The sequence below is a fragment of the Acidobacteriota bacterium genome (genome assembly GCA_034211275.1).
In the GTDB taxonomy this organism is placed as follows: domain Bacteria; phylum Acidobacteriota; class Thermoanaerobaculia; order Multivoradales; family JAHZIX01; genus JAGQSE01.
In genome coordinates, this window is the sequence record JAXHTF010000005.1 from 1 (window position 1) to 81,538 (window position 81,538).

64 protein-coding genes are annotated in these 81,538 nt (G+C 67.7%); 29 read left to right on the top strand and 35 right to left on the bottom strand.

What is annotated here, in order from left to right; all coding sequences use genetic code 11:
• From SX243_01890 to SX243_01995, 22 genes are all read right to left on the bottom strand, one after another.
• Positions 1-1,571, bottom strand: a 1,571-nt coding sequence (locus tag SX243_01890; GenBank protein MDY7091703.1) for a thiamine pyrophosphate-dependent enzyme, incomplete at its 3' end; no start/stop codon positions are given.
• A gap of 109 nt (positions 1,572-1,680) precedes the next feature.
• Positions 1,681-4,074, bottom strand: coding sequence for a serine/threonine-protein kinase (locus tag SX243_01895; GenBank protein MDY7091704.1), 2,394 nt, complete (start codon positions 4,072-4,074; stop codon positions 1,681-1,683).
• 447 nt (positions 4,075-4,521) lie between these two features.
• Positions 4,522-5,901, bottom strand: a complete 1,380-nt coding sequence (locus tag SX243_01900) for a sigma-54 dependent transcriptional regulator (GenBank protein ID MDY7091705.1) — start codon at positions 5,899-5,901, stop codon at positions 4,522-4,524.
• A 150-nt stretch (positions 5,902-6,051) separates the two neighbouring features.
• Complete coding sequence (gene ftsZ, locus SX243_01905) at positions 6,052-7,302, bottom strand: cell division protein FtsZ (protein MDY7091706.1); 1,251 nt, start codon at positions 7,300-7,302, stop codon at positions 6,052-6,054.
• A 75-nt stretch (positions 7,303-7,377) separates the two neighbouring features.
• Positions 7,378-8,616: a cell division protein FtsA gene (gene ftsA, locus SX243_01910; protein ID MDY7091707.1), complete on the bottom strand. Its 1,239-nt coding sequence runs from the start codon at positions 8,614-8,616 to the stop codon at positions 7,378-7,380.
• A gap of 5 nt (positions 8,617-8,621) precedes the next feature.
• Positions 8,622-9,692 carry an FtsQ-type POTRA domain-containing protein gene (locus tag SX243_01915; protein ID MDY7091708.1) on the bottom strand — a complete coding sequence of 357 codons (1,071 nt, stop codon included), beginning with the start codon at positions 9,690-9,692 and terminating at the stop codon, positions 8,622-8,624.
• Positions 9,689-11,098, bottom strand: a complete 1,410-nt coding sequence (gene murC, locus SX243_01920; protein MDY7091709.1) for a UDP-N-acetylmuramate--L-alanine ligase — start codon at positions 11,096-11,098, stop codon at positions 9,689-9,691. Before murC ends, SX243_01915 begins: the two co-directional genes overlap by 4 nt.
• On the bottom strand, positions 11,095-12,285 hold the full coding sequence (gene murG, locus SX243_01925; protein ID MDY7091710.1) for an undecaprenyldiphospho-muramoylpentapeptide beta-N-acetylglucosaminyltransferase: 1,191 nt from the start codon (positions 12,283-12,285) through the stop codon (positions 11,095-11,097). Before murG ends, murC begins: the two co-directional genes overlap by 4 nt.
• Before the next feature lie 4 nt (positions 12,286-12,289).
• Positions 12,290-13,375 carry a putative lipid II flippase FtsW gene (gene ftsW, locus SX243_01930; GenBank protein ID MDY7091711.1) on the bottom strand — a complete coding sequence of 362 codons (1,086 nt, stop codon included), beginning with the start codon at positions 13,373-13,375 and terminating at the stop codon, positions 12,290-12,292.
• Entirely contained in the window at positions 13,368-14,807 is a 1,440-nt protein-coding gene (gene murD / locus SX243_01935; GenBank protein MDY7091712.1) for a UDP-N-acetylmuramoyl-L-alanine--D-glutamate ligase, read from the bottom strand. Before murD ends, ftsW begins: the two co-directional genes overlap by 8 nt.
• Positions 14,808-14,833: 26 nt before the next feature.
• Positions 14,834-15,919, bottom strand: a complete 1,086-nt coding sequence (gene mraY, locus SX243_01940) for a phospho-N-acetylmuramoyl-pentapeptide-transferase (protein MDY7091713.1) — start codon at positions 15,917-15,919, stop codon at positions 14,834-14,836.
• The gene (gene murF / locus SX243_01945; GenBank protein ID MDY7091714.1) at positions 15,919-17,322 is read right to left on the bottom strand and encodes a UDP-N-acetylmuramoyl-tripeptide--D-alanyl-D-alanine ligase; all 1,404 of its coding nucleotides are present in this window, start codon (positions 17,320-17,322) and stop codon (positions 15,919-15,921) included. The genes mraY and murF overlap by 1 nt, the downstream gene beginning before the upstream one ends.
• A gap of 10 nt (positions 17,323-17,332) precedes the next feature.
• Positions 17,333-18,868, bottom strand: coding sequence for a UDP-N-acetylmuramoyl-L-alanyl-D-glutamate--2,6-diaminopimelate ligase (locus SX243_01950; GenBank protein ID MDY7091715.1), 1,536 nt, complete (start codon positions 18,866-18,868; stop codon positions 17,333-17,335).
• Positions 18,869-18,885: 17 nt separating this feature from the next.
• On the bottom strand, positions 18,886-20,631 hold the full coding sequence (locus SX243_01955; GenBank protein MDY7091716.1) for a penicillin-binding protein 2: 1,746 nt from the start codon (positions 20,629-20,631) through the stop codon (positions 18,886-18,888).
• The gene (locus tag SX243_01960; GenBank protein ID MDY7091717.1) at positions 20,628-20,972 is read right to left on the bottom strand and encodes a cell division protein FtsL; all 345 of its coding nucleotides are present in this window, start codon (positions 20,970-20,972) and stop codon (positions 20,628-20,630) included. Before SX243_01960 ends, SX243_01955 begins: the two co-directional genes overlap by 4 nt.
• An 85-nt stretch (positions 20,973-21,057) precedes the next feature.
• On the bottom strand, positions 21,058-22,014 hold the full coding sequence (gene rsmH, locus SX243_01965; GenBank protein MDY7091718.1) for a 16S rRNA (cytosine(1402)-N(4))-methyltransferase RsmH: 957 nt from the start codon (positions 22,012-22,014) through the stop codon (positions 21,058-21,060).
• 15 nt (positions 22,015-22,029) lie between these two features.
• Positions 22,030-22,470 carry a division/cell wall cluster transcriptional repressor MraZ gene (locus SX243_01970; GenBank protein MDY7091719.1) on the bottom strand — a complete coding sequence of 147 codons (441 nt, stop codon included), beginning with the start codon at positions 22,468-22,470 and terminating at the stop codon, positions 22,030-22,032.
• 332 nt (positions 22,471-22,802) lie between these two features.
• Positions 22,803-24,143 (bottom strand): peptidyl-prolyl cis-trans isomerase, encoded by a 1,341-nt coding sequence (locus SX243_01975; GenBank protein MDY7091720.1) that lies wholly within the window; start codon positions 24,141-24,143, stop codon positions 22,803-22,805.
• Positions 24,115-25,026 (bottom strand): peptidylprolyl isomerase, encoded by a 912-nt coding sequence (locus SX243_01980; GenBank protein MDY7091721.1) that lies wholly within the window; start codon positions 25,024-25,026, stop codon positions 24,115-24,117. Before SX243_01980 ends, SX243_01975 begins: the two co-directional genes overlap by 29 nt.
• On the bottom strand, positions 25,023-28,541 hold the full coding sequence (mfd, locus tag SX243_01985) for a transcription-repair coupling factor (GenBank protein ID MDY7091722.1): 3,519 nt from the start codon (positions 28,539-28,541) through the stop codon (positions 25,023-25,025). The genes SX243_01980 and mfd overlap by 4 nt, the downstream gene beginning before the upstream one ends.
• Before the next feature lie 7 nt (positions 28,542-28,548).
• Complete coding sequence (locus SX243_01990) at positions 28,549-30,276, bottom strand: glycosyltransferase family 39 protein (protein ID MDY7091723.1); 1,728 nt, start codon at positions 30,274-30,276, stop codon at positions 28,549-28,551.
• The gene (locus SX243_01995) at positions 30,273-31,964 is read right to left on the bottom strand and encodes a glycosyltransferase family 39 protein (protein MDY7091724.1); all 1,692 of its coding nucleotides are present in this window, start codon (positions 31,962-31,964) and stop codon (positions 30,273-30,275) included. Before SX243_01995 ends, SX243_01990 begins: the two co-directional genes overlap by 4 nt.
• 337 nt (positions 31,965-32,301) lie before the next feature.
• Between SX243_01995 and SX243_02000 the strand changes: the two genes are divergently transcribed.
• Positions 32,302-33,894, top strand: coding sequence for a cation:proton antiporter (locus SX243_02000; GenBank protein ID MDY7091725.1), 1,593 nt, complete (start codon positions 32,302-32,304; stop codon positions 33,892-33,894).
• A gap of 19 nt (positions 33,895-33,913) precedes the next feature.
• Here the strand turns inward: SX243_02000 and SX243_02005 are convergent, their stop codons facing one another.
• Positions 33,914-34,303, bottom strand: coding sequence for a septum formation initiator family protein (locus tag SX243_02005; GenBank protein MDY7091726.1), 390 nt, complete (start codon positions 34,301-34,303; stop codon positions 33,914-33,916).
• Positions 34,300-35,601 (bottom strand): phosphopyruvate hydratase, encoded by a 1,302-nt coding sequence (gene eno, locus SX243_02010; GenBank protein MDY7091727.1) that lies wholly within the window; start codon positions 35,599-35,601, stop codon positions 34,300-34,302. Before eno ends, SX243_02005 begins: the two co-directional genes overlap by 4 nt.
• Before the next feature lie 258 nt (positions 35,602-35,859).
• On the opposite strand from eno, the gene SX243_02015 reads away from it, so the two are divergent.
• Positions 35,860-36,480: a methyltransferase domain-containing protein gene (locus tag SX243_02015; protein MDY7091728.1), complete on the top strand. Its 621-nt coding sequence runs from the start codon at positions 35,860-35,862 to the stop codon at positions 36,478-36,480.
• Positions 36,481-36,600: 120 nt separating this feature from the next.
• Positions 36,601-37,650: a Fic family protein gene (locus SX243_02020; protein ID MDY7091729.1), complete on the top strand. Its 1,050-nt coding sequence runs from the start codon at positions 36,601-36,603 to the stop codon at positions 37,648-37,650.
• 172 nt (positions 37,651-37,822) lie between these two features.
• On the opposite strand, the gene SX243_02025 is transcribed toward SX243_02020, so the two are convergent.
• Positions 37,823-38,533, bottom strand: coding sequence for a hypothetical protein (locus SX243_02025; protein ID MDY7091730.1), 711 nt, complete (start codon positions 38,531-38,533; stop codon positions 37,823-37,825).
• 155 nt (positions 38,534-38,688) lie between these two features.
• On the bottom strand, positions 38,689-39,561 hold the full coding sequence (locus SX243_02030) for a decaprenyl-phosphate phosphoribosyltransferase (GenBank protein MDY7091731.1): 873 nt from the start codon (positions 39,559-39,561) through the stop codon (positions 38,689-38,691).
• Here SX243_02030 and SX243_02035 point away from each other — a divergent pair.
• From SX243_02035 to SX243_02065, 7 genes are all read left to right on the top strand, one after another.
• Positions 39,560-42,058: a hypothetical protein gene (locus SX243_02035; protein ID MDY7091732.1), complete on the top strand. Its 2,499-nt coding sequence runs from the start codon at positions 39,560-39,562 to the stop codon at positions 42,056-42,058. The two genes, SX243_02030 and SX243_02035, sit on opposite strands and share 2 nt — an antisense overlap.
• Complete coding sequence (locus SX243_02040; GenBank protein ID MDY7091733.1) at positions 42,055-44,688, top strand: hypothetical protein; 2,634 nt, start codon at positions 42,055-42,057, stop codon at positions 44,686-44,688. The genes SX243_02035 and SX243_02040 overlap by 4 nt, the downstream gene beginning before the upstream one ends.
• Positions 44,685-46,232 carry an acetyl-CoA carboxylase biotin carboxylase subunit gene (locus SX243_02045; protein MDY7091734.1) on the top strand — a complete coding sequence of 516 codons (1,548 nt, stop codon included), beginning with the start codon at positions 44,685-44,687 and terminating at the stop codon, positions 46,230-46,232. Before SX243_02040 ends, SX243_02045 begins: the two co-directional genes overlap by 4 nt.
• A complete protein-coding gene (locus tag SX243_02050; GenBank protein ID MDY7091735.1) occupies positions 46,223-46,783 on the top strand; it encodes a biotin/lipoyl-containing protein in 561 nt (186 codons plus the stop codon). Before SX243_02045 ends, SX243_02050 begins: the two co-directional genes overlap by 10 nt.
• Before the next feature lie 18 nt (positions 46,784-46,801).
• Positions 46,802-49,270, top strand: coding sequence for a PilT/PilU family type 4a pilus ATPase (locus SX243_02055; protein ID MDY7091736.1), 2,469 nt, complete (start codon positions 46,802-46,804; stop codon positions 49,268-49,270).
• Positions 49,267-50,481, top strand: coding sequence for a type IV pilus twitching motility protein PilT (locus tag SX243_02060; GenBank protein ID MDY7091737.1), 1,215 nt, complete (start codon positions 49,267-49,269; stop codon positions 50,479-50,481). Before SX243_02055 ends, SX243_02060 begins: the two co-directional genes overlap by 4 nt.
• A gap of 140 nt (positions 50,482-50,621) precedes the next feature.
• Positions 50,622-51,923, top strand: coding sequence for a tetratricopeptide repeat protein (locus tag SX243_02065; GenBank protein MDY7091738.1), 1,302 nt, complete (start codon positions 50,622-50,624; stop codon positions 51,921-51,923).
• Between the two features lie 27 nt (positions 51,924-51,950).
• Here SX243_02065 and SX243_02070 read toward each other — a convergent pair whose 3' ends face one another.
• Positions 51,951-53,081 carry a Fic family protein gene (locus SX243_02070; protein ID MDY7091739.1) on the bottom strand — a complete coding sequence of 377 codons (1,131 nt, stop codon included), beginning with the start codon at positions 53,079-53,081 and terminating at the stop codon, positions 51,951-51,953.
• A gap of 420 nt (positions 53,082-53,501) precedes the next feature.
• On the opposite strand from SX243_02070, the gene SX243_02075 reads away from it, so the two are divergent.
• Complete coding sequence (locus SX243_02075; protein MDY7091740.1) at positions 53,502-53,705, top strand: dodecin family protein; 204 nt, start codon at positions 53,502-53,504, stop codon at positions 53,703-53,705.
• Positions 53,706-53,853: 148 nt separating this feature from the next.
• Positions 53,854-54,726 carry a M48 family metallopeptidase gene (locus tag SX243_02080; GenBank protein MDY7091741.1) on the top strand — a complete coding sequence of 291 codons (873 nt, stop codon included), beginning with the start codon at positions 53,854-53,856 and terminating at the stop codon, positions 54,724-54,726.
• 9 nt (positions 54,727-54,735) lie between these two features.
• Here the strand turns inward: SX243_02080 and SX243_02085 are convergent, their stop codons facing one another.
• The 5 genes from SX243_02085 to SX243_02105 are packed head-to-tail and all read right to left on the bottom strand — an operon-like array spanning position 54,736 to position 60,605.
• Complete coding sequence (locus SX243_02085; GenBank protein ID MDY7091742.1) at positions 54,736-56,103, bottom strand: NAD-dependent succinate-semialdehyde dehydrogenase; 1,368 nt, start codon at positions 56,101-56,103, stop codon at positions 54,736-54,738.
• Positions 56,104-56,135: 32 nt separating this feature from the next.
• Positions 56,136-57,242 (bottom strand): glycosyltransferase family 9 protein, encoded by a 1,107-nt coding sequence (locus SX243_02090; protein ID MDY7091743.1) that lies wholly within the window; start codon positions 57,240-57,242, stop codon positions 56,136-56,138.
• Complete coding sequence (locus SX243_02095; GenBank protein MDY7091744.1) at positions 57,230-58,147, bottom strand: lysophospholipid acyltransferase family protein; 918 nt, start codon at positions 58,145-58,147, stop codon at positions 57,230-57,232. The genes SX243_02090 and SX243_02095 overlap by 13 nt, the downstream gene beginning before the upstream one ends.
• Positions 58,144-59,250: a tetraacyldisaccharide 4'-kinase gene (gene lpxK / locus SX243_02100; protein MDY7091745.1), complete on the bottom strand. Its 1,107-nt coding sequence runs from the start codon at positions 59,248-59,250 to the stop codon at positions 58,144-58,146. Before lpxK ends, SX243_02095 begins: the two co-directional genes overlap by 4 nt.
• Positions 59,247-60,605 carry a 3-deoxy-D-manno-octulosonic acid transferase gene (locus SX243_02105; protein MDY7091746.1) on the bottom strand — a complete coding sequence of 453 codons (1,359 nt, stop codon included), beginning with the start codon at positions 60,603-60,605 and terminating at the stop codon, positions 59,247-59,249. Before SX243_02105 ends, lpxK begins: the two co-directional genes overlap by 4 nt.
• 142 nt (positions 60,606-60,747) lie before the next feature.
• On the opposite strand from SX243_02105, the gene SX243_02110 reads away from it, so the two are divergent.
• The 15 genes from SX243_02110 (at position 60,748) to SX243_02180 (ending at position 75,861) form a co-directional block, all read left to right on the top strand.
• Positions 60,748-61,380, top strand: a complete 633-nt coding sequence (locus tag SX243_02110) for an RNA polymerase sigma factor (GenBank protein ID MDY7091747.1) — start codon at positions 60,748-60,750, stop codon at positions 61,378-61,380.
• A complete protein-coding gene (locus SX243_02115) occupies positions 61,380-62,204 on the top strand; it encodes a hypothetical protein (protein ID MDY7091748.1) in 825 nt (274 codons plus the stop codon). The genes SX243_02110 and SX243_02115 overlap by 1 nt, the downstream gene beginning before the upstream one ends.
• A 129-nt stretch (positions 62,205-62,333) precedes the next feature.
• The gene (locus tag SX243_02120; protein ID MDY7091749.1) at positions 62,334-63,194 is read left to right on the top strand and encodes a hypothetical protein; all 861 of its coding nucleotides are present in this window, start codon (positions 62,334-62,336) and stop codon (positions 63,192-63,194) included.
• 2 nt (positions 63,195-63,196) lie between these two features.
• Positions 63,197-64,414, top strand: coding sequence for a type II secretion system F family protein (locus SX243_02125; protein ID MDY7091750.1), 1,218 nt, complete (start codon positions 63,197-63,199; stop codon positions 64,412-64,414).
• A gap of 67 nt (positions 64,415-64,481) precedes the next feature.
• Entirely contained in the window at positions 64,482-66,119 is a 1,638-nt protein-coding gene (locus SX243_02130) for a GspE/PulE family protein (protein MDY7091751.1), read from the top strand.
• Positions 66,088-67,083, top strand: coding sequence for a hypothetical protein (locus SX243_02135; GenBank protein MDY7091752.1), 996 nt, complete (start codon positions 66,088-66,090; stop codon positions 67,081-67,083). The genes SX243_02130 and SX243_02135 overlap by 32 nt, the downstream gene beginning before the upstream one ends.
• The gene (locus SX243_02140) at positions 67,080-68,309 is read left to right on the top strand and encodes a hypothetical protein (GenBank protein ID MDY7091753.1); all 1,230 of its coding nucleotides are present in this window, start codon (positions 67,080-67,082) and stop codon (positions 68,307-68,309) included. The genes SX243_02135 and SX243_02140 overlap by 4 nt, the downstream gene beginning before the upstream one ends.
• On the top strand, positions 68,306-68,974 hold the full coding sequence (gene pilO, locus SX243_02145) for a type 4a pilus biogenesis protein PilO (protein ID MDY7091754.1): 669 nt from the start codon (positions 68,306-68,308) through the stop codon (positions 68,972-68,974). The genes SX243_02140 and pilO overlap by 4 nt, the downstream gene beginning before the upstream one ends.
• A complete protein-coding gene (locus SX243_02150; GenBank protein ID MDY7091755.1) occupies positions 68,971-69,594 on the top strand; it encodes a hypothetical protein in 624 nt (207 codons plus the stop codon). Before pilO ends, SX243_02150 begins: the two co-directional genes overlap by 4 nt.
• 15 nt (positions 69,595-69,609) lie before the next feature.
• Entirely contained in the window at positions 69,610-72,150 is a 2,541-nt protein-coding gene (locus SX243_02155) for a hypothetical protein (protein ID MDY7091756.1), read from the top strand.
• Positions 72,151-72,218: 68 nt separating this feature from the next.
• Positions 72,219-72,701 (top strand): prepilin-type N-terminal cleavage/methylation domain-containing protein, encoded by a 483-nt coding sequence (locus tag SX243_02160; protein ID MDY7091757.1) that lies wholly within the window; start codon positions 72,219-72,221, stop codon positions 72,699-72,701.
• Positions 72,702-72,716: 15 nt separating this feature from the next.
• On the top strand, positions 72,717-73,175 hold the full coding sequence (locus tag SX243_02165) for a prepilin-type N-terminal cleavage/methylation domain-containing protein (GenBank protein ID MDY7091758.1): 459 nt from the start codon (positions 72,717-72,719) through the stop codon (positions 73,173-73,175).
• A 34-nt stretch (positions 73,176-73,209) separates the two neighbouring features.
• Positions 73,210-74,169, top strand: coding sequence for a hypothetical protein (locus SX243_02170; protein ID MDY7091759.1), 960 nt, complete (start codon positions 73,210-73,212; stop codon positions 74,167-74,169).
• A complete protein-coding gene (gene dut / locus SX243_02175) occupies positions 74,166-74,624 on the top strand; it encodes a dUTP diphosphatase (protein MDY7091760.1) in 459 nt (152 codons plus the stop codon). Before SX243_02170 ends, dut begins: the two co-directional genes overlap by 4 nt.
• Positions 74,620-75,861, top strand: a complete 1,242-nt coding sequence (locus tag SX243_02180; protein ID MDY7091761.1) for a threonine ammonia-lyase — start codon at positions 74,620-74,622, stop codon at positions 75,859-75,861. The genes dut and SX243_02180 overlap by 5 nt, the downstream gene beginning before the upstream one ends.
• Positions 75,862-75,865: 4 nt before the next feature.
• Here SX243_02180 and rlmN read toward each other — a convergent pair whose 3' ends face one another.
• Both rlmN and SX243_02190 read right to left on the bottom strand, forming a co-directional pair.
• Entirely contained in the window at positions 75,866-77,134 is a 1,269-nt protein-coding gene (gene rlmN / locus SX243_02185) for a 23S rRNA (adenine(2503)-C(2))-methyltransferase RlmN (protein ID MDY7091762.1), read from the bottom strand.
• Positions 77,031-77,492, bottom strand: coding sequence for a hypothetical protein (locus SX243_02190; GenBank protein MDY7091763.1), 462 nt, complete (start codon positions 77,490-77,492; stop codon positions 77,031-77,033). The genes rlmN and SX243_02190 overlap by 104 nt, the downstream gene beginning before the upstream one ends.
• Positions 77,493-77,746: 254 nt before the next feature.
• Between SX243_02190 and SX243_02195 the strand changes: the two genes are divergently transcribed.
• A complete protein-coding gene (locus SX243_02195) occupies positions 77,747-78,748 on the top strand; it encodes a phosphotransferase (protein ID MDY7091764.1) in 1,002 nt (333 codons plus the stop codon).
• Positions 78,749-78,789: 41 nt separating this feature from the next.
• Here the strand turns inward: SX243_02195 and SX243_02200 are convergent, their stop codons facing one another.
• Complete coding sequence (locus tag SX243_02200; GenBank protein MDY7091765.1) at positions 78,790-80,046, bottom strand: hypothetical protein; 1,257 nt, start codon at positions 80,044-80,046, stop codon at positions 78,790-78,792.
• A 175-nt stretch (positions 80,047-80,221) separates the two neighbouring features.
• Here SX243_02200 and SX243_02205 point away from each other — a divergent pair, with 175 nt between their 5' ends.
• Entirely contained in the window at positions 80,222-81,499 is a 1,278-nt protein-coding gene (locus tag SX243_02205) for a hypothetical protein (GenBank protein ID MDY7091766.1), read from the top strand.
• The last annotated feature ends 39 nt before the right edge of the window (positions 81,500-81,538 follow it).

Genomic DNA, 81,538 nt, shown 5'->3' on the forward strand with positions numbered 1-81,538 from the left:
AGGGCGTCCTCCGCGGTGGCGGGGCAGACGACCTTGAGGCCGGCCACGTGAGCGAACCAGCCCTCCGGGTTCTGGGAGTGGAAGGGGCCGGCGCCGACGCCGCCGCCGGAGGGTAGCCGCACCACCAAAGGGCAGGGTAGCTGCCAGCGATAGTGGAGCTTGGCGGCGACGTTGACCAGCTGGTTGAAGCCGCAGGAGATGAAGTCGGCGAATTGCATTTCCACCACCGGCCGATAGCCCAGCAGCGCCGCACCGGCGGCGATACCGAGGGTGCCGCTCTCGGCGATGGGGGTGTCCAGAACGCGGTCCGGCCAGCGCTGCCAGAGTCCGCGGGTGACCCGGAAGGCGCCCTCGAAGACGCCGATGTCCTGGCCCATGAGCACCACCCGGTCGTCCCGCTCCATCTCCTCCTGGAGGGCTCGATGGACGGCTTCCACGTAGGTGCTCTGGGGCCTTTCGGTGCTTGGGGATTCCTCGCTGGCCGGAGGGCCCTCCGGGGCCGCGGTGGGTGCGTCGGGGGTTGACTCCGGCACCGGGGCGAAGATCGGGCGCCGCGCGGTGGCGGATTCCGGTGGCGGGGAGTCGAGAGCCGCCGACAGAGCTTCCTCCACCAGCTCGCCGATGCGAGTGTCGAGCCGTTCGCGCACGGTGGCATCGAGGAGGCCCGCGGCTTCCAGGCGGCGAGCGAAGCCGGGGACCGGATCCGCCGCCACATAGGCCTCGAGCTCGTTCTCCGGCACTACCTTGAGGGAGTCGTCCCCTTCGCTATGACCGCGCATGCGGCCGAGCATCGCCTCGATGAGGGTGGGACCCTCACCGGCGCGGGCGCGGGCCACCGCTTCCGCTGCGACCTGGGCCACCGCCAGCGGATCGTTGCCGTCCACCTGCACGCCGGGGATGCCGTAGCCAGCACCGCGGGAGGCGAGGGATTCGCAGGCGTATTGGCTGCTCACCGGGGTGGAGAAGGCGTAGCGGTTGTTCTCTACCACCAGCACCAGCGGCAGCTTCCACACCGCCGCCATGTTGAGGCCCTCGTGGAAGTCGCCGGTGGAGGTTCCGCCGTCGCCGATGAAGTTCATCGCCACCCGCTGCTCGCCCTGGCGCTGGAGACCGAAGGCACAGCCGGCGGCCACCGGGATCATGGAGCCCAGGTGGCTGATCATCCCGACGTGGCGGATGCCCTGCTCCGGCGCCATGAAGGCGTAGTGGAAGGAGCGCTCGATGCCTTGGGAGAACCCGTCGGCGCGACCCAGCAGCTGACAGGCGAGGCGGTAGAGTAGGCGTACCGGATCGTCTCGACGCTGGTCCGGCTCGCCGAAGTCAAAGCCGGGGAAGGTGCGGGCCGGGTCCAGGTACACCGACAGGATGGCTCCCAGGTCTCGGTGCAACGAGCACAGCACATCCCCCGGTCCCAGAGCGAGGCCGCAGGCGACGGTGGTGGCTTCGTTGCCCACCTCGCTGTACCACTTGGAGATGCGGCCGGTGAGCAACAGCGACTCGAAGCGCGAGTCGAGGTCGCGGGCGAGCTTCATGAAGGCGTAATGACGGAGGGCTTCCAGGGAGCGATTCACGGTTGGGATACCTCGGGGGCAAAAGGAATGGGTGTGACGGCGGGGGTGGCGGGGATTTTAGAGGATCCGGCGCCGAGAGGCCAATCCCCCCGGGCCGCTGAGGCCCGATTCAAGAGCTGCGGAGGCTGGCGACCCGTTCTTCGAGGCTGATCCAATCCGGGTTCTCCGGATCCATCTGGCGCAGGATGCGCAGCGCCAGGCCGGCCTTCTCGGCCTCGCCGGCGGCGATGAACTCCTGGACCTGCTGGGCGCCGTAGATCACCGAGCGCTGGCGTTGGGCCAGTTGCTCCCGACGGTCGACGCGGTCCAGCAGCTGAGCCGGCAGCGGGCTTTCCGGCAGGGCTTCGCTAAGCTCCCGCACCACTTCCCGGGCCCCCTTCCAATCCTCCGCTTCCAGCCGCGCATCGATGCGTTGTTCGAATGGTTCGACGACCTCCAGGTCCCGCTGCCGGCTGCGCTCGGTGGCCAGTCGCTTTTCGTACAGGGTGAGGGTGACCTTGGCGACGCCGAGGTCCGTCAGCTGGCGGTAGATTTCGTCCGCTTTGTCGACATCGCCGTCGGCCAGGGCCGCTTCGAATTGCACGCTGTGGGTGGCGAATTCCTCGGTCTGGCTTTGGCGGGTGCTCAGCTCGTCGATCTCCGCCTGCAGCTGATCCGCCAGCTCGCCGGTGGGATCGTGGCGGGCGACGAGCTCCAGCTGTTTGCGGGCCCCCTTGACATTGCCCTGGGCCAGGGCTTCGCGGCCGGCTTCGAGGGCCTTTTGGGCGCGCTCCCCTTGCTGCTCTTCCTCTTTGATCAGCCGCACCCAATCCTGGAAGTCCTTGCGCCGCGGATGCTCCGGTTGGAGCTCCAGGAGGGCGTCGAGGGCGAGGGTGGCGAGCTTGGTCTTGCGCTCCTTGAGATAGCGCTCGACCATCGCTTCCGCCTCGCGGACGGCTTCCTCGGGGCTCATGCCAGCGGGCTCTTCTTCCTCAGGGCTCTCTGGGGCTGCTTCCGCTTCGTCCTCCTCCTCGGGCTCGTCCTGCACCGTCTGAAGGACCCGGGAGTCTTCAAGCGGAGCGGTCTCGGAAGGGTCCAAGGGCGTCAGCTCGGGTTCCGAAAGAGGAATCTCGGGCAGCTCTTCGCTGGGGGCGGCGGCCTCGGTGACGGCGGGCGGTGGCGGCTCCTCGGCTGGTGCTTCCCCGGTTGGCGCTTTCCCGGTTGGCGCTTCCCCGGGGGCGAAGTCCGGCAGCGACTCGGCTTCCGGGAGCTTCTCCGATTCCGGCGGTTGCGGCGCCGCCTCGGATGTCGGGGTGGGCGGCGTCGGGATGGGCGGCCCAGACGGTGGCCGGGGAGGAGGAATCCGGCTCGGGTCGACCTCCGCCAGCAGCTCCTTGAGCTCTACCAGACCGCTGGCCCGAGGATGGCTGGCCTCGAGCTCCTGGGCGATGCGCCGAGCTTCCTCCACCTTGCCGTCGCGGGCGGCCTCTTCCGCTTCCCCCAGCATGCGGGTGGTCTGCTTCATGCGCCGCGCCGCCCGATCGATCTGGGCGAGGAGGTCTTCGCGCTCCTGCTTCGAGATCAGGCTGCCGGAGCGCCGGGTCGCGCTCTCGGCGCTCTTGGGGGCCGGGGCGGCGGTGTTGGGGCGGCCGCCGAAACCTTCCAGCAGCGGCTCCAGGGCTTCGATGAAGGCGATGGCATCGCCGTAGCGGTCGTCCCGATCCCGGGCCAAGGAGCGGCGCACCACCAAGTCGAGCTCCGAGGGGACCTCCACCTCGGGGTTGCGGCCGACCATGGGCAGTGGCTCCTCGGTGAGGCGCTTGAAGACGGAGCCCGGGGCGTTCTCGGCATCGAAGGGGCTTTGGCCGGTGATCATCTCGTAGAGCACCAGGCCGAAGGAGTATAGGTCCGAACGCCGGTCCAGGCCTTCGCCCTTGAGGGCTCCGGCTTGCTCGGGGGAGCAGTAGCGCAGCTTGCCCATGAAGGTGCCCGCCTGGGTGACCTCGAGCTTGGGGTCCGGGGTCAGAGCCTTGGCCAGGCCCAGGTCGATGATCTTGAGCAGGTGCCGGCCACGGCGGTCGCGGGTGATCATCAAGTTGTCGGGGCTGACGTCGCGGTGGACGACCCCGGCGGTGTGGATCGCTTCCAGCCCGCGCAGGGCCTGGATCCCCAGCTGGAGCGCCAGGGGGATGGGAAAGCAGCCTTTGTCCGCCAGCCAGCGGCCGACGTCCTCGCCGTCGATGTACTCCCAGGCGGTGTAAAAGTGGCCGTCCTCCAGCCGTGCGTAGTCGTAGAGGATGGCGACGTTGGGGTGTTTGAGATCGGTGGCTAGCCGCGCTTCCCGCAGAAAGCGCTTCTGGGCGTCAGTATCCTCCGCCAGCTCTCGACGCAGGATCTTGAGGATCCGTTTCTGCTCCAGATGCAGATGGCGCACGAGGTAAATATCCCCCATACCGCCACTACCAAGGCGGTCCAAGACCTCGTACTTGCCGTCGAGAATGCTTCCTGTATTGCGTTCGTCCACGCGGGCTAATCTCCCTGGCCGCCTTCGCCGACCGTCGTACCGAGCCCCAGCCTGAGGGGGTATTGTACGGTACCCGGCTCCACCTTTCAGCCCTCGGGGCGTCTCGGCGTCCTTTTCCGTCAGCGGGAGATAAAAAAAGCGGGAGCCTTGAGGAGGGCTCCCGCGTGAGGAGAGAATGTCGTTCCATTCCCTGGGTCGATCAAGGACCCTTGCTGTGCGTGCGCCCTATAAGAAAGCAAGGGCGGTGCCAGCTTTCGGGAAATCCAGGAAAAAAATCAAAAAAAGTGACGGAGGCCCTGAGTCTGGGGGCTTGCGGGACTGGAATCGGGTTGGAGAAGGGCTCGGAATTCCTTGATGCCGGAAATCGCTCCCCTGGGAGATTCTCCACCCCCCGGGAGATTCTCCAGGGCGGTCGTCGGCCAGGGCCCGGGCCGGAGGACAGGGCGGCTAGGAAGGAAGCTCGATCTCGTAGTCGCGGATCTTCTTGCTCAGGGTCTTGACGTCGATGCCCAGGAGCCGCGCCGCCGGCGCCTTCTTGCCCTCGGTGTAGCGCAGCGTGCGCTCGATGTGCAGCCGCTCCACCTCCGCCAGGGGCACGGGGGCGGTGACCAGCTCGCCGGTCTGATTCTCGCGCAGGGAGGGGCGGATGTTTTGTGGCAGGTCGTCGGGCTGGATGATCTCTTCGGGCACCAGCAGGAGAAGGCCCTCGATGGTGTTGGCCAGCTCTCGCACGTTGCCCGGCCAAGAGTAGCTCTGCATCAGGCTCAGGGCGCTCTCGGAAAAGGTCTTGGGGGGCAGGCCGCGGCCCTGGAAGCGCTTGAGGAAGCCGTCTACCAGCTGCGGGATCTCCTCGCTGCGTTTGCGCAGGGGCGGCACCGTCAGGGTCACCACGTTGAGCCGGAAGAGCAGGTCCTCGCGAAAGTTGCCAGCGTCGACCTCTTTGCGCAGGTCCTTGTTGGTGGCGGCGATGATGCGCGCGTCGACCTTGCGCGGGGAGGTGCCGCCGACCCGCCGCAGCTCGCCGGCGTCCAGGACCTGGAGCAACTTGGCCTGCATGGCGTGAGTCATCTCCGCCACCTCATCGAGGAAGAGAGTGCCCTGGTCGGCGACCTCGAAGAGGCCCTTCTTGGTGGCGACGGCGCCGGTGAAAGCCCCCTTCTCGTGACCGAAGAGCTCGCTCTCCAGCAGGTGGTCCTGGAAGGCGCTGCAATTGATCGCGACGAAGCGCGCTTCCCGCCGCGAGCTGAGCTCGTGGATGAGCCGCGCCACCATGCCCTTGCCGGAGCCCGTCTCCCCTTGCATCAAGACCGTGGCGGTGGAGCTGGCGATGCGCTCCACCAGCTGCAACAGCCGCACCATGGCGGCGCTCTCGCCGAGCACCGGGGCGTTGAGCTGGCTAAACCCGGGAACCCGTTCGAGAATGGAGGAGACGGTGTCCTCGCTACGTACCGAGTCCGCCTCCTCGATGAGCTTGCGCAGGTCGTCGGTGCGCAGGGGCTTGGTGAGGAAGTCGTAGGCCTCGGGCTCGATGTCGACCGCGTCGAAGGCCTGGTCGTCGGCTCCTTCGGCGGAGAGCACCAGCAGGTCCGCGTCGCCGCTGTCGCCGTCGGCGCGGCGGTGGAAGCTCTCCAGGCGGCCGAAGGAGGGGATCTTGAGGTCCAGCAGCGCCTGGTCGTAGTCGCTCTCCCGGGGGGATTCGAGGGCGTCCTGACCGCTCTTCACCGCCACGATCATGCGGCCGGCATCGGGTAGGTCGCGCTCCAGAAGGATGCGCACCGGGCGCTCGTCGTCGGCGAGCACGACCTGGATGGATTTCCCGTGGCTCATAGGCGGCTCATCTTAGCAGCCCGCCCGGCGGCTGATAACGCTCGGCGGATCTCGGCCGGCGGATTCGCGTCGTCCGATCCCCGCTCGTCGTTGCAGTCTTGCCGGCGGGCGCCGCCTCTTCCACCCTGACCCCGAGGCGGGCGCTGCCGGTCAGTCCATCTGCTTGCGCAGCACCGTCGGAATGTCGTAATCGTCGACGTTGGACCAGTTGGGTCCGTAGCCGCCGGGATCATCGGCTTGGTTGTGGGCGATGACCTTGCGGTAGAAAGGCATCTCGTCCTCCACCGGCTCTTCCACCGGTTCCGCTTCGGGCTCCTCCACCGCCGGCGGCGGGGCGGTTTCCTGGCGCCGGGTGATCACCGGCTCGGAGCGCGGCGCCGAGCGGTGGGGCCGGTCGCTGATCTCGAAGCCGGTGGCGATGACGGTGACCTTCATGGCCTCCTCGAGGCCGTCGTCCAGCACCATGCCGGAGATGATGTTGGCGTCCGGATCCACCGCCTCGGAGATGATGTCCGCCGCCTCCGCCACCTCGTGGAGGGTCAGGTCGCGGCCACCGGAGATGTTGATCAGCACTCCCTGGGCGCCCTGGATGGAGGTTTCCTCCAGCAGCGGCGAGGAGATGGCCCGCTGGGCCGCCTCGACGGCGCGGTTCTCGCCCTTGGCGATGCCGGTGCCCATGAGGGCCATGCCCATGCCGGTCATGATGGTGCGCACGTCGGCGAAGTCGACGTTGATTTCACCGGGCACGGTGATCAGGTCGCTGATGCCCTGCACCGCCTGGCGCAGCACGTCGTCGGCGATGCGGAACGCCTCGGACAGCGGCGTGCCGCGGTCGACGAAGCTCAGCAGCCGCTCGTTGGGAATGGTGATCAGCGTGTCCACCGCCGAGCGCAGCTCCTCGATGCCCTTCTCCGCCAGCTGCTGGCGCCGCCGGCCTTCGAAGGTGAAGGGCTTGGTCACCACCGCCACCGTCAAGGCGCCGATCTCCGACGCCAGGGAAGCGATGATGGGGGCGGCGCCGGTGCCGGTGCCGCCGCCCAGGCCGGCGGTGATGAAGATCATGTCGGAGCCGTCCAGCAGAGAGAGGATCTGCTCCGTATCCTCCAGCGCCGCCTTGCGGCCCATTTCCGGATCCGAGCCGGCCCCCAGCCCCTTGGTCAGGAGCTGGCCGATCTGCAGCTTGGTCGGCGCCTGGCACTTATTCAGCGCCTGGAGATCGGTGTTGGCGGCGATGAACTCGATACCACCGAGATCCGCGGCGATCATCCGGTTGACGGCGTTACCGCCGCCACCGCCGACGCCGATGACCTGGATGCGAGCCGGCACCACGTCGCTCCGGGTAGCCTCCTGAGGAGGTGCGGGAGCGACTTCCGGCTCTTCCTGTTCGTCGAAAAGAATCATGGCGTTCCCCCTTTGGGTTATTCCTGCAAAACGTTGGAGCTTGGCGATCCACGCTCGCTAGTTCCGTAAAACTGGTTAGAGAAGGTCCTCGAACATGCCGCGCAGGCTGCCCATGACGCTGCGTACGCTGAAGTGACTGCGGCGGCGTTTGCGATTCTGATTCTGCTCCGCGGTATGGCCCCAGCGCAGCAGGCCGGAGGCGGTGCACCAGCGCGGGCTGTTGATCACGTCCACCAGCCCGCCCAGGCCCCGCGGCAGGCCGTAGCGCACTCCGGTGTTGAAGATCTGCTCCGCCATCTCCAGCAGGCCGTCGAGCTTGGCGCCGCCGCCGGTGAGCACCACCCCGGCCCGCGGCGGCTCCTCGAAGCCGTGGCGCAGCATTTCGTCCTGGAGCAAGGTGAAGAGCTCTTCCGCCCGCGGCTGCAGAATGTCGCAGAGCTCCCGGCGGGGCACCACCCGGGTGGTGCCGCCGGCCACCGTCGGCACCGAGATGCCCTCGTCGTCGCTCACCATGTGGGCCAGGCAGCAGCCCTCCCGCACCTTCAGCCGTTCGGCTTCGGCGAAGGGCGTGCGCAGCACCATCGCCAGGTCGTTGGTGAAGTGGCCCGCCGCCACCGGCAGCACGCCGCTGTGCTGGACCTCGCCGTCGACGAAGAGGGAGTACTCGGTGGTGCCGCCGCCGATGTCCAGCAACAGCACCCCCAGCTCCCGCTCGTCCTCGGTGAGCACCGTCTCGGCGGTGGCCAGAGGCTCGAAGACCATCTCCGCTACCTCGATGCCGGCGCGGTTGACGCAGGTCAGCAGGGTCTTGGAGCGGGTGACGTTGCCGGTGACCAGGTGCAGCATCACTTCCAGCCGGCTGCCGAGCATGCCCAAGGGCTCGGAGATGCCGCCCTGCTCGTCCACCAGGAACTCCTGGGGAATGGCGTGGAGGATCTCCCGATCCGAGGGCAGCGCCGCGTTCTGCGCCGCGTCCAGCACCCGCTGGATGTCCTCGCGGGTGATCTCCCGGTCTTTGCGTTTGACGGAGACCATGCCGCGGCAGTTGATGCTGCGAATATCCGCCCCGGCGACCCCGACGTAGGCGCGGGAAATCTCCACCCCCGCCATCACCTCGGCTTCCTCACTCGCCTGCTTGAGGGCGTCGACGGTCGCTTCGACGTTGACGATGTTGCCCTTGCGAGTGCCGCGGTTGGGGGCATCGCCCTTGCCCACGACCTCGATCTGGCCCTGCTCGTCGCACAGGCCGATGAGCACGCCGATCTTCGACGAGCCGATGTCGATTCCTACCAGGTAGTTCTGCGGTTTGGCCATTCGCCTCACCCTCTGCTCGGAGTCGGGGCAGCCGCCGCGGCGGCCTGGCCCTTCTCGGGTTGCAAGACAATTCTCCGCGCGAAGCGCAGATCGACGGCCCGCACCTTGCCGTACCGCTGCCGAATCTCCGGCAGCAGTCGGGCCAGGTAGCCGACCTTCTCCTCCAAGCTGCCCGCCCGCACCACCAGCGGGAAGGGCAGCTTCGTTGCGTACAGACGGAAGTCGTCGTCTCCGAGGACTTCCACCGCTTCCAGGCGGCCTTTCCAGGCACCGGGAACGCGGTCGAATTCAGCCGCCACCGCCAGGGCCCGGCGCCAATCCGCCGGGGTGCCCCAATCTTCCGGGGCGCTCGGACCTGCCGGCGTCTCGCCGGTGTCCGCGCCATGCCAGGTGCTCCGCAGCCGCAGCAGCTCGCCGGCGTCCTCCTCGGGGCCCAGCGGGGCAATGATCTCCCCCCGGGGGTTGACCAGGAGCGCCTGCTCCCCCAGCTCCAGCAGCGCCGCCGGCTGATGCTCCACCAGCTCGATCTCGAGGCCGTCCGGCAGACGCTTTTGTACCGCCGCTCCGGCCACCCAGGGGTGCTCGAGGAGTCGGCTGCGGACCTCTTCCAGAGGCAGCATCAGCAGGTTGCGGCCGCGCAGGGTGGCCAGCTGCTGCGCGACCCAGGCTTCTTGCACCCGCGGGGAGGGATGGACCTCGAGCTGGCGGAAGGAGAGCTGGGGGGCGGTGAACAGCCAGGCCACCAGGGCCATGGGTAGGCCGACGGACCACGCCAGGAGCAGCAGGCTGCGGAGCACCCGCCACGTGCGGCGCCAGCGGTGGCGATTGTGGGCCGGGGCGCGGCGACGGCGGAATCGGGGCACGATGTTGTCGTCGAAGGACGACGGCCCCGGAACCCGATGGGGATGGCCGGCGGTGGCCGGGCGCCACGGTCTTTGCGGTACGGGGCGCTGTTGAGGTACCGGCCGGGGCCGCGCGGTGGTCCGAGGGCCCTCGGGGTTGTCCAGCTCCCGAGCCTCCAGATCCGGCCCGGTGGCGGGATCCAGCATGGCCTCTGCTTTCAGTGCGCGGCTCATGCCGGGACCTCCGGGGTGGGGGCCTCGGCCAGCTGCGCCGCCAGGCGATAGACGTCGCCGGCGCCCAGGGTGATCACCAGGTCTCCCTCCTGCACCGTCTGGGCCAGCCGCTCCGGCGCTTCCTGCCAGGTCGGGCAATGCTCTACCTGGCGATGGCCGCTACGGCGGGCGGCGGAAACCACCAGCTCGCCGGTGACGCCCTCCACCGGCTCTTCCCGGGAGCCGTAGACGTCGGTGACCAGCACCCGGTCCGCCGCCAGCAGAGCGCGGCCGAAGTCCTCCGCCAGGGCTGCGGTGCGGCTGTAGAGATGGGGCTGGAAGATCGCGATGACCCGGCCGCTGCCGCTCACCTGCCGCGCTGCCTTGAGGGCCGCCGCCACTTCCGTGGGATGGTGGGCATAATCGTCCACCACCCGCGCGCCGTGCCAGCTGCCCACCTGCTCGAAGCGACGGTGGACGCCGCCGAAGGAGGCCAGGGCGCGGGCCAGTTCCGGCTGCTCCAGACCGACGCTGCGCGCCACCGCCACCGCCGCCAGGGCGTTGGCGACGTTGTGCTGACCGGGGATGGGGACTTCTAAAGTTCCCAGCTCGCCGGCCTCGGAATCCACCACCTTGAAGCGGGTGCCCCAGGGCAGGCTTTCGAGCTCAGCAGCCGACAGGTCCGCCTGGGGCGTCAGGCCGTAGGTCAGCACGCGCCGGTCCGCCAGCCGCGGGAGGATGCGCTGGATGTTGGGGTCGTCCAGGCACAGCACCACGCGGCCGAAGAAGGGCACCCGGCGGGCGAAGGTGATGAAGGCTTCCTCGATCTCCGCCAGGTCGCGGTAGGTGTCCAGGTGGTCACTGTCGATGGAGGTGATCACCGCCACGATGGGGGAGAGGCGCAGGAAGCTGCGGTCGTATTCGTCCGCCTCCGCCACCATCAGGTCGCTGCGCCCCAGCCGGGCGCCGGTGCCGGTGACCCGCAGTCGTCCGCCGACGATCACCGTCGGGTCGAGGCCGGTTTCCGTCAGCAGAGTGCCGATGAGGGAGGTGGTGGTGGTCTTGCCGTGGGTGCCAGCGACAGCGATGCCGTACTTGAGCCGCATCAGCTCCCCGAGCATCTCCGCCCGGCCGACCACGGTGATGCCCTGGCGGCGGGCTTCCATAAGCTCCGGATTGTCCGCCGGAATCGCCGAGGACACGACCACCAGGTCGGCGCCCTCCACGTGCTCGGGGTCGTGGCCGTGACGCACGTCGATGCCCAGCCGGCTCAGGCGCTGGGTGGTCTCGTTGTCCGCCTGGTCCGAGCCGGTGACCGTGAAGTCGTACTCCAGCAGCACCTCGGCGATGCTCGACATGCCGGCGCCGCCGATGCCGACGAAATGCACTCGGGAGAGGCCGGAGAAGCGTTGGAACATCATGGTCATGATGCTTCCCCCGGACCTTCGTGGCTCGCCGAGCCTTGGAGGCCTGCCAGCGCTTCCAGCCGGTCGGCGATGTCGGAGGAAGCTTCCGGCCGCGCCAGGGAACGGGCGGCGCTGGCCATGGTCATCAGCTGGTCGGGATCCGCCAGCAGCCCCAGCAGAGTTTCGGCCAGCACTTCGTCGTCGAGGGTGGCGCCGTCCAGCACCCGGGCGGCGCCGGCACTCTCCAGGGTTCGGGCGTTGTCCATCTGGTGCGCCAGGGCCGCCGCCAGGGGAATCAACACCGATGGCCGGCCGGCGGCGCAGATCTCCGCCAGGGTCATGGCGCCGGCTCGGGAGATCAGCAGGTGGGCGCGCTCCATGGCGCCGGCGACGTCTTCCAGGAAGGGAGTGACCTCGATGGTCGGCGGCTGTTCGGTGTCGACCTCGCTTCCCGTCTCGGTCAGAGCGCGGCGATAGGCTTCTTCGGTGGCGGCGGCGTGGGCGGCGCCGCATTGGTGCAGCACTCTCACCTTCCCGACGGAGAGCTTCCCGAGGGCGGGTGCGATGCGCGCCAGCGCCCGGGGTACCGCCCGATTCAGCTGCGCCGACCCCTGGCTGCCGCCGAGAATCAGCACCTCGAGGCCGGCGGGTGCTTCTCGGGGATCGGCCATGGGAGCCAGCTTGAAGAAGCGGCTGCGCACCGGGGCGCCGGTGACTCGGGCCGGGCAGCGCAGCTCCGGCACCGTTCGGGCGTAGGCTACCGCCGCTTCCGACGACCAGCGGGAGAGCATGCGGTTGGCGACGCCGGCGTGGGCGTTGGGCTCCAGAAGCATCACCGGCCGACCCGCCAGCCGCGCTCCCAGCACCGCCGGCGCCGAGGCGTAGCCGCCGGTGCCCAGGACCACGTCGGCGCCCAGCCGCCGGCACAGAGCCCGGCCGCGCAGCGCCGAGGTCGCCAGCGTTGCCGCTGCCCGCGCCTTGCCCCACAGGCCCTGCCCCACCACAGGCCGCGCCGGCAGCGGATGGAAATCCACTCCGTGGGCCGGCACCAGCCGGGCTTCCAGACCGTGGGGTGCTCCGGCGAAGCTCACCTGATGCCCCCGGGAGCGCAGCTCTTCCGCCACCGTGAGGGCGGGAAAGACGTGACCGCCGGTGCCACCGCCGGCGAGCAGCACGTGGAGGGTCGGGGAAACATGGGCGCGGGCCATCGCATCATCCATGTTGGGAAACGTTGAGCAGAACCCCGCAGGCAGCCATGGTGCTGACCAGGGAGGATCCGCCGTAGGAGATGAACGGCAACGGGATGCCCTTGGTGGGCAGGAGCGCCAACGAAACGCTGATGTGGAAGAAGGCCTGGAGGCCGATGAGGGCGGTGACGCCCCAGGCCAGGAAGGTGCCAAAGCGATCCGGCGCCTCGAGGCCGGCGACGCCGCCGCGCCACAGCAGGACGCCGAAGGCCACCAGCACCAGCACGGCGCCGATCATCCCCAGCTCCTCGCAGATGATGGCGAAGACGAAGTCGGAGTGGGGGTGGGGCAGGAAGTAGAGCTTTTGCAGACTCTGCCCCAGACCCAGGCCGGTGATCCCGCCGGAGCCCACGGCGATGAGACTTTGCAGCACCTGGAAGCCGCTGCCCAGAGGATCCTTGTCGGGATCCAGGAAGGTGGTCAGGCGTTGGGCGCGGTAGGGGGCGATGATCACCAGCAGATAGACCAGGGGGATCCCCGCCAGCACCATGCCCACCACGTAGCGCCAGGCGAGGCCGGCGAGGAAGACCGTCACCGCGGCGGTGCCCACGAGCAGCACTGCCGTGCCCAGGTCCGGCTGCAGCAGGATCAGCCCCGCCACCATGCCCAGCACCGCGGCGCAGGGGATCAGGAAGTGGGGGTGGTTGATGCGCTCCCACTTGCGGTCGATCTGGTAGGCGAGGAAGGGGATCACCGCCAGCTTGGCGAGCTCCGAGGGCTGGAGCGAGACGCCGCCGAGGTGGAACCAGCGGCGGGCGTTGTTTACCGGCGCCGAGAAGAGCACCAGGCATAGAAGCACCATCAGCCCGATCAACAAGCCGTAGATCACCACCGGCCGCCGCAGCTGCTGGTAGTCCATGTGCATGGTGATGCCCATGGCTACCAGGCCGACGGCGGCGGCCAAGGTCTGCTTGACCAGGAAGGGATTGATCACCCCGGCGGAGTCCCGGGCGACGGCGGCGCTAGCGGAGTAGACCATCAGCAGGCCGAAGCCCACCAGGCTGACAATGGCGGTGAAGAGGATCTTGTCGAAGGCGAGCTTCTTAGCCATGCTGCCCTCCTTCGAGATCCTGCTCTAGCTTCTGCACCAATTCCTGGAAGCGTTGTCCGCGGTGGGCGAAGCTGGTGAATTGGTCGAAGCTGGCGCAGGCCGGGGAGAGCAGCACTACGTCGCCGGAGCGGGCTCGCCGGGCGGCGGAGGAGACCGCCGCTTCGAGAGTGCCGGAGTGCTCCTGGGCAACAGCGCTGCCGAGGGCGGTGGACATTTCCTCCGCCGCTTCGCCGATGAGGTAGACCCGCTGTGCTTTGACCGCTGCCAGGCGAGCCAGAGGTGCCAGGTCGTCGCCTTTGTGGCGGCCGCCGAGGATCAGGTGCACCCGGCCGTCGGGGAGGCCTTCGAGGGATTTCACCGCGGCGGCGACGTTGGTGCCCTTGGAGTCGTCGAAGTAGGTGACGCCGGCGATCTCCGCCACCCGCTGCATGCGGTGAGGCAGGCCCCGGAACTCTCCCAGGGCCGCCTGGAGATGTTCCGGCTGGGCGTCCAGGGCACGGGCCAGCAGCGCCGCGGCCATGGCGTTCTCCAGATTGTGGGCGCCGGCCAGGGGCAGCTGATCGCGGGAGAAGAGCAGCCGGGGCTCGGCACCGGGGCTGTGCTCCACCACGTCCTCCCCTTCCAGGCGGCAGCCGTCCTGCACCGCCTCGCGGCGGGAGAAGGAGCGCCGCCGGGCTTTGAGATCGTGCACCAGGGCGAGCACCTGGGGATCGTCGCCGTTGACCACCGCCCAGTCGCCGGGCTCCTGGTGGGCGAAAATCTGCGCTTTGGCGGCGCCGTAAGCGGCCAGGTCGGGATAGCGGTCCAGATGGTCCGGGGCTAGATTGAGGAGCGCCGCCGCCCGCGGCCGCAGGGTGGGCATGGACTCCAGCTGGAAGCTCGACAGCTCCACCACGAAGGCGCGGTGAGCACCGGCCAGCACCCGCTCCGTCACCGGCGCGCCGATATTGCCGCACACCTCGACCTCCAGCCCCGCGGCGCGCAGCATGGCGCCGGCGAGCTCGGTGGTGGTGCTCTTGCCGTTGGTGCCGGTGATGGCCAAAACCGGCCCGCGGATCCACGCCAGGGCCAGCTCCGCCTCGGAGATCACCGGCAGCTTCCCCTGGCGGGCGGCGGCGAGCAACGGCCGGTCCGCCGGCACGCCGGGGCTCAGCACTACGGCGTCGAGGTCTTTTGGCAGGGCCCCCTCTTCGCCGCCTGGTAGGAGCTGGAAGCCATCCGCCTCCGCCAGCTCGCCGAGCTCCAGCTCTGGCGCCTGCCGACGGTCCACCGCCACCACCGCCAGCCCGCTGGCCAGCAGCAGCCGCGCCGCCGAACGCCCGGACAGGCCGAGGCCGTAGACCAGCACCCGGCGCCACGGGCGCGGGCCGCCCCAGCGGCGATGGAGGTCTTCGCCGCGGACGGGTTGGAGAGCGGGGGTGGGGGAGCTCATGAAGGAATGGTTCTCCGATTCGTGGGTCAGCGCAGTTTGAGCGTGGCCAGGCCCATGAGGCCGAAGATCAGCGCCAGAATCCAGAAGCGCACGATGATCTTCGGTTCCGCCCAGCCGGCGAGCTCGAAATGGTGATGGAGCGGCGCCATGCGGAAGATGCGCCGTCCGGTGAGTTTGAACGAGGTCACCTGCAGAATTACCGACAGGGCCTCCATGACGAAGAGGCCGCCCACCACCACCAGCAGGAGCTCCTGCTTGGCGAGGACGGCGACGCTGCCGATGGCGGCGCCGATGGACAGCGAGCCCACGTCCCCCATGAAGACTTCCGCCGGGTGGGCGTTGAACCACAGGAAGCCCAGGCTCGCCCCGCTCAAGGCGGCGCAGAAGATGGCCACTTCGCCGAGGCCCGCCACATAGGCCACCTGGAGGTACTCCGCCACCAGGCGATGGCCTGCCACATAGGTCAGGATGGCGTAGGTGCTGGCGGCGATGAGGGTGGCGCCGGTGGCCAACCCGTCGAGGCCGTCGGTGAGGTTGACGGCGTTGGAGCAGCCCACCAGCACCAACATCATGAACGGCACGTAGAACGCGCCCAGATAGAGCATGATGTTCTTGAAGAACGGGAAGGTGAGGGTGGCCCGCAGGGGATCGTCCGGCGCCCACATCAGCAAGCAGACTCCGGCAGCTCCCGCCGCCAGCGCTTGGAGGAGGAATTTGGTCCGCGCCGTCAGGCCCAGATTGCGCCGGTTGCGCACCTTGAGCCAGTCGTCGGCAAAGCCGATGGCGCCGAAGGCGGCGGTGGTGAGGAGCACCAGCCAGACGTAGAAATTCTCCAGGTTGGCCCACAGCAGGGTGGAGGTCATCAGGGCGAAGAGGATGAGCAGCCCGCCCATGGTGGGGGTACCGGCCTTCACCTGGTGACTGTCGGGGCCGACGTCGCGGATGTTCTGACCGATGGACAGCCGCCGCAGGGTGCGCACGAACCACGGTCCGAAGATCACCGACAGCAGCAGTGCGGTGATGATCGCCCCTGCCGCCCGGAAGGTGATGTACCGGAAGACGTTGAGCAGGGCGAATTCTTCGCTCAGGGGGAAGAGGAGGTGGTAGAGCATCAGTTCACCTCTCCTTCCGTAGCCCCGTTTTCTTCCGGAGTCTCGTCGTCGGCGCTGGGACGAGCTTCGAGCAGAGCGTCGACCACCGCGTCCAGCCCCACGCCACGGGAGCCCTTGACCAGCACCACGTCGCCGTCCCGCAGCTCGGCGACGGCGGGGCCGGCGGCGGCCTCGGCGGTGGCGAAGGCCCGACTCTCTCCGGCGTTGCCGAAACCCTGCACCACGTCGCGGGCCAGCTTGCCAACGGCGAAGACGGTTGCGAAGGCACGCTTGGCGGCAGCTTCGCCGATCTGACAGTGAAACTCTGGGGCGTCGGGACCCAGCTCCAACATGTCCCCCAGCACGGCCCAATGGCGCCGGCCCGGCAGGTTGCGGGCGCCGTCCAGGGCGCGGGTGACGGCGTCGGGGTTGGCGTTGTAGGCGTCGTCGATGATGGTGACGTCCCCCACCCGGTGATGCACCGTGCCTCGGCCCGCCACCGGCGCCACCGCCTCGACGGCGGCGGCGATTTCCGGCGCCGGCACGCCCAGGCTCCAGGCGCAAGCGGCGGCGGCTAGGCAGTTCTCGACGTTGTAGGGGCCATGAAGGCGCAGGCGCACCGGCGTGCGGTCTTCGCCGAGGGTCAGCTCGAATCGGCTGCCTCCTCGTGGGTCCGGACGCACGTTCTCTGCGCGCACTTGGGCGTCGTCGGAGGAGCCGTAGATCACTTTCGGCCCGCGGTGCTCGGCGGTGATGCGGCGCACCTGGGGGTCGTCGCCGTTGATCACCACCAGGCCGTCCGCCGGCAAGCCTTCGAGAAGCTCACCCTTGGCGTTGCCGATGGCGTCCAGGGAGCCGAAGAACTCCAGGTGGGCCGGCCGCACGTTGGTGTAGACCGCCACGTCCGGCCGCGCCAGCCGCGACAGGCGGCCCAGCTCTCCCGGCTGGGACATGCCCATCTCCGCCACCATCCACTGCGTGTCCTCGGGGATCGCCGCCAGGGCGATGGGGAAGCCCAGGAGATTGTTGAAATTTCCCGGGCTACGGGCGACCCGGAAGCGGCGCCCGAGCATCGACGCCAGGAGCTCTTTGGTGGTGGTCTTGCCGGCGGAGCCGGTGATTCCCACGACTTGGCCACCCATCTGGCGGCGAATCCCGGCGGTCAGGGCGTGGAGGGCGGACAGGCCGTCTTCCACCTGCACCAAGACCTGGCCGGCGGAGAAAGAGCGGGCGCGGGCCCAGCGGGCTTCCACCACCGCGCCGGCGGCACCGGCGTCGAGGGCGGCGTCGACGAAGCGGTGGCCGTCCACCCGTTCGCCGGGGAGGGCGAAGAAGAGCTCGCCGCCGCGCAAACGGCGGGAGTCGATCTCCACGCCGCGACAGCGGGTCTGGGGATCGCCGGATATCACCTGGCCTTGCATCATCTTCGCTGCCTCAGCGACCGCCATCTCGACCAAAACGGTCCTCCAGAGCGCGGACGATCTCCTCGCGGTCGGAGAACGGCGTCCGCCGCTCCCCTACGATCTGGTACTCCTCGCAGCCCTTGCCGGCCACCAGCACCACCGCTCCCGGCTGCGCCACCGCTACCGCCCGGCGGATGGCTTCGTGGCGGTCCGGCATCACTCGGTAGTGGGTGTTGCCGCTGGCCTTGAGGCCCTGCTCCACGTCGGCGATGATCGCCAACGGATCCTCGGTGCGCGGATTGTCGGAGGTAACGATGGGCAGGTCCGCCAGCTTGCCGGCGATCTCTCCCATCTGCGGTCGCTTGCCCGGATCCCGGTCGCCGCCACAGCCGAAGACCAGCACCAATTGCTCGTGGGTGAGCTGACGGGCCGCTACCAACAGGGCCTCCAGCGCCGCCGGGGTGTGGGCGAAGTCGATGTACACCTGCACGGGAAGATCCCGCGCCGGCCGGTCGCTCCCTTGCGCGGGATGGCTGGGTAGCTTCACCGGCTCGAGGCGGCCGGGGAGGGGCTCGCGCTGTTCGAAGCCCCGCATCACCGCCTCGTGAGGCAGCTCCAGAGCCTCCGCCACGGCCACCACGGCGGTGAGGTTGGCGAGGTTGAAGCTGCCTACCAGCGGCGACTTGAAGCGCAGATCCCCCCGCGGGGTATGGGCCACGGCACGGCTGCCATCGGCCCCCAGCTGGACGTCGGAGAGGCGCACCTCGCCGTTCTCGCCGTAGGTCAGGGCGCCGGGGATCTCCTCCGCCAGCCGTCGGCCGTAAGGGTCGTCGATGCACACCACCGCCCGACCGCCGTCCTTGAGCTGGTCGAAGATGCGGCGCTTGGCGGCGAAATAATCTTCGAAACCATCGTGGAAGTCGAAGTGGTCTCGGGTCAGGTTGGTAAACACCGCGACGTCGAAGGCGGCGCCGGCGACCCGGCCCATGGCCAGGGCGTGGGACGAAACTTCAATGGCCGCAGCGCGGGCTCCGGCGTCGACCATGCGGCGCAGCATGCGGAAGAGGTCGGAGGCCTCCGGGGTGGTGCGCTCTCCCGGGAAGCTCAGGTCGCGAAAGCGATAACCCAGGGTGCCGATCATCCCCGCCGGGCGGCCGGCGGCGTCGAGCACCGCGGCGGCGAGGGCGGTGACGGTGGATTTGCCGTTGGTACCGGTGACACCGACGGTGGTCATCTCGCGGTCCGGGTGGCCGTAGATGCGTGCTGCCAGCGGCCCCAGCATCGTGCGCGGATCGGCCTTGGCGGCGATCCAGGGGACATCGATCTTGGGCGGGGCGTTCCCTTCCCCGAGCACCGCCACGGCGCCCTGCTGCACCGCCTGCTGAGCATAGCGGCGGCCGTCGTGCTGCTCTCCCACCAGGGCGACGAAGAGGTCGCCGGGCTCGACGCTGCGGGAGTCGTGGGTGACTCCGCGAACGTTCACCGGTGCCTCGGGCGACTCCAAGGGCAAGCCGCGCACCAGCTCCTCGAGGCCGACGCCGGGCCCGCTCTTTGCGCCCCGTTCCATTTCTCGTCCTACCGGCATTACGACTCCCGCGGGTCCCCGGCGGTGAGCTGCGCCACGTGCTGCTCACCCCAAGGGCCCTCCTCTGGGCCGTCCGGTGTCACCCCGAGATAGAGCAGGGCGCGGCCGGCGATGTCGGAGAACACCGGCGCGGCCACCAGGCCGCCGCCGATGCTGCCGGAGCGCGGCGAGTCGATGACCACCAGCCCCACCAGCCGCGGTCGCTCCACCGGGGCGAAGCCGACGAAGCTGGGTACGAAGCGGGAGCTGGAGTAGCCGCCCCCGTCGGCGGCGGTTTCGGCGGTGCCGGTCTTGCCCGCCACCCGGTAGCCGGCGATGGCTCCGCGGTGGCCGGTGGCACCGGTCTGCACCACCCCTTCCAGCAGCTCGGTGAGCAGCCGGGCGGTGGCGGGGGTCAGCGGTTTGCCCACTACCGGCGGTGTCGCGTGGAGTCGCCACCAATCCCCCTCTTCGCCCACGGCGTCCACCACATGGGGCTGCAGCAGGAAGCCGCCGTTGGCCACCGCGGCAAAGGAGCGGGCGAGCTGCAGCGGGGTCACGGCGATGCCCTGGCCGAAGGAGATGTAGGCCGGGTCAAGGGCCTGCCATTGCTCCAGGGGGCGGAGGATGCCCGGGCTCTCGCCGGGTAGGTCGATGCCGGTGAGGCGTCCGAAGCCGAAGGCCTGGATGGCGGCGTAGAAGTCTTCCCGGGGCAGCCGCAGAGCGGTCTTGATCACTCCGACGTTGCTCGACTTGGCGAGTACCTGGCGGAAGGTGAGGTCGCCGAAGGGCTTGTGGTCCCCGATGCGGATACCGTGGAGGGTGATGCTCCCCATCTGGCAATCGAAGACCTCGTCCGGGCGCACCACCCGCGCCTCCAGGGCGGCGGCGGCGGTGACCATCTTGAAGGTCGACCCGGGTTCGTAGACGTCCTGGATCACCCGGTTGCGGTGGGCGCCGGAGCTGCGGTCGACGCTGTCGGCGTGGTTGGCGTTGAAGCCCGGGTAGTTGGCCATGGCGAGGACGGCGCCGGTGGTGGGATCGAGGAGGATGGCGCTGCCGCTACGGGCCTGGTGATGCTTCACCGCCTTCGCCAGCTCCTGCTCGGCGATGAATTGGATGGAGGCGTCGAGGGTGAGGCGCAGATCCTGCCCCGGCTCGGCGTTGCTGGGGGGCAGGGACGGGGTGCTGAGAGCTCCCAGCCGGGCATCCCGCAGCACCGTGCGCTCCCCTCGCTTGCCGGAGATCTCGCTGTTGTATTGATACTCCAGTCCCGCCAGCCCTTGGTCGTCGACGCCGACGAAGCCGAGCACCGAGGCTGCCGTCTCCCCCAGGGGGTAGTAGCGCTTGTACTCGCGGACGAAGTGCACCCCGGGGAGGTCGAGAGCGCGCACCGCGGCTTCCATGGGCGGATCGAGCTTGCGCCGCAGCCAGGCGAACTCGCCGGTGCCTTCGAGGCTCGGCAGCAGCTCGCTGGGTTCCATCTCCAGCACCGGCGCCAGGGCGGCGGCGGTGGCCTGGGGATCCTCGATGGCGCGGGGTACGGCGAAGGCGGAGGCTACCTCCAGGCTGACCGCCAGCTCGCGGCCTCGGGCATCGTAGATGGTGCCCCGGGGCGGGTGGATCTCCACCACCCGCTGTTGTTGCCGTTCCGCCCGCTGAGCGTAGTCCTCATGCTCCAACACCTGCAGGTGGTGGAGTCGCGCGGCGATTCCGCCGGCCCAGAGCACGGCAAGCAGCGCGAGGATGATGAGGCGGGACTTCACGGCAATTCCTCCAAAAAGACCATTTGCCGCCGTTCCGGCGGCTCCATGCCCAGATCCCGCACTGCGCGCTCCTCAATGCGCCGCGGGCTGGACAGATGAGCCGCTTCCAGGCGGAGCCGGCGTTCCCGCTGATTCAACTCATGAAGCGCGTGCTCCAGCTCGTCGATGCGGTACCCGGCGTCCAGGACCTGGAGGTGACTCCAGACGTAGACCAGCAGACACAGCCCCAAGGGCAATGCCGCCACCAAAATCAACACCAGCTCGCGCCGGCGCCGACGGTCGCGCTCGCGCACCAGGTAGGAGTTTTCTACCCGCTGCCCGCGCGCATAGGCGTTCCTCAACGTCCACCGCTCCTCGTCCACCACCGGCGCCGGGCCTGAAGCCCAGGCGCCGCTCTTGCTCCGGACTCGAACAGAGGCCGGAGGCTCAAAGTCGTTTCGCCGCCCGCAGCCGCGCCGAGCGGGACCGCGGGTTGGCCGCCAGCTCGGCCCCGCCGGGGCGCACGGGCTTGCGGGTCAGAATCTCGATCAGCCGCCGCTCCGACAGCGGCCGGCCAGTGATCGGATCCACCTCCCCTCTGGCCAGGTGGCGCAGCGTGTGCTTGACGATGCGGTCCTCCAGGCTGTGGTAGGAGATGATCACCAGCCGCCCCTCTTCCTCCAGCGACTCCATCGCCTCTTCGAGGAAGCGATCGAGGCCCGCCAGCTCCTGGTTGACCTCGATGCGCAGCGCCTGGAAGGTGCGGGTGGCGACATCCACTCGCCCTTCCCTTCCGCTGTAGCCACCTTTGGCCTTGGCCACCACCGACCGCAGATCGGTGGTGGTGAGGATGGGGCTGGAGGCGCGCTCGGCGACGATCTCTCGAGCGACGCGCCGGGCCTGCCGTTCTTCGCCGTACTCTCTGAAGATTCGTTCCAAGTCAGCCTCCGAATAACTGTTGACGATGTCCGCCGCGGTTTCGCCGTCGGCGCCCATGCGCATGTCCAAGGGGCCGTCGAAGCGAAAGCTGAAACCGCGCTCCGGCAGGTCCAGCTGCATCGACGAGACCCCCAGGTCCGCCAACACGCCTTGGGGCTGCTGGAGGCCGTGACCCGCCAGCAGCTCCCGAAAGCGGTGGAAATTGCCTTCCACCCAAGTCACCCGGTCGGCCCATGGCGCGAGGCGCTCGGCGCTCCGCGCCAGGGCCTCCGGGTCCCGATCCACGGCCGCAATCCGCAGGCCGGGAAAGCGCTCCAAAAACGCTTCTGCGTGACCTCCGAGGCCCACCGTGCAATCCACCAACAGACTCCCTTCCCGGGCAAGGGCGGGCCCGAGAAGGGAGAGGGTTTCCTCCAGCAGCACCGGAGTGTGGCTTGCGGCGCCCCCTGGCGAATTCGACGTCAACGCTCGTTCCCGGCGCTAGATGCCGTGCTCGGTCAGGACGCGGAGGTCGTCTTCCGTAAACGGCTCCTCTGCCAACGTTTGCTCGATGTGCTCCCGGTTCCAGACCACCAGGTGGTCCAGCTGAGCGCTCACCACGACGTCACCGCTCATCTCTGCTTTTTCGCGCAGGATCTGAGGAATCAGGATGCGCCCCTGGGCATCCATACCGACTTGTTGTCCGAAGAAGCTGACCCGCTGTAGGAAGCGACGCTTGGTCGGCTCGGTGGATGGCATGGACGCGAGCCGATTCTCGATCTCCTCCCAGACCGGGAGGGGGTAGATCAGCGCGCTATCACCGAGGATGGAGGTGACGAAGAGGTCCGGGCCATAGCGATCCTCCAGCAACCGGCGGAAGTCCGTCGGGATCTTGAGACGGCCCTTGCCGTCGACTTTTGCTGGAGCACTTCCACGGAACATAAACCTCGCCCATCCCGGGTGATTTAAAGCTCATGCTACCACCGGCTCTCCACTTTTGTCTATTTAACTCCACTCACGACCACAAAAGTCCACTTGGCCGGAAGAGGGCGGGTTTTGGGCCTCAGGGAGGCCGCGAGAGCGAGATAGGAGGGGGTCGAACCGCCGGGGAGCGGCGGCGATGGGGAGAGAAAAATCTGTCGGATGGGGTGGGGACGGGGGTTCGCCGCCGCCACATCAGCGGCAGCGGAGTTTGGCGCGCGGGCAAGCGCGCGGGGAAAGAAACCCGGCCGTCCACGGTGCCAGCATACAGCGCCGTGGGGCGGATGGGTACGTCAAACCGGAGGTGGCGGATTGTCCAGCGGATCGTCGGGGGTCGGGTCCTCACCGGTGAGCCGCTCCAGGGGCGGCTCGTCCTCGCCGGGGACGTTCTCCGGCGCATCCACGCTCTCGACGGTTTCCTCGGCTTCCGCCGCCTCCGTCGGTGCCGGCGCGTCCGTCTCGACGAGGGGGTCTTCGGCGGGCTCCGCCGACGCTTCGACGGCGCCGGTGGTGCGTCGCGGGCGGGGTTCTTCGCCGACGATCTTGAACGGCTCGTTGAGGGGGGACGGGCCGTCCGGGGCCTGGCGGTAGCCGACGGCGTCGGCGGGGATGCGCTCGACTACATAGGCGCTCTGGGCAAGATCGTCGAGATAGCGTTCGAAGACCTCCCCGTAGCGCCGGTTGCGTTCCCGGGAGGAGATTTCGTCGCGCACCTCGCCAAAGGGTCTGAGCTCCTGCTCTTCGCGTTCCATCACCTCGAGGATGTGAACGCCTCCGCGAGCCTCCACCGGCTCGGAGACGCTCCCCGCGTCGAGGCCCCAGACCGCCTGCTCGAGGCGCGGAGCCAGCTCACCGGGGGTCACCCAACCGAGCTCGATGACGTTGCTGGTGACTCCCTCCGGCGCGTAATCCGCCGCCAGGTCGTCCAAGCTCTCCCCCGCCGCCAGCCGCTCTTTCAGCTGCTGTGCCAGGAGCTGGCGGGCCTCCGAATCCAGGGCACTGGTGTCGAGGACGACGATTTCCCGCACCCGTACCCGGGCCGGGTCGCTGAACTCGTCCGGATGGGCCCGGTAATAACGTCGCAGCTCGTCCTCGGAGACGTCGATCTGGGAGCTGACCTCTTCCCCGAGCACTCGCTGGACCCGCAGGGTGGTTTCCACCTGTCGCCGGAGCTTTTCTTCGGACAGTCCGCTCTGCTCCAGGGCGGCCAGGAATTGCTCTTGGGTGCCGAGCTCCATGTCCTCGCGCATGCGGCGGATCTCGGCGTCGATCTCTTCCTCCGGCACGAAGACTTCCAGCTGGTCCGCCCGGCTCTCCAACAGCATCTCTTGGAAGATGGTGCGCATCACCCGGCGGGGGACTTCTGCCAGCAGCCGCTCCTGCTCTTCCGGGGTTAGCTGGGTCGCGCGCAGCACCTCGGCGCGGGCCTCCGCCCGGGCCTGGAGGTAGTCGTAGAGGGTCAGCACCCGCTCGTTGATGCGTAGCACGACCTCGTTGACTACGTCGGCGCGTGCCGGCGGGGCTGCCAGCAGAGCCCCTACCGCCACTGCCAGTGCCGCTAGGGCCGGCAGCAGCTTCTTGTGCAGCGGTTGGGAAACGATCGGTTCAGGAGCTGGGAGTTTCTTGCGCGCCATAGGAGCCTCGGTAATTGAACGGCAGATTCCGCTCGTAGATCTCGACATTGTAGCGTCGCCGGGCCTCGTCCAACAAACGAGCCAGTTGCTGGTCGGCGTTCTGCCGCCGCAGGCGCCCGCGAATGCTCTCCGCTGCCTCGGCCAGTGGCACCACCTCTTCCGGCAGCCGCTCCGTGACCTGGAAGATGTGGAAGCCGTACTCGGCGGTGACGATGGGGCTGATCTCTCCCGGGTCGAGGTCGAAGACCACCTCGGCGAAGGCCGGTGACAGGTCCTCCCGGGCCAGCTCACCCTGCTCGCCGCCCACCGCCGCTGCCGGGTCTTCCGACAGCCGTTCGGAGACCGAGGCGAAGCTCTCGCCGTTCTCCAGGGCTTGGCGTGCTTGCTCCGCCAGCCATTCCTCCTCCACCAGGATCTGGCGGAGGCGCACCCGCTCCGGGCGCCGGAACTCTTCTTGGTGCTCGCTGTAGTAGCGCTCCAGCTCCGCCGGCGCGATCTGTCGCGCTTCGTCACTGGCCAGGAGGGCTTCGACGGTCTGCCGGCGGTCCGCCTCGAGATTCAGGCCGCTGTCCACCGCCAGGCGGCTGAGCAGCTCTTCGTCGAGGAATTGATCGAATAGCCGGCTCAGGGCTTTGTGGCCGAGCTGGGGCTCCGCATCGCCGACGTTGGCCGCCAGATAGGCTTCGAAGCTCTGGTAGGGGATCTCCCGGTCGCCGACCTCCGCGGCGGCGTCCTGGGCGGGCATGTCCGCCGGGCCACAGCCGGCCAATCCCGATCCTGCCAATCCAAGGGCGCCCCAGCCCAGGGCGGCCCACAGCAACCAAGCGCGGCCGGAGGCGGCCCGCGGTAGCCGGACGCGGTAGTGTCTTCTCGCCGCCCTCACGAGGCACCTCCCACCGCCGGCTGTGGCGCTGCCGCTGCTTGCTGCGGCGCCTCCTCCCCGGTGGGTGCCGCCAGCTCTTGGATCAGTCCGGCGATCTGGTCGAGGAGCGGGTCCTCGCCGCTCTCGGCGCGCAGGGTGAGGGCGCCGGTGGGGCTGAAGGTCGCTCCTTCCTGCTCGGAGACCATCTCGATGAGCCGATCCAGGTCGATGCGGGCGTCCTGGCGCAGGCGCAACACCAGCTTGCCCCGGTGGGCGGAGATGGACTGCACTCGCAGCGCTTCCGCCTGGCGTTTGATGGCGCCGACGCGAATCAACGAGCGCACCGACGCCGGCGGGGCGCCGAAGCGGTCGGCGAGCTCCTGTTGTAGCTCGTCGTCGCTCTCCTCGGCGGCAGCGATCTTGCGGTAGATCTCCATGCGCAGATTGGCGTCGCTGACGTAAGTTTCCGGAATCGACATGGCCACCGGCAGATCGAGGGTGACCGAGGGGCCTTCCTCGATCTTCTCTCCCCGTAGCTCCCGGACCGTCTCGTCGAGCATCTTGAGATAGGTCTCGATGCCCACGGCGGCGATGTGGCCACTCTGTTCTGCTCCCAACAAATTGCCGGCGCCGCGAATTTCCAGATCCCGGGCGGCGATGCGGAAGCCGGCTCCCAGGTCCGAGAATTCCCGGATCGCAGCGAGCCGCTTGCGCGCCGTCTCCGACAGGATCTTGTCGCCGGGCACCAGCAGATAGCAATAGGCCAGCTGATTGCTGCGCCCGACCCGGCCCCGCAGTTGGTAGAGCTGCGCCAAGCCGAAGCGGTCTGCGCGGTGGACGATCATGGTGTTGACGTTGGGGATGTCGATGCCGTTCTCGATGATGGTGGTGGCCAGCAGCACGTCGTATTTTCCGTCGGTGAAGGCGTGCATGCGCCGTGCCAGCTCCTGCTCGTCGAGCTGACCGTGACCCACGGTGATGCGCGCCCGAGGCACGATCTCCCGCAGGTAGCCTTGCATATTCTCGATGGTCTCCACCCGGTTGTGGACGAAGTAGATCTGGCCGCCCCGTTCGAGCTCGAACTCCAGCGCTTCGCGGATCAACTCGGCGCTGAACGGCAGGATCGCCGTTTCCACCGCCATGCGGTCTTTGGGCGGTGTTTCGATGACCGAGAGCTCGCGCACCCCGGCGAGGGAGAGCTGGAGGGTGCGGGGTACCGGCGTGGCGCTCATGGCGAGAACGTGGACGTCCTTCTTCAGCTGCTTGAGGCGCTCCTTTTGGGCGACCCCGAAGCGCTGCTCTTCGTCGACGATGAGCAAACCCAGGCGGGAAAACTTGAGTCCGCGGCTGAGCAGCCGATGAGTGCCGATGAGGACGTCGAGCTTGCCTGCCGCCAGCTTCTCACCGATCTCCTTGACCTGGGCCGGGGAGCGGAAGCGGGAGATCATCTCGATGCTCACCGGGAAGCCAGCGAAGCGCTTCTTGAAGGTCTCCAGATGCTGGTCCGCCAGAATCGTCGTGGGGGCCAGCACCGCCACCTGGTAGCCGCCGTCCACGGCCTTGAAGGCGGCGCGCATGGCGACTTCGGTCTTGCCGTAGCCGACGTCGCCGCAGAGCAGCCGGTCCATGGGGCGCCGGCTCTCCAGGTCCTGCTTGATGGTGGAGATGGCCTCCAGCTGGTCCGGGGTCTCGTCGAATTCGAAGGCGGCTTCGAATTGGTGCACCAGATCGCTGTCCGCGGGCATCGCCGGCGCCTCCGCCAGCTCGCGCTGGGCGTAGAGCTTGAGCAGCTCGCCGGCCATGTCCCGCAGGCTCTTCTTGACCCGCTTCTTGGTGCGCGCCCAGGAGGTGCCTCCCAGGGTGTCGAGGCGCGGCGCCACGCCCTCGATGCCGCCGTATTTCTGCACCTGGTCGAGGCGCGACAGGGGCAGCAGCAGGGTCTTGCCGCTGGCGTAGTTGATCTGCATCACCTCGACGCTGGCGGCGGCGCTGCGGCCCTCCGCCAGCACCGGGGGCAGGTTCGGCTCGATGCCCCCCTCCCCTTCCACCGCCCGCAGGCTGACGAACTGGCCGATGCCGTGGTCCGCGTGCACCACGTAATCCCCGACCTTGAGGTCCCGCAGGCTGTTGACGAAGGGGCCGAAGCGCGCCTTGGAGCTGCGCGCCGCCGGGGCCAGCCGACCGAAGAGCTGATGCTCGCTGTACAAGGAGAGCTTCGCCGCCGGCAGCCGGAAGCCACGCTGCAGCTCGCCCTCCGCCAGTTGCAGGCCCCGGGTGCTGCCGGTTGCCCCGATCTCCAGCTCCCGGCCCTCCAGCAGCTCCACCAGCTGACGGCGGCGTTGGGCGCCCACCACCACCAACGGCGTTTCTCCCCGCAGGTGGGTAGTCTCCACCTCGTTGGGGAAGCGCGGCAGCTGACTGTGGAAGACATCGGTGATGGAACCCTCGAAGTCCACCCCCGTCTGCTCTCCCAGCACCAGGCCGTGGACCCGCAGGCCAGCCCCGGCGAGGGTCTCCAGTACGGCGTCGGCGGGGAGCTCCAGCGCCTCCGGGGCGATGGCCAGGCGCTCGCCGGCGGCGCGCACCCGATGCTCCTCCTGGAGGGTTTCGGCGTGATGCTCCGCCTCCTCGGCGAGGGCCACCGGATCCACCGTCACCACCAGGGTGTTCCCCAGCAGCTGAGCCAGCCCTTGGGTCTTCTCCACCAACAGTGGAAGGTAGTTCTCCCAGCCGGCGAAGCCGCCACGGCCGGAGAGGTGCTGGAGCCGTTCGGCGACGTCTCGGGAGGGCCGCGGTCCCGCCTGCTCCGCCAGCTGGCGGCCCAGCTCCCGGGCCTGCTCCTCGCCAGCGGGGAAGAGGGAGAGGGGCAGGATCCGCAGGTTCGGCAGCACCTCTTCCGAGCGCTGGGTGGTGGCGTCGAAGCTGCGGATGGATTCCAAGGTGTCGCCGAAGAGGTCGAGGCGCACCGGCTGTTCCGCCCCCGGCGGGAAGAGGTCCACCACGCCGCCGCGGACGGCGATCTCTCCCATCTCCATGACCAGGTCGCTGCGCCGGTAACCGAAGCTCACCAGGTGCTCCAGCAAGACGTCGATGGGATATTCCTCGCCGGGCTCCAGCTCGACGGCGGTGGCTAGAAAGTCCTGGGCGGAAGGCAAGCGGCGGAAGAGAGCGCGGGGGGTGCAGACTACGGTGACGCCCTCTCCGGCAAGAGCCCGATCCAACGCCACCGATTCCTGAGCGCGCACCGGCAGCGAGGTCTCCGCCTCTTGATAGGGGCTCAGGGACGGAGCTGGAAAGTAGACTGCGGTGCCGGGCCCGTGGAAGAGATCCGCCGCCTCGACCCAGGCGAGGCCGTCCGCCTCCCGCGGCACCACCACCAGCAAGGGCCGGCCCAGGTCCTCCGACAACAATCCTCCGACCCAGGCGGCGGCGGGCAGCGGCAGGCGCACCACGTCCCCGAGCTCCTTCCGCAGGGCTCGATAAGGCGCACTAGCGCGCAGCGTCCGGGCGTATTCGCCCCACACGCGATCATCCATAAGCGGTTCAGTCTATCGTGGATCTCCCTCGCCGCGCCCGTACATCGTCCAGGTTCCAGATCAGGATCCCCTCTTCGGCGACCGTCGGGCGCCCCCAGCGCTGCTCCAGGTTCTCCGCCAGGCGGCGGGCGGCGGCGGCGTAGACCTGCCAGCGCCCGGGGCGGCGCACGTCCCGTCTCGCTCTCCGGCCTGCCACCGCGTCCTCTTCCGCCCGGAGATCCAGGTGCACGATGAGGTAGCGGGAGGGGCTGGCGAGGATCTCCTCCGGCCGCGGGCACACGGCGTTGGTGAAGCTCAGCCGTTCGTCGCACAACCCGGGGTCCAGCATCGCCACCCGCACCCAGCGCCCGTGCTCCCGTTGGTAGAGGTAGGGCGCGCGGGCGAAACGCCAGGCGGGGCGGAACGGATACTCCAGCAGCGATCCCTGGTCCACCAGCCGGCGATAGGCCTCGGGGAGGATGGAGCGGGTTGGCCCGACCTCGGCCTGTCGTGCTTCTGGTCGGTGCCCGGGGGGTTGATGAAAGCGCAGCAGGTCGTCGTGCATCAGGAAGTTGCTCTTCCGCCACTCGGGCCAGCCCATAGGGCCTTGAAGCAACCAGCCCGCCATCACCACCGCCACCGCCGTCCACGCCGCTCGCTGCGCCAGAGGCCACGGCAATCCCTTGCCGGCCCCGATGGCCAGCAGCTGCGCCAGCTCCGCCAGGGCCACGGCGAGCCAGATCAGCAGCAGCGGGAGGATGACCAGGAGGTAGCGGGCGACGATGAGCGGGCTGAAGGCGCCGAAGGGCGCGGACCACCAGAGGACCAGGAGGTGAATGGCCACCAGGGTGGCGGTGTAGGCGGCGAAGCGGGGGTTGCGCAGACAGGACCAGACCAGGCCCGTGGCGACGCCGATCCAGAAGAGGGCGGTCACCAGGGTGGAATCGGTGGCCGCCAGCAGCTGGGCCACCGGTCCCAGAATCTCCGCCGACCACTGGCTGGCGCCCTGCTTGGCCGCCACTACCGCCGCCAGCGACTCCCGGGCCGGCAGCGCGAAGGCGGCGATGCCGGCGAGGGCGCCGGCGCCTACTGCCACTAGTCCGCGCCAGCGCTGCCGTAGCTCGCCGCTGTGCAGTCCGTCGCCCAGCGCAAAGACGAAGGGGGCCGCCACGAAGGGGGCCGCGGGGAGGTGGAAATACACTGCCAGCGGCGCCGTCACGGCGTAGACCGCGCCGAAGATCCAGCGGCGATCTCCTCCCGGGCGCCACCAGCGATAAAAGCTCAGCACCGCCACCCCGGCCAGCAGCACCACGATGCCGTAGGGCCGGGCCATGCGCCCATAGACCACCAGCGGCGGCGCCACCGCCAGCAGCCAGCCAAAGGCCAGCGCTGATCCCCGGCCGACTTCCCGGCGCACGAGCATCGGCAGCAGCACCACGGCCAGCAGCGACGCCACCACCACCGGCAGCCTCAGGTCGAGCTCCGAGAGGCTCCAGCCCCGGTCCATGAGCCAGCGGTAGAAGGCGGAGAGGGGAAGGCAGGGATCCGCCGTGCGATAGGTGGTGAGGAGCACCGGGATCGGGTCTGCCAGCGCTGCCCGCACGCCGTGGAGCTCATCCCCGGCGAGGATTTGGCCGGGGAGCTTCCACAGCCTCAGGACCGCCCCCAGCAGCAGCGGCTGGATCAACGCCAACGGCAGCCAGCGGTCGAGGGTCCTCCTCTGCTGGGCGCCAGACGCGTCCGAGGAGGCGTTCAAAGCTCCACCCTCCAAACCCGTACTCCCCGGCGCTCCATCTGCTCTGCCAGCTCCGGGTCCTCGTCGGGAGCCCAGGGCACGAGCCAGGGCGGCAGCTTCTCCGCTCCTACCAAGGCATCGGGCCGATCTCGCAGATCCAGAGGGCTGGCGACCACGAAGGCCACGTCTTCGTCCCCGAGGATCGAGCGCAGGCGCCGGAAGTACAGGGCCGGGTCCTCCACTTCTTCTCCAAAGGCGTCGGGGAGGGCGACGTAGGGGCGCTCCAGATAGCGATCCAGGAACGGGGTCAGCCCCGCCAGGCTCCGGCCTTCCGGCAGCTCATCCTCCAGCGCTCTTAGCGTTGCGATCTCGGTCACTGGATGACGGTCGACGAAGGCCGGCAGCCGGAAGCCAAAGGTCTTGGCCGCCAGTAGCACCACCAGCAAGGCCAACAAGAGGTCTCGCCACCGCAGGCGCCACCGGGGGTGGGGAGGAATCGCTCCGTCCATGCCGCGACTCGTAAGGGCCAGCCCGGCGGCGCCGAGGGCGTTGAGGGCCGGCAGCAGGTAGAGCAGCAGGCGACCCCAGGTGAAGAAGGCGAGGGCAGTGGCGGCGAGGGCGGCGGTGAGACCCACCACCAGCCATCCCGCCGTGCGCCGTCGCCAGCCCACCGCCAAGGCCGCGCCGGCCAGCAGCACCAGAGCGTGCAGCCCGGTGCCCAGGAGCTGGGGCAGGCCTCCGGTGGCGAAGCGCTGAAGCCCCTCCAGCATTCCCGTCGCCACCCCCAGCGGATCCGCCAGGATGATCTGGCCGAGACTTTCGAAGGGCACCCGGTCGAGGTAGGACCAATCGGGGTAGCCGTAGAGCTTCCAGGCCAGGTTTTTGTAGTTCTCGCTGTAGAAGGGGTCGCCGAAGACTCGCCAGCGGATCCATCCCAGGGGCGACAGGAAGGCGCCGTAGGCCAGGGCCGCCAGGCCCAGGTCCCGCCAGCGGAGGTTCCGTAGCCGGTCCCCGAGACTGGGGCGATCCATCCCTTCGGCCCCCCCGGTTTGTTCTTCGCTGCCGCGGCTACCGTTGCCGTCATAGTCTTTGTCGCCGCTTTTTGGTGCCAACCACCAGGCCAGCAGCAACGCCGGCAGCAGGAAGATGGCATTGCCGCGGGTAAAGGCCGCCAGCCCCAGCAGGGCCCCGGCGAGGGCGGCGGTGCCGAGGCGGGGCCGCTGTAGGTAGGCGAGGCCGACCAGGAACACCCCTGCGGCGAGGGCGGCGAAGAACATGTCCGTGGCCACGTGCTGGCCGAGGATCCATAGGTTGGGATTGACCGCGGTCAGCGCCAGGGCCCCGAAGCCGGCCCGTCGGCGCGTCCCCTCGTCGGCCTCGGGCCCCACCAGCCGCCTCGCGAGGCAAAAGGCCAGCAGGACCAGGGCGGCGGCGGCGAGATTGGAAAGCAGGCGGGCGGCGTCGAAGGGGGTGAGCGCGGTGGCGAGGCTGAGGGCCGCCGTGGCCAGCGAATAGAGCGGCGGCCGGTAGGGATCCCGAGGCAGCTCTCCCTGCAGGATTCGCTCCGCCTGGACCACATAGCCGTCCCGCTCCGCCGTGCCCACTTCCTCGACCCAATGCGTCCAGGCACCGAAGGCGCTCAGCGCGACGAAGAGTGCAGCCGTGAAGATCCAGGCGAGGGCGGGTGGAAGGTGGAGGGGTTGGCGCACGATGACGGGATGGCTGGAAATTGGGGAATGGGCGCTTTGGGCTCTTGGTTGCCCAGGATAGACCGCTCTGCATGGGCTGCCGCGAACGTTCGACACGGGAGCTTGCCAAGGTCGGTCTCGCTGGCTGTTAGGATAGCTTGTCTTGAATGGGATGCGCTGCCCGGTCGGGCGCGCCGAAAGCGGCGCCGCGTCCCAGATCTTCGAGCGGAGGCCGCGTCCAGGATTGGTACCGGTGTGCTGACTGGGCGTGGCGTTCTCCGTTTTTGGAGCCGGCGGACCGCTGGCGGTATTGGATGACTGAGCTCAGAAACGCAAAGAAAGTAGGGAGGTCCAGGCAATGCGTCGAGCATGGCTAGGTGTGGCCATTCTGGCGGCACTGCTTGCATTCCATCAGGGCGCAGCCCCGGATTCCGTTGGTTCTGCGGTTTCCGGTCTGGCGATCTTCGGTGGGTCGGAGGACGGGCCGCAGCCGGTGGCGGTGGTGGCGGCCCAGGATGGCTCGGCGCAGGCGTCGGGGGAGAATTCTCAGGACTCTTCTGACGGGGGCTCCTCGGATGAGGGCACTTCTGAAGAGCCCCACGGCTCGGCCCAAGCCTCGGGGCAGGAGGGCTCCCACGGTGCTGGCTCCCACGGTGGCAGCTCCGAGTCTGCTGGCGCCGGTCACAGCGGTCACAGCAGCCCGGTGACGCCGGTGCTCTTGGCCTTGGTGATCATCCTCACCGGCGCCAAGCTCTTTGGCGAAGTCTTCGAGCGCATTTCCCAGCCGGCGGTGCTGGGGGAGCTGATCTTCGGCGTCATTCTAGGCAACCTCGCCCTGGTGGGCTTTACCGGTCTGGAGTTCATTTCCAGCGACGTGGGAATCACCATTCTGGCGGAGATCGGCGTCATCCTGCTGCTCTTCGAGGTCGGGCTGGAGAGCAATATCCGCGAGATGCTCTCCGTCGGTCCTTCCAGCCTGATGGTGGCTCTGCTGGGCATCGTCGCGCCGTTCCTCCTCGGTTGGGGGCTGTCGGCGTTGATGCTGCCGAATCTGGAGACCTTGGTGCACGTCTTCATCGGCGCCACCCTCTGCGCCACCAGCGTCGGCATCACCGCCCGGGTGCTGGCGGATCTGGGTAAATTACAAAGCCGCGAGACCAAAGTGATCCTCGGTGCGGCGGTCCTCGACGACGTGTTGGGGCTGGTGATCCTGGCGGTGGTGCAGGGCGCTATCGTCGCCGCCGGCACCGGCGAGGAGCTGGCCGCTGGTCAGATGGGCATGATCATCGTCAAGGCCTTGGTGTTCATGGTCGGCGCCATCGTCGTCGGCAGCTGGGTCTCACCGCGTATGTTCAACCTCGCCAGTCGGCTGCACATCAAGGGGGTGCTGCTCACCCTCGCCCTGGCCTTCTGCTTCCTGCTCTCGTCCCTGGCCAACCTCATCGACCTGGCCCCCATCGTTGGCGCCTTCGCCGCCGGACTGATCCTCGACGAGTTGGATTACAAGCAATTCCTCGGCGACGAAACCGAGGATCGTCACCTGGAAGATCTCCTGCACCCGATCAATCAATTCTTGGTGCCGGTCTTCTTCGTAGTCATGGGGACCAAGGTAGATCTCTCCACCTTCGCTCAGGATGGGGTGCTCGGCTTCGCCCTGCTACTCTCGTTGGTCGCCGTCATCGGCAAGATGATCTGCGCCTTGGGGGTGCTGGAAAAAGGCCTGGACCGGCTGTCCATCGCCGTCGGCATGGTGCCCCGGGGTGAGGTGGGCCTGATCTTCGCCGGCGTCGGCGCCAACCTGATGCTCAACGGTCATCCGGTGATCGACAATGCGGAGCTGTCAGCGGTGGTGATCATGGTGATCATCACCACCCTGCTGACCCCGCCGGTGCTCAAATACACCCTTGCTCGCGGCGACCGCATCAAGGCTGCTCGGGAGGCTGCGGGTTAGGCTCCCCCCTCGGGGCTGATCAAGGGGCGAGAGGTTCGCCGGCGGGAGGTTCAGGGGCCGGCTCTTCCGGCAACACGATGACCACGTCCCCGGGCTCCACCAAGCCCAGCTCTTCCCGGGCCAGCCGCTCGAGGATGTTGGGGTCCGTCTCCAGCCGGCGGATGAAGCGCTCCAGGGTCTCGATGCGCTCCTTGGCGACGCCGATCTCCTGCTCTAGCTCAGCGACCCGCTGCCGCGCCTGGCGCAGGTCGCTGTAGCTCTTCATTCCGCCGGCCACCAACAGCAGCAGTAACAGGCCCAAAGTGATGCCCACGAAGGGGCGCAGGGGATTGCGCTCGGGGGTGGGCTCGGCGGTCACGGTCGCGATGGAGAGCGCGGGAGGAGTGCGTGCCCCTCCCGCGGCGCTCACGGTCTCCAGCGGGGGAACGCCTTGGCACCGGGATAGGAGGCGGTTTCTTCCAGCTCTTCCTCGATGCGCAGCAGACGGTTGTATTTGGCCACCCGGTCGCTACGGCAGGGAGCGCCGGTCTTGATCTGTCCCGCCCGGGTGGCCACCGCCAGGTCGGCGATGGTGGTGTCGGAGGTCTCGCCGGAGCGGTGACTGATGACGTTGGCGTAGCCGTGGTCCCGGGCCAGGGCCACCGCTTCCAGGGTCTCCGTCAGGGTGCCGATTTGGTTGACCTTGACCAGCAGGGCGTTGGCCAGCCCCTGCTCGATGCCCTGGGCGAGGATCTCCGGGTTGGTGACGAAGAGGTCGTCCCCCACTAGCTGCACCCGCTCGCCGATGGCGGCGGTGAGGCGTTGCCAGCCGGACCAATCGTCCTCCGCCAGGCCGTCTTCGATGGAGACCAGCGGGTAGGCGTCGAGCCAGTCGCTGTAGAGGCTCACCAAGTCGTCGCTGGACAGGCCCTTCTTGCCCTCGCCGTCGAGGGCGTAGGTGATGGTGTCGCCCTGACGCTGGTCCACCATCTCGCTGGCGGCCACGTCCAGGGCCAGGGCGATCTGCTCGCCGGGCCGGTAGCCGGCCTTCTCGATAGCTTCCACCAGCAGGTCCAGCGCCTCCCGGTTGCTCTTCAGGTTGGGTGCGAAGCCCCCTTCGTCGCCCACCGCGGTAACCAGGCCGCGCTTTTTCAACACGCTCTTCAGCCCGTGGTAGATCTCCACTCCCGCTCGCAGGCCTTCGGAGAAGCTGTCGAAGCCGATGGGCACGAGCATGAATTCTTGGATGTCCACCGAGTTGTCGGCGTGGGCGCCGCCGTTGAGCACGTTGAGCATGGGCACCGGCAGCACGGTGGCGGAGGGGCCGCCGAGATAGCGGTAGAGGGGCAGACCGCAGCACGCCGCTGCCGCCTTGGCCACCGCCAGAGAGACGCCGAGGAGGGCGTTGGCTCCCAGCCGGCCTTTGTTGCCGGTACCGTCCAGGCGCAGGAGCATGTGGTCGATCTGTGCCTGCTCGCGGCTGTCGGCGCCCTCGATCTCGGCGGCGATGAGGTCGGTGACGTGCTCCACCGCCCGGGTCACGCCCTTGCCCAGGTAGCGTTCGTCGCCGTCCCGCAGCTCCAGGGCTTCGCGCACGCCGGTGGAGGCGCCGGAGGGCACCGCCGCCCGTCCCCAGGAGCCGTCCGCCAGGTAACAATCCACCTCGACGGTGGGGTTCCCCCGGGAGTCCAGAATCTCGCGGGCGGTGATCTCTTCGATGGTGAACATAGGCCTCTTCTCCCCCTGGCTTCTCGCTCGTGCTCGTGTCGAATCCGGCGGCGCCGCATGGGGACGCCGCTCTTCCTTGGATGGTATCCCGCCCCCGCCCCTTCGTCCACGGCGAGCACTGGGTTCACGGCGAGCACTGGGTCCACGGCGAGCGATGATAGCCTTTGCCGATCGCGGCGACTGACCCCGAGGCGCTTTCTAGGGGCAGCGCGCCCCAAATCCCAACCCGACGGCAACTATCTAGGATTGCACCAAACGATGGCGACCAATTCCCACGGACCCAAACTCCACGTCGGCTGCGGCGACAAGCGGCTGGAGGGATGGGTGAATATCGACAATCAGGATCTCCCCGGCGTCGACATGGTGGCGGACGTCACCGGCGGCCTGGACTTCAAGAACTGCGAAGCGGTCTACGCTGAGCACTTCCTCGAGCATCTGGCCATCGACGACGCCCTCTCGTTTATGGAAGAGAGCCACCGCGTTCTCGCCGACGGCGGCGTGCTGCGGCTGTCGACGCCGAATCTGGATTGGGTGTGGAAGACCCACTACTACCTGGGTGCCGAGGCGGATCTCAAGACCCAGATGGCCATCCACTTGAACCGCGCCTTCCACGGCTGGGAGCACCAATTCCTGTGGAATCGTGAGATTCTCGCCCAGGCCCTCACCGCCTGCGGTTTCGAGGATCTCCGCTGGCACCGCTGGGGCGAGAGCGAGCGCCCCCTATTCCAAAAGCTCGAACGCCACGAGACCTATGAGGACGACGACGAGCTCCCCCACGTGCTCATCGTCGAAGCCACCAAGGGCCGCTCCCGCCGCGGCGAGCTCAAGGAGCTGCGGGCGGTGATCCAGCGGGACTTTTTGAATCACATGAAGGGGTAGGGCCATGTCCAAGTCGTGGCTAACCGGGGTCGAGCTGAGTGAGCTTCTCGCCTCCAAGAGCGGATCGATAGACTGTCAGCCGAGACCGCATTAGGACCGCTTCAATTAGGTGAAATCGTAGTGCCCCACTCATTCCGGCCGGGTTTTCTGGCTTCGATGCCGATCTCTCAGACGCTCTTGCGGGCCATCCGTGAGATCGGAGAGCTTCGTGGAAAACAGCTTCTTCATGAGCGACAGGCACCTCAAGCTTTACAGGCTCTTCGGCAAGCTGCGGTTATTCAGAGCACGCAGTCGTCGAACCGACTTGAGGGGATTCTTGCTCCGCTAAAGCGGCTGGAGGGGCTTGCACTGCGAAAGATCCAACCACGGAATCGACCAGAGCAGGAGATCGCGGGCTATCAGGCAGTTCTCTCCACAGTTCATTCGAACCACGAGGACATGCCGTTTACCACAGGCGTTGTCTTACAGTTGCATCGCGACCTCTATCAATACGCGCCTCAGGAGGGTGGGCGCTGGAAGATAGCTGACAACGAGATCTCTGAGACGAAGCCTGACGGTACACGTTTTGTCCGTTTTCAGCCGGTTCCAGCTCATCAAACTTCGGAATCGATGGAAGTACTCCACCAGCGCTTCCGCGATCAACAGGCACAGGACCAGGTCGAGCCATTAGTGCTGGCGGCCGCGTATGTCCTTGATTTCCTGTGCATTCATCCGTTTCTCGATGGCAACGGAAGGATGGCTCGCCTACTAACTCTTCTTCTCTTCTATCAGGCTGGATTTACAGTCGGGCGGTACATTTCTCTAGAGAAACTGGTCGAGGATAATCGCGAGGGATATTACTCGACTCTGCTCGCCTCTTCTCAAGGTTGGCACGAGGGAAAGCACGACCTGAGGCCTTGGGTCGAATACTTTCTTGGAGTTGTGCTCCTGGGGGCCTATCGAGAGCTGGAGAGTCGCACTGGCGAATTGACGATGGCGCGGGGGGCCAAGAGTGACATGGTTGTCGAGGCCATTGGCAGGCTTCCTGTCAGTTTCCGATATTCCGACATTGCGGCCAATTGCCCAGGAGTATCGCGGCCGACAATCCGCCGTGTACTCAAGAAGATGCGCGACCAAGGCCAAATCAAGTGTGTCAAATCTGGCCGCAATGCCGTTTGGAACAAGCTCTGAGGGGGTCGGCGTGCTAAACGTGCTCATGATCGCGTTAATGTGCTCATAAACGGCTATTAGGCAGATGGGGCGCTGACTTGTCGGACGATAGACGGGATCTTGGGCCAGAGGCCAAGAGGGCCAGATGGGGAAGGCTTTTCAGTCTGCTCGCATCGTTCGCCGAAGTATGTCGCTAGTCTCTCGGAGAGCCCAGTTTGCCGCTCACCGCATCCACCACCCGCTTCTGCGCCGGGTGCAGGTGGACGACGGGGCGGGCCGCTTGGAGCTGGCGCTCGGCGTCGGCGGCGTCGGTGGCCTGGCCGCGGGCGATGAGGACGGCGGCGGCGACGGTGGCGGAACGGCCCTTGCCGGCGATGCAGTGGATGAGCATGGGAGCCGGATCGGCGGCGAGGTCGGCGATGAGCGGCGCCAGGACCTCGGCGGTGGGGGCAAAGCGGTTCAAGATGGGCAGGCAGCGGTAGCGTCGGTGGCCCAGGCCCCGGGGCTTGGGGAGCTCGGCGGAGAGGTCCACCACCAGCTCGACCTCCTTCGGGATCTCCCCGGGCAGCGGCCGGCGGCCGAGAAAGAGGCCTGGAGCCACCTGGTCCACGGAGCTCTCTCGCCGCAGCACCCAGCGTTTGGCGTAGAACAGCCCCAGCACGAAGGCCAAATACGGCAGCAGCAGCACCGCCACCACCGGCTGGAGGGAGCCGTCGGTGCGCTTGCCCAGATGCCGGGCGTCGCGGCGCAGGAAGCCCAGCGCCACCCACCACCAGGCCACGGTGCACCAGACCAGTAGCCACCACCACCCGCCGCCTAGCAGCAGCGGCGGCAGCAGGAAGGCGAGGCCGTAGCCGAAGAAGACCGCTGCCAGCCGGCCCGAAGAAGCGCTGATATTCAGCATCCCACCCTACCCTCCCTGAGAACGATCTACGATGAACCGCTACCGTGGATTGGTGGGCTGGCGCCCACCTTACGCAAGACCTCCGGCCGATAGATCCCTAAGTTGGGCACCAGCCCACCGGCTCGCCGAGCCCTTCGAGGTCCTGTGAGCCCGCCTCACTGGAAGTAAATAATCCACACCACCGCCAAGGTCCACACCCCCAAATTGGCCAGGAAGGGCACGTCCGTGAGCATGGTCTCGGTGGGGTTGCGGTGGCCGGTGCTCTGGTAGATTAGAAAAAGATAGCGGAAGATCCCGAACAAGACCATGGGGAGGGTGTAGATCAGATAGTCGGTGTGAAACTTCGCCACCGTCTCCGGGGAGACTGCATAGAGGGCGTAACACACTACCGTCGAGGCGGTGACCACATTGATCATCTGGTCGAGGAAGGGGGCGCTGTAGTGATCCAGCACCGAACGCTGGAGCCCCGCCTTGTCCGCCAGCAGCTTGATCTCGTGGCGGCGCTTCGAGAGCACCAGGAAGAGCGCGACGAAGATGGTGCACAGGGCCAGCCACCGGGAGACGGCGACGTCGATGGCGGCGCTGCCGGCGAGCACCCGCAGTACGAATCCCAAGGCGACGATGAGCACGTCGAGGATCACCACGTGCTTGAGTCCCAGGCTGTAGCCGGTGTTGAAGACCAGATAGAGAGCGAGGATGGCGCTGAAGGCTTTTCCCAGCCACAGCGAACCAGCCAACGCAAGGGATGCGAGAATCAGCGCCGCCACCACCGCCAGCGCCGGCGACAGGGTCCCCGCGGCCAGGGGGCGATGGCGTTTGAGGGGGTGCTGGCGGTCCGCTTCCCGATCCCGCAGGTCGTTGAATAAGTAGACCGCGCTGGCGGCGGCGCAGAACACCGCTAGGGCCAGGACGGCCCGCAGTACCACCAGAGGGTGGAAGAGCTGGCCGGCGAAGACCAGGGGCGCGAGGACGAAGAGGTTCTTCGACCATTGGACCGGTCGCAACGAGCGCACGAGGGGCAACAGCATGAACGGTATTCTACGGGGGATGGACGAGAAAGACAGCGCCGACGGTGAGGGGCGCGTCCCGAGCCCGGAGTCCGACGGGTCCCAGGAGCGGCTTCGGGATCGAGTCGACGGCCGGGTAGAAGAGCCGTGGGCCAAGGGCTGGCGCTGGGCGCTGGCAGCGGCGGTGCTGCTGTGGCTGGTGGTGGCGCTGCCCATGGCCTTCGGGGAGAGCACCTTCTTCGTCCGCGATGTCTTTTCCAATCACTTGCCCCACAAAGCCTTCGGTGCGGAGCAGCTGCGCCAAGGGCACATCCCCGCCTTCAATCCGGATTGGGGGCTCGGTCATGTGCACCGAGGCAATCCGTCGGTGCTGGCTTTCTACCCCGACAACCTGCTCTATCTGCTGCTGCCCTTCTGGAGCGCCTACAACCTGCACTTCGCCCTGCACTGGCTCCTCGCTCTATTCGCCATGATGACCCTGGCCCGGGTCTTGGGGCAGAGCCGGCCCAGTGCCGCCCTGGCGGGGATCACCTACGCGGGCTGTGGCTGGCTGCTTTCGACCTTGAGCTTCTACAACCTGCTGGTGGTGGCGGCCTGGTGGCCCTTGGTGATGGCGGGGGCGGTAATCGGGGGACGCCGCGGAGTGTGTTGGGGCGGCCTCGCCTGCGGCATGGCGCTGCTCGGCGGCGAGCCCATCACCGCGGTTCTTGGGCTCTTGCCGCTGTTGGTGGCGACGGTGCCCCGCCACGGCTGGCGCCGGGCCATCGGCCAGGGCTTCGCCATCGGCGCCATGGGCTTGCTCATCGCCCTGCCCCAGATCGTCGCCACGGCGCGCATCTACGGCATCAGCTTCCGCGGCGGCCACGGAAATATCGAGAGCCAGGTGGTCTCCTACTACCTGATGCTGCCGCGGCTGGTGGAGTTGATCTTGCCGCTGCCCTTCGGCTGGCCCGGCTTTCGCGGTCCTTTCGGAGTGTGGCACGCGGGTTACGCAGAGCGCCTGCCGTTCTTCATGTCCATCCACTTCGGCATCGTGGCCCTGGCCCTGGCGCTGGCGGCGCGGCGGCGGGGCTGGGGCGCGCTGGCGGCCAGCAGCCTGCTCATCGCCTGGCTCGGTGGCCAGATTCCCTGGCTGCTGGATACCGTGACCTTCGGCCTCTTCCGCTTCCCGGAGAAATTCCTCTTCTGGCTGGCGCTGAGCCTGCCGCTGCTGGCGGGCTGGGGCCTCGATCGGCTGCTCTCCGGTGGCGGGCGCTGGGTCCGGTGGGTGCGCTGGGCGAGCCTCGGCGCATTGGCCCTGTCGCTGTTGATCTGGGCGGTGCGGCCGGCGTTTCTGGCGCAATTCGAGCGGGCCGTGGCGCAGCGCCCCCATGCGGAGATGACGGTGGCCAGCATCAGCACCCAGACGCTCTTGCTGGCGGTGGCGCTGATGGTGATGGCGGGGCTTCTCTTCGGAGCCAGCTGGGGGATTCGGCGGCGGCGGGCAGTGGTCGTGCTGGCCTGTCAGCTGCTGGCCCTGGTGCAGCTGGCGCCGTTGGTCCAGACCGACGCCACCGAGCCCTACCGGGAGCCCGCCCCGTGGGAGCAGATCGTCGGCGAGGGGGCGGCGGTGATGGCCACCTCCATGATGCAGCCGCCGTGGCACCGGCCTTTGAACTATCCCCTGGCGCCCAGCGGTCCCCGCTCCATCAGCCAGCGGCTGCTGGCTCTCGATCTGCATCCCACCCCGGGAGTGCTCCACGGCTTGAGCTACCCCTTCGCCCTCAATCTGGAGGGCATGAACTCGGCGCTGTCGACCTTTCTCGAGGTCAACCTCAAGCGGCTGGATTGGCCTCAGCGAGTGAATTGGTTCCGCACCTTCGGCCTCGACTATGTGGTGGTGCAGGGGTTGGCGCCGGACGCCGAATCGGTGGCCGCCGACGAGGTGGGCCTGGAAGGGTTGGACTTGGTGGAGTCCGCCAACCGGGCGGGGCAGGTGAGCTGGTTGTTGAGGGTCCGGGATCCGGCGCCGGAAGCCTGGTGGCCGGAAGCGGCACACCAGCAGGTGAATCCCCGGGAGGCGGTGCGCTGGGTGAGCTTCGCCGACGATCCGGTGGCGGAGGTGGCCACGGCGGTGCCGGTGGATCAGCACCCCGGAGGTTCGGTGCGGGTGGTGGAGAATCAGCCGGACCGCATCATCCTCGACGTCACCAGCACCGGCGGTGTGGCGGTGGTGCGCCGAGCCTTCCAGCCACTCTTCAGCGCCCGGGACGAAGCGGGCAATCCGCTCCGCCTGGTCTCCGTCAACCTCCTGCTCATGGGCGTCGAGGTGCCCCCCGGCGAGCATCGGGTGACCCTGGCGGTGAGCGCCGTGCCGGAGCTCGCGGCCGGTGTCGTGGCCCTGCTGGCGGCAGCGCTGGCGCTCTGGGGGGCGCTTTCGGGAGCGCGGCGGCGAGAGCGCGACGGCGGTGACCACCGGTCGTCGAGCCAGCCTGATGACGGCCCTGGCGCTCCCGACGCGGCTCCGGCGGAGCGATGAGGCTGCCCCGCTGGAAGCTCTCCCCTCTGCTGTGGGGAGCGCCGTTTTATCTGCTGCTGCTCTTCGTGCTCTGGCCGGTGATTCAGGGCGCCGAGACCTTCTTCCTGCGCGACGCCTTCAACGCCCATTTGCCCCTCAAGGCGGCCCAGGCCCACGCTCTTTCGGATGGGCGGATGCCGTTGGTGGCACCGGAGCTCGGCGGCGGGCAGCCGCTGGCGGGCAATCCCAATGCGGTGCCCTTCTATCCGGACAACCTACTCTATCTGCTGCTGCCGCTCCTCGGCGCCTTCAATCTCCATTTCTGGCTGCACTGGCTGTTGGCGCCCTGGGGAGTCTACTGGCTGGCCCGGGAGTGGGGTCTGAGCCGGTCGGCGGCTTGGGGAGCAGGGGTGTTCTACGCCACCGGCGGATTCTTCGCCTCGCTGCTCAATTTCTACAACCTGGTGGCCGGAGCGGCGTTGGCGCCGGTGCTGGCGGCGGCGTTGCTGGCTTATTCGAGTTTGGCTTATTCGAGTTTGGCTGATTCGAGTGCGGCTACCTCGGGTTTGGCTCTCTCGGGCTCAGACGCGAAGTCGCGCCGGCGGTGGATCTTTGCGGCATTGGCCGGCAGCTGGGCGCTGCTGTTGGTGGCCGGCGATCCGGCCACGGCGGTGGTGGCTTTGGGGCTGGCGGTGGGCGGAGTCTTGCTGCGCCGGGGGCGGGAGGCCTTGCGGCTGCGGATTTGGGGAGCCCCGGTTGTGGCTCTGGCAGGGGGTACGCTGCTGGCGGCGCCCCAGATCATCGAGTTCCTGCGCATTCTTCCCCTGTCCTACCGCGGCCATCGAGGTTTCTCGGAGAGCGGCCAGGTGGTGGGGAGCCTGCATCCGGGCCAGCTTCTGGAGTGGCTTCTTCCCTTCCTTTACGGCCGGCCGGATCGCATGCGGGAGGGGGCCTTCTGGGGCTATGAGCTCTACGGTGGCGACCCGCCCATCTTCTTTACCCTCTATCCGGGGCTGTTGGTGCTGGCGTTGGTGGTGCTGGCCTTGTTGCCGAGGCTGCGAAGGAAGAAGGAGGCAGGAACGGAAGGGCCGGAAGCGTCCGTGGCGCCGGAAGGCTGGCGTCCCTGCCGCCGGGCCGGACTGATCTTTGTCGGTGCGGGCTTCTTCCTCGCCCTCGGCGGCTTCAACCCTCTCTGGGGATTGCTGCAGAGCCTGCCCGGAGCAGGGCTGCTGCGCTACCCGGTGAAGCTTTGGCTGCCGGCGGCGGTGGGTCTGGTGTTGTTGGCGGGGGTCGGGCTCCAGCGGGTGCTCGACGAGCCGAAGGGGGCGGGCCGGCAGCTGCGGCACTGGCTGCTGGCGCTGGCCGCGGGCTACGCCGGCCTGTGGCTGCTGCTGAGCTTTGCGCCCCCGGCGGCGGCGTGGGTGCGAGCCGCCGTGCCCCGGGCCTTTGGCGACGTCTTCGTGGACAACGAGCGGCTGCGCTGGGCGGGGTTGGCTCTGCTGACGACGGTGGCTCTGGTTGTGATGGTCGTTGCCGTCTCGGCTCTGCGCCGGCGGCCGATGGTGGGAGGAGCGCTGTTGTTGGCGGTCCACGTCGCCACCCAGCTCTTCTTCCTCGGCCCTGCCCGGGCCACCGACGAGGCCGCTTACTATCGCCAGCCGCCACCCCTCCTCGAGCAGTTGCCGCCGGAGGCGCCGGTGCTCCACGGCTCCGCCGATGCCCTCTTCGGCCGCTACGATCTGCGCCGGGGGCGCTACCCGGACGCCTCGGCGCAATGGATCGAGCGGCGGATCTTTCGCGACCTCTACCCGGTGGCGGGGGTGCTGCACCACCGGCGCTACGAGCTCAATCTGTCGCCGGAGGGGTTGGGGTCCTTCTTCTCCCGGGTGGCTCAGGACGCGGTGCGGCGCAGCTCGGACGAGGAGCGCCTGCGGCTCCTGAGCGCCTGGGGCGTCCAGCGACTGCTGACCCACCGCCCCCTTGAGGTGGGAGCTGCGGCGCCGGTGCTGGCGGTGCAGCAAGGCTTCGGCGGCGAGCTGCGAGTCCACGCGGTGCCGGGGGCCACCGACGAGGTCTTCTTTGTCGCCGAGGTACGCACGGCGGCGGATATGGGGAGCGTGGTGGGGCTGCTGGTCTCGCCGTCCTTCGATCCCACCCGGACGGCGATCGTCGCGGGGGCGGGGGTGGATTCTGAAGCGATCCCGTCGAGCGCGGAAGACGGTGGTTCGAGCCCGAGTTCGAGCTCGAGGTCGAGGTTGGGCTCGGTGGAGATCCTGCGCCGCGAGGCGGAGCAGCTGGAGGTGCGGGTGAGCTCCCCCGAGGGTGGAGCGGTGGTCTGGCAGCGGGCCTGGTTGCCCCTCTACCGGGCGACGGTGGATGGCCGAGAGCAAACCGTGGAGGTGGCCAACCTCCACCGCATGGCGGTACGGGTGCCGGCGGGGGAACACGTGGTGCGCATCGCCACGGACCGACGGCCGCTCGCTCTGGGGACCGGGCTCAGCGCTCTGGGCCTGCTGTGGGTGGCCGGCTGGGCATGGTGGTTGGGGAAGGGCGCGGAGCAAGGGTCCGGAGGCAAGGGTGACGATCCTTCGGAGGCCTCCGGTTCGGTCTCCGATGGACCCTCCGAGGATGCTAGGATAGCCGCTCCATGAACGAATCTGCTCGTGCCCAACGTTCGCTGCGCAAGGTGCTGGTGGCCAACCGAGGCGAGATCGCCGTACGCGTTCTCCGCGGTCTGAAGGATCGCGGCATTCGCGGTGCGGTGGTCTACTCCGAGGCGGACCGCCGCAGCCTGCCGGTGCTGCTCGCCGACGAAGCCTATTGCATCGGCCCGGCGCCTTCCTCCGAAAGCTATTTGCGCGCCGACGCCATCGTCCAGCTGGCGAAGGAGATCGGCGCCGACGCCATCCATCCCGGCTACGGCTTCCTGTCCGAAAATGCTGACTTCGCCCGCGCCTGCCGCGATGCCGGCGTGATCTTCATCGGTCCCTCGCCGGAGGCCATCGCCGCCATGGGCTCGAAGGTGGAGAGCCGGCGGCTGATGATGGATGCCGGGGTGCCGGTGGTTCCCGGCGGCCGCGATCCCTTACCGGATTTGGAGGCCGCCAAGAAGGCCGCCGACGAGATCGGCTACCCCATCATGCTCAAGGCCGCCAGTGGCGGCGGCGGCAAGGGCATGCGCATGGTTCCGTCGGCGGACGAGCTGCCGTCGGCCTACCGCGCGGCCCGCTCCGAGGCTCGGGCGAGCTTCGGCGACGACGACGTCTATGCGGAGAAATTCGTCGTCCAGCCGCGCCACGTGGAGATTCAGATCCTGGGAGACGAATACGGCAAGGTCGTGTCCCTGGGAGAGCGGGAGTGCTCGCTCCAGCGGCGCCATCAGAAGGTGGTGGAGGAAGCTCCGTCGCCGGTGGTGGACGCCGACCTACGCCGGCGCATGGGCGAGGCGGCGGTGCTGGCGGCGAAGGCGGTGAATTACGTCAACGCCGGCACGGTGGAATTTCTCCTCGACGCCAACGGCGAGTTCTACTTTCTGGAGGTCAACACTCGCCTGCAGGTGGAGCATCCCATCACCGAGATGGTCACCGGCATCGACCTGGTGTCGGCGCAGCTGGATATCGCCAGCGGCTTGCCTTTGGGGGATCGCTTCGACGGCATCGAGCCCAAGGGCCACGCCATCGAGCTACGCCTCTACGCCGAGGATCCCTACCGCGGCTTCGTGCCCTCGCCGGGGCTGATCCGGCGCCTGCGCTGGCCCCAGGGACCGGGCATCCGGGTGGATGCCGGCGTCTACGAGGGCTCTGAGGTGCCCATTCACTACGATCCCATGCTCGCCAAGCTGATCATCTATGGCGCCGACCGCCAGCAGGCGATGCGGCGCATGGGGCGGGCGCTGGCGGAGATGCGCATCGAGGGCATCCGCACCACCACGCCGCTCTACGGCGCGCTGCTGGAGGACGAAGACTTCCTCGCCGGCCGCCTGGACAACGACATGCTCGATCGCAAGCTGGCTGCCGGCGAGCTCCAGCCGGTGGTCCACGAAAGGCTCGAGGACCTGCCCTTCATCGCCGCCGCCCTCGCCCATTTCGAGTACAGCGAAAGTCATAGCACCCGGAGCGAGACCCCCCAGGGGCATCGTTCCGGCTGGCGCCAATCCGCCCGCACGGCGCTGATGAGGAGTGGCTCATGGACCTGATCGTCAGCCAGGGAGATCGTCAAGAAGAAGTGCGCGTCGAGCGCACTCCCGAGGGCTATCGGGTGCGGGTCGGCGAGACGGAGTACCAGGTGGCGTCGGCGGACGCCGGTGCCGGTCTGCGCAGCCTGTTGATCCAGCGCCCCCATCAGGATTCGGGCGAGGATTTGATGGAGAACGGCGGCCATGGGGAGCACTACGAGGTCTCCGTCTACCGCCAGCGGGACTCCAGCTATCTGGTAGAGGCCGGCGGTTGCCACCCACCCTCCGCGCCGGTGAGCGTCGCCGATCCCTTGACCCACCTGGCTCGCGAGACCATGGCCGCCGCCGGCGTCGGCGGCACGGTGCAGGTCACCGCCTACATGCCCGGCCGGGTGACGGCGGTGCTGGTGGAGGAGGGGGCCGAGGTCACCGAAGGCCAGGGAGTGTTGGTCCTCGAAGCGATGAAGATGGAGAACGAGATCGCCGCGGAGAAGGACGGTACCCTCACCCGCATCCTGGTGGAAGAGGGGGCCGCCGTGGAAGGCGGTGACCCGCTCTTCGAGATCGAATAGCTCGCCGAGGCCCTTTCCATGGCCCTGTTCAGTAGCAAGAAGACCCCACTGCAATCCCTCCTCGCTGGCGATTGGCAGAACACCGACGAGCGCGACATCTTTCTCAAAGAGCTGCGTTCCTCCTCACCGCGGGCCGTCGAGCTGCAGCCTCTGCTCTGGCATACCGACCCGAAGGTCCGCACCACCGGTGCCGAGCTCTTTCTCGCCAAGCCCGACGGGGCGGCGGTGAAGGAGCTCCTGACCTCCTTTTCTCGCCGCCCTCCCCAGGCCCAGCAGGCGGTGATGCCGCTTCTGGGGCGGCTGCCGGCGGAGCTGGTCACCGGCGCCGTGGACGATCTCTTGAGCTCCGCCCAGGGCGCTGAGCAGGGCGCCGCTTGGGAGCTTGCTATGGCCCTACCGGGACAGCTGCGGGCGCGCTATCTGGAGCGAGGCCTCCAGGAAGCGCCGCCGGCGCTGCGGCTCAAGGCTCTGCAGCGGCTGACTCAAGGCGGCCAGGTCGAGCGCTATCAAAAGGCGGTGGCGGCGGCCACCAAGGTGCGCGACCCGCGGGTGCGCAAGGCAGCCCTGGAGGCGCTGGCAGCGGTGCGCTCCCCCGATGTGCTGCCGCTGATGGTGGAGCGGTTGGGCGACGGCGACGAGGCCGTGCGCGGGGTGGCGGAAACCTATTTGCGCCGCGTCGCCCAGGAGCAGCCGACGGCCATGCGCGAAGCCATGACCCGGCTGCTCACCCGCGGCAGTGACGACGCCCGTCATCTCGCCATGCACATCCTGCTCGAGTGCGGCTCGCCCCAGGAGGTCGTGCCCCACGTGCTGGAGCTTTGCCAGGGCATGGCGGGCTGGCTGCGCAGCCGGGTGATGGACTCGCTGCGCTCCGCCGGCGACAAAGTGCTCGGTGTGGCCCTGTCGCTGATGCAGCAGGCCGACTCTCCGGTGCGTACGGAAGCGATCATGATGCTCGCCGAAGGCTATGACGATCCCCGGCTGGTGGAGCCCTTCTGCCGTCTCCTGGGGGATCCCGACTGGTGGCTGCGGGTCACCGCCTGTCAGGTGCTGGGAAACCTCGGAGACACTCGCGCCGTACCGGCCCTGGTCAAGACCCTGGAGGATCCCGACACTCGCTGGGCGGCGGTGGACGCCCTGGCTCAGATCGGTGCGCCCCAGTCCTTGAAGCCCCTGAGCCAGCTGCTGCGGGATCCACGGCCGGAGGTGCGCATGGAGGTGCTCCAGGCCTTTTCGCGCTTCAACGACGAGCGCCTGGTGCCGGTGCTGCAATCGGTGCGGGACAAAGATGCGGACGCCGACGTGCGCGGCCGTGCCGCCGACATCCTCCAGCATATGGGCCAGCAGGCCAAGGCGGAGGGTGCTGCGGCGACGGACGCGAGCCGCCTCGCCAGCCCGCTGGACAAGCTGCTGCTGCGCATCCGTGAGATGGGTGCCAGCGATCTCCACCTCACCGTCGGCGAGCCGCCGCTGGTGCGGGTGGACGGCGTGCTGCGGCGCATGGACGGGGTGGGCAAGCTAGCACCGGAGCACACCCGCGCCTACGTCCAGAGCATCCTCGACGAGGGCCAACGACAAGAGCTGGAGAAGGACGGGGGTCTCGACTTCTGTCACGTCACCGAGGGTGTGGGACGCTACCGGGCCAATGCCTACGTCCAGCGCCGCGGCATCTGTGCTTCTTTTCGCGTCATCGCCAACACGCCGCCGAGCTTCGAGGATTTGCGCCTGCCCTACCGCCTCAAGGAGCTGTTGGACTTCCACCAGGGCATCATCATCATTTCCGGACCCGCCGGCAGCGGCAAGAGCACCACCCTCACGGCCCTGGCCAACCTGATCAACGACACCAAGCCGCTGCACGTGATCACCTTGGAAGACCCCATCGAATTCATTCATCCCATCAAGACCGCTCTGATCAACCAGCGCCAGGTGGGCCGCGATACTCGCACCTTCGCCACCGGCCTGCGGGCGGCGCTGCGAGAGGATCCGGACGTCATCGTGGTGGGCGATCTGCGCGATGCGGACACCATGGGATTGGCCCTCCAGGCGGCCGAGACGGGACATTTGGTCATCGCCACCCTGCACACCACCAGCGCGGTGCAGACCATCGACCGCTTGGTGGACAGCTTCCCGCCGGAGGAACAGGCGCAGGTGCGCACCTCCCTGTCGGAGAGCTTGAAATACGTGGTCTGTCAGCGCCTGCTGCCGCACAAGAGCGGCAAGGGCCGGGTGGCCATGTTCGAGATCATCAAGGGCACCCTGAGCATCGGAAACAAGATTCGCAAGAACGAGACCTTCCTGATTCCGGGCCTGATGCAGATCGGTATGTCCATCGGCATGCGCACCCGGGATCAGGCGCTGCAAGAGCTGGTGGACGCCGACCTCATCACCCGGGAGACCGCCGCCGGAATCGCGGACAAGCCGGCGCGTTTCGGCGCGGCGGCCGCCTCGGCAGCCTCTTCAGCGACGGCCGGAGGAGCCCCCTCATGAGCGACGGCCCCGCCCAACAGCAGCCCGCCCAGCAGCAGCCTGCACAGAAGCCGGCCCAGCAGACGGCCCAGCAGACGGCGGGTACCGCGCCCCCGGCGGCCCCCAAGACCGCTGCCGCAGGATCGCGGCGCATCGATCGCTTCCTCAAGCTCACCGCCGACCGCGGCGCTTCCGATCTTCACATCTCCTGCGGCCGCCCGCCCATGCTGCGGCGCTCCGGCAGGCTCGAGGCGGTGCGCTACCGGGTGATCGACGAGCGCGACTTCGAGGTCTTGATGAAGCCGGCGACGCCGGAGGCGAATTGGAGTCAATTCGAGGAGCGGGGGGACGCCGACTTCGCCTACGAGGTCGAGGGCTTGGCGCGTTTCCGCGTCAACCTCTTCCGCCAGCAGCGCGGCCCCGGGGCGGTCTTCCGGCTGATTCCCAGCCAGATCATGACCCTCACGGACCTCGGCTTGCCGGACAGCCTGCGCACCCTCCTCGACCTCAAGGCCGGCCTGGTGCTGGTCACCGGCCCCACCGGCTCGGGCAAGAGCACCACCCTGGCGGCGATCCTCCACGAGATCAACCAGCGCCGCCCGCTGCACTTCATCACCATCGAGGACCCCATCGAGTTCGTGCACGAGAACCACCGCTGTCTAATCAGCCAGCGGGAGCTGGGCACCCATACGCCGAGCTTCGCCCACGCCTTGCGCATGGCGCTGCGGGAGGATCCGGACGCCATCCTGGTGGGCGAGATGCGCGACCTGGAGACCATCGAGATCGCCCTCGGCGCGGCGGATACCGGCCTGCTGGTCTTCGGCACCCTGCACACCAACTCCGCCGCCAAGACCATCGACCGCCTGGTCAGCGTCTTTCCCGCCAGCCGCTCCGACGAGGTGCGGGGCGTGCTCTCGTCGGTGACCCGCGGCATCGTGGCCCAGCAGCTGCTGCCGCGCAAGGAGGGCGGCCGGGTGGCGGCGGTGGAGCTGCTGCTCACCACCCCGGCGCTGGTCTCCTCCATCCGCGAGGGCAAGAGCCACCAGATCCCGGACATCATCAGCGGCGGCAAGAAGCAGGGCATGGTGGCCATGGACGAGAGCCTGCGGGCATTGGTGGAGGATGATGTCGTCGAGCCCCAGGATGCCCTCGACAAGGCGCTGGACAAGGACTCCATGCGCCGCTTCCTCAAAGAGCGCGGTGCCGAGCTGGCGGCGGATATCGAAGAATAGAGTCCTCCTTCCTCATCCCGCGGTGCTCCGGCGGCGGGAACTTTTTTCCGGTGTTGCGGTGTCTAATCTCTGTCGGCTCCTTCTTGCGAGGAGGAGGTTGAGCGATCAGGGAACCAAGCCCCCCGGAAAGGAGCCCGCGGATGCACCATCGAAATCTTCAGCCTTCGACCCGAGCCCTCGCCCTTCCAGCGCTTTCCAGGCAGGTGGCCTTGCAGCTTCTCCGCGGGATGCTGATCCTGCTCTTCGCCCTCCCCGCTGCGGCGGGTACCTGGCAGGAGGGCGTCGAGGCCTATAAGAGCGGGCACCTGGAGGAGGCGGCGCGGCTCTTCCAGATCCAAACCGAAACCCATCCCGACTACGCTCCGGCGCACTTTCTTCTCGGCTCGTCCCTGCGTCGTTTGCAGCGTCCCCAGGAGGCGGTGGGCTCTCTCGAGCGAGCGCTGGAGCTGAGCGCGGCGCAGGACTCGGCGGCGGTTCCCGTCGACTACCGGCTGGAGCTGGGTATGGCCCTGGCGGCGGCGGGGCAGCCGGATCGGTCCTTCGAAGTTCTCAGCGCCTTGCGTCTCAGCCAGGTGCCGGAAGCGCGCCGCAAGGCCTATGGGCAGACTCTAGGAGTGGCAGCGGTGGGATCCGGCCGCACCGCCGAGCTGCGGCCGGCGCTGGAGAAGCTGGTGGCCGACGACGGCGGTCACAGTGAGCTGTGGCTGGCCCTGGCCCAGGCCCGGGAACAAGGTGGCGCCGCCGCGGCGGCCTTCGACGCCTACGCCCGCGCCCTGGAGCTGGCTCCCAAGCCCTCCACCTTGCAGCTGACCCTGCGGGCGGCGCAACTCGCCGAGCAGCAGCTGCCCAACGAGGCCGAGGCCGCTCGCAGCCAGCGCTATCGGCGGGTCGCCGAGCTGGCGGCGGCGGTGAAGGGAGACCCCAAGGCGGTGCTGCTGGCCGGTGATGCAGCCCTCCGCGGCGGCGCTTTGGAGCAGGCCCGGGCCAGCTATCAACAGGCGGCGAAAGCCGGCGGTGGGGAGGCCCTCTACGGCCTCGCCCGCACTTCGGTGGCCCAGGGAGAGCCGGAGCGGGCCCTCGAAGAACTGGCCAAGGCGCAAGCAGTCCAGCCTTCGCCGGAGCTGGCCTCCCGCATCCAGCGGACCCGTGGCCAGGCTCTCCACGCCCTCGGCCGCTACACCGAGGCCGCCGCGGCCTACACCTCCTCCGGTGACCCGGAGAAGGCTGCCGAGATGGAGCGCTTCGCCGAGCTCGCCGAGGGCAACGAAGAGTTCGACCGCAAGGTGGCGGAGTGTCGCCAGCGCCAGCGGGAGGTGGACGAGCTCCGCGCCGAGCAGAGCCCGCTGCTGCCGGAGGGAGAGCTGGAGGGCTTGGAAGCCCAGCTATCAGCGATGATGGCGGATTGCCGCCCTTACCTGGACGCGGCGGTGGCGGCGCGGTGAAGTCCTGCCACGAGGACGGGCTGCTGGTTAGTTGGTTCTTAGCATTTTAAAGGGGTCCCCAACCTTAAGGTGCCCTCCGACCTTCTTGGCAATCTCCAAGAGCGGCTGAGCTGCTACGTAATAACGGCCTCTCTTTTTTCCTCTCGCTTCGAGTACTCCGGTCTCTACTAGGGTCCGGAGGTCTCTGGTAGCGGTGACGTCCGAAATGTCGGCTAGTCTTCGATAGGTGGAATTCCTGATTCGGAGGCCCGACGCCGCCTCTCCCAGAGGGGCAATGCTTCTTTCCGGAAGCCCCCGCTTTTTACACAACCTTTCGATCTCGTCGAAGAGATACTGGAGTCGTTGGGCTCGTTGCTTCAGCGTTGCAGCCTGTCTGTAGTGTGCCTTCAGGCAAAAGCGGATCCAAGGCTTCACGTTCCTTGATGGTTGCCATCGGCCTCCGCCGACCTCTGCCAGGACTTTGTAGTATTCGCGAGTGTTGCGGCCGAGATATTCTTCGATGCTGACGAAGATCGGACTCAGAGTGCCAACGGATCTAGCCAAGATCAGCGTCTGGAATGCGCGAGCCATGCGACCGTTGCCGTCAGAGTAGGGGTGGATCATGACCAGGTTCAGGTGCCCCATGGCGGCCTTGATCATCGGTTCAGTGATTTGGTCCTCATTAGCTCTGCGGATCAGCTCCTGCATCAGCTTGGGCACGAGATCGGGCTCCGGCCCTTCGTATACCGTCTCGTCTGTTGAGTTGTCCCGTACGAAGATCGGTCCAGAGCGCCACCGACCAGGATTCTTGGCTAGCTCGTGCCCCACCATCATGAAGTGAAGAGAGTTGAGGAAACCGGCAGAGTACTCGAAGTGGGGGTCGTCGGACTTCTGCAGCACCAAGGTCATTGCCATGCGATATCCGTTGACGGCAGCCCAGGCTTCGGTCTTGGGATCTAGCGGCTCTTCTCCTTCTACCGCCGCCATCGCATCGTCGATGGTTACGTTGTAGCCTTCGATGCTATTGGATCCACGGATGGCCCGGGCGAAAGTGTTTCGGCGAAGAAAGCCGGACCACCGGCGGGGGGCAACGGCAAACCCAAGCTCTTTCCTTAGTTGCTCGATCATGCTCAGCACTTCGATCTCTTCTAAGTCGAGCTTGTCTATGTCGAATAGCATCCGCAGTGCCCTCTGGTTTTTGGTGAATAAGTTCTGTCAAATGATGCAATTGTATCTGTCATCAGGGCGGTTATCAATTAGATATCCGTCATTCCCCCTTCCCTCAAGATCCATGTCTAGAGTTTCGCGATAGGGAATGAGGAGATCCGAACTTGCCGGAAAGCGTGGTGCCCCGATCCTCGGTGATAGGCTCAGAAGGTCTTGAGGCTCTCGCCGCTTTCCGAAGCAGCACTTTCTGCCCCTGAGCTATGTTCGCCTCGAAGTCCCCTTTGCCGGGGCATTCGCCGGTTCTGTAGTCATGGACTTCGATCCACGGCAGTGTAGAGGGGGCGGCTCTTGGAGCGAGATCGAGAGCCCGATCATGCATCCAATGCGGCGGCTCCGATTCGAGGGGCCGGCGCTCTCGAAAGGAGTTCCCCCATGTCCGTAGCGAAAGTTACCGAGATTACTTCCTCCTCCACCGTCAGCTTCGAAGACGCCATCAAGATCGGCATTGCCCGTGCCAGCAAGACTTTGAAGGACATCACCGGTGCCTGGGTCGCCGAGCAGAAGGTCAAGGTCGACGGCGGCAAAGTCACCGAGTGGCGGGTGACCATGAAGGTCACCTTCGTGCTCAACGACTGAGGCGTGCTCAACGACTGACATCGCCGGCCTTCGAACCTCCAAGCTCGGAGGCCTGGTATGAGTTCGTGACGCCGCCCCGCATTCTCGCCGGGCGGCGTTTTTGCATACTCAGGGGTATCTGTTGGATAACCGAGGAGGGTTCTAGATCATGCCCCGATACGCTCGTCGCTCATCCTACGGCGGTTCCGGCCGCTCCGGCCGCTCCGGCTGCTTGGGCAAAGGCCGGCTGCTCATCGCTCTGGTCATCGCCGTCGTGTCGATCGTTTCTTACCTCAGCACCCGGGAATACAATCCGGTCACCGACGAGGTGCAATACGTCGACCTGTCGCCGGAGCAGGAGGTCGCCCTGGGACTGCAGGCGGCGCCGCAGCTGGCACAGCAGCACGGCGGTCTCTATCCCGACGAGCAAGTGCGCCGTTTCGTTACCCAGGTCGGCGAGCGCATCGTCGCGCGCAGCGACGCTTCCAACACGCCCTACGAATTCGACTTCCACCTGCTGGCGGACGAGCAAACCCTCAACGCTTTCGCCCTGCCCGGCGGTCAGATCTTCGTCACCGCGGCGATGATGAACGCGCTGGAGACCGAGGGCGAGTTGGCGGGGGTGCTAGCCCACGAGATCGGCCACGTGGTGGCCCGCCACGGCGCCGAGCACATGGCCAAACAGAAGCTCACCCAAGGCCTCACCGGAGCTGCGGTGATCGCCGCCTACGACCCCAACAACCCGCGCGGTACTCAGGCCAGCGCCGCCGTGGCGGCGATGATCGGTCAGTTGGTCAATATGCGCTACGGCCGGAGCGACGAGATCGAGAGCGACGTGCTCGGCGTGCGCTTCACCGCTGATGCCGGTTATGATCCACGCTCGATGATCCGGGTGATGGAAGTGCTGCGGGACGCCGGTGGCGGCAACCGCCCGGTAGAGTTCTTCAGCACCCATCCGAACCCGGACAACCGCATCGCGCGCATTCAGCAGGCCATCGAGGAGACCTTTCCCAACGGCGTCCCCGACGGCCTCAAGCCCTGATGGGCCAGGTCACGCGATATACACCGTCTTGACGTTGACGAACTCGCGAATCCCGAAGTGGGAGAGCTCGCGGCCGTAGCCGCTGCCCTTGATGCCGCCGAAGGGGAGTCGTGGGTCCGACTTGACGAATTCGTTGACGAAGCAGCAGCCCGCCTCTAGCTCCTCGGCAGCGATGCGCTCGCCGCGCTCCAGATCGCGGGTGAAGACCGCGGCGCCGAGGCCGAAGCTGGTGTCGTTGGCGATGCGCAGGGCGGCGCGCTCGTCCGGCGCCGCGATGACCGCTGCCACAGGGCCGAAGAGCTCCTCATCGTAGGCCGGCATCCCCGGCGCCACGTCGACGAGTACCGTCGGCGGGTAATAAGCTCCGGCGCGCTCCGGCACCTCGCCCCCCAGTACGCACTGCGCGCCCAGCTCGACGCTGCGGGTCACCTGCTGGTGTAGCTCGTCCCGCAGATCCTCCCGCGCCTGAGGGCCCACGTCCGTGTCCTCGTCCATGGGGTCGCCCATCTTGGCGTTCCGCATCCCTTCTACGAAGGCTTCGAGAAAAGCTTCCCGCACCTCGTCCACCACGATGAAGCGCTTGGCGGCGATGCAGCTCTGGCCGGAATTGATCAGCCGGCTGGTGACGCAGGTCTTCGCCGCAGCCTCGACGTCGGCGTCCGCCAGCACCACGTAGGGGTCGCTGCCGCCGAGCTCCAAAACCGTCTTCTTGAGCAGCGAACCCGCCTTCTCCGCCACCGCCTTGCCGGCGGGGGTGCTGCCGGTGAGGGTGGCGGCCATCACCCGCGGATTCTCCAGCACCGAGTCGACCTCGTCGCTGCCGATGATCAGGGTGCGGAAGAGGCCCTCCGGAAAGCCCGCGTCGAGAAAGACCCGTTCGATGGCCAGGGCGCAGCCGGGGACGTTGGAGGCGTGTTTGAGCAGGCCGCCGTTGCCCGCCATGAGCGCCGGGGCGGCGAAGCGGAAGACCTGCCAGAAGGGGAAGTTCCAGGGCATCACCGCCAGCACCACCCCCAGCGGCTGGTAGGTGACGAAGGAGCTTTGGGCGTCGGTCTCGATGGTCTCGCGGGCGAGAAAACTCTCGGCGTGCTCGGCGTAGTAGTCGCACACCCAGGCGCACTTCTCCGCCTCGGAGCGGCCCCCGGCTACCGGCTTGCCCATCTCCCGAGCCATCAACACCGCGTACTCGTCCGCCCGCTGGCGCAGGATCTCGGCGGCCTTGCGCATCTTCTCCGCGCGTTCGCTGAAGTCCGTGCGCCGCCAGCGGAGAAAGGCCTGGTGGCATTCTTCGATGGAGGTGCGGACCTCCTCGGTGGTGGTTCGCTGGTAGGTACACAGAACCTCGCCGGTGGCGGGGTTGATGGTCTCGAGGGTCATGGAGGGTTCCTTCCGGTCAACATGGGGCCCCGTCAGGGCGCGGGGCTTGGAGAAGTCTTGGGGGCCTGCAGAACACGATCGCAAATCCGCGCCACCTCGGCGACTTCGATGCCTCCGAGGCGGGGCTTCCAGGTCCACGGCACTCGCAGCCCCGGCACCGTCACGTGTCGTTCCCGGGCGGGCCTTGCTTCGGTGGACCCTTTGCTGGCGAGCTCATCGCTGGTCGGCAGGCGGTGGACGCTGCGACCCGTCTCCACCAAGGCGACGGTGGGGACTCCCAGCGCCGCCGCCAGGTAGAGCACCGAGCACTCCGACGCTACCAGGAGATCGAGATCGGCGAGAATCGCGGCCAGGCGGTCGAGGTCCAGGTCCGGCCCCAGGACCGGGAAGAAACGGGCCGTCTCCTCGTGGATGCGCACCACCGGCCAGAGGTCCTGGATGTCGCCGAGGAGGATCAGTGAGCGCCCCGGATCCTCCCGGCGCAGGGTCTGGGCGAGCTCGGCGAAACGCTTCCAGGGCCAGGACGGGGCGCGGCGTAGGTCGGTGGTGGGGGCGAGGCCGATGCGCGGGCGTCCGTCGGTGGCGCGGGAGCGCTGGATCAGGCGTCGGCCTTCGTCCAGGAGCTCCTGGGACAACCGCAGGCGAGGCCGCCAGCTCCGGGGCGGCTCGACCCCCAAAGCTTCCAGCAATGGCTCCAGCCGCCGGGGGCCTTGGAGATCCTTCGGCGGTCTGGCCACCGCAGAGGCCAGCAGCCGCTTGCGCAGCCAGCCGCCGTAGCCCCAGCGCTGGGGAATGGGCAGCCGCTGGCTGAGCCAGGCGGAATCGAGGGAATCCTCCAGCAGGATCGCCTCGCTACATCCCAGCTGCCGCAGCTCGGCCTGCATGGCTTCTTCCGACGGCGTGACTTCCACCACCTGCTCGATGCCCGGCAGCTGGCGCAGCAGGGGGCCATGGGAGCGGGACGCCAGCAGTACCAGGCGGCGCCCAGAGGCCACCAAGGCCTCCAGGGCGGGGAGGGTTTCGAGAGCCTCCGGCAGATTGCGGGGCAGGGTTACCAGGGTCGGTGGAGGCCATGAAAGGCGATCTGCGGCGCCGGAGGCCGGCGGAGGGTTCTGGTGCGGCGAGCTCACTTCTTCCATCGCTTGTGGAGCCACATCCACTGCGCCGGATCGCGGCGGATCTCCTCCTCCACCACCGCCATGTAGCGTTGAGTGAGGGCGACGACGGCGTCTTCCTGGGCTTGTTCCCGCTCGAGGGCAGAGCCTTCGGGCTCCGGAGTGTCTGCGGGTACCACCGGCGGCCGCAGCACCACCCGATAGCAGCCGTTGGGCTCGCCATAGCCAAAGATCGGCACCACCGCCGCGCCGGTGCGCAGGGCGAGGCGGGCGAGGACCGACGAAGTGCGCGCCGGATGGCCGAAGAAGGGGACCTCCACGGCGTCCGCGGGGCGCGCCCGCTGGTCGATGAGGATGCCGACCCGGCCGCCGCCCCGCAGCGCCTTGAGCATCCCCCGGGCGGCGCCGCGCTTGGAGATCAGGCGGTTGCCGAAGCGGGTGCGCAGGTCCACCAGGTCGCGGTCCAGATGGGGGTTGTCCAAGGGGCGGCCCACCACGTCCATGCCGCCGGCGTAGAGGGCCACGGGCTGCGCCGCCGCCTCCCACATGCCCAGATGGGCGCTCATGATGAACACGCCCTTGCCCCGGGCGTCCGCCGCCTGCAGATGCTCCCAGCCTTCCAGGGTCAGCCGACGACAGAACTCCACCGCGTCGAAACGCAGGGCGCTCAGAGGATCGCAGAAGGCGGCGCCGAGGTGACGCAGGCTCTCCCGGGCGATGCGGCGGCGCTCGGCCTCGTCGAGCTCCGGTAGCGCCAGCCGCAGGTTGTCCAGGGCGACCCGGCGACGGCTGCCCAGCACGTGCCAGCCGAGGGCGCCCAGTCCGCGGCCCAGCTTGCGGGCGGCGGGGTGAGGCAGGATGCGCAGCAGGCTCTTGACCGTCCAATAGGCGGAGTACTCGATGCGGTGGCGGATGGGGGCGTTCTTCACGGGTCGGTTTCCTCCCGCCGTTGCTTCGGCTCCTCCCTGGCCAAAAGGCCATCTACTTCCTCGTCGAGCCAGCTCCAGAAGGCCGGCTCCGGCTCCGCTCGCACCGGCAGCTCCGCCAGCGGCACCGGGCCGCCGTCGGCGTCCTCGAGGCGGCCGTGGAGCTTGACCCGGTCTTTGGAGGTGGTGAGGACGGCGTCGGCGCCGGATTCTCGGAACGTCTTGGCGATGCGCTGCAGGGTCGCTTCCGGATACGGATGATGATCCGGGAGGAAGAGCTCACCGGCGACGGTGAAGCCCTCGGCCTCGGCGGAGGCGCGGAAGCGCTCCGGCCGGGCGATGGCGGCTACCAACAGCACCCGGCTGCCGGCGGCCAGCTCGTCGCCGCGATGCAGCCTCGCCGGCCGGGCCTCGGTGGTGCTGACGAAGGCCGGACCGTCGAATCCGAAGGGTCTCAGGGCCGCCGCCAGGGCTTGGGCTTGCTCGGGAGCCTCGGAGTCCGCGCCGGCGAGCTTTGCTCCGGTGAGAAGGGCCGCGTGGGCTCGGGCGCTGCTGGCCAGGGGCTCCCGCAGCCGCCCGCCGGGCCACAGCCGGCCGCCGGCGAAGGGATCGGAGGCGGGGAAGACCAGGAGGTCCAGGTCCCGATGCAGCGCCAGGTGGGAGAAGCCGTCGTCGAGGAGGAAGATCTGGGGTTGGGGCGACAGGCGCTCCAGGGCATGGAAGCCGTCCTGATAACGGTCCGGCCCCACCACCACCGCCACTCCGGGCATCTCGCCGGCCAGCAGCACCGGCTCGTCTCCGGCCACCGTCGGTCCCAGCAGCGGTCCCTCGCCGGTGCTTACCATCCGCACGCCCTTGCCGGAGCCTCCGTAGCCGCGGGAGAGCACCGCCACCTGCAGTCCGCGGTGTTGGAGGTGACGACCCACCGCCGACACCAGTGGCGTTTTGCCGGCGCCGCCCCAATGCAAGTTGCCGATGCTGATCACCGGCCGCGGCAGACGCCGCGCGCGGCGGCGATACCACCGCCGGCGCAGCCGGTGAACGCCGCCGTAGAAGAGCTGCCAGGGGGAGCGGGGGGCGCTGGGGCGCGGGTCCAGGGGGCTCATGGAGTCTCCTCCTCGGCTCCTCCGGCGTCGAATCCCGCTTGCTCCAACATCGGCCGCAGAAGCTCCAGGGTCTTGGCCACCGCGCCGCGGTTGGCTGCGACCAGATCGCGGGCTCGACCGCCGACGTCAGCGGCCAGCTGGGGCTGGCTGAGCCAGCGGTCCCAGGTCTCCCCCAAGGCGCGGGCGTCGGCGACTCGCTCCCAGGCATGGGCAGCGTCGAAGTGCTGGGCCATCTCGCGGAAGTTTTCCATCGACGGTCCCACCGCCGTGGCGATACCGAAGCGCGCCGGCTCCAGCGGATTGTGGCCGCCGGTAGGCACCAGGGTGCCGCCGATGAAGGCGGCGTCGGCGATGCGGTAGAGCGCCGCCAGCTCTCCCAGGCTGTCGAGGAGCAGCACCGCCGGGGCTCCGGGCTCGGCCGAATCGTCGTTGAGGGCGCTGCGCCGTGCGGCCTCCACGCCCCGCTGGCGGAGCAGGCGGAAGACCTCGTCCCAGCGCTCCGGGTGGCGTGGTGCCAGCACCAGCAGTGCCCGTTCGGCGCCGAGGTGCTGGAAGGCGTCGAGCACCTGCTCCTCTTCGCCGGCCATGGTGGAACCCGCCAGCAGCACTCGGCGCTCTCCGGCGAGGGCGCGCACCAGCGCCTCGAGCTTCGGCATGGTGGGGGGCTCGGGGGTCTCGTATTTCAAGTTGCCGGTGACCGTCACTCGCTCCTTCGCCACCCCCAGCTGCACCAGCCGCCGGCGGTCCTCGGCGGTTTGCACGCCAAAGCGCTGGACTCCCCGGAAGAGCGGTCCGAGGAGCTTGCGCAGCCGTTCCATGCGCCGGAAACTGCGGTCGCTGACCCGGCCGTTGACCACCGTCACCGGCAGCCGGCGGTGCTGGGCGGTGCGCAGCACCAGGGGCCAGAGGTCCCCTTCCACCAGCACCAGGGCGGCGGGGCGCAGGCGGTGGAAGAAGCGGCGGATGGCGAAGCCGAGCTCGAAGGGGAAGTAGGTGACGGTGGCGCGGCCCCCGAGGCTGGAGCGAGCGCGTTGCTGGCCGGTGGGGGTGATGGTGGTGACCACCAGCGGTAGCTTCTCCGGCAGGGCAGCGACCAGGGTGGCGGCCACCCCCACCTCGCCGACGGAGACGGCGTGGAGCCACAGGTTGTGGTCCCGAGGGGCCTCCGGCACCCGGCCCAGCCGCGGCAGCACCGTGTCTCGGTAGTGACCGCCGCGGCGGATCAGGATCCACGGGGCAGTGAGCACCAGACTGGCGCCGAAGGCCAGCTGATAGAGGCCCCAGGCGCCGGCGCCGAGAGCCTTGCGCAAGGGGCCGCGCTGGGAATCTACAGGGGACGGGCTCGGTTGCTTCATCTCCGGCGGGAGTATAGTGTGTCGAGGCTCCGGCGGTTAGGGGCGTGCCCAGCCGGACTTCCTCCTCTTCCCCAGACTTCTACATAGACGCCCACCGGTCCCCGGCCGTAATGGTAAGCGAGGGACAACGATGCCAGAGCTCGTGTATTCACAACAAGATCACCACCGCCAGCTCGAGGAAGCGACCGACCACGAGCTGATGGAATGCCTCCAGCGCGGCGACGAAACGGCGCTGGGACTGCTGGTGGAGCGCAAGACCAAGCCCCTGGTGCAGGCCGCCTACCGCATTCTTGGGGATTTGGAAGAGGCCCGCGACGTGGTCCAGATGACCTTCGTGCGCATGTGGGAGAAGCGCGACCGCTTCGACCCGCGCTGGAGTCCCAACACCTGGATCTTCCGCATCGCCACCAATCTCGCCATCGACCATCTGCGTTCCCGCCGCACTCGGGAGCGCAGCACCGAGCCCGTTCGCCAGCATCTCTACCAGGTTTCCGACCGCCGCAATCACGAGGAGCACGCCCAGCTCCAGGAGACGGAGGTGATGGACATCTTCCGCGAGCTCTCCAGCGAGCTCACCGAGCGCCAACGCACCATCTTCGTGCTCCGCGAGGTCGAGGGCCGGAGCTCCCAGGAAGTGGCGGAGATGGTCGGCTGCCGCGAATCCACCGTGCGCAATCACCTGTTCAACGCTCGCAAGGTGCTGCGCAAAGAGCTTTTGGAGCGCTATCCCGAATACGCTGGCCGCTTCGGGGATCGCGACGGAGGGGAGAGCTGATGCGCTGCCCCCGCCGATCCGGTGAGCCCGGTACCGGTCTCGCCTGGGACCGCCTGCTGGAGCATAGATTCGACGCCAGCCTGGCGCCGCCGGCCTGCTGGCCGGACGTGATGGAGCATCTGGACCATTGCCCGGACTGCCGCCACTACGCCCAAGACGTCGATCCGACCCTGATGTTCCGGGATCTGCCGGAAGTGACGGTCACCGACGCCGACATCGCCGAGATGAAGCTGGCGGTGCGCACCCTGCGGGGAAGTAGCGCCGTACAGCGGACCAGCGGTTGGCCAAGTCGCTGGCAGAGCTTGGTCAAGAAGGCGCGCTACGGGGCCGAAGACTTGCTCGCTGCCCCCCGCCGCTCCCCCGCCGCCTGGCGTCTGGCCGCGGCGGCGGTGCTGGCCCTTAGCCTGAGCGCCAGCATGGTCCTGCCTTCCGGCACGGACCGTCATGGGGAAGTCGGCCGCCAGGGCGAAGCGGTGGCCCAAGCCGGCCTGATGGAGCTTGCGGGTTCGTCTCCTGGAATGGCCTCGGCGGCCGATGGCTCGGTGCACACCGGCTCGGTTCGTTCCCTTCCGGTGAGCTGGTCGCGGGCCGGTACCGCGCCAGCGGCCCATCGGGGTCTGGAGACGGGCCGAGGTGTGGACACTGCGTGGGGCTCGGAGCCCGCCGGCGACTCTGCCTGGGGCAGCACGTCCCTCGGGGACTCGGTGGTCGAGGATCCGGTGGTGGAGGATGTAGTGAGCCCCGGTGCCCGGGTGTATAGCTTCCAAGCTCCCGACGAGAAGATGGCGGTGGTGATGGTGATCGATCCCACCCTGGACGTCTGACCAGCCCAAACCGTAGACCAAGAAGAAGCGGTGTACCGAAGGTCTGCGAGCCACGGCCGGCAAAGGTTCCGGCTCCCGTCCTGAGGCGTCCGCCAAAACGATCTCTCATCGAGCTTTGAGACGCATTTCATGAGCCTTCTCTTCTTCCATGAGCGCCTCCGCGGCGTCTGCCGGCGGCCGGTGGCGCCAGCGACGGTGCTGCCAGTGACAGTGCTGCCAGCAACGGTGCTGCCGATGCTGCTGCTGGTGGTCCTGGCCCTCGGCGCCGGGCTCGCCAGTCCGGCCATGGCCCAGGGCACCGCGGCGGGGGAGATGGACACCTCGCCGCTGACCCTCTACGCTCACAAGCTGGAGAATCAATCCGCCATGGAGGCCATGCCGCTGGTCTACCCCCTGCTGTCGGACCGCGGCACGGTGGAGCTCAAGCCGAAGGAGAACACCCTGGTGGTGCGCGACCAGTCGACCAACGTACGGCGCATCGTCAGCGTGTTGGAGGCCTACGACCACCCGCGGCGGCCGGTGGCGGTGGAGATCCAGCTGGTGCGCGCCACCGCCGAGGTCTTCTCGCCGACCCAGCTGTCGCGGCTGCCGGATCCGCTCCTCGAGCGGCTCCAGGACCTGCTGCCCTACCATAGCTACGAGCTGCTGGCCGGCACTCGGCTCAACAGCCGCGAGGGGGAGTCGGTGCGCTATCGGCTGAGCAGCCGCTATGGTGTCGAATTCCGCATCGGCACGATGATGGAGGGCAAGCGCCTGCGCCTCCACGGATTCCAGCTCAGCGGCCGGGAAAAGTCCCAGCGGGCGTTGATCCACACCAATCTCAACCTGCATCTGAACCAAACCCTCTACCTCGGCCTGGCCGCCAGCGAGTCCAGCGGCGAGGCCCTGATGGTGGTGATCACCGCCCGGCGCGGCGAGGAGCCGCCGGTAACCAGGACGGCCGTGCCCGATATCGGGCGGGCTGCCCCGAATTCAGCAGAGAGGCCCTGAGCGTGGAGTTCGTTTGTCGCATCGGCACCCAAGACGGCCAGATCCTGGAGCAGCGGCATCAGGGGCGGGACGAGGTCTCCCTGCGGGCGGAGCTCGAACGTCGCGGGTACCACGTGTTTTCCGTGCGCCGGGGCGGCGCCCTCAACCGCCTGTCCTGGCGCGGCCTGGGCCGCAGCCGCAAGAAAGTCTCCACCGACCGCTTCCTGATCTTCAACCAGGAGCTGGCGGCGCTGCTGCGCGCCGGCCTGCCGTTGATGCAGGCGCTGGACATGATGCTCGAGCGCATGCGGGACCCCGACTTCCGGCCGGTGCTGGAGGATATCCGCAACCGGGTGCGCTCCGGCGAGAACCTTTCCGACGCCTTCGCCTCCTACGGCGACGTCTTCCCGCGGCTCTACCCTTCGACCCTCAAGGCGGGAGAGCGCAGCGGCGAGATGGAGAGCGTCATCCGGCGCTTCATCCGCTACCTGCAATTGGTTTCCGGCGCGCGCAAGCGCATCGTCTCCGCCCTCACCTATCCGGCGGTGCTGGTGGGGTTGTCGCTGGCCATGCTGACCCTCATGGGTCTCTATGTGGTGCCCAAATTCACCGCCTTCTACGCCGACCTGGACGCCGAGTTGCCGTTCATGACCCGGTGGATGCTGGGCATCGTCGGTTTCGTGCGCGAGCAATGGTTGCTGATTCTCATCGGCATCGTGGTGGGGGTGTTCTTCTACCGCCGCTGGCGTGCCACCCGCAGCGGCCAGATCATCATCGACCGCTACAAGCTGCGCATCCCGCTGGTGGGAGAGATCCTGCACCGCTTCGGTCTGGCGGAGTTCTGCCGTTCTCTGGCCACCCTGATCTCCGGCGGCATCCCGCTGGTCAACGCCGCGGACATCGCCATCGGCGGCGTCAGCAACGCCTTTCTGCGCTCGCGGCTGGAGCCCACCGTCGACCTGGTGCGGCAGGGCCGGACCTTCCACAGCGCGCTGGAGGAGAGCAGCGTCTTCACCGACATGGCCATCGACATGATCAAAGTCGGTGAGGCCACCGGTGCGCTGGACGACATGCTGGTCTCCGTCTCGGACTTCCTGGACGAGCAGGTGGAAGTGCGCACTCAGCGCCTGTTGAGCCTCGTCGAGCCCATCATGCTGGTGGTCATGGGCCTGATTATCGGTATCCTGCTGATCTCCATCTACCTGCCATTGTTCAGCGTCATGACCCAAGTACAGGGGTAGACAGCACTCCTATCCCGAACCGTAAGCCAAAACGAGCGAGAACAAGCCCGAACGAGCGAGAACGAAGATGTTGGTGACCGAAGAAACCCCCAGGATCGAAACCACCGAAGAGGCCGAGGCGCGCCTGCTGCGGGAGCACGAGGAGGCCCTCCGGGTGGCCTCGGAATACGGCCTCGAATTCGTCGAGGCGTCCCACGTGCGCATCGACAACGATCTCTTCCGGCGCATTCCCTTCGATCTCATGCTGCGCTACACCTTCATCCCCGAGGCGCAGCTGGAGGGGCGGATCTCGGTGGTCATGGCGGATCCCGCCGACGTGGTCAAGATCGACGAATTGGAGCTGCTCCTGGGCCAGCCGGTGGAGGTCAAGGTCGGCCTGCGCTCCGCCATCGAAGAGATCCTGGAGAAGTCCGAGAGCGCCCAGCGAGTCCTCGACGAAGCCAGCGAGGACTTCCGGCTGCAGCTGGTACAGGAGGACGAGGACGGCGAAGAGGTGCTGTCCATCGACCGCATCAGCGCCGACACCAGCCCCATCATCAAGCTGGTGGACTCGACCCTGTTCAACGCCATCCAGCGCCGCGCCAGCGATATCCACATCGAGACCCGGGACACCGAGGTGATCATCAAATACCGCATCGATGGCGTGCTCTACCAGGCCATGGAGCCCATCGACAAGCGGCATCACCAGACCATCATCAGCCGCATCAAGGTGATGGCGGAGCTCGACATCGCCGAGAAGCGCATTCCCCAGGACGGCCGCTTCAAGCTGCGCATGGGCGGGCGCACCATCGACTTCCGCGTCTCCATCATGCCTTCGGTGCACGGCGAGGACGCCGTGATCCGAATCCTCGACAAAGAGTCCATGAACAAAGAGTTCAAAAATCTCCGGCTGGAGATCCTGGGCTTCGACGAGGACATGATGAAAAAGATGCGCAAATTCATCCACGAGCCCTACGGCATGGTGCTGGTCACCGGGCCGACCGGTTCCGGTAAGACCACTACCCTCTACGCCTGCTTGTCGGAGATCCAGAGCGCCGAAGACAAGATCATCACCATCGAGGATCCGGTGGAATATCAGCTCAAGGGCATCACCCAGATTCCGGTGAACGAGAAGAAGGGGCTGACCTTCGCCCGCGGCCTGCGCTCCATCCTGCGCCACGACCCGGACAAGATCATGGTCGGTGAGATCCGCGACGAGGAGACCGCCCAGATCGCCATTCAGAGCGCCCTCACCGGTCACCTGGTGTTCACCACCGTCCACGCCAACAACGTCGTGGACGTGCTGGGGCGCTTCCTCAACATGAACGTCGATCTCTACAACTTCGTCTCCGCCCTCAACTGCATCCTGGCCCAGCGCCTGGTGCGCCAGATCTGCCAGCACTGCAAGAAGCCGATGAAGGCCTCGCCGCAGCTGCTCGAGGACAGCGGCCTGGACCCGGAGGTCTACGCCGACTACACCTTCTACGAGGGGGACGGCTGCATCGAGTGCAACGGCACCGGCTTCTACGGGCGCCTGGCGGTGTCCGAGCTCCTCGACCTTTCCGATCACATCCGCGAGCTGATCTTGGCCCGGCGCCCGGCTTCCGAGATCAAGCGCGCAGCCCATGAGGAGGGCATGCGTTTCCTGCGCGAAACCGCCCTCGACAAAGTCTTCCAGGGAGTCACCACGCTACGTGAGATCAATAAAGTTACCTTCGTGGATTGAACGGCTGGCGGGCCTGACGCCGCAGTCGGCGCCGCCCCACGTCTTCTTGTTGGAGCCGGACCGGCTGGCCTACGGCCGCTGCCGCAGCCCCCAGAAGTCCGGGGAGAGCTTCGTGCTGGAAGCCTTCGAGGCGGTGGAGCTGCCGCCGGAGCTCTTCGCTCCGGGTTTGTTGGGCGGTCCTGCCCGCGACGAGGAGGCGCTGCACAACGCTCTGCGCTCCCTCCTCGCCCGCCTGCCGTCGCCGCCGCCTCGGGCCTCCCTGGTGCTGCCCGACGCCTGGCTGCGTCTGGCTTTCGCCGAAACCAACGAGCTTCCCGGCGACGAAGCAGCGCGGACCCAGATGATGCGCTGGCTGCTCAAGCGGGTGGTGCCTTTCCGGGTCGACGAGCTGCGGGTGCGTGGGGTGGAGGTAGCCTCGCTGGCCGGTCAGGAGCAGCCCCTGCGCCTGCTGCTGGGCTTCGCCCTGGAGGAGCTGCTGGCCCAGATGGAGCGACTCTTCGCCGACGAGAAGGTGCGCCTGGGGCGGGTGGTGAACGTCAGTCAGGCGTTGTTGGCGGCCCTGCTGGGGGACTCCGGCGGTGGCGTCACCGGCCTTGCTCTGGTCCAGGACGACGGCTACACTCTGCTCTTCGCCCACGGTGGGGAGCCGGTGCTGCATCGCTACAAGGCGTCGGAAGCGGGCCTGCCCTTGGACGCTCGCCGCCGGTTGGTGCAGCGCGATCTGAAGCTGACCCGGACCTTCCTCGAGGAGCATCTGCCCCAGACCTCCCTCGACCGCGTGCTCCTCCTCGCCACCGACGAGCAGCGGGGGGCCGCCTGGGCCGAATGGCTCGAAGAGAGCCTGGGAGCCCCGGTCCAGGGATTGGACGCCTCCCATCTGGCACCGCTGGGCTTTGCAACATCCGCCCGTAGCTGGCTGGACGTGGCGCCGGTGCTCGGCGCCAGCCGCCAGGAGGTCGCTTGAGCATCCCGAATCTAAACCTCGCCCGCCGCCCCTTCTACAACAGCCGGCCGATCATCCGGCTGGCGATCTTTCTGTGGATCGTCGGAGGGCTGTTGTTGGTGATCAACGCTCAGCGCTACTACAGCTTTTTCACCGGCTCGGAGGATCGGGCCGACGAGTTGCAGACGCTGGAGGCGCGGGTGGACGAGCACGAGGAGCGTATCGAGGACCTGCGGGACGGTCTCCGGGAGTATCGCATCGCCAGCCAGAATGCCCAGGTGACCTTCCTCAACCAGAAGATCGCCGCCCGCACCTTCGGCTGGAGCGAGCTCTTCGACCGGCTGGAAGACGTGCTGCCCAACGACGTGCGCATCAGCAGCCTGACGCCCCGGCGTCCGGAGAACCGACGCAATCGGCGCAATCGCGAGCAGCGCATCGAGGACGGGCAGGTGCGCCTGGCGCTGCGCGGCGTCGCCAAGACCTTCGAGGCGGAGCTGGACCTGCTGGATCGCCTCTTCCAGCACCCTTCCTTCGAGCGCCCGCGGTTGGCTCGCGATCAGCGCAACAAGGAAAACCAAAGCGAATTCGACATCGCGGTCTTCTACCGCCCCGGCGACCTCGCTCCCGCAGCCCCCACCGTCACCGCGCAAGCCTCCGGTGAAGGAGCTGCTGCGGAGGGCGGCGTCGAGCTGCGGGAGGTGGACGTAGCCGGCACCCGGCCTTCGAGCATCGTGCCGCGGGGCGACCAACCCGGAGTCGCTGCACCCCGGGCTGCGGGAAGCGATTCCCGCACGGCGGTCGCTTCCGGCGCGGATGCCGAGGACGACCCTGCCGATGGCGGAGCCTCCGGCCGGACGCCGGCATCGGCGCTCGACCAGGGCACCCGCGGGTTGACGGCTCAGCAGCGCGCCGAGGAAGCTCGGGCGCGCATCCGCGGTCTGCAGCAGCGTTCCGCCGACCGCCAGAGTCAGCAGGAACAAGCAGCGGGTCGTGGGCTGCCGGAAGGGCTGCGTCCCCGAGGCTCCCAGGCCGGTGCCGGTCAACCGAGCACGGGTTCGTCGGGTACTGGCTCGTCGAGACCGGGCGCCGCCGGCTTCGTAGTGCCGGTGGGCTCTGGCTCCTCGGGTTCTGGCTCGTCAGGTTCTGGTTCCTCGAGATCCGGTGGTGGGGGCTCCGGCAGCACTCCCGGAACCACCAACCCATTCCCCCGTCAACCTTCCGCCTCGTCGGCGCTGGAGCCGCGATGAACGGTCTCAAGAGCTTGGGTTATGCCTGGCGGGAACGGATCTGGCTATGGTTGCCGGCGCTCCTCTTCGCCGCCCTCATGCTGGTTCTCTTCATGTACTACCAGGCCAGCGGCATGGGGGCCGAGGTGGACCTGCTGGAGCAGCGCATCAACACCGCCGCCCAGCGCGAGCAGGAGCTGAACCAGGAGCGCCAGCAGCTGGAACGCTTGCTTGCCGACGTCGAGCTCAACCGTCAGCGGGTGGTGGAGCTCTACTCGGACCGCCTGGCCACCCAAGAGGAGCGGCTGACGGCGGTGCTGGCGGAGGTCCGCCGGCTGGCGACTCAGGCGGGCATGGCCCCCACCGCGGTGTCCTATCCCCAGGAGAGCCTGGAAGACTTCGGACTGGTGCAGACCGCCTTCGTGTTCAGCGTCGAGGGCAGCTACGCCGACCTGCGCCGGTTCATCAACTCGCTGGAGCTGACCCCCACCTTCCTGACCTTGGAGAGCATCAGCCTGAGCGGTGATGCGGGTTCGAGCCGCAACCTCAGCATTAGCCTGCGCATCTCCACCCTCTTTGCCGCGGACGACGCCGAGTATCTGGAAATGCAGTATCAAGACTTGGGTTACCTGGATGCTCCGGGAGTGCCGGTGGAGAGTGGAGACTTCGAGGAGGGTGGAGCATGAGCCCCGGCATCCAACAGACGCCGGAGGAACAGGCGCGCAAGGAAGCGATGCAGAAGCGCCTGGTGGTGGTGCTCTTCGCCGTCCTCGCCGTGGTGGTCCTGTGGCAGTTCCTGCCTTCGTTCTCCGGTGGCGGTGGTGGACCGGTCATCACCGACGGTTCGTCTGAAAACCGCGGAGCCCGAGCGCGGGGACGGCGCGGAGCCAGCAGCTCCGAGGCGATTCCCGACGAGGTGGTGGAGCTCAACCTGGAGGCCCTCGACCCGGGGGCGGAGAGCTATCGCATCGGGCGCAACCTGTGGGCTTTCTACGTCCCGCCGCCACCCCCTCCACCGCCGCCGCCCCCGGTGATCCAGCGGCCGCCGCCGCCCCCACCACCGCCCCCGCCGCCGGTGGTGCGGGTGCCCCAGCCGCCCGCCGTCACTTTCGACTATCTCGGCAGCTTCGGACCGGAGAGAAAGCGCATCGCTGTCCTCGGTACCGACGTAGAGCTCATCAATGCCCTCGAGGGAGAGGTCATAGACGATGAGTTCATCGTGGCCGAGATCGGCTATGAATCCGTGCTGATTCGTTTCGTCAATTTTCCCGACGCTCCTCCAGTCCGGCTGGAAGTGGGACGTTAACGTGGAGGTTTCTCAATGAGCTTTGTTCGCTACGGGCGCTATCTCGCCGCCGCCCTGCTCGTCCTCGGCCTGGCCGGCTGCTCGAGCTACCAGAGCTATCGTCAGGCAGAGATTGCCGCCAGCCAGGGCCAATGGGACGAAGCGGTGCTGCACTATCTGGAAGCCGTCGAGCGTGAGCCGGAGAACCTGGAGTACCGGGCCGCCCTGCTGCGCACCAAGATTCGCGCTTCCCAGGAGCATTTCGAGAAGGGCAAGCGCTACCTCGAAGCGGAGGTCTGGGAGCGCGCCATGGTGGAATTCCAGCAGGCGGTGCAGCTCGACCCCACCAACCAATATGCCCAGGCCGAGATGGTCGCCCTGCAGCAGGCCATCGAGGCCCGGGAGCAGGAGCGGGAAGCCCCCGGCACCCTCGAGGATTTGAAGGCCAAGACCCGCGGTGCCCGGCCCCAGCCGCCGGAGCTGGACCCGCGCTCCGACGAGCCCATCGATCTCGACTTCCCGGAGCCGACGCCGGTCAAGGACATCTACCGCGCGCTGGGCAAGGCGTTCAACATCAACGTGCTCTTCGATCCCAACCTCAAGGATCAGGAGATCTCCATCGTGCTCAAGGACGTCACCGCCCAAAGCGCGCTGGAAGTGATCATGCGCGCCGCCGGCCACTTCTACAAGGTCCAGGACGAGCACACCATCATCGTGGTCGCCGACACCCCCCAGAACCGGCGCAACTATGAGGACCTGGTGATTCAGACCTTCTTCCTGTCCAACGCCGACATCAAGCAGGTCATGACCATGTTGCGCAGCCTGGTGGATGCCAAGAAGATCGCCACCAACGAGCAGCTCAACGCCATCATCCTGCGCGACACCGCCGACAAGGTGAAGGTGGCGGAGAAGATCATCGAGGCCAACGACAAGGCCAAGGCGGAGGTGGTCATCGACGTCGAGCTGCTGCAGGTGAACTCGTCGAAGATGCGCAACCTGGGACTGTCCCTGGACAACTACGCCGTCACCCAGAGCCTCGACCTGGGCGGCGACGACATTCCCCTGCGCCTCTCCGACATCGACGACCTGACCGCCAACAATTGGTCCCTCACCATCCCCAACTTCATCTACAACTTCATGAAGACGGATACCGACGCCCAGCTGCTGGCCCGGCCTCAGCTGCGCATCAGCGAGGGCGAGCAGGCGCGCCTGCTCATCGGTGAGCGGGTGCCCATCCCCACCACCACCTTCAACACCTCCAACACCGTCGGCGGCAACATCGTGCCCCTGACCACCTTCCAGTACACGGACGTGGGCATTCGCATCGAGATCGAGCCCCGGGTGCACCACAACAAAGAGATCACCCTCATGGTGACGGTGGAGGTGAGCAATATCTCCAGCTTCGTGGAGGCGGCGGCGGGCCAGCGGCAGCCGGTCATCGGCACCCGCACCATCGAGTCCACCATCCGCCTCAAGGACGGTGAGACCAACTTCCTCGCCGGCCTCATCCGCACCGAGGATCTGGACTCCCAGGCGGGCATTCCGGGCATCGGCGACATTCCGCTCCTGGGCCGGTTGTTCTCCAACACCAACACCGACAACACCCGCACCGACGTCATCCTGACCATGACGCCGCACATCATCCGCACGCCCAACCTCACCGAGGAAGATCTGCTGCCCATCTGGGTCGGCACCGAGTCCAAGATCACCTTCCGCGGCGGCAGCCCGCGGGTGGAATCCGCCACCGACGGTCCCTTCGAGACCGACAGCAATCGCGAACGGGTGCAGGAGATGCTGCGCCGGCGTCTGCAGCAGCTGCCGCGGGGCCTGCGCGACAATGCGGATCAGGAGCAGGGGGAGCCGGAGGAGCCGCCGGGGGTCGATCTGGCACCCAGCAGCGCCCCGGGGAGCTTCTTCGACCGCAACGACCGCCAGCAAGTCGACGACGAGGACCAGCCCAACGTCTCGTGGCTCCAGCCCCTCGCTCCGCGAGCGCAGGCTCCGCTGACCTCAGCGGGCGGTTCCGCCGCGGCGCCGCGCATCGCGCAGCTCGGCGAGCTCACTTCCACCACCTCCGCGGCGGTGGCCCCCGGGATTTCCCTCGAGCTGGTGGCCGAAGCCGCCCGAGTGGCTCCCGGGGATGAGCTGGTGGTGCAGCTGATGGCCGACGCCGGTCAGCCGGTGGCCCACTTTCCCGTCGAGCTGGAGTTCGATCCGGCGGTGCTGGCGGTGGAACGGGTGGAGGCCGGCGGCTTCCTCGGCGCCGCCGGTGACGTCACCGTGCTCTCCGACACCTCCGAGGAGGGAGCCTTGAGCCTCGGCGCCAGCCGTCTGGGCCGGGGCCACGACGGGGTCGAGGGCCGGGGCGTGGTGGCGACCATCCACTTCCGCGCCGTCGCCGAGGGCAACAGCGCCATCGCCTTCCGCAAGGCGGAGGCTCTGGACGCCGACCTCGCCGATCTGGCGACCCAGACCGCCCAACCCCTGACGGTGGTGGTGGCGGAGGGCACGGCTCCCGGCCCCCAGGGCCCGCGAGATCCTCGGACTCAGAGCTCGGACAACCCCGGGCAGGATTGAATCTCCGACTCAGGCCCCCCGGGGCCGTGGCTTGGGACAGACCCTGGCCCTGAATCGTAAGAATCTTGATGCGACTGCGACGACCTCAAGCTCTCCGCCGTCAGCGCGGCTTCACCATGATCGAGATGGTGGTGGTGGCCGCCGTTCTGCTGATTCTCGCCGCGGCGACCCTGCCGGTGGCCAAATACTCGGTCAAGCGCAGCAAAGAGATCGAGCTGCGGGCGGCGTTGCGGGACATGCGCAACGCCATTGACGAGTACAAACGCTACAGTGATCACGGGCTGCTGCCGGTGGATCTGGGTACCGATGGCTATCCGAAGGATCTGGAGGTCCTGGTGGAGGGAGTCGACCTCGTGGGGCAGGTGGACAAACGGGTCCGATTCCTGCGCCGCATTCCCGTCGATCCCATGGTAGGAACCGACGAGGATTGGATTCTGCTCAGTTATCAGGACGAGCCCGACGCCACCTCCTGGGGAGGCGAGAACGTTTTCGATGTCCGGTCCAGCAGTCAGGGGGTGGGCCTCAACGGCATCCCCTACGCCGAGTGGTAGACGACGGAGCTTCCCATGCACAAAATTCGCAACCATCGATTCAACCGCCGCTACTGCAGCCGCTCCGGCCAGCGTGGGTTCACCCTGCTGGAGCTGATCATCGTCGTCGCCATGATCGGCATCCTCGCCACCCTCGCCATCCCGGCGCTGATCAACTCCCCCCGCCGGGCCCAGGAGGCGGTGCTCAAAACCAACCTGCGCACCATGCGGGACGTCATCAACCAGCACTTCGCCGACAAGGGCAACTACCCGCCCAGCCTCGAAGCACTGGTGGACGAGGGCTACCTGCGGGAGATCCCCATGGATCCCATCACCAAGAGCTCCGATACCTGGCAGGTGGTCTACGAAGAGCTGGAAGAGGGAGAGGAGCCGGCGGAAACGGATCTGCCGGAGGACGGCCAGCCGGGGATCATCGACGTCTATTCCGGTTCCGAAGAGACCAGTATCGACGGGGAGCCCTACAGCGAATGGTAGCCGGGCTCCATCGCCGCATCCCGGGGGGTGCGCCATGATCCGCCGAGCCGCCAAAGACCGCGGCGAGCAGGGCTACAACATGGTCATCCTGGCCATCTTGGTGACCATTCTGACCATCGGCACCGCCGCTGCCCTGCCCCTCTGGACCTCCGTCTCCCAGCGCGAGAAGGAAGAAGAGCTGATCTTCCGCGGGCTGCAATACGCCGAGGCCATCCGCTGCTTCCAGCGCCGCTTCCAGCGCTACCCCATCAAGCTCGAAGAGCTGGAGAAGGTCAAGCCCCGGTGCATTCGCCAGCTCTACCCCGATCCCATGACCGACGACGGCGAATGGGGACTGATCTACGCCGGCGGACCGGGTACCCAGATCAATCCCAACCAGGCCGAAGGGAATCCCAACCAGCAGAATCGCCGGAATGCCATCAACCGGGCGTTGCCCAACCGCGGCCAGCGGCGCCAGCCGAGCCAGGGAAATGGTCTGCCGCCGAGCCGTGGATCGGAACGGCAGCGCGGCGGCTTGGGCCCCATCGCCGGGGTCTACAGCAAGGCGGACGGGGACTCCATCAAAGTCTTCATGGGCAAGACTCGCTACGACCAATGGGCCTTCACCGCCGAATTGGTCTCCGGCATCGCGTCACTGCCGGACCGGCCGCCCATGGTGCCCTCCGGCGACACTTTCGGCCGGCCCTTCCCCAACGGGATCCAGCCGCAGATCACCTTCCAGCTGCCGAATCAGAATCCCAACCAGGTCGGTGGTCCCCAGCAGAACAACAATGGTGCTGTGCAGCGGCAGCGCCGCGGCCAAGGGCGCCAGGGTTTCGGCGTGCCGGTGCCGGCTCAGGGAGTCAACTCGGGCAACAACCCCCGTGGCAACCAGGGCAACAATGGCCTCAACCGTCAACAACAGCGCCGGGGTGGCTTTGGCGGTCAGCAACGGCGCGGTGCGGGAGGCTTCGGCGGCGGCCAACGCAATCCCACGGGCGGAGGTGACGGTTGATTCTCGATGCGGTTCCGGTGCGCTACCGGCGCCTCGATCACGGCCGGGATCTGGAGCTGCCGGAGCTCGCCTCCGAGGGCAGCGCCGGCTTCGACCTGCGCGCGGCGGTGGCGGAGCCGGTGGATCTGGAGCCGGGCCAGCGGAAGCTCATTCCCACCGGATTGGTGCTCGAAATTCCCCTCGGCTGGGAGGGGCAGGTGCGGCCTCGTAGCGGCCTCGCTCTGCGCCACGGAGTCACCGTCGCCAACGCTCCGGGCACCGTCGACAGCGACTACCGAGGCGAGGTGGGGGTGATCCTCATCAACCTCGGTGCCGAGCCCTTCACCGTTCGCCGCGGCGAGCGCATCGCTCAGCTGGTGGTGGCTCAGGCCCAGCCGGTGCGCTGGATCGAATCCGATCAGCTCACCGCCACCTCCCGGGGGGGCGGAGGCTTCGGTTCCACCGGGCGGGATTGACACTGCCTCGGAGGGGCGAATGATCGGATTGAGCGACATCGAAACGGCCCGGGAGCGGCTCGACGGTCACGTCAAGCGCACTCCCACGGTCAAGTCCGACGTCCTCTCCCAGGTCGCCGGCTCCGAGGTCTTCGTCAAGCTGGAGAACCAGCAGCACACCGGCTCGTTCAAAGAGCGCGGGGCCCTCAACAAACTCCTCTGCCTCACCGACGAAGAGAAGCGTCGCGGGGTCATCGCCGCTTCTGCCGGCAACCACGCCCAGGGCGTCGCCTTCCACGCCAGCCGCAACGGCATCCGGGCCACCATTCTGATGCCCGAGACCACGCCGCTGATCAAAGTTCAGAACACCCACGAGCACGGCGCCCGGGTGGTGCTCCACGGCGCCAACTTTGACGAGGCCTACGCCGAGGCCCGCCGGCTGCAGGAAGAGCGTTCCCTCACCTTCATCCACCCTTTCGACGACGAGCTGGTCATCGCCGGTCAGGGCACCATCGGTCTCGAGCTGCTGGAAGCGGTGCCGGATCTCGACGCTGTGATCGTGCCGGTGGGCGGTGGCGGCCTCATCGCCGGCATCGCCGTGGCCATCAAGGCGGTGCGCCCGGAGGTGCAAGTCTTCGGCGTCCAGGCGGCCCGAGCCCCATCCATGGTGCGCAGCCTCGAAGCGGGGGAGCCGGTGACCATCCAGGGCGGCCGCACTCTTGCTGACGGTATTCAGGTCAAGCGCCCCGGGAATCGCACCTTCGAGCTGGTGCAGCAGCACGTCGATCGGGTCAAAACCGTCACCGAGAGCGAGCTCGCCGACGCCATCGTCTTCCTGCTGGAACGCCAATGCACTCTCGCCGAGGGCGCCGGGGCCGCCGGCGTCGCCGCCATCCTGAAGAATCACTTCCCGGAGCTGCGGCGCTCCAAGGTCGCCACCATCATCTGCGGCGGCAACATCGACCTGCCCCTGCTCTCCCTGATCATCGAACGCAACATGGTCCGCTCCGGCCGCCTCATGCGCATCACCGTCCAGGTCCCCCAGCGCCCCGGCGGCCTGGCGGAGCTGTTGACGGTGGTGGCAGAGCAGGAAGCCAGCGTCGTGCAGATCGATCACCACCACACCTTCACCTCCTCCCCGTTCTGGGAGGCGGAGGTGGCTCTGACGCTAGAAACCCGCGACGCTCGGCATGCGGAAGAGGTGCGGGCGGGGCTCAAAGACGCGGGCTACGTTCTCCGTACCCGTTCAGATTTTTAGGACTTCACAGCTGAACCGGCGTCCGGAAGCCTCGCGCCGGGCGGTGGGAGGCGCGGAGCTGGCCGCAGGCGCCGCTGACCTCGTCGCCGCGTTGGCGGCGCACCGTGGTCACCACGCCGTGGCTTTTGAGCCGCTGCTGGAAGCGCTCGGTGGTCTCCGGCGCCGGCGGCTGCATCCGCTCCCCCAGCACCGGGTCATGGTTCACCGGGATCAGGTTCACCTTCGCCGGCAGACCCTGGACCAACGAGGCCAGGGCATCGGCGGTGGGTAGGCTGTCGTTGACGTCGCGGATCAGCACGTACTCGAAGGTGATCTTGCGCCCCTTCTCCAGCGGCCATCGGTGCAGCAGCGCCATCAGATCCGCCAGCGGATACTTCTGATTCACCGGCATCAGGCGGCTGCGCAGCTCGTCGTCGGGGGCGTGGAGGGAAACCGCCAGATTCGGCCGCTTGGGCCAGCGCGCCATCTCCTCCAGGGCCGGCAGAATCCCCACCGTCGACAGCGTCATGCGCCGCCAGGAGATGCGCTCCGCCAGCAGGTGGATGGCGTCGCGGACATTGTCGGGATTGAGCAGCGGCTCTCCCATGCCCATGAACACCAGGTTCAGCCCGGCCGGCAGCTCGCCGATACGCTGGCGGATGGCCTGCACCTGGCCGACGATCTCGCCGGCGGTGAGATTGCGCCCGCCTCCCCAATAACCTGTCACACAGAATCGACACGCCAGGGCACAGCCCGCCTGGCTCGAAATGCACAGCGTGCGGCGCTCGCCATCGGGAATGTCCACCGCCTCGATGACCGCGCCGTCGGTGAGCTCGAAGAGATATTTGGTGGTCTCGTCGGCGCTGGTGTGGGCCTCCACTACCTTGGGAACGCCAATGCGAAAGCGGTCCTCCAGCTTGCGCCGCAGCTCCTTGCTCAAGTCCGTCATCTCCCCGACCTCGCTCACCCCCCGCTGGTGCAGGGCGTGGAAGATCTGCTTGGCTCGGAACGGGCGGTCCACCACCGGGGCCAGAATCTCCTGCAGCTCTTTCAGGGGAAGGCCCAGCAGGTCCGGGGCGAGACCCTTCTCTGAGGCTTCTGGGCTCGGGGGCTTGGGATCTCGAGATCCCGCAGACGCTTCGGGCGAATCCGACGGGTTGGGTGCGGAGGGGGTGGTGGCCGGAGGCGCGTCAGGAGTGTCGCCGCTGGGCGGCCTTGGCTCGCCGCCGGCGGGTGCGGAGTCGCCGGGTGGGGTCGATCCCGATGGATCGGAGGAATTGAAGATCCTGGGCATTGATTTGAAACCTCGGTTCGCCACCGTCGGCGGCCCGGCTGGAGGGGGCGGTGGAGGAGCGGCCGGCCGGCGCCGGAACGGGAATGGCGTCGTTTGGGGAGACCTTCGCGCTGGGCTTCGCGCTCGGTACGGCGCGGATGTCGGCCTGCAGGCTCTGCGGCTCCATGGTGCCGTCCTCTCTGCGCTTGCGGTCCACCGTCAGGAAGAGCGCGTAGCCGGAGCTGCGGAGGCGGCGGATGAAATCCTCCACATCCATCGAGGAACCTTCCATGGTCCCGTTCAGGACCCGGCTGAAATCCTCCAGCAGCGAGCGAAGCTTGTCTTCCAGGGCCGTCTCCTTTCTCCTTTTTCTCGCCACGCAGCTGCCTGCGGACGAGCCTCTCCCGGAACGTTTCCGGCGCCGAGCCGCTGTCCGGAAACCCGCGGTATTGCTGCTTTCCGAGCGGGGCGAGCCCCGATTATTGCCCGCACCTTCCAGGGGTGTCAAACCGGTGCTAACCTGCGAACGACTCGCCCATGCGCCCTTGCGATCCCACTTCCGACCGTTCTCCAACCGACGACTCTACCTCTTCCAAGTCGCGGTCCGTCGGGTCATCGTCAGCAGGAGGAGGGGTGCCCGGAAGGGTCGCTCCCGGAGCTGTGACCCCACCAAGGCCCGAGCCTCCGTCGGCGTCCTGGCTCCGCTTTCACGACCTCTTGCCCGAGAGCTTCGAACCCCTCGGCGGCGACGTCTCTCCCCGTACCTACGCCCGCGCCCGCCGCGCTGACGGTACGGTGGTGATCGTCGCTTCCTATCCGGAGCATCAACGGGACGTCTTCCACCGCTTCCTCGCGACTACCGAGCTCTTCGAGAATGCCGAGCTTCGCGTTCCGAAGATCTTTGCCTCGGATGAGGAAGAGCTGCGCATGGTGCTGGAAGACGTCGGTGCCCAGACCCTCTACGAGCTCTCCCCGCGCCCCTGGGCAGAACGCCTCCCCCACTACCTCCACGCCGCCGACCTCGCGAGACGCATCGGCGAGCTTCCGGCAGCAGAGGTCCACGACCTCAATCCCGTCCTTGACGGCGCTGCCCTCCGCCGCGAGCTCGACCAAACCCGCGACCGCTTCTGGCGCCCCCAAGGCCTCCTCTCCAAACCTCTCGAGACCCGCTTCGAAGCCTTCCTCGACACCCTCTGCGAGCACATCGACCAAGAACCCCGCTGCCCGAACCACCGGGACTACATGGTCCGCAACCTCGTCCCCATCCCCTCCGAAGGACCTAACCAGCTGGCCATCCTGGACCACCAAGACCTCCGCCTGGCCCCCGCTTCCTACGACCTCGCCTCCCTGCTCAACGACAGCCACTTCCCCCCATCGGAGATCGAGGCCGCCATCCTCGCCCGCGTACTCCCGAAGGACGCCGACCTCCTCTCCTACCGCCGCTGCGCCGTCCAGCGAACCCTCAAAGCCATCGGCACCTTCGCCGCCTTCGCTCATCGCGGCTTCCCCAAACACCTCCCCCTCATCCCTCCGACGCTGGGCCGGTGCTTGGAGCAGATGGAGCAGTTGCCGGAAGGGGAGGGGTTGGTTGGGGAGCTGCGGGGGGCGGTGGTTGGAGTGGATACAGACCGGTGATCTTGGGTGACCCTTTTGCGGTTCGAGGCCCCATCAATCCCTCACCCCTCCGCCGTTCCCAGCTCCGTCAGCAGCGAGCGAGTCGGTATCATCGACGGATGGAAGATCCCGCTTTCGGCCAGCTGGCAGCGGGCGGCGTCCTCGCATTCGGCTGCGGTCTCGGCGTCGCCTGCGGTGAGGGATAGGGTCGCTTGGAGCCGGCGCTGGCGTAGCCGGCTCCAGGGGTCGGTTGTCGACGGCGGTGCTTCCTGGAGCTTTGTAAGCCGAGCCCTGGCTTCGCTGCCCTTGCCGAGCTCGTTGAGCGTTGCGATGAGCAGATGTTCCGCGCACAGCCAGAGTCGCGGGTTGGTGCTTTGGTCCACCAGCTCGATGGCCCGGTGTTGGTCCTCCAGCGCCGCCTCCAAATCGCCCGCCAGGATCTGTGTCATGGAGCGCTGCAACAGGCCGTGCGCCCTTTGAGCTCGGACCTCCAGGCGCTGGTAGATCGAGACGCTCCGATCATGCAGCCGGATCGCTGCCTCCAGCTGTCCCAGGTCGCGATGAATCAAGGCCGCGATCCCGGTGACCTCCGCTTCTACCAGCGGATCGCCGGAGCCTTCTTCGACGAATAGGCGGGTCATGGCGAAGACCTCGGACGCCAGTTGGGGCTGGCCGGCAAGCCGCCGCGCTTGGGCCAGATTCGCCCAGCCCCGAGCCATCAGATCGCTGATCAACGCTTTCCCGATGTCCGAGTCGTCGAGAGCCCACGCCGTCTCGATCACCAGCTCGGCGTTCTCCGCCGCCGCCTCCGGATGCTCGAAGCTCAGTATCTGGCTCCGTTCCAGCAGGCGTTCGCAGAGCACCCAGCTGCGGAAGCGCCGGCTGCGGCGTACCCGCGTCACCCGAGCCGCCGGGCTCGGGAGCTGGTCGAGCTCCTGCAAGAGTTTGTCGACCCCTTGCTCCTCTTTGCGCACCCGCTGGCGTAGGTTCGAGGCTTGGGCAAGGATGTTTTGAAACACCGCATCGAGCTTTGCCCAGGAGTCTGCAGAGAGTTTGAGCCCTCCCGGGAGGCCTTGGCTTTCGAGGTAGCTTTTCCATACGGCCAGGCACTCCGGGCAGCGACGCAGCAGATGGTCGAGCAGATGTCGGGGCGTGTTCTCGGGCGGCCCGTCTTGGGCGAAGATGGCTGCGCAGAGCTCTTTGGTCAGATGGTGTTCCTCCGTCGGACGGTGCTCTTCCGCCGGATGGTGCTCTTCGGCTCGGTGGTGTTTCTGGGGTAGGGAGTCCTCTTCAGTCCGGTGGCTCTCTTTCTTCCTCACGTCTTGACCTCCTCTTGCACGGGCTCGCGGATCGTTCTCATCGCATTGCTCCGTTGGATTGCGGTGGGCCGGCCACCGATGAAAGACACCCTATTCGCGAACTTTCGCGATACAGGAGTTTCGGGGTAAAGTCCGAGCATCCCCTTGAGTGACAAGTCGAAGGAAGGATGAAGAGGTGGAAAGATTTCGCAAGCTCTCGGTCAATCTCGTCGCCGCGCTGGACGAAGAATTGCAGCGTCGGGGGTACGGCTCCTACGCCCGCATGGAACGGGCCCTGGGCCAGAGCCCCAAGTGGTGGTACTACCACCGCGAAACCAGCTCATTGCACCTCGATGAGTTCTTCGCCATCCTCGATCACCTGGGCCTCGACCCGGGCGAGTTCGTGCTCCAGCAGCTGCGCAGCGACCACAATCTCGACTTCGGCCTCGACCGCCCCCGCGGCGAGCCGCCGGCGCTGGTGACCCGCGCCTGGGAGCGGTTCCGCGGCGAGGCCACCGGCCGGCGCCTCGACGACGCCTTCTTCGCCGACCTCAACGAAAAGGGCTACCGCGCCCCCCGCTCCACCCTCGAGCTCCTCCCGCCCCTGGTCGACCTGGCCGCCCCGGCGGATCTTCCCGGGTTGCTGGAGGTGGCGGGAGCGGCGCACTGGGCCTTGATCGAGCTCGACGCCGCGGACCACTGCTTCCAAACCGCGCTCGAATTCGCCCACGTCCTGGGCGAGCATCGCAAGGTCGGCAATCTCCTGCGCCGCTACTCCTACGTCATCAACGATCACGGCGACAGTGCCCGGGCCCATCGCTTGGTGCGGGCGGCGGCCGCCATCCTCCTGCGCGAGAATGACGACCTGGGCCTCGCCAAGGCCTGCGTCGAGATGGGGCAGTGGCTGGGGTACGAAGGGCGCAAGGCCGAGGCCATGCAAGCCTTCCAAACCGCCCTGCGGCGGCTCCCTGAAACCGAAGGGCGCTACCGCTTCGCTGCCTTGCAGAGCCTCGGGGTGGACCTCAAGAATCTCGGGCAGTTGGAAGAAGCGCTGGAATATGTCGAGAGGGCCCGGGCATACCTCCCCCATGTCTCGAAACGTCACAAAGGGAAGCTGGTTTGGCTCGAAGCGGGGATCCAGGAGGAGCTGGGCGAGTTCGAAGCTGCCGGTGAACAGCTGATGACCGTGGTCGAGATCTTCCGCACGGAGCATCCGGGGGAGGCGGCCATCGCGACCTGCGACCTCGTCCGCCTGCAGTTCCTTCTCGGGCGAGGGGATGATGCCTACGAAACCGCCCTGACCAGCCGCGGGCTGGTCGAGCCACTGGCGGGGAACAAGGTCATTTCTGCGGCCATCGCCGAGCTGCTCCGCGCCGAGCGAGCGGGGCTGACCCTGGCGCTGGTCGCCCGCGTTCAGCAGGCCATGGAGGCCGCGCGGCGAGACCGTGCCGCCTGGCGCCGCCTGGCTGCTTGATGATGGCTTGAGCACCGGCCCTCGGCGGGGGTTTCCGCC

Bases quoted from the DNA above. Each gene is read 5' to 3' on its own strand.
- SX243_01900 (MDY7091705.1), bottom strand. From the start codon at position 5,901: ATGAGCCACGGGAAATCCATCCAGGTCGTGCTCGCCGACGACGAGCGC.
- ftsZ (MDY7091706.1), bottom strand. From the start codon at position 7,302: ATGATTCTTTTCGACGAACAGGAAGAGCCGGAAGTCGCTCCCGCACCT.
- ftsA (MDY7091707.1), bottom strand. From the start codon at position 8,616: ATGGCCAAACCGCAGAACTACCTGGTAGGAATCGACATCGGCTCGTCG.
- SX243_01915 (MDY7091708.1), bottom strand. From the start codon at position 9,692: ATGAGCCGCGCACTGAAAGCAGAGGCCATGCTGGATCCCGCCACCGGG.
- murC (MDY7091709.1), bottom strand. From the start codon at position 11,098: ATGACCATGATGTTCCAACGCTTCTCCGGCCTCTCCCGAGTGCATTTC.
- murG (MDY7091710.1), bottom strand. From the start codon at position 12,285: ATGGCCCGCGCCCATGTTTCCCCGACCCTCCACGTGCTGCTCGCCGGC.
- ftsW (MDY7091711.1), bottom strand. From the start codon at position 13,375: ATGGCTAAGAAGCTCGCCTTCGACAAGATCCTCTTCACCGCCATTGTC.
- murD (MDY7091712.1), bottom strand. From the start codon at position 14,807: ATGAGCTCCCCCACCCCCGCTCTCCAACCCGTCCGCGGCGAAGACCTC.
- mraY (MDY7091713.1), bottom strand. From the start codon at position 15,919: ATGCTCTACCACCTCCTCTTCCCCCTGAGCGAAGAATTCGCCCTGCTC.
- murF (MDY7091714.1), bottom strand. From the start codon at position 17,322: ATGATGCAAGGCCAGGTGATATCCGGCGATCCCCAGACCCGCTGTCGC.
- SX243_01950 (MDY7091715.1), bottom strand. From the start codon at position 18,868: ATGGAACGGGGCGCAAAGAGCGGGCCCGGCGTCGGCCTCGAGGAGCTG.
- SX243_01970 (MDY7091719.1), bottom strand. From the start codon at position 22,470: ATGTTCCGTGGAAGTGCTCCAGCAAAAGTCGACGGCAAGGGCCGTCTC.
- SX243_01975 (MDY7091720.1), bottom strand. From the start codon at position 24,143: ATGGCGCGCAAGAAACTCCCAGCTCCTGAACCGATCGTTTCCCAACCG.
- mfd (MDY7091722.1), bottom strand. From the start codon at position 28,541: ATGGATGATCGCGTGTGGGGCGAATACGCCCGGACGCTGCGCGCTAGT.
- SX243_02000 (MDY7091725.1), top strand. From the start codon at position 32,302: ATGCGTCGAGCATGGCTAGGTGTGGCCATTCTGGCGGCACTGCTTGCA.
- eno (MDY7091727.1), bottom strand. From the start codon at position 35,601: ATGTTCACCATCGAAGAGATCACCGCCCGCGAGATTCTGGACTCCCGG.
- SX243_02015 (MDY7091728.1), top strand. From the start codon at position 35,860: ATGGCGACCAATTCCCACGGACCCAAACTCCACGTCGGCTGCGGCGAC.
- SX243_02025 (MDY7091730.1), bottom strand. From the start codon at position 38,533: ATGCTGAATATCAGCGCTTCTTCGGGCCGGCTGGCAGCGGTCTTCTTC.
- SX243_02035 (MDY7091732.1), top strand. From the start codon at position 39,560: ATGAACGGTATTCTACGGGGGATGGACGAGAAAGACAGCGCCGACGGT.
- SX243_02030 (MDY7091731.1), bottom strand. From the start codon at position 39,561: ATGCTGTTGCCCCTCGTGCGCTCGTTGCGACCGGTCCAATGGTCGAAG.
- SX243_02040 (MDY7091733.1), top strand. From the start codon at position 42,055: ATGAGGCTGCCCCGCTGGAAGCTCTCCCCTCTGCTGTGGGGAGCGCCG.
- SX243_02045 (MDY7091734.1), top strand. From the start codon at position 44,685: ATGAACGAATCTGCTCGTGCCCAACGTTCGCTGCGCAAGGTGCTGGTG.
- SX243_02050 (MDY7091735.1), top strand. From the start codon at position 46,223: ATGGACCTGATCGTCAGCCAGGGAGATCGTCAAGAAGAAGTGCGCGTC.
- SX243_02055 (MDY7091736.1), top strand. From the start codon at position 46,802: ATGGCCCTGTTCAGTAGCAAGAAGACCCCACTGCAATCCCTCCTCGCT.
- SX243_02060 (MDY7091737.1), top strand. From the start codon at position 49,267: ATGAGCGACGGCCCCGCCCAACAGCAGCCCGCCCAGCAGCAGCCTGCA.
- SX243_02065 (MDY7091738.1), top strand. From the start codon at position 50,622: ATGCACCATCGAAATCTTCAGCCTTCGACCCGAGCCCTCGCCCTTCCA.
- SX243_02070 (MDY7091739.1), bottom strand. From the start codon at position 53,081: ATGCTATTCGACATAGACAAGCTCGACTTAGAAGAGATCGAAGTGCTG.
- SX243_02075 (MDY7091740.1), top strand. From the start codon at position 53,502: ATGTCCGTAGCGAAAGTTACCGAGATTACTTCCTCCTCCACCGTCAGC.
- SX243_02080 (MDY7091741.1), top strand. From the start codon at position 53,854: ATGCCCCGATACGCTCGTCGCTCATCCTACGGCGGTTCCGGCCGCTCC.
- SX243_02085 (MDY7091742.1), bottom strand. From the start codon at position 56,103: ATGACCCTCGAGACCATCAACCCCGCCACCGGCGAGGTTCTGTGTACC.
- SX243_02090 (MDY7091743.1), bottom strand. From the start codon at position 57,242: ATGGAAGAAGTGAGCTCGCCGCACCAGAACCCTCCGCCGGCCTCCGGC.
- lpxK (MDY7091745.1), bottom strand. From the start codon at position 59,250: ATGAGCCCCCTGGACCCGCGCCCCAGCGCCCCCCGCTCCCCCTGGCAG.
- SX243_02105 (MDY7091746.1), bottom strand. From the start codon at position 60,605: ATGAAGCAACCGAGCCCGTCCCCTGTAGATTCCCAGCGCGGCCCCTTG.
- SX243_02115 (MDY7091748.1), top strand. From the start codon at position 61,380: ATGCGCTGCCCCCGCCGATCCGGTGAGCCCGGTACCGGTCTCGCCTGG.
- SX243_02120 (MDY7091749.1), top strand. From the start codon at position 62,334: ATGAGCCTTCTCTTCTTCCATGAGCGCCTCCGCGGCGTCTGCCGGCGG.
- SX243_02130 (MDY7091751.1), top strand. From the start codon at position 64,482: ATGTTGGTGACCGAAGAAACCCCCAGGATCGAAACCACCGAAGAGGCC.
- pilO (MDY7091754.1), top strand. From the start codon at position 68,306: ATGAACGGTCTCAAGAGCTTGGGTTATGCCTGGCGGGAACGGATCTGG.
- SX243_02150 (MDY7091755.1), top strand. From the start codon at position 68,971: ATGAGCCCCGGCATCCAACAGACGCCGGAGGAACAGGCGCGCAAGGAA.
- SX243_02155 (MDY7091756.1), top strand. From the start codon at position 69,610: ATGAGCTTTGTTCGCTACGGGCGCTATCTCGCCGCCGCCCTGCTCGTC.
- SX243_02160 (MDY7091757.1), top strand. From the start codon at position 72,219: ATGCGACTGCGACGACCTCAAGCTCTCCGCCGTCAGCGCGGCTTCACC.
- SX243_02165 (MDY7091758.1), top strand. From the start codon at position 72,717: ATGCACAAAATTCGCAACCATCGATTCAACCGCCGCTACTGCAGCCGC.
- SX243_02170 (MDY7091759.1), top strand. From the start codon at position 73,210: ATGATCCGCCGAGCCGCCAAAGACCGCGGCGAGCAGGGCTACAACATG.
- rlmN (MDY7091762.1), bottom strand. From the start codon at position 77,134: ATGCCCAGGATCTTCAATTCCTCCGATCCATCGGGATCGACCCCACCC.